At 44.4% G+C, this 112,376-nt stretch carries 133 protein-coding genes and 2 pseudogenes; 97 read left to right on the top strand and 38 right to left on the bottom strand.

Features of this window, described 5'->3' with window-relative positions; translation table 11 throughout:
* Positions 1–85 precede the first annotated feature (85 nt).
* From AM506_RS22835 to AM506_RS22830, 12 genes are all read left to right on the top strand, one after another.
* Positions 86–229, top strand: coding sequence for a hypothetical protein (locus AM506_RS22835; RefSeq protein WP_160316894.1), 144 nt, complete (start codon positions 86–88; stop codon positions 227–229).
* 37 nt (positions 230–266) lie between these two features.
* On the top strand, positions 267–791 hold the full coding sequence (locus tag AM506_RS16810) for a hypothetical protein (protein WP_060673629.1): 525 nt from the start codon (positions 267–269) through the stop codon (positions 789–791).
* Positions 792–866: 75 nt separating this feature from the next.
* A complete protein-coding gene (locus AM506_RS16805) occupies positions 867–1,952 on the top strand; it encodes a hypothetical protein (protein ID WP_060673628.1) in 1,086 nt (361 codons plus the stop codon).
* A gap of 96 nt (positions 1,953–2,048) precedes the next feature.
* Positions 2,049–2,492, top strand: coding sequence for a cell wall hydrolase (locus tag AM506_RS16800; RefSeq protein ID WP_060673627.1), 444 nt, complete (start codon positions 2,049–2,051; stop codon positions 2,490–2,492).
* A gap of 125 nt (positions 2,493–2,617) precedes the next feature.
* The gene (locus AM506_RS16795; RefSeq protein ID WP_060673626.1) at positions 2,618–3,580 is read left to right on the top strand and encodes a DUF2268 domain-containing protein; all 963 of its coding nucleotides are present in this window, start codon (positions 2,618–2,620) and stop codon (positions 3,578–3,580) included.
* Between the two features lie 78 nt (positions 3,581–3,658).
* Positions 3,659–5,431 carry a M3 family oligoendopeptidase gene (locus AM506_RS16790; RefSeq protein ID WP_060673625.1) on the top strand — a complete coding sequence of 591 codons (1,773 nt, stop codon included), beginning with the start codon at positions 3,659–3,661 and terminating at the stop codon, positions 5,429–5,431.
* 137 nt (positions 5,432–5,568) lie between these two features.
* Positions 5,569–6,126 carry a hypothetical protein gene (locus tag AM506_RS16785; protein WP_060673624.1) on the top strand — a complete coding sequence of 186 codons (558 nt, stop codon included), beginning with the start codon at positions 5,569–5,571 and terminating at the stop codon, positions 6,124–6,126.
* Positions 6,127–6,243: 117 nt separating this feature from the next.
* Positions 6,244–7,032, top strand: coding sequence for a class I SAM-dependent methyltransferase (locus tag AM506_RS16780; RefSeq protein WP_060673623.1), 789 nt, complete (start codon positions 6,244–6,246; stop codon positions 7,030–7,032).
* On the top strand, positions 7,032–7,751 hold the full coding sequence (locus AM506_RS16775; protein ID WP_235576136.1) for a dienelactone hydrolase family protein: 720 nt from the start codon (positions 7,032–7,034) through the stop codon (positions 7,749–7,751). Before AM506_RS16780 ends, AM506_RS16775 begins: the two co-directional genes overlap by 1 nt.
* 22 nt (positions 7,752–7,773) lie before the next feature.
* Positions 7,774–8,367, top strand: a complete 594-nt coding sequence (locus AM506_RS16770) for a GNAT family N-acetyltransferase (protein ID WP_060673670.1) — start codon at positions 7,774–7,776, stop codon at positions 8,365–8,367.
* Positions 8,364–8,981: an NUDIX hydrolase gene (locus tag AM506_RS16765; RefSeq protein WP_060673622.1), complete on the top strand. Its 618-nt coding sequence runs from the start codon at positions 8,364–8,366 to the stop codon at positions 8,979–8,981. The genes AM506_RS16770 and AM506_RS16765 overlap by 4 nt, the downstream gene beginning before the upstream one ends.
* 201 nt (positions 8,982–9,182) lie before the next feature.
* Positions 9,183–9,323 carry a hypothetical protein gene (locus AM506_RS22830; RefSeq protein ID WP_160316893.1) on the top strand — a complete coding sequence of 47 codons (141 nt, stop codon included), beginning with the start codon at positions 9,183–9,185 and terminating at the stop codon, positions 9,321–9,323.
* A gap of 48 nt (positions 9,324–9,371) precedes the next feature.
* Here the strand turns inward: AM506_RS22830 and AM506_RS16760 are convergent, their stop codons facing one another.
* Together AM506_RS16760 and AM506_RS16755 are read right to left on the bottom strand one after the other, a co-directional pair.
* On the bottom strand, positions 9,372–9,953 hold the full coding sequence (locus tag AM506_RS16760) for a GNAT family N-acetyltransferase (RefSeq protein ID WP_060673621.1): 582 nt from the start codon (positions 9,951–9,953) through the stop codon (positions 9,372–9,374).
* Between the two features lie 26 nt (positions 9,954–9,979).
* The gene (locus AM506_RS16755; RefSeq protein WP_060673620.1) at positions 9,980–10,405 is read right to left on the bottom strand and encodes a YybH family protein; all 426 of its coding nucleotides are present in this window, start codon (positions 10,403–10,405) and stop codon (positions 9,980–9,982) included.
* 154 nt (positions 10,406–10,559) lie between these two features.
* Here AM506_RS16755 and AM506_RS16750 point away from each other — a divergent pair, with 154 nt between their 5' ends.
* The 3 genes from AM506_RS16750 to AM506_RS16740 are packed head-to-tail and all read left to right on the top strand — an operon-like array spanning position 10,560 to position 12,775.
* Positions 10,560–11,483 (top strand): ABC transporter permease subunit, encoded by a 924-nt coding sequence (locus AM506_RS16750; RefSeq protein WP_060673619.1) that lies wholly within the window; start codon positions 10,560–10,562, stop codon positions 11,481–11,483.
* Positions 11,461–12,384 carry an ABC transporter permease subunit gene (locus AM506_RS16745; protein ID WP_060673618.1) on the top strand — a complete coding sequence of 308 codons (924 nt, stop codon included), beginning with the start codon at positions 11,461–11,463 and terminating at the stop codon, positions 12,382–12,384. The genes AM506_RS16750 and AM506_RS16745 overlap by 23 nt, the downstream gene beginning before the upstream one ends.
* A 16-nt stretch (positions 12,385–12,400) precedes the next feature.
* Positions 12,401–12,775 (top strand): VOC family protein, encoded by a 375-nt coding sequence (locus tag AM506_RS16740; RefSeq protein WP_060673617.1) that lies wholly within the window; start codon positions 12,401–12,403, stop codon positions 12,773–12,775.
* Positions 12,776–12,814: 39 nt separating this feature from the next.
* On the opposite strand, the gene AM506_RS16735 is transcribed toward AM506_RS16740, so the two are convergent.
* Positions 12,815–13,288, bottom strand: a complete 474-nt coding sequence (locus tag AM506_RS16735) for a GNAT family N-acetyltransferase (RefSeq protein ID WP_160316892.1) — start codon at positions 13,286–13,288, stop codon at positions 12,815–12,817.
* Positions 13,289–13,414: 126 nt separating this feature from the next.
* Here AM506_RS16735 and AM506_RS16730 point away from each other — a divergent pair, with 126 nt between their 5' ends.
* From AM506_RS16730 to AM506_RS16660, 16 genes are all read left to right on the top strand, one after another.
* The gene (locus tag AM506_RS16730; RefSeq protein ID WP_060673615.1) at positions 13,415–13,885 is read left to right on the top strand and encodes a DinB family protein; all 471 of its coding nucleotides are present in this window, start codon (positions 13,415–13,417) and stop codon (positions 13,883–13,885) included.
* 14 nt (positions 13,886–13,899) lie between these two features.
* Positions 13,900–15,660, top strand: coding sequence for a M3 family oligoendopeptidase (locus tag AM506_RS16725; RefSeq protein ID WP_060673614.1), 1,761 nt, complete (start codon positions 13,900–13,902; stop codon positions 15,658–15,660).
* A complete protein-coding gene (locus AM506_RS16720) occupies positions 15,657–15,875 on the top strand; it encodes a hypothetical protein (RefSeq protein ID WP_060673613.1) in 219 nt (72 codons plus the stop codon). Before AM506_RS16725 ends, AM506_RS16720 begins: the two co-directional genes overlap by 4 nt.
* 23 nt (positions 15,876–15,898) lie before the next feature.
* Positions 15,899–16,537, top strand: coding sequence for a uridine kinase family protein (locus AM506_RS16715; protein ID WP_060673612.1), 639 nt, complete (start codon positions 15,899–15,901; stop codon positions 16,535–16,537).
* A gap of 127 nt (positions 16,538–16,664) precedes the next feature.
* Positions 16,665–17,060: a hypothetical protein gene (locus AM506_RS16710; protein ID WP_060673611.1), complete on the top strand. Its 396-nt coding sequence runs from the start codon at positions 16,665–16,667 to the stop codon at positions 17,058–17,060.
* 71 nt (positions 17,061–17,131) lie between these two features.
* The gene (locus AM506_RS16705) at positions 17,132–17,554 is read left to right on the top strand and encodes an NUDIX hydrolase (RefSeq protein ID WP_060673610.1); all 423 of its coding nucleotides are present in this window, start codon (positions 17,132–17,134) and stop codon (positions 17,552–17,554) included.
* 68 nt (positions 17,555–17,622) lie between these two features.
* A complete protein-coding gene (locus AM506_RS16700) occupies positions 17,623–18,555 on the top strand; it encodes a phosphotransferase family protein (RefSeq protein ID WP_060673609.1) in 933 nt (310 codons plus the stop codon).
* An 89-nt stretch (positions 18,556–18,644) separates the two neighbouring features.
* Complete coding sequence (locus tag AM506_RS16695) at positions 18,645–18,959, top strand: hypothetical protein (protein ID WP_235576135.1); 315 nt, start codon at positions 18,645–18,647, stop codon at positions 18,957–18,959.
* A gap of 31 nt (positions 18,960–18,990) precedes the next feature.
* Positions 18,991–19,569 (top strand): GNAT family N-acetyltransferase, encoded by a 579-nt coding sequence (locus tag AM506_RS16690; RefSeq protein ID WP_060673607.1) that lies wholly within the window; start codon positions 18,991–18,993, stop codon positions 19,567–19,569.
* Positions 19,566–20,090, top strand: a complete 525-nt coding sequence (locus tag AM506_RS16685) for a 5' nucleotidase, NT5C type (RefSeq protein ID WP_060673606.1) — start codon at positions 19,566–19,568, stop codon at positions 20,088–20,090. The genes AM506_RS16690 and AM506_RS16685 overlap by 4 nt, the downstream gene beginning before the upstream one ends.
* Before the next feature lie 115 nt (positions 20,091–20,205).
* Positions 20,206–20,496, top strand: a complete 291-nt coding sequence (locus AM506_RS16680; RefSeq protein WP_060673605.1) for a hypothetical protein — start codon at positions 20,206–20,208, stop codon at positions 20,494–20,496.
* 22 nt (positions 20,497–20,518) lie between these two features.
* On the top strand, positions 20,519–21,109 hold the full coding sequence (locus AM506_RS16675; RefSeq protein ID WP_235576134.1) for a non-canonical purine NTP pyrophosphatase: 591 nt from the start codon (positions 20,519–20,521) through the stop codon (positions 21,107–21,109).
* Positions 21,110–21,123: 14 nt separating this feature from the next.
* A complete protein-coding gene (locus AM506_RS22825; protein WP_160316891.1) occupies positions 21,124–21,270 on the top strand; it encodes a hypothetical protein in 147 nt (48 codons plus the stop codon).
* A 390-nt stretch (positions 21,271–21,660) separates the two neighbouring features.
* Positions 21,661–23,004, top strand: a complete 1,344-nt coding sequence (locus tag AM506_RS16670; protein WP_060673604.1) for a hypothetical protein — start codon at positions 21,661–21,663, stop codon at positions 23,002–23,004.
* Between the two features lie 63 nt (positions 23,005–23,067).
* On the top strand, positions 23,068–23,940 hold the full coding sequence (locus AM506_RS16665; protein WP_060673603.1) for a class F sortase: 873 nt from the start codon (positions 23,068–23,070) through the stop codon (positions 23,938–23,940).
* A gap of 96 nt (positions 23,941–24,036) precedes the next feature.
* The gene (locus tag AM506_RS16660; protein WP_060673602.1) at positions 24,037–24,582 is read left to right on the top strand and encodes a hypothetical protein; all 546 of its coding nucleotides are present in this window, start codon (positions 24,037–24,039) and stop codon (positions 24,580–24,582) included.
* Positions 24,583–24,797: 215 nt separating this feature from the next.
* On the opposite strand, the gene AM506_RS16655 is transcribed toward AM506_RS16660, so the two are convergent.
* A complete protein-coding gene (locus tag AM506_RS16655) occupies positions 24,798–25,646 on the bottom strand; it encodes a hypothetical protein (protein WP_060673601.1) in 849 nt (282 codons plus the stop codon).
* Positions 25,633–26,541: a WD40/YVTN/BNR-like repeat-containing protein gene (locus tag AM506_RS16650; protein ID WP_060673600.1), complete on the bottom strand. Its 909-nt coding sequence runs from the start codon at positions 26,539–26,541 to the stop codon at positions 25,633–25,635. The genes AM506_RS16655 and AM506_RS16650 overlap by 14 nt, the downstream gene beginning before the upstream one ends.
* A gap of 178 nt (positions 26,542–26,719) precedes the next feature.
* Between AM506_RS16650 and AM506_RS16645 the strand changes: the two are divergent.
* The 4 genes and pseudogenes from AM506_RS16645 to AM506_RS16630 all read left to right on the top strand — a co-directional run.
* Positions 26,720–26,986, top strand: a pseudogene (locus AM506_RS16645) (RNA polymerase alpha subunit C-terminal domain-containing protein); the annotation flags it as partial.
* Positions 26,987–27,425: 439 nt separating this feature from the next.
* Positions 27,426–28,319, top strand: coding sequence for a cidABC operon transcriptional activator CidR (gene cidR / locus AM506_RS16640; RefSeq protein WP_060673667.1), 894 nt, complete (start codon positions 27,426–27,428; stop codon positions 28,317–28,319).
* Positions 28,320–28,508: 189 nt separating this feature from the next.
* Positions 28,509–29,045 carry an acyl-CoA thioesterase gene (locus AM506_RS16635; RefSeq protein WP_034761531.1) on the top strand — a complete coding sequence of 179 codons (537 nt, stop codon included), beginning with the start codon at positions 28,509–28,511 and terminating at the stop codon, positions 29,043–29,045.
* Positions 29,042–29,416, top strand: a complete 375-nt coding sequence (locus AM506_RS16630; protein ID WP_060673599.1) for a hypothetical protein — start codon at positions 29,042–29,044, stop codon at positions 29,414–29,416. Before AM506_RS16635 ends, AM506_RS16630 begins: the two co-directional genes overlap by 4 nt.
* A gap of 118 nt (positions 29,417–29,534) precedes the next feature.
* On the opposite strand, the gene AM506_RS16625 is transcribed toward AM506_RS16630, so the two are convergent.
* Positions 29,535–30,905, bottom strand: a complete 1,371-nt coding sequence (locus tag AM506_RS16625; protein ID WP_060673598.1) for an aminotransferase-like domain-containing protein — start codon at positions 30,903–30,905, stop codon at positions 29,535–29,537.
* Positions 30,906–31,050: 145 nt separating this feature from the next.
* Here AM506_RS16625 and blaOXA point away from each other — a divergent pair, with 145 nt between their 5' ends.
* The 7 genes from blaOXA (at position 31,051) to AM506_RS16590 (ending at position 34,097) form a co-directional block, all read left to right on the top strand.
* A complete protein-coding gene (gene blaOXA, locus AM506_RS16620) occupies positions 31,051–31,833 on the top strand; it encodes a class D beta-lactamase (RefSeq protein ID WP_060673597.1) in 783 nt (260 codons plus the stop codon).
* 230 nt (positions 31,834–32,063) lie between these two features.
* A complete protein-coding gene (locus AM506_RS16615; RefSeq protein WP_060673596.1) occupies positions 32,064–32,276 on the top strand; it encodes a hypothetical protein in 213 nt (70 codons plus the stop codon).
* A 12-nt stretch (positions 32,277–32,288) separates the two neighbouring features.
* The gene (locus AM506_RS16610; protein ID WP_060673595.1) at positions 32,289–32,729 is read left to right on the top strand and encodes a GNAT family N-acetyltransferase; all 441 of its coding nucleotides are present in this window, start codon (positions 32,289–32,291) and stop codon (positions 32,727–32,729) included.
* On the top strand, positions 32,726–32,977 hold the full coding sequence (locus AM506_RS16605; RefSeq protein ID WP_060673594.1) for a hypothetical protein: 252 nt from the start codon (positions 32,726–32,728) through the stop codon (positions 32,975–32,977). The genes AM506_RS16610 and AM506_RS16605 overlap by 4 nt, the downstream gene beginning before the upstream one ends.
* A gap of 143 nt (positions 32,978–33,120) precedes the next feature.
* Positions 33,121–33,309 (top strand): hypothetical protein, encoded by a 189-nt coding sequence (locus tag AM506_RS16600; protein WP_060673593.1) that lies wholly within the window; start codon positions 33,121–33,123, stop codon positions 33,307–33,309.
* 12 nt (positions 33,310–33,321) lie between these two features.
* On the top strand, positions 33,322–33,603 hold the full coding sequence (locus tag AM506_RS16595) for a hypothetical protein (protein ID WP_060673592.1): 282 nt from the start codon (positions 33,322–33,324) through the stop codon (positions 33,601–33,603).
* Positions 33,600–34,097, top strand: coding sequence for a hypothetical protein (locus AM506_RS16590; RefSeq protein ID WP_060673591.1), 498 nt, complete (start codon positions 33,600–33,602; stop codon positions 34,095–34,097). The genes AM506_RS16595 and AM506_RS16590 overlap by 4 nt, the downstream gene beginning before the upstream one ends.
* A 65-nt stretch (positions 34,098–34,162) precedes the next feature.
* On the opposite strand, the gene AM506_RS16585 is transcribed toward AM506_RS16590, so the two are convergent.
* Complete coding sequence (locus AM506_RS16585; protein WP_060673590.1) at positions 34,163–35,356, bottom strand: MFS transporter; 1,194 nt, start codon at positions 35,354–35,356, stop codon at positions 34,163–34,165.
* 211 nt (positions 35,357–35,567) lie between these two features.
* Between AM506_RS16585 and AM506_RS16580 the strand changes: the two are divergent.
* Positions 35,568–35,789: pseudogene (locus AM506_RS16580) on the top strand (KGG domain-containing protein); the annotation flags it as partial.
* A 129-nt stretch (positions 35,790–35,918) separates the two neighbouring features.
* The gene (locus AM506_RS16575; protein WP_082386413.1) at positions 35,919–36,233 is read left to right on the top strand and encodes a KGG domain-containing protein; all 315 of its coding nucleotides are present in this window, start codon (positions 35,919–35,921) and stop codon (positions 36,231–36,233) included.
* Positions 36,234–36,312: 79 nt separating this feature from the next.
* Here AM506_RS16575 and AM506_RS16570 read toward each other — a convergent pair whose 3' ends face one another.
* The 5 genes from AM506_RS16570 to coxB form a co-directional block, all read right to left on the bottom strand.
* Complete coding sequence (locus AM506_RS16570; RefSeq protein WP_060673588.1) at positions 36,313–36,549, bottom strand: hypothetical protein; 237 nt, start codon at positions 36,547–36,549, stop codon at positions 36,313–36,315.
* A gap of 176 nt (positions 36,550–36,725) precedes the next feature.
* A complete protein-coding gene (locus AM506_RS16565; RefSeq protein WP_060673587.1) occupies positions 36,726–36,992 on the bottom strand; it encodes a hypothetical protein in 267 nt (88 codons plus the stop codon).
* Between the two features lie 2 nt (positions 36,993–36,994).
* Positions 36,995–37,579 carry a cytochrome c oxidase subunit 3 gene (locus AM506_RS16560; protein WP_060673586.1) on the bottom strand — a complete coding sequence of 195 codons (585 nt, stop codon included), beginning with the start codon at positions 37,577–37,579 and terminating at the stop codon, positions 36,995–36,997.
* A complete protein-coding gene (locus AM506_RS16555) occupies positions 37,576–39,450 on the bottom strand; it encodes a cytochrome c oxidase subunit I (RefSeq protein ID WP_082386422.1) in 1,875 nt (624 codons plus the stop codon). Before AM506_RS16555 ends, AM506_RS16560 begins: the two co-directional genes overlap by 4 nt.
* Before the next feature lie 93 nt (positions 39,451–39,543).
* Positions 39,544–40,533, bottom strand: a complete 990-nt coding sequence (gene coxB, locus AM506_RS16550; protein ID WP_060673585.1) for a cytochrome c oxidase subunit II — start codon at positions 40,531–40,533, stop codon at positions 39,544–39,546.
* Between the two features lie 249 nt (positions 40,534–40,782).
* On the opposite strand from coxB, the gene AM506_RS16545 reads away from it, so the two are divergent.
* Complete coding sequence (locus AM506_RS16545) at positions 40,783–41,334, top strand: CBO0543 family protein (protein ID WP_060673584.1); 552 nt, start codon at positions 40,783–40,785, stop codon at positions 41,332–41,334.
* Between the two features lie 138 nt (positions 41,335–41,472).
* Positions 41,473–42,234 carry a PAS domain S-box protein gene (locus tag AM506_RS16540; RefSeq protein ID WP_060673583.1) on the top strand — a complete coding sequence of 254 codons (762 nt, stop codon included), beginning with the start codon at positions 41,473–41,475 and terminating at the stop codon, positions 42,232–42,234.
* Between the two features lie 59 nt (positions 42,235–42,293).
* On the opposite strand, the gene AM506_RS16535 is transcribed toward AM506_RS16540, so the two are convergent.
* The gene (locus tag AM506_RS16535) at positions 42,294–42,563 is read right to left on the bottom strand and encodes a DUF3243 domain-containing protein (RefSeq protein ID WP_060673582.1); all 270 of its coding nucleotides are present in this window, start codon (positions 42,561–42,563) and stop codon (positions 42,294–42,296) included.
* 300 nt (positions 42,564–42,863) lie between these two features.
* Here AM506_RS16535 and AM506_RS16530 point away from each other — a divergent pair, with 300 nt between their 5' ends.
* The 4 genes from AM506_RS16530 (at position 42,864) to AM506_RS16515 (ending at position 45,559) form a co-directional block, all read left to right on the top strand.
* Entirely contained in the window at positions 42,864–43,136 is a 273-nt protein-coding gene (locus AM506_RS16530) for a hypothetical protein (protein ID WP_060673581.1), read from the top strand.
* A 189-nt stretch (positions 43,137–43,325) separates the two neighbouring features.
* The gene (locus AM506_RS16525) at positions 43,326–43,721 is read left to right on the top strand and encodes a nuclear transport factor 2 family protein (RefSeq protein ID WP_060673580.1); all 396 of its coding nucleotides are present in this window, start codon (positions 43,326–43,328) and stop codon (positions 43,719–43,721) included.
* 197 nt (positions 43,722–43,918) lie between these two features.
* Positions 43,919–44,599: a diphthine--ammonia ligase gene (locus AM506_RS16520; protein WP_060673579.1), complete on the top strand. Its 681-nt coding sequence runs from the start codon at positions 43,919–43,921 to the stop codon at positions 44,597–44,599.
* Between the two features lie 102 nt (positions 44,600–44,701).
* Positions 44,702–45,559 carry a protein phosphatase 2C domain-containing protein gene (locus AM506_RS16515; RefSeq protein ID WP_060673578.1) on the top strand — a complete coding sequence of 286 codons (858 nt, stop codon included), beginning with the start codon at positions 44,702–44,704 and terminating at the stop codon, positions 45,557–45,559.
* A gap of 93 nt (positions 45,560–45,652) precedes the next feature.
* Here AM506_RS16515 and ahpF read toward each other — a convergent pair whose 3' ends face one another.
* From ahpF to AM506_RS16500, 3 genes are all read right to left on the bottom strand, one after another.
* The gene (gene ahpF, locus AM506_RS16510; RefSeq protein WP_060673577.1) at positions 45,653–47,179 is read right to left on the bottom strand and encodes an alkyl hydroperoxide reductase subunit F; all 1,527 of its coding nucleotides are present in this window, start codon (positions 47,177–47,179) and stop codon (positions 45,653–45,655) included.
* 13 nt (positions 47,180–47,192) lie between these two features.
* Positions 47,193–47,756: an alkyl hydroperoxide reductase subunit C gene (gene ahpC / locus AM506_RS16505; RefSeq protein WP_034761584.1), complete on the bottom strand. Its 564-nt coding sequence runs from the start codon at positions 47,754–47,756 to the stop codon at positions 47,193–47,195.
* A gap of 315 nt (positions 47,757–48,071) precedes the next feature.
* The gene (locus AM506_RS16500) at positions 48,072–48,536 is read right to left on the bottom strand and encodes a UPF0158 family protein (RefSeq protein WP_060673576.1); all 465 of its coding nucleotides are present in this window, start codon (positions 48,534–48,536) and stop codon (positions 48,072–48,074) included.
* A gap of 142 nt (positions 48,537–48,678) precedes the next feature.
* Between AM506_RS16500 and AM506_RS16495 the strand changes: the two genes are divergently transcribed.
* From AM506_RS16495 to AM506_RS16470, 6 genes are all read left to right on the top strand, one after another.
* On the top strand, positions 48,679–49,944 hold the full coding sequence (locus AM506_RS16495; protein ID WP_060673575.1) for an MFS transporter: 1,266 nt from the start codon (positions 48,679–48,681) through the stop codon (positions 49,942–49,944).
* The gene (locus AM506_RS16490) at positions 49,898–50,518 is read left to right on the top strand and encodes a TetR/AcrR family transcriptional regulator (RefSeq protein ID WP_060673574.1); all 621 of its coding nucleotides are present in this window, start codon (positions 49,898–49,900) and stop codon (positions 50,516–50,518) included. The genes AM506_RS16495 and AM506_RS16490 overlap by 47 nt, the downstream gene beginning before the upstream one ends.
* A gap of 198 nt (positions 50,519–50,716) precedes the next feature.
* On the top strand, positions 50,717–51,259 hold the full coding sequence (locus AM506_RS16485) for a DUF3231 family protein (RefSeq protein WP_060673573.1): 543 nt from the start codon (positions 50,717–50,719) through the stop codon (positions 51,257–51,259).
* 271 nt (positions 51,260–51,530) lie between these two features.
* Positions 51,531–51,959 (top strand): DMT family transporter, encoded by a 429-nt coding sequence (locus AM506_RS16480; protein WP_060673572.1) that lies wholly within the window; start codon positions 51,531–51,533, stop codon positions 51,957–51,959.
* A gap of 15 nt (positions 51,960–51,974) precedes the next feature.
* A complete protein-coding gene (locus AM506_RS16475; RefSeq protein ID WP_060673571.1) occupies positions 51,975–52,670 on the top strand; it encodes a Crp/Fnr family transcriptional regulator in 696 nt (231 codons plus the stop codon).
* Positions 52,671–52,682: 12 nt separating this feature from the next.
* Positions 52,683–53,159: a DMT family transporter gene (locus tag AM506_RS16470; protein WP_060673570.1), complete on the top strand. Its 477-nt coding sequence runs from the start codon at positions 52,683–52,685 to the stop codon at positions 53,157–53,159.
* 349 nt (positions 53,160–53,508) lie between these two features.
* Here the strand turns inward: AM506_RS16470 and AM506_RS16465 are convergent, their stop codons facing one another.
* From AM506_RS16465 to katG, 3 genes are all read right to left on the bottom strand, one after another.
* Positions 53,509–54,285: a phosphatidylserine decarboxylase gene (locus tag AM506_RS16465; protein ID WP_060673569.1), complete on the bottom strand. Its 777-nt coding sequence runs from the start codon at positions 54,283–54,285 to the stop codon at positions 53,509–53,511.
* Positions 54,282–54,824 carry a helix-turn-helix domain-containing protein gene (locus tag AM506_RS16460; protein ID WP_060673568.1) on the bottom strand — a complete coding sequence of 181 codons (543 nt, stop codon included), beginning with the start codon at positions 54,822–54,824 and terminating at the stop codon, positions 54,282–54,284. Before AM506_RS16460 ends, AM506_RS16465 begins: the two co-directional genes overlap by 4 nt.
* 135 nt (positions 54,825–54,959) lie before the next feature.
* Entirely contained in the window at positions 54,960–57,179 is a 2,220-nt protein-coding gene (gene katG / locus AM506_RS16455; RefSeq protein ID WP_060673567.1) for a catalase/peroxidase HPI, read from the bottom strand.
* A gap of 292 nt (positions 57,180–57,471) precedes the next feature.
* Here katG and AM506_RS16450 point away from each other — a divergent pair, with 292 nt between their 5' ends.
* Positions 57,472–57,915: a Gmad2 immunoglobulin-like domain-containing protein gene (locus AM506_RS16450; protein WP_060673566.1), complete on the top strand. Its 444-nt coding sequence runs from the start codon at positions 57,472–57,474 to the stop codon at positions 57,913–57,915.
* Positions 57,916–57,969: 54 nt separating this feature from the next.
* Here AM506_RS16450 and AM506_RS16445 read toward each other — a convergent pair whose 3' ends face one another.
* Positions 57,970–58,242 carry a hypothetical protein gene (locus tag AM506_RS16445; RefSeq protein WP_440480357.1) on the bottom strand — a complete coding sequence of 91 codons (273 nt, stop codon included), beginning with the start codon at positions 58,240–58,242 and terminating at the stop codon, positions 57,970–57,972.
* An 84-nt stretch (positions 58,243–58,326) separates the two neighbouring features.
* Here AM506_RS16445 and AM506_RS16440 point away from each other — a divergent pair, with 84 nt between their 5' ends.
* The 4 genes from AM506_RS16440 to AM506_RS16425 all read left to right on the top strand — a co-directional run bounded on the left by AM506_RS16440 (position 58,327) and on the right by AM506_RS16425 (position 63,076).
* Positions 58,327–59,949 carry a spore germination protein gene (locus tag AM506_RS16440; RefSeq protein ID WP_060673565.1) on the top strand — a complete coding sequence of 541 codons (1,623 nt, stop codon included), beginning with the start codon at positions 58,327–58,329 and terminating at the stop codon, positions 59,947–59,949.
* Entirely contained in the window at positions 59,939–61,162 is a 1,224-nt protein-coding gene (locus AM506_RS16435) for a Ger(x)C family spore germination protein (RefSeq protein ID WP_060673564.1), read from the top strand. Before AM506_RS16440 ends, AM506_RS16435 begins: the two co-directional genes overlap by 11 nt.
* Positions 61,163–61,183: 21 nt before the next feature.
* Positions 61,184–62,284: a GerAB/ArcD/ProY family transporter gene (locus AM506_RS16430; RefSeq protein ID WP_060673563.1), complete on the top strand. Its 1,101-nt coding sequence runs from the start codon at positions 61,184–61,186 to the stop codon at positions 62,282–62,284.
* 84 nt (positions 62,285–62,368) lie between these two features.
* Positions 62,369–63,076 (top strand): DNA alkylation repair protein, encoded by a 708-nt coding sequence (locus AM506_RS16425; RefSeq protein ID WP_060673562.1) that lies wholly within the window; start codon positions 62,369–62,371, stop codon positions 63,074–63,076.
* 36 nt (positions 63,077–63,112) lie between these two features.
* Here AM506_RS16425 and AM506_RS16420 read toward each other — a convergent pair whose 3' ends face one another.
* Genes AM506_RS16420 through AM506_RS22820 form a run of 3 tightly spaced genes read right to left on the bottom strand, consistent with a single transcriptional unit; the run spans position 63,113 to position 63,814 of the window.
* Positions 63,113–63,421 (bottom strand): PIN domain-containing protein, encoded by a 309-nt coding sequence (locus tag AM506_RS16420; RefSeq protein WP_060673561.1) that lies wholly within the window; start codon positions 63,419–63,421, stop codon positions 63,113–63,115.
* A complete protein-coding gene (locus AM506_RS22565; RefSeq protein ID WP_160316890.1) occupies positions 63,375–63,647 on the bottom strand; it encodes a hypothetical protein in 273 nt (90 codons plus the stop codon). The genes AM506_RS16420 and AM506_RS22565 overlap by 47 nt, the downstream gene beginning before the upstream one ends.
* Entirely contained in the window at positions 63,647–63,814 is a 168-nt protein-coding gene (locus AM506_RS22820) for a hypothetical protein (protein WP_160316889.1), read from the bottom strand. Before AM506_RS22820 ends, AM506_RS22565 begins: the two co-directional genes overlap by 1 nt.
* 637 nt (positions 63,815–64,451) lie before the next feature.
* Here AM506_RS22820 and AM506_RS16415 point away from each other — a divergent pair.
* Both AM506_RS16415 and AM506_RS16410 read left to right on the top strand, forming a co-directional pair.
* On the top strand, positions 64,452–64,859 hold the full coding sequence (locus AM506_RS16415; protein ID WP_060673560.1) for a RidA family protein: 408 nt from the start codon (positions 64,452–64,454) through the stop codon (positions 64,857–64,859).
* Positions 64,860–64,947: 88 nt separating this feature from the next.
* Entirely contained in the window at positions 64,948–65,976 is a 1,029-nt protein-coding gene (locus AM506_RS16410; protein ID WP_060673559.1) for a phosphotransferase, read from the top strand.
* 124 nt (positions 65,977–66,100) lie between these two features.
* Here AM506_RS16410 and AM506_RS16405 read toward each other — a convergent pair whose 3' ends face one another.
* Positions 66,101–66,934 (bottom strand): YitT family protein, encoded by an 834-nt coding sequence (locus AM506_RS16405; protein WP_060673558.1) that lies wholly within the window; start codon positions 66,932–66,934, stop codon positions 66,101–66,103.
* 275 nt (positions 66,935–67,209) lie between these two features.
* Between AM506_RS16405 and AM506_RS16400 the strand changes: the two genes are divergently transcribed.
* The 4 genes from AM506_RS16400 to AM506_RS16385 all read left to right on the top strand — a co-directional run bounded on the left by AM506_RS16400 (position 67,210) and on the right by AM506_RS16385 (position 69,935).
* Positions 67,210–67,662: a MarR family winged helix-turn-helix transcriptional regulator gene (locus tag AM506_RS16400; protein ID WP_060673557.1), complete on the top strand. Its 453-nt coding sequence runs from the start codon at positions 67,210–67,212 to the stop codon at positions 67,660–67,662.
* 14 nt (positions 67,663–67,676) lie between these two features.
* Positions 67,677–68,219, top strand: coding sequence for a GNAT family N-acetyltransferase (locus tag AM506_RS16395; RefSeq protein ID WP_060673664.1), 543 nt, complete (start codon positions 67,677–67,679; stop codon positions 68,217–68,219).
* Positions 68,197–68,805, top strand: a complete 609-nt coding sequence (locus AM506_RS16390; protein WP_060673556.1) for an FMN-binding negative transcriptional regulator — start codon at positions 68,197–68,199, stop codon at positions 68,803–68,805. Before AM506_RS16395 ends, AM506_RS16390 begins: the two co-directional genes overlap by 23 nt.
* 368 nt (positions 68,806–69,173) lie before the next feature.
* Positions 69,174–69,935, top strand: coding sequence for a hypothetical protein (locus AM506_RS16385; protein WP_060673555.1), 762 nt, complete (start codon positions 69,174–69,176; stop codon positions 69,933–69,935).
* 53 nt (positions 69,936–69,988) lie between these two features.
* On the opposite strand, the gene AM506_RS16380 is transcribed toward AM506_RS16385, so the two are convergent.
* Entirely contained in the window at positions 69,989–70,486 is a 498-nt protein-coding gene (locus tag AM506_RS16380) for a DinB family protein (protein ID WP_060673554.1), read from the bottom strand.
* 159 nt (positions 70,487–70,645) lie between these two features.
* A complete protein-coding gene (locus tag AM506_RS16375; protein WP_060673553.1) occupies positions 70,646–71,242 on the bottom strand; it encodes a hypothetical protein in 597 nt (198 codons plus the stop codon).
* Between the two features lie 212 nt (positions 71,243–71,454).
* Here AM506_RS16375 and AM506_RS16370 point away from each other — a divergent pair, with 212 nt between their 5' ends.
* Together AM506_RS16370 and AM506_RS16365 are read left to right on the top strand one after the other, a co-directional pair.
* Positions 71,455–72,297: a hypothetical protein gene (locus AM506_RS16370; RefSeq protein ID WP_060673552.1), complete on the top strand. Its 843-nt coding sequence runs from the start codon at positions 71,455–71,457 to the stop codon at positions 72,295–72,297.
* A gap of 18 nt (positions 72,298–72,315) precedes the next feature.
* Entirely contained in the window at positions 72,316–73,083 is a 768-nt protein-coding gene (locus tag AM506_RS16365) for a nucleotidyltransferase domain-containing protein (RefSeq protein ID WP_060673551.1), read from the top strand.
* A 72-nt stretch (positions 73,084–73,155) separates the two neighbouring features.
* Here the strand turns inward: AM506_RS16365 and AM506_RS16360 are convergent, their stop codons facing one another.
* Complete coding sequence (locus AM506_RS16360; RefSeq protein ID WP_060673550.1) at positions 73,156–73,569, bottom strand: MerR family transcriptional regulator; 414 nt, start codon at positions 73,567–73,569, stop codon at positions 73,156–73,158.
* Between the two features lie 198 nt (positions 73,570–73,767).
* Between AM506_RS16360 and AM506_RS16355 the strand changes: the two genes are divergently transcribed.
* Positions 73,768–74,808 (top strand): NAD(P)-dependent alcohol dehydrogenase, encoded by a 1,041-nt coding sequence (locus AM506_RS16355; protein ID WP_060673549.1) that lies wholly within the window; start codon positions 73,768–73,770, stop codon positions 74,806–74,808.
* A gap of 22 nt (positions 74,809–74,830) precedes the next feature.
* Positions 74,831–75,403 carry a sugar O-acetyltransferase gene (locus AM506_RS16350; protein ID WP_060673548.1) on the top strand — a complete coding sequence of 191 codons (573 nt, stop codon included), beginning with the start codon at positions 74,831–74,833 and terminating at the stop codon, positions 75,401–75,403.
* Between the two features lie 50 nt (positions 75,404–75,453).
* Here the strand turns inward: AM506_RS16350 and AM506_RS16345 are convergent, their stop codons facing one another.
* Both AM506_RS16345 and AM506_RS16340 read right to left on the bottom strand, forming a co-directional pair.
* Positions 75,454–75,957, bottom strand: a complete 504-nt coding sequence (locus tag AM506_RS16345) for a DinB family protein (RefSeq protein ID WP_060673663.1) — start codon at positions 75,955–75,957, stop codon at positions 75,454–75,456.
* A gap of 120 nt (positions 75,958–76,077) precedes the next feature.
* On the bottom strand, positions 76,078–76,452 hold the full coding sequence (locus AM506_RS16340) for a YciI family protein (RefSeq protein ID WP_060673547.1): 375 nt from the start codon (positions 76,450–76,452) through the stop codon (positions 76,078–76,080).
* Between the two features lie 188 nt (positions 76,453–76,640).
* Between AM506_RS16340 and dhaK the strand changes: the two genes are divergently transcribed.
* Entirely contained in the window at positions 76,641–78,398 is a 1,758-nt protein-coding gene (gene dhaK / locus AM506_RS22260) for a dihydroxyacetone kinase subunit DhaK (protein WP_082386409.1), read from the top strand.
* Positions 78,399–78,473: 75 nt separating this feature from the next.
* On the opposite strand, the gene AM506_RS16330 is transcribed toward dhaK, so the two are convergent.
* The gene (locus AM506_RS16330) at positions 78,474–78,974 is read right to left on the bottom strand and encodes a fasciclin domain-containing protein (protein ID WP_082386408.1); all 501 of its coding nucleotides are present in this window, start codon (positions 78,972–78,974) and stop codon (positions 78,474–78,476) included.
* A gap of 204 nt (positions 78,975–79,178) precedes the next feature.
* Here AM506_RS16330 and AM506_RS16325 point away from each other — a divergent pair, with 204 nt between their 5' ends.
* Positions 79,179–79,436: a DUF3949 domain-containing protein gene (locus AM506_RS16325; protein WP_060673546.1), complete on the top strand. Its 258-nt coding sequence runs from the start codon at positions 79,179–79,181 to the stop codon at positions 79,434–79,436.
* Positions 79,437–79,610: 174 nt separating this feature from the next.
* On the opposite strand, the gene AM506_RS16320 is transcribed toward AM506_RS16325, so the two are convergent.
* Positions 79,611–80,699, bottom strand: coding sequence for an FAD-dependent oxidoreductase (locus AM506_RS16320; RefSeq protein ID WP_060673545.1), 1,089 nt, complete (start codon positions 80,697–80,699; stop codon positions 79,611–79,613).
* A 114-nt stretch (positions 80,700–80,813) separates the two neighbouring features.
* On the opposite strand from AM506_RS16320, the gene AM506_RS23175 reads away from it, so the two are divergent.
* The 3 genes from AM506_RS23175 to AM506_RS16305 all read left to right on the top strand — a co-directional run bounded on the left by AM506_RS23175 (position 80,814) and on the right by AM506_RS16305 (position 83,017).
* Complete coding sequence (locus tag AM506_RS23175; RefSeq protein WP_060673544.1) at positions 80,814–81,122, top strand: hypothetical protein; 309 nt, start codon at positions 80,814–80,816, stop codon at positions 81,120–81,122.
* A 211-nt stretch (positions 81,123–81,333) separates the two neighbouring features.
* On the top strand, positions 81,334–82,401 hold the full coding sequence (locus tag AM506_RS16310; protein WP_060673543.1) for a thermonuclease family protein: 1,068 nt from the start codon (positions 81,334–81,336) through the stop codon (positions 82,399–82,401).
* A 124-nt stretch (positions 82,402–82,525) separates the two neighbouring features.
* Positions 82,526–83,017, top strand: coding sequence for an LURP-one-related/scramblase family protein (locus AM506_RS16305; RefSeq protein ID WP_060673542.1), 492 nt, complete (start codon positions 82,526–82,528; stop codon positions 83,015–83,017).
* 33 nt (positions 83,018–83,050) lie between these two features.
* Here the strand turns inward: AM506_RS16305 and AM506_RS16300 are convergent, their stop codons facing one another.
* Complete coding sequence (locus AM506_RS16300) at positions 83,051–83,569, bottom strand: hypothetical protein (protein WP_060673541.1); 519 nt, start codon at positions 83,567–83,569, stop codon at positions 83,051–83,053.
* Between the two features lie 475 nt (positions 83,570–84,044).
* Here AM506_RS16300 and AM506_RS16290 point away from each other — a divergent pair, with 475 nt between their 5' ends.
* The 17 genes from AM506_RS16290 (at position 84,045) to AM506_RS16210 (ending at position 102,087) form a co-directional block, all read left to right on the top strand.
* The gene (locus tag AM506_RS16290; protein ID WP_060673539.1) at positions 84,045–84,305 is read left to right on the top strand and encodes an alpha/beta fold hydrolase; all 261 of its coding nucleotides are present in this window, start codon (positions 84,045–84,047) and stop codon (positions 84,303–84,305) included.
* Positions 84,306–84,584: 279 nt separating this feature from the next.
* Positions 84,585–86,636 (top strand): sigma 54-interacting transcriptional regulator, encoded by a 2,052-nt coding sequence (locus AM506_RS16285; protein ID WP_200908462.1) that lies wholly within the window; start codon positions 84,585–84,587, stop codon positions 86,634–86,636.
* The gene (locus AM506_RS16280; protein WP_060673538.1) at positions 86,633–88,051 is read left to right on the top strand and encodes a CoA-binding protein; all 1,419 of its coding nucleotides are present in this window, start codon (positions 86,633–86,635) and stop codon (positions 88,049–88,051) included. The genes AM506_RS16285 and AM506_RS16280 overlap by 4 nt, the downstream gene beginning before the upstream one ends.
* Positions 88,026–88,712 carry a CoA transferase subunit A gene (locus tag AM506_RS16275; RefSeq protein WP_060673537.1) on the top strand — a complete coding sequence of 229 codons (687 nt, stop codon included), beginning with the start codon at positions 88,026–88,028 and terminating at the stop codon, positions 88,710–88,712. The genes AM506_RS16280 and AM506_RS16275 overlap by 26 nt, the downstream gene beginning before the upstream one ends.
* Positions 88,699–89,355 carry a 3-oxoacid CoA-transferase subunit B gene (locus AM506_RS16270; protein ID WP_060673536.1) on the top strand — a complete coding sequence of 219 codons (657 nt, stop codon included), beginning with the start codon at positions 88,699–88,701 and terminating at the stop codon, positions 89,353–89,355. Before AM506_RS16275 ends, AM506_RS16270 begins: the two co-directional genes overlap by 14 nt.
* A gap of 13 nt (positions 89,356–89,368) precedes the next feature.
* Complete coding sequence (locus AM506_RS16265; protein ID WP_060673535.1) at positions 89,369–90,355, top strand: TAXI family TRAP transporter solute-binding subunit; 987 nt, start codon at positions 89,369–89,371, stop codon at positions 90,353–90,355.
* 40 nt (positions 90,356–90,395) lie between these two features.
* Entirely contained in the window at positions 90,396–92,366 is a 1,971-nt protein-coding gene (locus AM506_RS16260) for a TRAP transporter permease (RefSeq protein ID WP_060673534.1), read from the top strand.
* A 12-nt stretch (positions 92,367–92,378) separates the two neighbouring features.
* Complete coding sequence (locus AM506_RS16255) at positions 92,379–93,224, top strand: 3-hydroxyacyl-CoA dehydrogenase (protein ID WP_060673533.1); 846 nt, start codon at positions 92,379–92,381, stop codon at positions 93,222–93,224.
* 13 nt (positions 93,225–93,237) lie between these two features.
* Positions 93,238–94,017, top strand: coding sequence for an enoyl-CoA hydratase/isomerase family protein (locus tag AM506_RS16250; RefSeq protein WP_082386407.1), 780 nt, complete (start codon positions 93,238–93,240; stop codon positions 94,015–94,017).
* A 13-nt stretch (positions 94,018–94,030) separates the two neighbouring features.
* Positions 94,031–95,191: an acyl-CoA dehydrogenase family protein gene (locus AM506_RS16245; protein ID WP_060673532.1), complete on the top strand. Its 1,161-nt coding sequence runs from the start codon at positions 94,031–94,033 to the stop codon at positions 95,189–95,191.
* A 3-nt stretch (positions 95,192–95,194) separates the two neighbouring features.
* Positions 95,195–96,385 (top strand): thiolase family protein, encoded by a 1,191-nt coding sequence (locus tag AM506_RS16240; RefSeq protein ID WP_060673531.1) that lies wholly within the window; start codon positions 95,195–95,197, stop codon positions 96,383–96,385.
* Positions 96,386–96,414: 29 nt separating this feature from the next.
* Positions 96,415–97,425 (top strand): NAD(P)-dependent oxidoreductase, encoded by a 1,011-nt coding sequence (locus AM506_RS16235; protein ID WP_060673530.1) that lies wholly within the window; start codon positions 96,415–96,417, stop codon positions 97,423–97,425.
* A complete protein-coding gene (locus AM506_RS16230) occupies positions 97,422–97,835 on the top strand; it encodes a PaaI family thioesterase (protein ID WP_060673529.1) in 414 nt (137 codons plus the stop codon). The genes AM506_RS16235 and AM506_RS16230 overlap by 4 nt, the downstream gene beginning before the upstream one ends.
* Positions 97,832–98,797 (top strand): NAD(P)H-dependent flavin oxidoreductase, encoded by a 966-nt coding sequence (locus AM506_RS16225; RefSeq protein ID WP_060673528.1) that lies wholly within the window; start codon positions 97,832–97,834, stop codon positions 98,795–98,797. The genes AM506_RS16230 and AM506_RS16225 overlap by 4 nt, the downstream gene beginning before the upstream one ends.
* Before the next feature lie 3 nt (positions 98,798–98,800).
* Entirely contained in the window at positions 98,801–99,562 is a 762-nt protein-coding gene (gene fabG / locus AM506_RS16220) for a 3-oxoacyl-ACP reductase FabG (RefSeq protein WP_060673527.1), read from the top strand.
* A gap of 13 nt (positions 99,563–99,575) precedes the next feature.
* Complete coding sequence (locus AM506_RS16215) at positions 99,576–100,673, top strand: tartrate dehydrogenase (RefSeq protein WP_060673659.1); 1,098 nt, start codon at positions 99,576–99,578, stop codon at positions 100,671–100,673.
* A 124-nt stretch (positions 100,674–100,797) separates the two neighbouring features.
* Positions 100,798–102,087 (top strand): hypothetical protein, encoded by a 1,290-nt coding sequence (locus tag AM506_RS16210; RefSeq protein ID WP_235576133.1) that lies wholly within the window; start codon positions 100,798–100,800, stop codon positions 102,085–102,087.
* 50 nt (positions 102,088–102,137) lie between these two features.
* Here AM506_RS16210 and AM506_RS16205 read toward each other — a convergent pair whose 3' ends face one another.
* Together AM506_RS16205 and AM506_RS16200 are read right to left on the bottom strand one after the other, a co-directional pair.
* A complete protein-coding gene (locus AM506_RS16205) occupies positions 102,138–102,965 on the bottom strand; it encodes a nuclease-related domain-containing protein (protein WP_060673525.1) in 828 nt (275 codons plus the stop codon).
* Between the two features lie 190 nt (positions 102,966–103,155).
* A complete protein-coding gene (locus tag AM506_RS16200; RefSeq protein WP_060673524.1) occupies positions 103,156–103,770 on the bottom strand; it encodes a hypothetical protein in 615 nt (204 codons plus the stop codon).
* A 121-nt stretch (positions 103,771–103,891) separates the two neighbouring features.
* Here AM506_RS16200 and AM506_RS22255 point away from each other — a divergent pair, with 121 nt between their 5' ends.
* Positions 103,892–104,830, top strand: coding sequence for an HNH endonuclease (locus AM506_RS22255; RefSeq protein WP_082386406.1), 939 nt, complete (start codon positions 103,892–103,894; stop codon positions 104,828–104,830).
* Between the two features lie 15 nt (positions 104,831–104,845).
* The gene (locus tag AM506_RS16190; protein WP_235576132.1) at positions 104,846–106,270 is read left to right on the top strand and encodes an HNH endonuclease; all 1,425 of its coding nucleotides are present in this window, start codon (positions 104,846–104,848) and stop codon (positions 106,268–106,270) included.
* Positions 106,271–106,284: 14 nt separating this feature from the next.
* On the opposite strand, the gene AM506_RS16185 is transcribed toward AM506_RS16190, so the two are convergent.
* Positions 106,285–106,482 carry a hypothetical protein gene (locus AM506_RS16185; RefSeq protein ID WP_060673523.1) on the bottom strand — a complete coding sequence of 66 codons (198 nt, stop codon included), beginning with the start codon at positions 106,480–106,482 and terminating at the stop codon, positions 106,285–106,287.
* Between the two features lies 1 nt (position 106,483).
* Positions 106,484–106,798, bottom strand: a complete 315-nt coding sequence (locus tag AM506_RS16180) for a helix-turn-helix domain-containing protein (RefSeq protein WP_060673522.1) — start codon at positions 106,796–106,798, stop codon at positions 106,484–106,486.
* Between the two features lie 216 nt (positions 106,799–107,014).
* Here AM506_RS16180 and AM506_RS16175 point away from each other — a divergent pair, with 216 nt between their 5' ends.
* Positions 107,015–108,955, top strand: a complete 1,941-nt coding sequence (locus AM506_RS16175; RefSeq protein WP_060673521.1) for a DUF2075 domain-containing protein — start codon at positions 107,015–107,017, stop codon at positions 108,953–108,955.
* Between the two features lie 36 nt (positions 108,956–108,991).
* On the top strand, positions 108,992–109,315 hold the full coding sequence (locus AM506_RS16170) for a nucleoside triphosphate pyrophosphohydrolase (RefSeq protein WP_060673520.1): 324 nt from the start codon (positions 108,992–108,994) through the stop codon (positions 109,313–109,315).
* 334 nt (positions 109,316–109,649) lie between these two features.
* Here AM506_RS16170 and AM506_RS16165 read toward each other — a convergent pair whose 3' ends face one another.
* Entirely contained in the window at positions 109,650–110,795 is a 1,146-nt protein-coding gene (locus AM506_RS16165) for a DGQHR domain-containing protein (protein WP_060673519.1), read from the bottom strand.
* Positions 110,785–112,376, bottom strand: a 1,592-nt coding sequence (locus AM506_RS16160) for a hypothetical protein (RefSeq protein ID WP_060673518.1), incomplete at its 5' end; no start/stop codon positions are given. The genes AM506_RS16160 and AM506_RS16165, both read right to left, overlap by 11 nt.

The following is a 112,376-nucleotide window of genomic DNA, read 5'->3' as shown; positions in this document are numbered from 1 at the left end:
ATTGACACATTGGTTGATGTGTATCGTAAGGTAGGGCATAGCATATAAATAGAGGAAGTACATGCTAACTAAGGAGGTGTTCTAAATGGGGCTATTCATAGGAATCATTATATTCCTCGGTCTTGCGGGTGCGCTTGGCAGAAGGACTTTGAGGGGAAGCAAGGAAGAACAGCTGCAGGAATTGGAGAGGGTGAAATCGAATAGTAACGGGTTTGGTGGAGGATTGTAGGCTAAACCTCCTGGTATAACGACAAAGGGGAAACCATTTGAAAAGGAGAATACTATTCTTTCTGACAGGACTCCTGTTACTCGGGGGACTGATGTTTTACCTTTTTGAGGATAAACAAGTTTACGGAAATGACAAAGATTCCATCGTCAAGGTCATCCATTCTGTGGAAGGGTATGAAAATCGATCTATTAAAATCCTGGAAATAAAAGATTTTGATGATTGGAGAGTGGCTTCTTTTTTGGCTGATAATAGTCCAGGATATATAGAGTTTGAAAAAGATAAGATAGGGAATTATCGATGGACTCTCTTGGAGGTTGCGGAAGATCAGACATTTGCATCCTTCAATCTTTTTGATCGAACCCTTTTATATGTGACAAATGATGGTAATGAAATAGCGCGGATGGAAGTAGAAATCAATGGTCAAAAAGTCCAGCGGGATTTTACACCGAATAAAGAGACTGTTACTTGGGCTGAACTTCCACTCACTGAGGAAAAAGAATATACCTTTCGGAACTATAAGTATTATGACAAAGAAGGAAAGATAATCAGCGAAATAGAGTAGTCTGGTGACAGTGGGGGAGAGGCCGTACTATTATCAGCACCAATAGAAAAGTAGACAAAAAGGAGACCATACAAAATGCATTTCCTCACAACCACAGCACTTACAGAACAGGAGCTCATCAATAAAGCTCTTAAAAACGAAGGACTAAAACAAATCTCAAGTGATTCCGAGATCACCAGATTAGGAGAAGGTGCCTGGCACTACGCCTACTTGATCGAGGCAGAACAGCTCGTCCTCCGCATCCCGAAGAGAATCGCATATGAAAAAGAGGTCGTCTTCAACAGAGATGAGCTCAAAGCGGATTATGCCGGGACCAAGGCCTTTTATGAGCATGCCAACAGGACGGGGAAAGGGATGTGTCCTGCACATTATGAATACTGCATCTCTGAGGAATTAACCTATACGATTGAAACGTATGTCGGAAAATCAGTCGGGCTTGCCGGACAGACGCCGGATCAATCGAAACGGTATGGAAGGGAACTAGGTGAGTTCTTCCTGGCCCTTGAAAAGCTGGATTCTCCCATTCCAGGCATCGGATACATAACAGTAGGGGAACAAGGAGAGATCAAAGGGCAATACGAGGGAGACCTAAGTGCGTTCATTTGGGAAGAGACGGGAGAATACCGAGAAGAATGGGAGTCCCTTCTTGAAAGCTCTTATTCTTTTGATAAGGAGAAAGTGAGAAGCATAGGGGATGAGCTGCTTGCAGCCCGGTCCGTCGAACGGGAAAAGCTCGTCCTGACGAATCAGGATACGTCGCCTGAGAATATGATTTTCACTAGTAGCGGCGTCAAAATGATCGACCCGTTCCCGATTATCTATACAGGAACTTCCCTCGCTGCCAATTACGTCTTCAACTACCGGACACTGTTTCATGCCCTGCACAATACAAAGCGGCATGGTAAGAACCAATACCATCTCTTGATCCCACAATTAAAGGCCAGTGCAGAAGGTTTCGTGGAGGGGTATGTGAACGGTTCGAAGCAGAAATGGAATGACCTGAATGTGGAAGTGTACTTGAAGCTCGTCACCATGACCCATGAACATGATCAGCTTCTGAAACAGGAGTCTTTGAGCCGTGAGCAAGTGATCCGGTACGGGACGAAGGCGCAGATTCAAGAGCGGATTGGGTTTCTTTTAAAGGAACTTGAACAATTTTAAAAAAGATGGCGTTGAAAGCTTATTCGACTGCACCTTCTCGAATAATTCCTGACATGAAACCCGGTATTCCTCATAAACTATTCTGAGGTGAGTAAAATGCCAAGAGTCAAATACACCGATGCCGATGTGGCCTTGATGGCGAGGATGATGAGAGCGGAAGCGGAAGGCGAAGGGAAACAGGGGATGCTTTACGTGGGCAATGTCATCGTGAACCGTGCGAAAGCGGATTGTTTGGACTTCAAGAAGGTGAGGAGCATCCGCCAGGTCATTTTCCAGGTGCAGGGCGGTAACTACTCCTTTGAAGCGGTTCAAAAGGGGAATCTCTTCTATAACAGGGCACGATCCGTTGAGAAACGATTAGCCAAAAAGAACCTGGATTATTGGGCGATGCATCCTGCAAAGTATTCCCTTTGGTATTTCAATCCTTATGCGCCTTGTCCCCCGACATGGTACGATCAGCCGTTTGCGGGACAATTCAAAAATCATTGTTACTATGAACCGGCAGCAGGGACGTGTGCAAGTGTATACACCGGCGGGTGAGGATTATGAGAACTTCCTGGTTAGAATCGGGTGGTTCTTTTTTTGTTCGTATCTATTTGAAACTATTTCCAAATGAGAAACGTATAGTTAGTAACAAATGGAAATGAATGGAGGGGATGGACAACATGAAGACGGTTGGGAAGGTGTTACTCATACCGGCATTATGGTTCATGTTTGTGGGATGCTCCAATAAAGAGCCAGTGGATAAGAAGGAACAGGAAACACCTATCACCTTCTCCCAAGAGGAACAGAATTTCGAAATCATTTATATGTATGATGAAGTGCAGGAGTACGTAGACACCGTACGGGAAAAGACGGGGGAAAGCAATGAGACCGTGTTCATTGAAAAGGTGTTTGAGCCATTTAAAAAGAAGTCCAATATGGAGGAAATCAGCTTTCGATATACTTTTGATCCGTCCTCAGAAGTGGACAAGCTTGCAGAATCCATAAAGGATTTGGAAAAGGAGAAGGATACGACCAGCGGGATTATGAAAGAAGCATTGATGAAATCAGCTAAAGAACTTCCGGGTAAGGATAAGAAATTAATTATTTTGCCAGCGAACCCAGAGGATACGTTTACAGTGGAGCAAATGGGGGGTGTATCGGGGTTTGCCTTGTCAGAGGATGTAATTGTGCTGCAACTTTCACCATCCATGAAAGAAGACATCTTGAAGTACACCGTCGCTCATGAATACCACCATCTCATGGCAGAAGAAAGTAATCGGGGAATGATCAGGACCATCCTCGGTGGGGTTGTGGTGGAAGGAAAGGCAGATGCCTTTGCCCATACCATCTATCCAAAGATTGATGCCCCTTGGCAAGAACCAATGACAACGGAGGAAAGGGAGAAGGTAGTGGCTGAGATTACTGAACTTAGATACTCCGATGACATGAAGTACTACGAGAAGCTAAGAGAAGGAAACTCTTCTAAAGGTATTCCCCAATGGGCAAACTACAAAATCGGGTATGAAATCGTTCAAAGCTACAGAAAGAATCATCCTGAAATCGCGATTGGAAGATGGACCAGCATGCATGAAGCCGAAATCATAGCAGGAAGCGACTTTGAGAAAATCACGGCCTATGAATGAGACAATCTCAGACTTCAGGATGATGTAAAATTTTCCATTTTCTATACCATCATAATAGAGTAATAGGAGGGGATTAACGTGAACCAAGTACGTGACAAACAATGGAATCTGGGAAGTGTACGACCGGGAAGCGGGCCGGTGAAAGATCAAATTCAGGAGATTCTTCTACATATCGAGGAAACGCAATCCATATTGAAGCATGGGATGAATCCCGATGAAGCGGTTGACGTCACGAAACGTGTGCAGGACCTTTATACGGAAGCGTTTCACATGGATGAATATATCATCTGCCTGCTATCGGTGGATGTCATGGATGGGGAAGCGCAGGATCTAAGCGCCAGGAGCACTCAGCTGCAGGCAAAAATGGACACCTTGCTCCTCGGGTATAGTCAGTGTCTTGCCCATATGGCAGACGAGGACTGGAAAGTCTTTATCGGACGGAGGGAAGTGGCAGGCAGTGAGCGGTTCCTAAAGCAACAGAGGAGAAAGGTGAAGGACCAGCTTGATCCCGAGATGGAGAAGCTGATTCATAGCCTTTCCGTTGACGGATTTGCCGGTTGGGAAGATCATTATGATCAGGAATACGCCCGATTGAAAGTGCCGGTAACGGATAATGGGAAGACGGAATACATTTCCTTCGATATGGCCTATATTCGCGGGATGCTCTCAAATGACCGGGAGACGAGGATGGAAATGGGTGAAGCCATCTCCAAGGTTTGCCGTGAGAACGAAGACCGGTTTGCCTCGATCTTCAACCATTTTGCCGGCTTCCGAAATGAACTGTACCGACTGAGAGGATGGACAAATCCCCTGAAGGAAATGTTTGAACAAAACCGGATCAGTGAAAGATCCGTGAACACCATGATGGATACGCTCCATCAACATAAATCCTTGCTTCACCGTTTTTTTGAACGAAAAGCCAAACTGATTCAAATGGAAAAACTGAGCTGGTACGATATCTACGCTCCGACCTTCACATCCAAGACGACCTTGACGTATGAGGAAGCGGCAGATATCGTGATCGGACAATTCCGTGGCTTCAGTGAGAAGCTCGGTCAATTTGCCCAAACGGCCTTTGAAGAAGGATGGATTGGCGCGGAGCCTGGAGATTCCAAACAGCACGGTGCCTTCTGTGCCTCATTCCCGAATGCGAAGGAAAGCAGAGTGATGCTTTCTTTTACGGGCAACTACAACGACGTCGTCACCATCGCTCATGAACTGGGGCATGCCTATCACAATTCTCTGCTTCATGAACAGCCTGGTTTCTCCCACAAGGTGGGTACGGGACTAGCCGAAACAGCGTCGACCTTCGCGGAAAATCTCGTCCTGGATGCGGCGATTGATATGGCGGAAACAGAAGAAGACCGGCTATCTCTATTAGAGATGAAAATCACCAACGGACTGAAATACACCACATTCATCCCGGCCAAGTTCGAGTTTGAAGCAGCCTTTTACAACAAACGATTGAACGGGAAGCTTTCAGCAGGAGACATTGTTCAACTGATGGAAGAAACAGAAAGGGACTGGTTCCATGACTCCGTGGATGAAGTGTTTGCCCATAACTGGATGACCATCCCCCACTTCTTCAGTACGGAGAAAGCCTTTTACAATCTGCCGTACACGATCGGCTATCTATTCAGCAACGGAGTCTATTCACTCTATCAGCAGGACAAAGAAGCATTCCCTGAACGGTACGACCAGCTCCTTACTCGATCCGGGAACCACTCCATGGACGAACTGAGCAACGAGTTCCTGCAGGAAGAATTAGGGACGGACTTCTGGGAGGCAGCTGTAAGCCCGTTGAAGGACGCGGTGGAGATGTATTTGGAAGAGACAGAAAAGTATATTTGAGTTTGAGGGCAATCTCTGTGATAGGAGGTTGCTTTTTGGACATATGTTTGTGAAAGATTTATTTTTCTTACAAGGTACCTGTCCACTCCAATTCTACTATTCATGCATATATATAATAGTAGAAGGGAGGGATAATGATGTTAAAAGACAATGTAATATATTATGATTCAGAAGGAAAAATGGTAGAAAAATTGGATATTGAGCAGGAGGAAAGCTGCATCCGTACCATAAGTTATTGTGCGACCGCGGTTGTACCGGATGGCTTCACGTTCCGGTTCACGACGTTCGACAGCTTCACAGCCTGCTCTGATTTGAGTGCATTGGTTTGTACTCTGGAAAAGCAGGAGGCAGAAGGGACCGTTGAGAATCCATGCGGCGGTACGTTGACCTGTCCTGTTGAAGTCGATGCCGTCCGTCTGATCGGAACCGCCAGATTTCATATCAATGTGGGAGACTTGAAGCCGATTGAAGGGGGACTTAAAATTGGCCATATTCCGTGTACACTTGCTAGCGATGTTTCCGTACCGGTCAATCAAGTGATCCAGACAATTTGCAAAACGGACATGTGCCAAGAGGATTGCTTTGATACAATCGGTGCATTTGCCTTTGCTCCTCAAGTGATCACCGATGCCTGCGGACGACAGATCGTGACGGTGCGTGGCGGATTGTTCATACGTTTTCTCGGCTGCAGATAATCTAGTGAAAAGAAACTTATTCGATAAAAGATAAGTTTCTTTTTTATGAAAAATGGTTGAGTTCATCCTTTTGGTTTGAAATAATTGGTAGAAAGCCTATGCGGGAGGTTTACAAGATTGAATACATACGGTACGGATTTATTCAAGGGGGCAGCACCCTATTATTCAAAATACAGACCCATTTATCCTTCTACTTTAATCAGATTCCTGGTAGAAGAGTTCTCATTAAACGGAGATCAGAACCTTCTTGATCTCGGCTGTGGAACGGGACAACTGACCATACGATTTTCAGACTGGTGCAAAAGAATCGTCGGAATCGATATGGAACCGGAAATGATTGAAGAAGCGGAACGTCTGCACTGGGAAATGAGGGTAGGAGACATTCAGTGGTTCAATGGGACGTTGGAAGAATACAACCATTCCCAACACTATCATCTCGTGACAATCGCCAAAGCCTTTCACTGGATGGACCGGGAAAAGGTGTTGGATGAATTATATGACATCGTGGCTCCGGGTGGCGGGGTAGCAATCATAGATAACTACGAGCCGGACAAGACATTACTACCCTGGCAAGTAAGATTTAATGAATTGATCCATAAATGGTATGGAAACGAGCGGAAAGCCGGGAACTCCACCTATAGCCATCCCGTCACTCCTCATCAAGACATCATTTCACAATCCAAGTTCAATCTTGAAGTGCACACCTTACCTACATACGAGATTACATGGACCATTGAGTCGCTCCTCGGGAACCTTTACTCCACGTCATATGGTTCGAAACGTTTCCTAGGATCGGGTGTACCGTTATTTGAACGTGAAGTGAGAGAGGCAATGCTTGAGATGAGTGAGTCGGGAGTGTTTAAAGAGGAGTCGAGATTGTCGGTGAAGATAGGGAGGAAAGAATAATGCTGATGGGGAAATACAGGATCAATCCATTTAAATATTACTCTATTGAACCAGATAAACAAAGCGAATCGAATAAGGTCATTATCATCTACCACGGCTGGGGAGGGAGTGCTCTCGGGTACAGAGACCTGGCGGAGGAACTTGCCGGAGAAGGATTTAACGTAGTAGTTCCAGAAATCATCTATCATGATACACGACAGCCGCTCGCCGACCATTTTGAGTCAAAAACCGTGCAGGCTTATTTCTGGGAGACGATCATCACAACGATTGATGAATACCATGATTTTATGAAAACGGTAGGAATAGATAAAGAGAATGTCATTCTTGTAGGCAGCTCCATGGGCGGCGGCATTGCCAATGGAATTTTCGCCCGTGAACCAATGATAGGTGGATTGGTTAATATAAACGGATCGGGCTCATTTGTTTTGACAGAAAAGCTATTTAGAGAAAGAGATGGTCGGGGTGACATACCTGATCAGTTGAAAAAACGTTTAATGGATTACGACCCTGTCGAAAGGAAACCAGGTCTTTCCCCGGTTCTTCTCATGCATGGGGACAGTGATGCCATTATGCCGATTGAGGGACAAATGGATTATGATCGTTATCTGAAAGAGAATAGAAGACATGTAGATTTCCGTGTGTATGAAGGGGTTAATCATCAGATTACATTAGAGATGATCGGGGATTTGATATGTTGGTTGAAAATATGGGTGAAATGAGAAGGGGAAAAGGATGAAGACGATGAAACATAACCCCTCAAAAAGACTATTTAAATTAGACTGTGGAGACATTTACCTCCAGGAATTTACACTGAACGATGCCAATCCTATACACAGAATTTCCAACCAACCCGGAATAGCCCACTACCTGCCTGACTGGAAATCAACAGTAGAACAGAGGGTCGAGTGGTTAACCCATTATGAAATTCCCGCAAATAAATCTTTTCTTGAAGCGGCTTTCCATACAAGGAACCCGGCAGATCATTATTTAAAATTGGGGGTATTTCGAAAGGATACAGAGGAGTTGATCGGGTGGTGCTGTACAGGGATAAAGGAAGAGTTACCCGCACCGAACCGGGAAATTATGTATGCCATTTCCAGTGAACATCAGGGGAATGGCTATGCAACCAAAGCCTCTATTGGATTGATTGAGTATTTGTTTACTCAGACCAACGTGGACCTCCTGAACGCCGTAGCTCTCCTAGACAATGATTCATCTATAAAAGTCATAGAGAAGTGTGGGTTTACTTTTCAAGCACAGGTAACGATTGATGAAGAACCGTATCTTCATTATCGACTGAACAAATCGGATTACGAAAGGAGTGCAAGGCGATGAGCGATAAATGGATGGAATGGGCGAAAAGGATACAGGCATTATCTCAATCGGGTCTGGCCTTTTCCAAGGACGTTTATGATAGGGAAAGGTATGAAGAATTAAGGGCGATCAGTACGGAAATCATCCAGGAACATACAGGTTTGGAGATGACGAAGATAAAGGATTTGTTCGCGAACGAATCAGGCTATCAGACACCGAAAGTCGACGTGAGGGGTGTCGTCTTCAAAGACGATAAAATACTGATGGTCAAAGAAAAAATCGATGATAAATGGTCGTTACCGGGCGGGTTCTGTGACATCGGCCTGTCTCCTAGTGAAAACGTTGTGAAGGAAATTAGGGAAGAATCAGGCTATGATGTTACCCCTTTAAAATTACTCGCACTGCTCGACTTGAATAAACATCCTCATCCCCCGCAGTCACATCATTACTACAAGATATTCATCCAATGCAGTATGACAGGTGGAGAAGCCAGAAGTGGCGTCGAGACGAAGGGGGTTGGATTTTTTGAAGAAGGCGATTTGCCGGAGCTGTCCGTTGGAAGAAATACAGAATCGCAGATTAAGATGATGTTTGAATTTTTGAGGGATGGTGGGAAGGAAGCGGTGTATGATTGAACCGGTTTATATCGTACAGAAAAATCTTTAGATTAACCATGAGGAGGAAAGACAGGTGGCTCACTGTATCCATTGTAAAGAAAACTTGTCTTGGTTTTTATTTTCAAGAGATTAATGATTATCAAAAGACCTGATATTGAATGCCCATCATGTCGTCATAAGTTATATTTCACCTCCCGTTTTAAGAGAATCCTGTGTGGCTTGACGATAATGATTCCGGTGTTATTTGTGCTTGCGTTCATGATCGGCCACGTGGCCTTGTTCTGTGTGTGGCTCATTGGGTATGTACTAGTGCTACCATGGATCGTGACTGTAACCGATAATGACGAGCCATTATTCTAAATGATGGAGGTTTGATAAAATTTGCTTTCCATGATCGAAGTCTTCCTGCTACCATTCATCCTCCTCCTTTTTCATGCTGGAGAGCTTTAGATCCATAGACCATATTAATTTCACTTCATTCTCTACTAAAGAATCACGGTATCCATGTTGATCAATCGTCTCTAAAGTAAATCCCTTGCCGGAGTAAAAAGTACAAGCCGGGACATTCACGTTTTGGGTTTCCACCATCAGTGTTTGGTAGTCTCGCTCTTTTGACCAAAGTATGACCGCTTCAAGCAATTTACCACCAATGCCTTTCCCCCTGGCATTGGGATGCACGCGCAAGTCCCATAAGATTGCGGTGCCTACCATTTCTGGAGCCACCGCAGCAGCCCCGATATACATGCCGTTTTCGATCGCTGCGAACAATCCCCATTCGTCTAAGTTAAACTGCTTTGTCCAACAACGTGGATGACAATCCGGTAAGAGATCATAGTCCTTTACATAGGGGGTGCATGGCTTTTCGACCAACCGAAGCCCTCCAAGTCCGTTGTGAACGGGACAAACGTGTAGCTCAGTCGTCACCTCGTATGCAATGGGAACAGTTCCGTATTGGGTAAGTTTTGAACGGTCAATTTGTTGAATGAGCATAGTATCCTCCAAATCTAATCGTATTCCTACCTCAGCCCAAACATCCCTTTCCCATCCTCCATACTGATCGGCAATGAAGAATGTTCGTGGGTGATCAGCCATGTATCCTTTACTTTCTCCAAGCAGAATGTAAAGCGGTTCGTCATCTGGCGAAGTTTCTCTCCGGATTCTTCTTTGTGGGCAGCGAATGTCACGGCACAGTGGGCAAAAGCGAGATGGGCATTTTCCTCCACCACCACATCTTGAAAGTCGACTTTTAGAATTTCTCCGTCATCCTTTAATCCGATGAACCATTCCGTCACATTCTCCTGCCATGAAGCAAGGCCGATACACTCCCATTGTCCCCAGCAGTCATAGATATGGACAGCGGGGTCATAGATGGATAGGAAGCTTTCGATATCTCTTTCGTGTATCGCATTCTTGTATTGTTCGAGCACGTCCTGGACGTTCATTGTCTCATCTCCTTTGATCTCATCTTAACTATTTCAAGACGCTGAGGTGAATTCCCTCCTTTGATTTTTTGGAAAGAGGTTGTCATCACTCTAACCTTTGTATTAACATGATAATAAATTGGATTTGTTTTCCATAAAGGGGAGGAGGGATTGAATGGGGAGGACATTCACTCGTTTTTTGATTGTTTTAGTAGCCATTACGTTAAGCGTCATCTGTATTTGCCATATTCCAGCGCTTATGTTTAAAGACATTCCGCCACCGGCTGATAAACCTTTTGCACAGGTAACAAAAGAATTAGGTTTTTTTCCTGGCAACTACTTCATTGAATTAAAGAAAACGTTTATTGAGCTGTTTCATTTTAAGGAGATCAGCTATGTAGCACAGGGTACCAACGTCGAGAGGACGATTTTCCCATACATACTGGAATCCTATACGTATTCACTTCTTCTCCTTTTTGTTTCACTCTTCATTGCGTTATTCGTCGCTGTTATTTTTACGACGGGAACGTTTTATTTGCCCCGAAAGATGCAGGAAGCAGTGAAAACCATCCTGACGGTTCTAGAGACGCTGCCCGATGTATTCGTGATTTTCTCTCTACAGCTGGGGGCCATTTGGGTATTTAAACATACGAATTTACTTGTGACAGAGCCCTATTCACTATCCGGACAAAAGATCTATTTTCTGCCGATACTCACGCTATCCCTGATTCCCATGATTTATCTCTATAAAACTACGATCTTGATGTATGAGAATGAACTCGGGAAACCCTATGTCGAGCTTGGGGTGGCAAAGGGGATGGGGAAGCTGTACATCTTGATCCGGCATGTCTTTCCAAACGTTCTATACTCCTTTTTTTATAACTTGAAATATATGTATCTACTGCTTCTATCCAACATGATCATCCTCGAATACATGTATAACATCTACGGCATTTTACAATTCATGACCAATCATCCGAGCTACGAAATCATATCGGCCGGCTTGATCTTACTCACACTCCCTTTGTCGATCGTCTTTTTCTTGATTCAATCATTTCTGCCAAAAGGAGTGATGTATGTTGATCAGAAGGCTATGTAAGCATGGAAGCCTTATAGCGGGTCTAATGTTGCTGGTCCTCCTGTTGGGGACAAGCTATGTGAATACTCATTTCTTTAAAGAAGACATAGGGAAGATTTCGCAAGAAGATTACTATAATAAAAAGCCGCTCCCTCCCTCATGGGAACATCCTTTTGGCACTTCGACCGGCGGGATGGATATGTTTGATGCGACATTGGGGCAAACCATGACGACTCTGAAGTTTGCCCTTGTTGTCACAGGTGGGAGAATGCTTATTTCCCTGGTATTGGGACTTCTTTACGGACTCCTTTATCGAAGGCTGAAATGGTTGGATGTTTTCATAGAAGGATTTCATTTTGTCCCGACCACACTTCTCGCCTTTTTACTACTCTATAATATGAGGTTAATGGATTTTAATCTTTTTATGGGAGATCCCGACTTCAGATGGACCATGACCACGTGGATCTTGATCGGAGTCGGCATTCCCTCTTTATCCCAGCTGGTCGGAAAAGAAACCTTCCTGGTCATGCAGCAGGAATTCATCCAGGGTGCCCGGGTGTTGGGAGGGAGACATCTTCACATTCATGTAAAGCACGTCCTACCGAGTGTGAGAGGGAAGTTCCTGCTGATGGCCAGCGGTCAAATGATTGCTGTACTGACCCTGATGATGCACGTGTCGATCCTTGGTTTTTATATTCCTGGATGGACGGCATTCATCGGAAGCAACTACTATGAGTTGATGCTGTCACCATGGATTGTTTTCTTTCCGGTCCTGTTATTAACCACAATGATCGTCTCACTAACCTTGATCACAAATGGCATTCGTTCCCTCTTGGATGGAGGGTATCTAAGGAGGAGGTCGTCCATTCTCTCAGGTGGGACTGGGATGCAAAGGCCTTCGTCTAAAGGTATTTCTTATTAAAAGGAGATGGAGTTCAATGAAAAGTCCGATTTTAAATCAAATCAATACGGTGTTTGTCCATGTCAGCAATCTGAAGGAATCCGTTCGATGGTACTCTGAGTTACTGGGTCAGGCGTATGATCTCGAGCAGGTGGAAGATCCCGTCTACAACCTGTCCATCAATCATTTCACTGGATTGACCCTGGACGCAGGGCCACAGGGTGTGACGAAAGAGGCTGATCAGAGTAAACATCCTCTCTTTAATTTTCACACTGAAAACATTGAAGAAGCACATTCTTATGTAGAACAGCTGAACTATGAAATCGTTTCGGAGATTACAAGATTCGATGATTTTGCTTTTTTCGTCATCCAGGATCCCGATGGCAATCGAGTGATGATCTGTACGGGATAATGAAAACAGGAATGCCCAGGCTAAAGGGCATTCCTGTTTTTATATTTTCAAATGAAGAACATTCTGAGGTCCTTTAGGCCCCACATATACTTCGTCTTCGTCGGTGAAGCCTGTCTTCAGGTAGAGGCTGATGGCAGCTTGATTCCGTTTGTTGACGCCGAGGACCACTTTGTCCGTTTCGGGAAGGTGTTCCCTGATGAAACCTGGTAGCTGGTTGAGCCCTTCCTTGGCAATGCCTTGCCCTTGGTATCTTACATGGATAGAAAAAGAGGTTAAGAGTCTTGCTTTCGGGTTAGACGAATATTTACGAAGCTTTTCCCCTTTCTCCAGCGCAAAATAACCGACAGGTGTGTCATCGAGTAGGATCACTATGTGACGGGTGTCTGGTGAGATGGCGGGATTATGGATTTTATCGAGGGGCAGGCTCGTGAATTGGAGCTGGTCTTCCGGGAGATGGAAGTCCTTAAGCTTATGTTCATAGGTTTCGTTGTACAAGGCTAAAGTGATTGGCACGATGATTCCTCCGTTTAGTAGTATAAGGGGATTATAATCTATTTAGAAAATTGGGACAAATAATCATTGGAAGGTAGGAGGAAATAAGGTAAAATTAGAACGTATGTTTGATTAGGGGGTTATTAAATGAATGCAATTCAATTAATCATACTCAATTTAGAGGAAGTGAGAAGGAGAAGTGTAAAGCTTTGGTCAGGCATTCCAAAGGACTTTTTTCATTGGAAACCAGATGGTGAGGCCATGTCTTGTATCGAGATGGTTCGTCATGTGTTAGAAAGTGAACATTATTATCACTTGGCATTAATCAATGGAGGGAGTTTAAGTGAATACGAATCACCCTTTGCAGGTAAGCCGTGCATTTCAGTGGAAAATGAGTTGGAGCTTGCCGAGCCGTTCAGAAAGAGTTTTCTGGAATATGTTTCGGATTTGAACGAAGAATCTTTATCTGCTGTTAAGATTGATCGTTCCGATGTAGGATATGTGAGGGAAATGGGCGATATGCTGATGAGAATCGCATACCACGAATCCGTTCACGCCGGTCAGTTATTGGATTACTTACGAACAGGCGGGATTACGAGGGCGAATCTCTGGGATTAGGGGGAGCATGGAATATGAATCATACGGAATATAAGACGGTTTGGAATCTCGACAGCATCTTCAACGGGGGAAGCGCATCTCCTGAATTAGAAGACCATATGAATCAGACGAAAGCAAGGGTTTCCGAGCTGGAAGAACTCATGCAGAAAGTGACGCCAAAGTCGGATCAATTGGATAATGTTCTTAAACGGATCACGGAAATAAAGGTTTCGATAGCACAGATGAGGTCATTTGCGATCTGTTTGCTTTCGGTGGATCCGGACGACCAGGGTGCCCAATATTATAGAGGGGAAGCAACGGCCCTTCAATCAAGATATGATTCTATCAGGAATGACTTGAAGAGAGTGTTAGCTTCTATAGAGGAAATGGAGTGGGGAAGTTTGCTTGCTTCAGAGAATCTCAAGGACTTTGACTTCATCCTGGGAGAGTGGCGTGAAGAAGCGGAAAGGGAGCCTTCACGGGAAGTGTCGAATCTCATGGTAGACGGATACCACGCATGGGGACAATTCTATCAGTCAATTATGAGTAGCATCAGGGTGCAGGTGAGGGGAGAGGAGCTTTCGGTTGGACAGGCCATTAATCTCAGAACCCATGCCGATGAGTCGGTCAGAAGGGAATCTCATGAAGCGCTGGTGGCAAAATGGACCGAACATGAGGGACAGTTTGCTCAAATCCTAAATCACCTGACAGGTTTCAGGTTAAATATGTATAAGAGTAGGGGCGTCGAGGATGTCCTTTGTATTCCTCTCGCTGAAAACCGTATGAAGCGGGAAACACTGGATGCGATGCTTTCTGTGATGGAGAAGTATAAGGAGCCGTTTGTCGAATATCTGAATGTGAAAGCAGGGATGAATGGCGAGGTCAAAATGAAGTCCTATCATTTCTGGTCCCCGATGAATCACGATCATCAAGGAATGGAGTACGGGGAAGCCTCAGCGTTGATCGCAGAACGGTTTCGTGCGTTCGGATCAGAAATGGGGAGGTTTGCAGAGACCGCATTCCGTGATGGATGGGTCGAAGCGGAAAACCGTCCCGGGAAGTCGGCGGTTCCCATTTGTGCAGGGTTTCCGTTGACGGGGGAATCGAGGGTGTTCATGACGTTTCCAGGTACATTTAAAGGCGTGCTGACCCTTGTACATGAACTGGGCCATGCCTTTCATAACCATGCGATGAAACAGGTGAACGGGATGAACAAATCGTATCCCATTAATTTGGCGGAAACGGCGTCGACCTTCGCAGAAATGATCATTCTTGAATCAGCCATGGAAAAGGCTGATACCGACGAAGAGAAGCTGTTCCTACTGGATGAGAAATTGAAGAGGAGCGTTATGAACTTCATGAACCTGCACGCGAGATTCATCTTTGAGAAGCAGGTTCACGAAGAACGGAGAAATGGCTTCATACCGGCAGCACGCCTGAACGAGATGATGGGGTCGGCCATGGAAGAAGGATATGCCGGAGCCCTTGATGAGGTCCCGGTTCATTCGTGGATATGGACGCCACATTTTTATAAAACGGAATCTCCATTCTATAACTTTCCGTACACCTTTGGGTATTTGCTGGCACTCCATCTTTTCGCCAGAGCAAAGGAAATAGGAAAAGGATTCGAGGACGATTATTTGGCTCTCCTGCGGGATTCAGGCAGCATGTCGGCAGAAGAACTCGTCATGAAGCATTTAGGGGAAGACATTACGGAGGAATCTTTTTGGGAAAAAGGGATGGAACTGTGCGTGAAAGACAGTGAGGAATTTGTGAGACTGGCAGAATCACAGTGAAGAAGCTTCAACTGCTCATAGCGCTTCCTTCGATTTTGTTATTAAGTGTGGCTTTGTTTTTTCACATTGATTTCCTCTTCTATCTTTCTTTGGTCGGGATCTTTCTGGCCATGATGATCAAACAATTCAGGATGCGTGGGCAGATGTATGAAATGAGGCATCCAGACGGTGTGGATGAAGACAGTACAGAAATCGATGTCAGCGGAGAAGATTAATAGTTGAGAGAAGGAGTAAATCCATGGATAAAATCTTACATACCATAGCCGATCGATTGACGAAGCAGGAAGGAAAAATGGTCATCGGCATTTCAGGTCACGGTGCTTCAGGTAAAACGACGTTTGCGAGGAAGTTGTTGGAGTTGCTTGGAAATAACGTCAATTATATCAACACCGATCCTTATATCGTAAGTTCGGCTGTCAGGAAGCACTCCTTTATAGAATATGAATACGGAAATGAAAAGCATCAGTCCAAAATGACCGCATGTCATCCGGACGCTCATCATTTATTCGCCCTTGACCGGGACATCAGGATGGTGAGGGAGGGAATGGATTTTTACACGTTGGACGTACCCTATGATCCAAGCCGGCTCATTTCTTCCCAAAACAACCTGACGATTGTAGAAGGAATGTCCGTCGCGTTCAGCAAAGCAGATTTATACGATCTGAAAATTTACTTCTACACAGATGGAGAGACAGAGCTCATGAGAAGGGGCATCCGCGACATAAACGAAAGAGGGATGGAAGTGGAGTATTTGCGGAAAACCCATGACGAGCGAAGGGTTCAATATGAAGTCTTTATGCATCCGAAGAGTGAGAATTTTGATGTCGTGGTGAGGAATTCTGATGAGGGGTATTGGGTGGAGAAAGGCATGGAGTGAATCTGAAAAGACACGAATTCCGGATGAATGAGCCTCATATGATGGAAATAACGATTGAGTGTTTTGGTTTATTTTGACATAATTAGTAATAGTGGAAGTACCTGAAACCGAGGAATGGAGGGAATGGATGAAAAGACCTTTAGGTGTATCGATCATAGGATATTTCTATATTTTTGGTGCGGTGGTTCTGTTATTCACCGCCATTTTTTATCAAGCTGACGCTGATGCCATCAGCATATCGGAACGTTTTGGTGTATCGATCCTGCCAGAACGGATGATGAGAATAGTATTGGCACTGTTTTCTCTATTGATGGTGTATGGGTACATGAGGTTGAAGAGATGGGGGTTTTGGTTGTTTGTCTCGTACTCAGTGCTGTTTGGTCTAGTCAGTTCGGTTATTGCAACGAACCATCCTCAGCAACCTTTCATAGGGAATGTTGTTTTTTCAGTGATTGTCTTGATCTATACGATTTATGTGAAAGGGGTATTTTTCACGACTGCTGAAAGAGGTCAGCCAATATAAAACAAAGGGTTTTAAGTATCGGGGGTTTATCGTGAAAGGTAAGCTCCTTTTAATATGGAGGAGGAAGTCTTATGACACAACAAACATATACACCGCCAAAACATATCGTTTCAGCGGCTACAATCGTTCTGAATGAAAGTCGGGAAATCCTATTAATAAAGGGACCAAGACGTGGTTGGGAAATGCCCGGCGGTCAGGTGGAAGAAGGAGAGTCGATAAAAGATGCCGCGATCAGGGAGACGAAAGAGGAGACAGGCATTGATATAGAGGTGATGGCATTTTGTGGAGTATTTCAGAATGTGAAACGGTCCATCTGCAATACACTATTTCTTGCAAAGCCCGTTGGAGGAGTGCCGACTACTTCTCCTGAGAGTCTAGAGGTAGCATTTTTTCCGATCGATGAGGCGCTCAAGATGGTGACGCATTCGAATTTTAGAGAGCGGATCGAGTGCTGTTTGGATGAGGGGCAGCATCCTTTTTTTGTGGAGTTTTAGAAATATGGTTGATTGGTATTTAAGTGATAAAAAGGATTTGAAATCGTTCAAGTAGAGAGGTGACAAATATGAATAAAGACAACATGAGATCCAACCTCCTGGACAGGTTCCGTATTTCTGATGCGGATTTTCTGGGTTCCGGTATGGAAGCAGAAGTATATGCTTTAGATGATCAGAGAGTGTTGAAAGTATATAATGATTTGTCTGACGCACGGAGACAAGAGAGATTAAGGAATTTCTATGCTGGACTAAAGGCGGATCACCTGAGCTATGAGCTCCCCTATATTCACGATATCTTAGTAGAGAATGGAACGTTAGTGACGATTGAAAAGAGGATGCAGGGAAGCGATTTGCAAAGCAAGCTTGCGGGGATGACCCATGACGAGCAGACAAACATGATGAAAACGTATCTTCAGGCAAATCTGGAACTGCAATCCCTTCAAGGAAGCTCAACGATGGAAGGATTCCAACTATTTCATGATCACCGTATGTCATCAGGCAGGATGGATAACTGGTATGATCTATTAAGTGAAACGATAAAGCTTAAACAGACTGAGTTGAAACCTTATTTTGAGGGGGATGTCCGGGATTACGGGGCAAAGTTAACTCTAATAATGGAAAGACTGGCAACTGGATATGAAGGGGACTATTCCATCATTCATGGAGACTTTTACCCTGGGAATATCTTAATCAATGAGAAACATGATGTTACAGGGCTGATTGATTTCGGGATGCTGACCATGTATGGGGATTATTTGTTTGATTTGGCGATCGGATGGGTGTGCCTGGATATGTATAATCAGCTGAATGCAAATCTTCGCGAAAGGTATTTGGAAATCATTGTTTTAACCTTAGGAGAAGGGGTACGGAAAGATTTATATTTCTATGTCTTACTCTACAGTTTGATGACGGCGAATCTTTATTCACCAACGTGTGAGGATGGTCATTATCGGTGGTGTGTGGAGAATTTGAATCGTGAAAAGTATTGGGAAGTTACATAATCCATTCGCCAGTGACCTCGTTTTGACTGGAATTTGAAACTTTTTACAATCCCCGAACGTAAGTATAAATAATACGAGGGGGAATCAAAATGAAAAAATTCTTCACACGAACATCTTTAGTGACGGCTGTGATCCTTGCCGTTGCGATTTGGATCGGGAGTCTTCTGTTCTCATTTTCTTTCGGGGAATGGAGCTTTTTCATCGGTCTTGGATTAACAGTGGGACTTTTCTTTTTCAACAGCAGTGGCGGTGCGTTATCCAAAGGGGCTACACTCGGAGCAAGTCAGGCAGGGTGGAAGATTCAGAAGGATAATGAGCTGAAATCCAATGTAGGTTCAGTGTTTTATGGTGTCCTTTTGTTTACGGTTATTAGTTTCGTTGTGATGATGGTGACTTATTTTTAATGAGAGTCTATATGGGATTAGGAGTGACGGCATGTTTCACTTTATCGGTACCCCCGCATTAGAAACTGATCGACTGAATCTTCGAAGGATGTGCATGGACGATACTCAGAGAGCCTTTGATCAATGGCTATCTGACGAACGGATTTCCGATCATCGTGTCAGTCCGGCGCACAAGACCATTGCTGAAACACATAAGCGGATGGAGAAGACTGTGGATGGGTACGTTTCAAAAGAGTTTTGTCACTGGGGAATCGAACTCAAGGATGGCAGCGGCCTGATCGGAGAGATTGATTTATATGATTTTGATTCATCTACAGGAAACTGTGAGGTCAGTTATTCCATTGCATTTGACTGGTGGAATAAGGGATACGGGACCGAGGCATTGAAAGCCGTTGTGGAATTTGCCTTTACCAACATGAACGTACACAAACTATCCGCTGCCCATAATACGGATAATCCTGCTTCAGGCAGGATCATGGAAAAAGCCGGGATGAAGCAGGAAGGCCTCATCCGGCATATGATCAGGAATGCTAAGGATCAGTACAAGGACTGTGCGGTTTATGGACTTCTCCGTGAAGAATATCTTCTCCGGAGGGAAGGGGACGTATGAAAAGGATAGCCATTGATATGGATGAAGTAATCGCTGACTTACATAAAAAGCACCTGAATATTTTTAATAAAAAATATAACGAAAGTTTGACTCCAGAGGACTTATTGGGGACAAGACTTTGGAAAATTCGACCCCATGTTGCCGATGACATCCTTTCGTATATAGATGACCCGACGTTCTTTAGGGATTTGGAAGTGATGGAAGGGAGTCAGGACGTAATTAAAGAGCTGAGTGAATCTTATGAAATTTACATCACTACTGCGGCAATGGAGCACCCTACTTCTTTTACGGCAAAGTATGAATGGCTAAAAGAACATTTCCCGTTTCTATCAGACTTACAATTTGTCTTCTGCGGTAACAAGAGCATTATTCATGCAGACTATTTAATAGACGACAGCCCAAAGCATTTTAAAGACTTTAAGGGAGAGGGGATATTATTTTCAGCTCCTCATAACCGGTATGAGATGGGATATGTACGCGTGGAGAATTGGGATGAAGTGAGAAAGTTCTTTTTATCATAAGTCGTGAATTTTATAAAAGGAGGAGTGAAGCGCATGTTCAAGAAATTAGCCATCCTACTTATCCTGCTCTTCTCCTTTGGAAAGACGGCTTATAGTTACGAAGGGGGAACCGCCCATGTCAAAGGATAACTTGACGCTTGTCATCATCCTGGGGATTTTGTCAACGATAGCGGGTTTTATCATGCTTTTCTTTAATGTTTATTTTGGGACGGCCAGTGCCGAAACATGGTTAATCAATAAAGGAAGCGGGGGTCAACATTATAACGTCATTGTAAAAGGATATATCAATACCTTTTTGGTTGGAGGGAGCATCTTATTTGTCATGGGAGTGTTAGCTATTGTCTTAGGGTATCATCAGCTTCAATTGAAAAAAGGCATTGAATCACAGTTAGATGAAAGTTCGTAGAAGAACACCAGGAGGAAGTAGATTGATAGAAACAAATGAGAAAACGATGAAAGAAATCATCTTCGTCACAACCAATAAGGGAAAAGTTGCTTCTGCAGAGAAGGAGTTAACAAATATAAAGGTCTTACCGATCGAGGCTGAGTTAAGTGAACCGAGAAGTGATGACATCAAGGAAATTGCGAAACAAAAGGTGTTGCAGGCATACTCCATTGTAAAAAAGCCATGTATCGCATTGGATTCAGGTTTTTTTATTTCGACATTGAATGGATTCCCGAGGGCTTATGTGAATCATATGTTGGACACGATCGGCATCGAGGGGGTTCTGAAGCTGATGCAGGGGGAGGAGAATAGAGCATGTGAATTCAGGTCCTGTCTTGCTTACTACGACGGGGAGGAAATGAGATTCTTTGAGAGTAAATCTCCCGGCGTCGTGGCAGAAAAAATACAAGGTTCCGAGAATGTGAATAGCTGGTCTGATCTTTGGTATATCTTTATCCCTAAGCATTTTCATAAAACGATGGCTGAGTTTGATGAAGGGGATTTTACCGAATATAACCGGGTGAAAGAGGATTCGGGGATGAAAAAGTTTGGGGAGTGGTATTCGGGATTGTGACAGGAGGATCAGGAATGATCAGTGTTTTGTTAATATTAGCTATTATTCTATTAATTATTGGGTTTTTGACACCCGTGGGATCAGTAATGACTTTATTCGTTTCTGCGATTCTTTTCTTAGTGGCATTGGTGCTTTCTCTTAAGAAAAAAGAGAGTCGGTGAAGAGGCTGAGAATCCGTGTTTAAATCTGAGAAGGTGAATAGATTGATGGTAATTGTTATGTAGGGGGAGGAGTGCTTCTCCAGACTATGTACACAACGAGTCTGATTAAAAATGTGAGGACTAGAAAAGAGAAGTCGTCGATTTATTAAATATTATTTGTTTCTATTGATCTCYCAATAAAGAAGAGGGGTGCCTAGCGTAAAGGCACCCCTCTTCTTTATTTCATATAATATACCACTTTGTGTGAACCGATTCACCACTATTCGAATAAAATCCACTCTTCATTTCAAAAGAAATAAAACTTTTTTTAAAAAATATGATCCATATCAAAATACGCTGCGTTATCTTACCAGAAAACAAAAAACCAAACGAAAAAGGAGAATTCATAAAATGGAAAAAACAAAATTACTTAAGAAAATCGCAGCACCAATGTTAGGATTATCTCTACTAGCTCCAACGGCAAGTTTTGCGGCAGAAACACCGACAGCGGTGACGCCGGCTTCCGATCTTCGTTCCACACTGGATCAATTACTCTCTGAACACTATGTATTAGTAGTCAACGCCATGGTAAAAGATTACAAGGATGCACCGGATGAGAAAGAGGCATATGAGGCACTTAATCAAAATGCACTGGATATGACGCCGGCCATCGAATCGATTTACGGGAAAGAAGGCGCTCAGAAATTCGAAGAAATCTTTGCCGGACATAATGAATACTCACCGGATTTCGTTGAAGCTGCCAAATCAGACGACGCGGAAATGAGAAAAGCGGCTGAAGCCGAAGTGAAAGATTTCGTCAATGAATTCTCGGCCTTCCTTTCGACAGCAACAGAAGGAAATCTTCCTGAAGCGGCAGCGAAAGAGGTATTAACAGCACATGAAATGGATGTCATCGAAGCGTTTGACAGCTATGTAGATGAAGATTACAAAGGCTATCAAACGAATTTCAAAGAAGGGTACGACAGAATGTTCGATATCTCGAAAGCCTTATCCGGAGCGATCGTGACTCAGATGCCGAATAAATTCAACAACACGAAAGTAGATGCACCGGCAGCGGAATTACGCTCTACACTCAATAATCTGGCTGCAGAGCACTTTGCGCGGGCAGCGATGAGCATGCAAAAGGGTGTCAACGAAGCGCCGGATTATGATACAGCGACTTGGGCAGAAGATATGAACACAGAAGCATGGACGAAAGCGATCGGATCCATCTATGGAGAAGAAGGTGCTGCACAATTCAAGAAATTATGGACAAGTGAGCACATCAATGCACAGGCAGATCTAGTGAGCGCAACATTAGCAGGTGATGATGAAGGCGTGAAGGCAGCGAAAGACAGCCTCGGTATGTTCACTGAAGAATTCGGTGCATTCCTGGCAACGGCAACAGAAGGAAATCTTCCGGAAGACGCGGCCATCGCTTCACTGAAAACACATGAAGATCAAGTAGTGAAAGCGTTCGACTCGTATGTAGCAGAAGACTACAAAGCAAGCACCGATACATTCCGTGAAGGATATGCGTTCATGTTCGGTGTAGGGAAAGCACTTGGTGATGCGATTGTGAAGCAGAATCCAGAGAAGTTCGCATCAAGTGACATGCCTGAGCAAATGCCAAACACCGGAATGGGTGGAGCGGCTGAAGAAGGAATGCCGATGGCTGCATGGATCACATTTGTAGCGGTAGCAATGATGGCTGGCGGAATCATCATCAAGAAGAAGTTTGCGGATCAACAATAATCTTAGAGCCAGGAGGAGAGCGGGATCACGCTCTTCTCTCTTCTCTTAAGTGGAGGGAACACGATGAAGAAACGAATGCTTATCATACTGATTGCAGTCTTGATGATAAGCGGGGTGGGTACCGCCCATAAGGAAGAAGAATTTGTTCTTCTTGACTCTTTAAAAAAGAAGAAAACAGAGCTTGAAGAGCAGGTAAAGGTTCAAGAAGAAGGAATTACGCCTTCCCGTGTCCAGATCCCGAGCATGGACATCGATACGAACGTCATACCAGTCGGACTGCTTGAGAACGGGGAAATGGAAGTGCCCGAAGAGACGGATGTCGTCGGCTGGTATGATCGTGGTGTAAAGGTAGGTGCCAAGGGAAATGCTGTTCTTGCTGGTCATGTTGACAGTAAAAAAGGACCGGCGATCTTCTTTTATCTGAAGAATATCGAGATAGGAGAAAAGGTCATTGTCACAGATGAACAAGGAATGAAGCGAACATTTGAGGTGAAATCGAAGGAAAGCTATCCGAGTGATGAAGCGCCGATTGAGAAAATCTTCGGACCGTCGGATAAACGGAACCTGAATGTCATTACATGTACAGGAACCTTCAATCATGACAAGCATCTCTACCCGGATCGGCTGGTCGTGTATACAGAACTCATCTCTGAAACGAACGTCAATGAAGTAAAAGTGCCGGAATCTCCAACGGCTGTTCAGGTAGACACAGGATCGGTTTCGTGGCATTCGGTGCAGAGTGATACCGTCATGGGATACAGAGTGTATAAAAAGACGGCGGACGGAAAAGAATTCAACCATATCGCTAGCATCTCTGCCCACGAAAGGAAGAGCTTCTTTGATGGGGAGGCTGAAGAAGGGGATTCTTATTACATCACAACTGTGAATATAGAGGATCGAGAATCTGCTCCTTCTGAAAAAGTAGAAGTGAAATAAGAATGAGGAAGAGACCCCCTTCTGTTGATGGAGGGTCTCTTCCTCCGAATGAATGGCTGAAACATGGAAATACTTCCTTTAAGGAGGTGTTTTTTTATGTTCGAAGAAATACAGCGGCTCAATCACTCAGCCAATAAACTGGAAACCAAATATTGGCTGAGTGAGGACCTGTTCAGTCTCCACTGGTGGGTCATTGTCATCCTGAACATTCTCTTTCTTATCCTATTGATTAAGCTGATAGATCGTAAGCGTCCTTTAGACATCATTGTAGCTTTCCTTATAAGCTTTATCCTCGTCGGATTCATCAATGAACTCGGCTATTACTATCATTGGTGGAGCTATCCTCACCAATTCATCACGGCGTTCAAGGTCATGAATGCAGTTGACTTCCTGACCATCCCGGTAATTCATACGCTCCTATACCAGAAATATAGTGGATGGAAACCTTATATGATTGCGAATGCTATCATTATGGCTATTATTTCCTTTGTAGGGGTGCCGATTTTTGTCCATTTTCATTACTATGTTCTATATGACTGGAACTACTTGAAATCCTTTCTGGCACTGCTGGTGGTGGGGATGCTTGTGAAGGTTCTTGTGGATTTCTTGATCGATTGGGCAGCGGTTGCGAGAAAGTCATGAGGCGGTCGCTATTTCTGTTTAAGAGGCTCCTTGATCATTGAGACGAGATGTGTTTTGGAATAAATACCCAAACGTGATCTTGGCTCCCGATTGATGAGCCAGATCCTGGAAAGTGATCTGAAATCAAACCATATAAACCAACATACATACGCGACGACTTCCAACAGTCCATTTATTAAAAAAATCCGGGATCAGCAATCAATCCCGGATTTTTGCTATTTCACGAATGTAAGTTTGACGGGCTCAACGCGATCCATACTAGCCCGATACAACGTAATTTCCCCTGAAGGAAGCTTAGGATCATTCGAGTGACTTTGAAAATTCTCATTCAATCCGATTGTCCATTCCGCCTCACCGTCCCTCATCAGGACGATGGCAATGGTGCCGAATTGGACGACGTTGTCCCAATCGTAGGTCTGTCCGGATTTTCCGTGGTAGTCAATGGAGATGCCCTTCGGTGTGCTGTCAATCCTGAGGTCGTTTCCTTTCCACTGGCCCTGAATCGTCGGGCCGACATAAGTATACGAAATACCTGAGTCCCTGGCGCCGTATGTTCCGATGTACTGGTGAATGCTGTTGTCAGAGGCTCGGTAGGTCAACGCCGCGATGTCATTTTCAAGCCATTTCAACTTGAATTTCCCTTGTGTTTCGTAGGGAAGGACTTCTTTCGGTCGTGCGAAGATCCGGTAATAGGTTCTGTAATAGACGGCTTCACCCGTTTTTCTGTCTTCTTTTAAGACGAACTGATTTTTCATATCGGGTGAAAAGCTTACAATCTGTTTGATCTGCTGACTATGGTTCACGATGAGGCCCCCTTGAAGGAGGATGAGAATACTCGCTGTCACGGATGAGACCATCTTCCACGTTTTCGGAATGGTAAAGAGAAGGAAGATAGAAGCAGCCATGCCAGCCACAATCACGATATTGATTATATAAAATAGACGATTATCGATATATTCCAAGTCATATGCGGCGTGCAGGAACAGGTATCCCATCTGGAAGATGAACAGGAGGATGGATAAGATGAATAGTAGACGCCCGATTCTTTTTTCAGTCTGTTTCATCTGACTGTACCTCCTTCTGGAATGACCAGGTCCGTCCCTGATCTTCTGAGATGAATTTCCCTTTTACTGTTCCGCCTTTATAATCACCGTTTGGACCTTGATTGACGTAGGCGGCCAGGTGATCACCTTCTTTGAAGGGGACTTCTGACATGACAAAGATCCTTTTATATTGATCCGGGATATCCATCGCTGCCCTGTTCCACGATTTTCCGCCGTCCTGTGTGACATGAAGATCCGGTTCTTCGGGGTTTAGGATGCCGAATGAGAGAAAGCCGGTGTCTTCATCCACAAATCCACCGTCATAAATGAGACGCGTGGTATCTGGGCGTGGCGTCTCCTTCCACGATTCCCCTCCGTCTTTCGTCAAATAAACAGTCGTCAATTCCTGTGACATCGTCCGGTCGGCAGAGAGGATCACGTAGCCGAAGGACTCATTGAGAAAGTCGACCTTCCTGAAACGGATAGGCGGAGAAGAAGCTGTGACCTGAGCGTCTTCCCATGTCTCCCCTCTGTCCTTTGAAAAAAGCAATCGGACGCTTTTATCGACGGAATAGTCACGGGCGTTTATGAACGCAGCGAGATCTTCTGTCAGAATATAACTATCCTCTATCAGCTCGTTCTCACTCCCGGAATACTCCCCTTGGAATATATTTTCTTTTTCCACAGGTACTTGAATCCACTTCTCACCATGGTTGTAGGTGATCTGCAGCTGATCCTGTTGAAGCGAGTATCCGACAGGGTCAGCTTCATTCACCGCTTGAAGCGGTGGCGGACCGGGATCACTTATTTCAGGCGTCTCCGGCTGAGTTACATGTGGCTCTTTCTCAAAAAAATACGTGCCTGCGATGATCCCAATGACCATCAGACAAGCCGTACCGATCATGATGTATTTCACATTACCAGACTCCTTTGGTTATATTTTCTATTTTAACATGAGGCAAGGATTGAATAGGTTAACATATTTTGGAATAATGAAAGTGAGGAGGGGATTATGTGAAAATAAATGCGTATCTCATACGCTTGTCGTTTTCCATCATGATCATCTTTGGTGGGACGCTTGCGATTGTTTATATAAAAACGGACATACCTATGTGAAAAAAAGCGATTGCCCGACCTGTCCCGTTTGTGAAAAAGAACGGAAACCCGACACTGGATTTCTATCGGTTCTCGCAAGCCCGGCAAGAAGAGCGTTGGAGAATAACGGGATCACGATGCTTGATGAGCTTGCTGAATTCAGTGAAAAGGAGATTCTTGCTTTTCACGGGATGGGCCCTTCGTCGATACCGAAGCTTCGGAAGGCGCTTGTGGAGAAGGGGTTGGGGTTTAAAGGGGAGAGGTGAAGGGAGATGGCGATTATACATAGGCGATGCGAAGGTGGGCAAGACTAAGACCGAATTTGAAGAGTACGTGAGATCTGGCAAGGCTGATAAATAGACGGAAATACTCCGTTTAATTAGTCATTACTAGATGAAAAAGGATGAAATAGACGGAAAGATTCCGGCTATTACTCTCAAAATACAAAAAATAGGTGATTTTTCTGTGGGTAAGCGGAAAAACTCCGCTTATTTACACCGAAAACAAGTTCCATTCTGAATGTAACCGGAAAATCTCCGCTTATTTTTGATGGTTTTATTTAATAGAATACGATGAACCGAACCATATCAATTGAATCCACGTTTGATGTTTTGGTTGGGTCGACATTCAATTCGCCATCCTTAACATTTATAATGAGTTTGTTATTATTATAAAGGGATGGATACTGGAAAAGAAGGTGCTCAAGTGGACATCAGACACTTAAAATATTTTATAGAAGTAACGAGATTCAAAAGTTTCACCCGTGCGGCGGATCATTTGTTTGTGACGCAGCCGACGATCAGTAAGATGATCCGGAACTTAGAGGACGAGCTCGGAGTGGAGCTATTCGACCGTTCCCGTAAGCAGCTTGTCCTGACGGATGCGGGGCGGGCGATTTTGACGCAGGCACAGACGATCGATAAGGCGTTTGAGAACGTCCAGCATGAGCTTGATGACCTGATCGGTCTGCAGCGGGGGCATATCCGCATCGGCCTTCCGCCGATCATGGATGCGGGTCAGTTCATCAAGGTTCTCGGGGAATTCCATGCGTTGTATCCAGGCATTACGTTCCAGCTGATCGAGAACGGGACGAAGCGGATTGAAGAGGATATTCTTGCCGATCAGTTGGATGTTGGTGTCGGAGTGCTGCCTGCCGCTGAGGAGGATTTTCACCAATTTTCATTTATGAGGGAAGAACTGCGAATTGTGGTTCCAAAGACTCACCGGTTAGCGGGCAGAAAGCAGGTAAAATTAATGGAGCTCGAGGATGAACAGCTGATCCTTTTTAACAAAGATTTTGCCCTGAATGACCGAATCCGTGAGGCGTGTAAAGAAGCCGGATTTCTTCCGAAAGTGGTGTCTGAAAGCTCACAATGGGACTTCATCGGGAAGATGATTGAGGCTAAACTGGGGATTTCGATCCTGCCTTACAGCGTCTATGAACAGTTGAAGGAAGATTTGGTTGCGATTCGTGTCGTAAAACCTGTCATCGAATGGGACCTCGCCATCATCTGGAGGAAAAATCAATATTTATCCTATGCCACGAAAGAGTGGCTCACCTTTACCCAGGAACGATTAATGGGGAGCATTTCCGACTGAGGAAGGCTCTTTTTTTTGCCCCGATTTAGGAAAAATGGGTATTGATGCCATTCAATTGTAAGCCGTTGCATAGACAGCATCTATGGTAATGATGAGGAACATTCATTTCACTTATCCTGATTCGGGGCGTACACTTTGGGTATCAAACGTTTGAAATACCATTACACAAACAGAAGGGACTTGTTCTTCATGCCAAACAAGAAGCATCCGAAAGAGAGTCTGGTCGTTAGTACGGATCAGGTTATGATTAATGATTTAAACAATTACAATACCCTGTTCGGTGGGGTTTTGATGAAGAAGCTTGATAATAATGCAACGCTATCTGCTAGACGTCATGCACGGGTGAAGGAATGTGTGACGGCATCAACCGATTCCATCGACTTCCTGTATCCGATCCATCAAAGTGATTCCGTTTGCGTCGAATCTTTCGTTTCTTACGTTGGGAATAAATCGATGGAAATCTTCTGCAAAGTGATCGCCGAAGACATGATTACAGGTGAAAGACGAATGGCAGCGACAGCTTTCCTAACCTTTGTCGCACTTGATGAAAATAAAAATCCCGTCAAAGTACCGGAAATCGTACCGGAAACAGAAGAAGAGAGATTTCTTTTTGAATCAGGAAAAGAACGTGCGGAAAGAAGAAGGGTCCGCCGCAAGCAGAGCAAAATCCTGAATGACATCATCGGACTCGAGAAACCTTGGAACATGGGAGGGGAGGCATCATGAGCATGATGGTAGCAGGAATGAACGAACTGCACGAAGCAAAAAAAGATGTAGAAGCACTGAAGCAGGATTACCCTGAACTGAATGAACAGCTTGTCCACGTCACGAGCTTGACGCGACAACTACAGCTGAAGTACGGCTACATGGGGTCCTTACTACGTGACAAAGAGCTGCCGGATTACGAACCGCAGTTTGTCCGGGATTCGATTCTCTCACTCTATCAGGATGAGGTCCGGAAGCTGAAAAATCATCCGAATATGGTTCAGCTGAAAGCCATCATGAAAAAGCACAGACAAATCAGTGACTCGAAGTTATTCTTATTGATCCTTGGCGCGAAGCCGGAACTGCTGCAGGGGTCGACGATTATAAAATAATGGAGAGTGAAGCCGGAAGAGGGGAGTCTTCCGGCTTTTCTTTATCGTAGATTGTAAGTGGCTCGTGTTCGAGGGAATGGGTACTACACCCCTCCGTTTAAGTCCCGCCGCAGACCGTTTATCTCCACATCACCCCTTTTTTGCGTTCAATTGCCATTTCCCTAATGGTTTCTGCCATAAGCGCAACTCCTACTCCAATCATGCGATCTTCCACGTGGGAAACACTTAGCCGGAGCTCGTCATGTCTCATGAAATCTTCCAGATACATGGATTCAGTGCTCTGTGCCAAGACGTTTCTCTCTTTTAACCGTAGAATCAATCCATCAGCTTTTAATGGAGAAGGGAGTCTGACCGTTGAGTAGAAGCCTGATGTGGGAGAAGAATATAGCGTTCCCTCCGGCATAAAAGCACGATACGCCCGGAGAAGCACCTCACCCTTTTTTCGGTACAGCGTTCGGATCTTTTCAATATGAGATGCAAACATTCCGTTTTTTAAATAAATCTCCAGGGCTCCCTGGGTGATGACCGGTGTATGGACGTCTGCGGCAAACTTGGCACGTGTAAATCCTTCGATCAACTCATGGGGAAGGACGGCAAGCCCGAGACGTAAGCCCGGCAAAAGCGTTTTAGAGAAACTCTTCGTATAAATGACCCTCCCATTCGGCTGATACGCAAACATGGGATCCTGCTTCGGGTCGGGGTCAAGATCTCCCATGTAGTCGTCTTCCACGATATACACATCATACCTTTCAGCAAGTTCGACGATTTTCCTTCTTCCTTCATTCGTGTAACTGTGCCCGGTGGGATTATGAAAACGGGAAACAACGTAGAAGAATTTAATGTCTTCTTGTTGAAAAATGAACTCAAGCTGCTCCAGGTTAGGTCCGTCCCTCCCGATGTCGATCCCGAGACAGGGCTGATCCTTCACTGATTCTATGAAACTGGGATGAGCCGGCTGCTCGGTCAGGATGGTGCGTTTGCCATTCGGAAACGGTTGCCGGATCAAGAGATGGAGGGCCTGCTGGGATCCGGTCGTGACGGCAATGCGAGAAGGATCTGCAAACACTTGGAGATCCCGCAAATGCCTGGCGAGTTCTTCACGCAGTGAGGGTAGTCCGAGAAGATCGGAATAGGTGAACATTTCTTCTTTATACCGGTCGATGGCAAGGTTCATGCAGTGCTTGTAGTCGAGGTAGGGCATGGCGTGTTTATCGGGGCCGGCGGATAAGAAGTCATAGACGGTTACTGCAGATCCTGCTTGTCTTTTATAAGGAAAATCTTCAACCAAATAATACCCGCTCTTACTCACCGCATAAATCTTATGACTGAATTCCAATTCCTTGTACGCTTTAATGACGGTGTTCAAGCTGCAGGAGAACTTTTTGGCAAGGGATCTGATCGATGGCAGGCGGCTTCCGGACTTAAGATCACCCGACTCGGCCAGTTCTTCAATGTAACGGATGATTTCTTCAAATTTGGCATAGGGCACTTCTTTTTCCTCCCATCTGTAGGGGTACAGTCTGTGAAAAACAGCATTGGGCAAACCCTTTTCTGTCAGTATACTAAAAATCAAGAAAGATAGGCATGGACCAATTGCCTGTCATTCTAGTAAATATACATGGGAGTTGAATGATGTGAAAAGAACGGCTGCGCTAGTATTGAGTATTGCCTTGGTCGTCATGGGAGGAACGTATGCAGACGCCAAAAACAGTATCAAGTCTGACATCACGGACATGCTGAACGGAAAGGATGCGACAGTTATCATCCGCAACGTGAAAACCGAGAAGGAATTCGTTTACAACAAGTATAGGAGTGAGCGGCGGTATACACCTGAATCGACGTACAAAGTCCCCCACGCCCTGATTGGATTATCGACGGGTGCAGTCAGGGATGAATATGAGGTGAAACGATGGGACGGAGTAATGAGGGAGTTTCCTGATTGGAACAGGGACCACACTCTTGCATCCGGCATGAGATACTCCGTCATCTGGTATTATCAGGCTATGGCACGTGATATCGGAGAAGAGAGGATGCAAGAGAATTTGGATCTGCTAGATTACGGGAATGCTGACATCTCAGGTGGCATCGACTCCTTCTGGCTCGACAGCAGCTTGGAAATATCGGCACGTGAACAGACGGATTTTTTCGAAGGACTTGTTGAAGAGAGCTTCCCCTTTGACAAACAGCAGATGAGAACGGTGAAACGGATCATGATCAATGACGAGCAGAATGACTATACCATTCACGGCAAAACCGGCACCCGGCTATCGGACTACGGCCTCGGCTGGTACACCGGTTATGTGGAGACAGAAAAGGGAGAATGGGTATTCGCCGTCAATCTGGATGGAAGCGGTACAGAAGCGAAGAATTTAACGTTGGAAGTATTGAAGAAACTGAATATCATCCCGAAAGAATAAAGGAGAGAGCTTACCCAAGGCGGGTAAGCTCTTTATTTACGTCTGAAAAAAAGATTGAGAAAGATTCCATTATTTGAAATAATTAGAAAAAAGGAGTGGGGGATTCGATTTACATGATCTATCTTGTAAGTGGCATCTACGACATCCTGAACGGGGTCGGGATTGTTTTTTTGGTCTTGATTTCGTTTTTAATTTTTACGATTTTAAAAGAGAAAAAATGAGGTGGCCAAATGGTGAAACGCTTTGTGGAAAGGCTCATTTACCTTGTCTTCACGCTGTTCATCTTCATCGTGTTATGGAAAGTGACGGCTTTGTTATGGGATGCATTCGTGCCGTGGAATTATAAGACCGATTTAGTAGGGTTGCTGATTGTAACACCGATACTCATCGCTTTGTCATTTATTTTATCAAGTCTTGCCTTTCAATACACGAAAGATTCTTGAGGAGGAACATGGATGAGAGCAGATATCATTCCCTTCGACCCGCGGCATGCCGAGGAAACGATGGCCATGTGGCGGGAAAGTAAGGAGCGGGCCATAGGGCAAAAGGAAAAACACAGTGTGGAAAGTCATCTCTATTTTTTAACCGATATCCTGCCTCGGGAGTTCCAAGTTGATTTGGCTCTCATAAATGGAAAAGTTGTCGGGATGGCGGCATATAATGATACGGAAATCAGTCAGCTATACATTCACGCCGAGTATCAAGGGCTGGGGATCGGTCAGATGTTACTGGATAAAGCAAAGGCGATGTCCAGCGGTCGCTTGACCCTTTATACATTTGAAGTGAATGAGAACGCGCAGAGGTTTTATGAAAAGAACGGGTTTGTGGTGATCGGAAGAGGGCATGAGAATGAGGAGAATCTGTCGGATATCCAGTATGAATGGAGGGTGACATGAGAAAATATTTTGGTCTTCTGTCGCTTGGCATTTTAGTGGTCACGTTCCTGGTACTACAGTCTCTTGTTGGGAAACAGATCGGACATCTATGGGTGTGGATTATCGCGATCGGATATGTGGGTGCTGTTATTTCCTCCTGGTACAGTGCGCCTGGATTTTGGCGGAAAGCATCGGCTGTGATTCTGCTGTTACTTCCGCTTGGGTTTATTCTGATGATTGGGTTGTTCATCATGGGTTCAGGGTTTTAAAAAAGAGCGGGAATGAGAAGTAGGTAAAAGGGAGAGTGACGATCCGGATGAGGGTCGTTTTTTTATTTTTATAATAAGAGGATTATGAAACTGTACCGGCGAATAGATATGGAAAGAAATGTATATAAGGGGAGGTGGATCCTTTGGCCGAACCCAAGAATAAAAACCAAAAACGAATTCAAGAAACCTACCGAAAGCAAATGAGAGAAAAATCTTCAAACAGTAACTGGGCATGGTTTCTTGTATTTTGTGTGATTCCGGTGCTCATCCTCCTTGTGACGAGCGCGTTATTCGACCTTGGGGTACAATTGCCGGAGTTCTTTGGAAGGTAGGGTGTGTTAGAGATGAAACGATTATGGATTGGGTTAACATGCTTGGTGGTCAGTGCGATTCTTTATGGGTCGACGCTTATAGCGGCAGCCGTTTATTCCGGTTTGCTGTTGGGAGATGGTGGACTCGGGTGGGACCCTCGATACGGTGTATGGGATACTGCATTGATTGAAATTGGGACCTTACCACTGGTGTTGGCGGTGTTAGCAGGAGGCACCGGCATTGTGTTGGTAGTGATGGAATTCCGAACGAATATGGCAGGAAACGAGGAGCAGCATAAGGAGATAGGCGGATGAAGAAGCGTTGGTGGGTGGCCGTTCTATTTTTAATGGTGGCAGTTGTAATTGGGGGGTGTTATGTCTGGCTTAGAATGCATCCTCCCATGGAGGTTGGTGTCGTTGCTAGTAATGAGTCAGGGACGTCCGTCCTCGTGGAAGTGACCAATCATGGATTCAGAGATGCGAAAGTGACAGGGGTTACAGTCAATAATGATGAAGCACCAGAGGAAGTGAAAATGCAGGTGAGCAACCTGCTGAGAGGGTATATGGTTACCGATGGACCCGGTGATCCGCTGCCGGAAGGAATCAGCTTCGAAAAAGTAGGGGATGTTAAGATTAAAGCCGGCCCCACTAATTCGGAGCAATTGGCTAGTCTGGATGATGGAACAGCTACAAAGGAAGACACGATCTATGCCGTTAACGTGTTTCATGATGAGAAGGTACATCGAGTGTTGATTGAGTATGAATATTTGGGCATGACGTATCGTGATTCGGTGCAGTCCGATTTTTGATCATCATGTGCCTTGTGAAAATCAGATACGACCAAAAAAAGAGGACTTCACTCAAAGTCCTCTTTTTATATGGCCCGAGCAGCGTCCCTTTTCCCCATCCACAATGATATCCCGATAGACACAACGGAAAGTACAACGATCATCCACACAACACCCTGCCAATCGAACTGATGATAAAAGCTTCCGCTGACGGTACCACCCACGCTTGATCCCGCGTAATAGGCAGAAAGGTAGAGGGCAGATGCCTGTGCTTTATCATGGAGTGCTAATCGTCCGACCCAGCTACTGGCGATGGAGTGGCCGGCGAAGAATCCGTATGTGAAGACGGCGATTCCGATGATTTTCACCCAAAGGTTCGGATGCAGAGTTGTCACGACGCCTGCTAGCATGATGATAAGCGACAAAGGCAGGATTTTCTTTTTTCCATATTGGTCGGCGAGCATTCCCATCCATGTCGAACTGAAGGTGCCGACGATGTAGACGATAAAGATGAAGCCGACGACGGTCTGGCTGAGGGAGTAGGGCGGTGCGATCAGCTCGAATCCGATGTAATTATAGAGGGAAACGAAACCTCCCATCAAGAGAAATCCGATCGTGAATAGGAGTGTGAGTCCCGGAACCTTGAACTGACTGAACAGGGATCCCGCCAGTGACGTGAGCTTAAAGTTCTGAGGTTCAAAATGGGCGGACCTTGGAAGCAGGACCATGAAGATAATGCTCGATAATAAACTGATGACGCCGATTCCCATCAGGGCAATATGCCAGCTGAAATAATCGGTGAGGACGCCGCTGATGATCCGCCCTGACATCCCCCCGATGGAGTTCCCGCTTATGTACAATCCCATTGCCATCCCAAGGCTCTTCGCTTCGATTTCTTCACCCAAATACGCCATGGCGACGGCGGGCAGTCCTGCAAGCGTAATTCCCTGCAGGATCCGGCCGGCCACGAGCATGTGAAAGCCCGATGCAAATCCCGTACAGATGGCGAGGATCGAAGAAGCAAGTAACGAGAAGGTCATGACGGATTTCCGGCCGTACACATCCGATAACGATCCTGCAATCAACAGACTGATCGCCAGGGCAATGGTGGTGGACGATTGGCTGAGACTCGATGTGGCCGGAGAGACATGAAACTCATGGGCGATTTCCGGAAGAAGGGGCTGCGTTCCCCAAAGGATCGCGAACGTGCTGAAGCCTCCCGCAAACAAAGCCAGGTTGGCATGTTTGAAAGCTGAAGTTCCCCGCTTGATGTATTCCATATTACAAGACTCCTTCGTACAATTCGTGTAACTTCATCATACACCTACGTGGGAAGCACTTCTATTAAAAGGCACTACCCTCCTAAAAGTATAAATTAAATTACAAAAATGTTAAAAACCCCCAAAATCGTTTATCTCTCCTATCACGAGGTATATAACCAATGTACAATCGTACAACACCATTTTACTAAACTTAAGGAGGATTTACTTTATGTCTAACAGTAACAATAACAACAACAACAGTAACAACAACGGGAACAAAATGAGTTACGAGGAAGCTGGTCGCAAAGGCGGCGAACAAACAGCGAAGAACCATGACAAGGAATTCTACCAAGAGATTGGTGAAAAAGGTGGAGAAGCCACTTCAGATAATCATGATAAGAAATTTTATCAGGAAATCGGAGCGAAAGGCGGAAGCCAGTCCAGCAACTCAAGCAATTCAAGCAACAATAACTCAAGTAACTCAAACAGCTCGAACTCAAACAGGAACAATAACTAAAATCAACGTCCTTGGTGATTTTGTTTAAAATTAATTTTACTAAACTTAAGGAGGATTTTATTTATGTCAAACTCAAACAACAACAATAACAATAATAACAATAGTGGTAACAATAACAGCAACAACAACAAAATGAGCTACGAAGAAGCCGGGCGTAAAGGCGGGGAACAAACAGCGAAGAATCATGACAAGGAATTCTACCAGGAGATCGGTGAAAAGGGTGGAGAAGCAACCTCTGATAATCATGATAAGAAGTTTTATCAGGAAATCGGAGCGAAGGGCGGAAGTCAGTCCAGTAACTCTAGCAACTCTAGTAATTCCAGCAATTCGAGCAACTCAAACAACTCCAGCCGCTCAAACAATTCAAACAACAACTAGAACCGGATGGTATCCGGGAACGAAAGAAGACCTGTCGATTACAGCGACGGGTCTTTTTTTGTATGAAATGATCGGATTTTTATCGAATGGAGCTCTTTAATTTGTCTAATAATGATTCTAACCTGGCTAAAGCGGACGATAGATCCTGATAGGTTTCCACTGTGTCATGTTGTGTGATGACGAATGCTTTTGATTCATGGGAATAAGAAACCTTCAAGAGGTCAGTATCTTGTTCAGAAAATGAATGGGTAATGTCACATTGGGAATAGGTTTCAAGTGTTTTTAAAATGGTGTGCAGCTCATTATCTTCTGACATTATCTGCATCTCCTTTCAAAAAAGGGAAGAATATTTGTCTGATTTTGGCTTATTTTAACATAAATTTGAGAGAGGGATAAGGGAGAAAAGTCGTGTTTTATATACATGTTTAGAGAGGAAGGTAATGAAATAGTACGGTTGAAATGGAAAAGGGAGCATGTCAGCTCCCTTTTTAACTATTTTAGAAGAAACAAATAAAGAAAAGTCAGACCACCGATAAGGAGACCGCTCGATAAAGAGAGCCATTTCCATTTTCTCAGGGGTGCTTTCGTTTTCATCAATACCGTCAGCTGCAGGCTGATTGATAAAAAGGCAAGGGTTAAGAGCAGGAGGATAAGCGTTGAACGGTCAAGTTGTTCCTTGCTGTATTCAACGAGCACGTATCCCCCGATGGCTGAACCGATCACAATGATATAAAGGAAGATGAACGCAGCTTTTTTCACTCTTATCCCACCTTTCCAAACAGATAGACGAGTGTGAAGATCAAGACCCATACGAGGTCGACGAAGTGCCAGTAAAGGGAGAATACCGAAAGTCTCGATGAGGTTTCCCGGCAAACCCCTTTCACCCCAAAGTGTATGAGCAGGATCCCCATCCAGATGACCCCTGCCAGCACATGCAGTCCATGGGTCCCGACCAATAGATAAAAGGAGGACAGGAATGGACTTGTGTCCAGTTCAAATCCTTTTTCATAATAGTGGATAAACTCCCTTGATTCCATTACTAAAAAGATGCCGCCAAGTAAAAGAGTCAAGAGTAATAGAAGGAAAGTCTTCCTGGTTTCTCCCCTTTCACTCCACCTGACACAGGCAAAAATCGTGAAGCTGCTTGAGAGGAGAAGGACCGTCGAGATCATGACACTTTTCAACTCAAGCATCTGTTCGCTGGAAGGACCATCGGATACATGGGATTTAAGCGTGAGAAATACCCCGAAAAGGGACGCGAAGATGACAACCTCCGCGGCGATAAAGAACCACATGGCGAGCTTCTTGTCCTGCTCTTGTTCGAATTCGAAAGTGTGTTGATTCATTGAGACCCTTTCCTCCTTTCTTCCCGCAGTTCATCTGGTGTATAAGGCGTCCATGTGCGTCCTGAAGTGAAGGAGCGCAGCGTCAGCATTCCGATTACACTGGCAAAACCGAACCATTGCAGGAGAGGGAAGCCAAAGATGAAGCCAAAGGAAGAGACGAAAAGGGCTCCTGCGAGCATCATAGGCTGAGCCGTAGGGTTCGATACGTAAATGACGTCTTCTTCTTCTGCCGTTCGAATGGTTCCATCCCCTTCCTGCTTCTCATACCACAGCTGATCGACCGTGGTGACAAGGGGACGATTGATGAAATTGCCCAGAGGAGGCGGCGACGGAATCGACCATTCAAGGGTCCGACCCTCCCACGGGTCACCGGTGAGGTCCCGCTTTTCATTCCGGTAACTCCAGAAAATGTTCCAAAGAAAGATCATCACGGCAAGTGCCATGAGGAAGGCACCGATTGTACTGATCAGATTCAATGTTCCTAGTCCGTCGCTTTTTAAATAGGTGAACACGCGGCGGGGCATCCCGTTCAATCCCATGAGATGCATCGGGAAGAAGGTTACATGAAAACCGATGGTGAACAGCCAGAAATGCCATTTTCCCAAGACTTCATTGAGCAGGAAGCCGAACATTTTCGGCCACCAATAATAGACTCCTGCAAAGATTCCGAGAACAGTCCCTCCGACGATTACATAGTGAAAGTGACCGACGACAAAGTAACTGTCGTGGTACTGATAATCGGCAGGTGCCGCTGAAAGCATGACACCGGTGGCTCCACCGATGAGGAAGGTAGGGATGAACGCCAGTGAAAACAACATGGCGGTCTTAAACCGGATGACCCCTCCCCGGAGTGTGAAGAGCCAGTTGAAAATCTTAATGCCCGTCGGAACCGCAATGGACATGGTGGAAAGGGCGAATATGGCGTTTGATATCGGCCCGAGCCCCACCGTGAACATGTGATGGATCCATACCATGAACCCTAGAAACCCAATCAGAACGAGGGCAAAGACCATGGCTGGATAGGCAAACAGATTACGTCTTGAAAAGGTGGTGATCACATCGGAAAAAATCCCGAACGCCGGCAAAATCAAAATGTATACTTCCGGGTGACCGAAGATCCAAAATAAATGCTGCCATATGATCGGGTTTCCCTCTGTCCCCGTCAGAAATGCCGTCCCATACACCCGGTCCATCGTCATGAGTAACAGGGCGACGGTCAGGGCGGGAAAAGCGAATAATATTAGGATCGATGTAACAAAGGCAGACCACGTGAATAATGGCATTCTCATAAAAGTGAGCCCTGGAGCCCGTTTCCGTATGATCGTCACCAGGAAGTTAATGGCGGACATGATCGTCCCGGCACCGGCGATCTGGATTCCGATGGCATAATAGTCGAGACCGGGTCCGGGGGTATACACATCAAGGCTTAAGGGGGCATAGCCCGTCCAGCCTGCGGAAGGGGATCCACCGAGCACGAAGCTGATATTCACCAATGCCCCTCCGACGAGAAACAGCCAAAAGCTCAGCAAGTTGAGGTGGGGGAAAGCCAAGTCCCTTGCCCCGATTTGAAGGGGGACGGCGACATTCATCAGGCCGATCAATAATGGCATGGCGACAAAGAATATCATGGTCGTCCCGTGTGTGGTCATCATCTGGTTATATTTTTCACCTTGAAAGACCCAAAACTGATTCTCCGGAAGTGCGAGCTGAATCCTAATGATTAGGGCATCAAGACCACCGCGAAGAAAGAAGGCCCCTCCTGCCGCAAGATATAAAATCCCTACTTTATGATGGTGAGTGGAAGTTGCCCAGTCCCAGGCCCACTTCCACTTTTTATAACGTGTTAATAAAAACAGGGCAGTCAATGCCATCAGGATGATCGAGATGTCTGCCGCGATGATATCAGAGGGGAATACGAATTCCCGTCCGAAAAGGGTATACTTGATATCCATATTCTCCACCTCCTATTCTAATTGTGAAAGATACGTACTTAATGCTTCCAGGTCTTCTTCTGTCAGGTCAGGAAACGGAGGCATATTGATATCCGGTTTGAAAGAAGACGAATCCTTGATCCATTTCTCCACATTTTCGTCCGTGTTCGTGAGGACATTGCCTATCCGCTCATTATCTGCAAATCCGGCAAGATTCGGACCCTTGCTTCTTTCAGTAGGCGAAACGGCATGACAGGTCAAACACTTGGAGATAAATAGTTTCTTTCCTTTTTCAGCTGTGGGATCGAGATTTTCAGGTGCCTTTACCTGAGACTGTTGATCGACCCACTGACTGAACTCCTGTTTCCCAACTGCGTGAACCTGGAATCTCATATAGGAATGGGAAGCCCCGCAGAGCTCTGCACATTGTCCTTTGTAGACGCCTTCCTCTGAGGCATTCAGCGTCAGAGTATTCGTCTTTCCTGGTATGAGATCTTTTTTTCCACCAAGCCTCGGCATCCAGAAGGAATGGATGACATCGGCGGATTTTAATTGGAATACGACAGGACGATCTACTGGTATGTATGCTTCATTCGTCAGGGTAATGCCCTGATCCGGATAGTGGACCTCCCACCAGTATTGGTGTCCCGTCACCTCGATCGTCAGTGGGTTTTCACTGGTTTCATCCGATTCGGCGAGGGAAAAGGTTCCCTTTACGGTAGGGACGGCGAGGATCACCAATAAGAGAATCGGAATGACGGTCCACGTGAATTCAAGCTTCCTATTTCCTTTCACATATGAAGGATTGACGTGGCGGCGATCCGGTGTTTCCCTGTACTTCCATGTGAAGTACACGAACATGGAAAACACGACAAAAAAGACGAACAACATGATTGCAATGGAAATTTGGAATAAGTTCAATTGAAGTTCGGCCACCGTTCCTTTCGGGTCGAGAACCTTTAAGGAACTGCAGCCGGAGAGGAACAATACGGTGAGCAAGATACCGCAACAAAGACGCTTCATGGAAATCCCCCTTTCATCATTTCGCAAGGTCCGTCCCTGAAAAAAAGGACGTAAGCCTTCCCATACATACCCTACCTCTAATTTCCGCAGATTAAACGAAAGATTTAGAAAATAGTTGAGATTAGGGAATTTGTATCATGACGGAGAATAAATACTCTTCATTGGCACACACTATAATCGAAGGAAATATCCTGCATTCAGAGCCCTCTTAGATCATCTATGAGGGCTTTTTAAAAAAGGGGATAGTGTATGCAAGAACGATATGATCAAATAAGAGAAAAGTCTCTGGAAGTGACCCGGGAGAATATCGACTATTGGCTGGAGTATTGTTTTCTTTCTCCACGCTGGTGGTTTATTCTCGTTCTTTTCATTCTGACCTGGGTGGTGTTTGTCCGTTTAACGAGAAACGATACGAACAAGCCCAAGCTTCTATTCCTTGGCCTTGTATGGATCATCGTCGCGGCAAACTTGGACGGATTTGGGTTTGACCTCGGGATGTGGGGATACCCAGGACAACTGATTCCGATTCTTCCGAAAGCATACTTATTTGACTATGCCTTGATACCGGTCACCTTCATGCTTCTATATAGATATTTTCCTAAAGGGAAGGGGTTCTTTTTTTCCACCTTTGTTCTTTCGGGAGGAGCTTCGTTTATTGGGGAAATGCTGTTTCAATGGCTGCATATTTACAAGACCTATCATTGGAAAATGTGGTGGTCATTCGTGATCTATTTTGTTCTTTCTTATTTGATCAGGGGAATGGTGGAGTATATTTTCAGGAGAAAAGATCCAATCGGATGATTGAGTCTTGAACATTATGGGTGAAAGACTAACGTGCAGCGTTGGCTTTTTTGAGTTCTCATGAAATTGGCAAGTGCTGTCAACATTCTTGCTATCTAGTAAAACAACCTGTATCGTAGAAGGAAAAGGAGTGATAATGTGAATGTTTCAGTTGCAGAAATAGATTATAAAGAAGTGATGGAATATTCACGGGATCCACTCATTATTCACACGGACTATAAGGTCCTGTATATAAATCATGCAGCTGAAGAGTTCTTCAGAAGCAACAAAGAAAGCATGATCGGTGCGAGTCCCCTCGATATTTTCCAGGAAAGCTCAAAGGCAGCCATCAGTCGGAGAATTCAATCTGCGTATGGAAAGCCTGCAGATATCATTGAAGAAACGGTGTATCGGATGGATGGGACGAGAGTGGAAGTCGAATTGTATTGTCATCCTGTGAAAATCAGGGATACGATGGCGATTCAGACATATGTCTGGGATATCTCCAAACGGAGGGAAACGGAAAAGAATCAGCATGACATGAATGAGGAAATCAATGAATTATCAGCGACCCTTGTCCCATTATTGGATGATGTGGCCGTGCTTCCTCTAAGGGGCAAAATCGATCAAGACAAAGCGATGATGCTCCTGGATTTGATCCCTCTCAAAGTGAAAAATCAAGACGTCAATCGCTTAATCATTGATTTCTCCGGTGTGTATACCCTTGATCGCATGGTGATCGAATATCTTTTCAAGATTACCAACGTCTTATCCCTGCTCGGTGTTCATTCCATCATATCGGGAGTAAGACCGGAATTAGCCGTTGAAGCGATCGAGGTTGGGATCGATTTATCCACGATTCCAACAGTGGCTAACGTGAAAGAGGCCCTGTCGCAAATCGGCATGATCTTACAAGAATAGGATTAATCATAGGAAAAGCCCCCAACGATTACTCTATTGGGGGCTCGGAACTGTGTTCTTTAATTGGTTGTATCCGCAAGTTTGACTAACACATGAGCCATATGCTCACGCTCTTCCTTATTGGCCACATGCCACATTTCATTCAGTACCTTCTGCTCGCGGTTACGCGGTTCCTCATGCTCTGCTAAATAATCTGCCACGCGCTTAGCCCCTTTTGAAAGAGCTTCTTCACTCAGTCCGAGTTTTTCTCCTTTATGAACCTGATCTCCCAAATAATCCTTGAAAGAATCAAAATGCTGCAGAATCTCTTCCTTTTTGTCTTCATTCATTTTTGCCGCTGCTTGTTTAGGATCGTGTGCGATAATGAATTCCTCCTTTTGTTGGTTGTAGTAGTGTGTTTCCCTATTAGAAGTGGATTAAACAGGGGAGAGCATATTGAAGCCTTATTTAAAGAAAATATTGGAATAATTCTTCTTTTGGTGTAAAATTACACTATATAAATAGTGTGAAGTAGGTGAGTCGAATTGAAGAAGGTTCTTTATTCTTTGGTGGGTGCACTGCTTATGTGCATTTGTATATTCAATTTTACTAACATCCTGAGTAATACAATTTTGTGGGAAACCTTCCTAATGGCCGGTTTCTTATCCTTAATTGTAAACGGTCTTTTCATCAGGGTCTGGCAACATAAAGGGGGTTTTTTAAAAAGCGGACTGTATCCCAGTGCCCTCTATCAGGTATTCTTTATGGTCGTGGTTGGCTTCGAAATCATCTCTGTCTCTGACAAACCGTATATTATGGGTGCCTGGGATGGAATGTCTCCCTACGTGACGCTTGTACTGGTTTCAATCGTGCATGGATGCGTACTGTTGTTGATGGTGAAGGGTAATAAAAGACTTGTGTAATAGGTGTTTTAGAAGAATTTTATTAAATAGAGAAGAACGATACTAAAGCCCAGGGCAGGGGAATCGGAAAATACTACGAAGAGCAGGGAAAGCTTGACTGAATGAGTCGGGCTTCTTTTTTTATGGGGGGATTGAGTTTGCCTTGAGTATTTGAAATAATTGGTAGAGATGGAGTTTAGGAGGTTTACTATGGACAATCAACCATTTAGATCAGCTCTTGAAGCATTTTTACTAGCATGGGAGAATTCATCACTTAGAGAATTGGAGACATTCATTTCCACTGACTATCAAGCGAGAGAGGTTAGGGCTGGAGATATAGATGCATTCGGATATGAGGAGTCGGTAGAAGGCTGGAAGCAGGGATTCACCTTCGTGAAAGAGCAACAGGCAGAATGGGAAATCCGCAAACTGTCAGTCATTCCACTGAAAGAGGATGAAACGATGGCCATTCTCTACGCCACCATTGTCTTGGACGGAAAGCCAATGGAGACAGGAAACATGTTCTTCAATACCTTTAAGAAAAGAGAAGAAGGTTGGAAATTAGTGAGGAGTTATATTGAGACTGGGGTTGCGGGAGGTTCTTGAGGGACGGACCTCAAAATTGGTCTCTGAAAGTTGGGGGATGCGGAGATTTGAGGTCCGTCCCTCAATGGTTGAACGGTTGCTCACGAACTGAAAGGGGCTTCATAGCCTCTTTTTTTCATCCCAAGAAGTTTGAGTTCCCCGTCCAGGTTTGGAATAATGAATAGTGAGAAAACTCATTGGAAAACAGGGGGGCCAACATGAAAACAGTCATAGCATTCAGCGGTGGAAAGGATTCCACTCTGGCATTATATAACATACAGCAGAATCCTGAATACGAGGTGGATTCGCTCCTCGTGACGCTGACGGAAGGATTTGATCGGGTATCGATCCACGGTGTTCGGTATGAGATGTTGAAGCGGCAGTCGAAGTCTCTTGGAATTCCGCTGCGTGAGGTTTGGATTCCACAGGACTGCCCGAATGAAGTGTATCAGGATCGGATGGGGAAAGCCGTTTCCGGGATGCTGGACGACGGGGTCACGCAGATGGTCTTCGGGGATATCCATCTTGCGGATGTGCGGGCATATCGGGAGAAGATGCTTGAAGGGACAGGCATTTCGCCGATTTTTCCATTATGGGGTCGGGACGTAGGAGAACTGGGCCGTGAATTTATCGAGCGTGGATTCAAAACGGTGCTCACCTGTATCGACATGGAACAGCTGGATCGGTCATTTGCAGGGAGAGTATACGACGCGGATTTTCTAAGAGACTATCCTGAAAACTGTGATATATGTGGAGAGAACGGAGAGTTTCATACATTTGTGTTTGACGGTCCGAACTTTGAGTTTCCGATCCGGTATGAGCTCGGAGAGGAGAGAGTGACGCCGGACGTGGTGACGGGTCAGGACCGCTTTTTGTTTCGGGATTTGGTCCCGAAGTGAGTCGGACCTGGGAATCACTGATATATTGAAAATTTCGCTGATAAGTGACTCCTGAGAGCCCCTTTTCACAAAAAAGTATATTTCTAGTAAGGAAGTGTTCACATGAAACTGCACCACATCACCATCAAGGGGGACGGACCTCTAAACGAAGATGCGTTGATCTTCAATGAGGGACAGTCCCTATTCGGTGTCGCGGACGGGGTATCGTCCCTGGTCCCTTTCACCTCAAAAGAATATCTGACGGGAGGCTACATCGCTTCCCAGACAGTGAAGGATGCGTTGGAATCCATGAAATCAGGGGATCCATCACTGTATGAGGCATTGACCAGGATCAATGAACGTTTACATATGAAAATGACAGAATATCAAATCGACGGTAATCAGAAGGAACAACTATGGGGGACGGCCCTTGCAGCTGTCCGCGTGCAGGATAACGGGCTCGAATTCATCCAGACCGGGGATTGTATGATCCTTGCCGTCTATGAAAGCGGGGATGTCCGTCCCTTGACGAGGCTGCAGGTAGAACATCTGGAAGAGACGGCGACTGAAATGTGGAGGGAGTGCATCCGGAGAGGTTTCAGGACGAAGGATGAAATCATGCCCCATGTAAAGGAACAGCTGATTGCGAACAGGCAGCTGAGCAATGCGGAAGGGGGATATGGTGTGCTGAACGGGGAGAAGGAAGCGGTCAACTATTTTGAATACGGGAAAATCAACAAGGTCGGGCTCTCCCATCTGATTCTGCTCTCCGATGGCCTATTCCTCCCGGCGGAATCGATTCCAGAGGGGGAGTCGTATTGGGAATACACAGCGTGCAGCATCCTGGAAAAAGGAATCAAGAAATATGCAGCCGACCTGATCGATCTCGAAGAATCCGATCCCGAATGCATTACCTACCCAAGATTCAAAAAAAGCGACGACAAAGCCGGCATCGTCATGGACTTTGGGGGAGAGACTTAAGGGAGGGACGGACCTCCAAACCTGTCCAAAAGAATCTCCCCTCAAGACAAAAAGAGGTCCGTCCCTCAAAAAGGGACGAACCTCTTAAACTCTTTAGTTACGAATCAGGTAGTCAAACGCGCCGAGTGAGGCGGTGGCTCCTGATCCCATGGAGATGATGATTTGGTTGTAGGCGTTGTCTGTGCAGTCTCCTGCGGCGAATACGCCAGGGACGTTGGTGGCACCGTGTTTGTCCACGATGATTTCACCGAATTTCGTACGTTCTACAAGGTCGCCGAGCCAGTCTGTGTTTGGAACGAGACCGATTTGGACGAATACGCCTTGCAGCTTGACGTGTTTCTCTTCAAGAGTTTCACGGTCCTTATAAGTGATTCCATTCACCTTATCAGTACCCGTGATTTCTTGCGTTTGAGCGTTCGTGATCACTGTCACGTTCGGCAGGCTGAAAAGACGTTTCTGCAGTACGTCGTCGGCTTTCAGTTCAGAATTGAACTCAAGGACCGTGACATGCTTGACGATTCCAGCAAGGTCTATGGCTGCTTCGATTCCGGAGTTTCCTCCGCCGATGACAGCGACATCTTTCCCTTCGAACAGTGGTCCGTCACAGTGAGGGCAGTACGCCACTCCTTTATTCTTGAACTTCTCTTCACCAGGAACGTTGATGTTGCGCCAGCGTGCACCAGTCGAGATGATCAGACTCTTACTCTTCAGTACCGCACCGTTTTCAAGCTCAAGTTCGACAAGGTCTTTTTTCTCGAGACGGCTTGCGCGCTGAAGATTCATGACATCAATGCCATAGTCCTTCACATGCTCTTCAAGACTCGCCACAAGTTTCGGACCTTCCGTCTGCTTCACACTGATGAAGTTCTCGATGCTCATGGTATCAAGAACCTGACCGCCGAAGCGTTCAGCGACGATTCCTGTGCGGATCCCTTTACGTGCAGCGTAAATCGCGGCACTTGCTCCCGCTGGTCCGCCACCGACAACAAGGACGTCATACGGATCTTTATCCGATAGCTCATCCGCACCGGGACCTTCGACGATTTTTGAAAGAATTTCTTCCAGAGTCGTACGGCCGCCGTTGAAGAATTCAGCATTCAGGTAGACAGCAGGAACGGCCATGACGTTCTTGCGTTCCACTTCTTCCTTGAAGGCAGCTCCGTCGATCATCGTATGGGTGATGTTAGGGTTCAGGACACTCATGATGTTCAGTGCCTGTACCACGTCAGGACAGTTATGACAGCTTAGGCTGACATACGTTTCGAAGTGGTGTTCGCCTTTGACACTCTTAATCTGATCGATGACGCTTTGATCCACTTTCGGCGCTCTGCCGCTTACTTGCAGGAGGGCAAGGACCAGGGAAGTGAATTCATGTCCAAGAGGAATCCCGGCAAAAGTGATGCCGGTCTCCTCACCAGGACGATTCACGCTGAAGCTTGGTGTTCTTGTCAGTTCTGCTTTTTCCACTGAGATGCGGGATGACATGGAAGAGAGCTCCTCTACAAGAGCGAGCATCTCCTTCGACGTGTCATCGTCGCCTGCACTGACTTTCAGGACGATGTCGCCTTCCATCATCTGCAGGTATTGTTCTAATTGTGCTTTAATATCTGCTTCGAGCATGTTTTAGCACTCCTTATAATTTACCAACTAAATCAAGGCTTGGCTTAAGTGTTTCAGAACCTTCCTGCCATTTAGCCGGGCAAACTTCGCCTGGGTTGTTGCGCACATATTGTGCCGCCTTGATTTTGCTTACTAGAATATCTGCATCACGGCCGATACCGCCAGCGTTGATTTCAACTGCTTGGATGACGCCATCCGGATCGATGATGAATGTTCCGCGGTCAGCAAGACCATCTTCTTCATTTAATACGTCAAAACCGCGAGTGATGCGTTGTGACGGATCACCGATCATTGCGTATTTGATTTTACCGATTTTTTCAGAGCTGTCGTGCCAGCCTTTATGTGTAAAGTGAGTGTCCGTAGAAACTGAGTACACTTCTACGCCAAGCTCTTTAAGAGTTTCATAGTTATTCTGAAGGTCTTCTAGCTCTGTCGGGCATACAAATGTGAAGTCCGCAGGGTAGAAGCAGAAAATGCTCCATTGACCTTTCAGGCTTTCGTCTGTAACAGTGATGAACTCACCGTCTTTGAATGCTTCTGCTTTAAATGGTACGACTTGTGAACCGATTAATGACATAGTGTAAATTCCTCCTAGTAGTGGTTGTGATTGAGAATCATTAACAGATTGTAATAATTCTAATTCGATATTCATTATTATATAAATGCGTATTTTTGTCAAGGGATAAGATCGGGGTTTAGGAGGGGGAGGATTGTATGTTGAAAAAACGAGTGTCATTGATTTCACTTCTTGTTCGTGCAGCGTTGTTTTACCTAAAAGGGGAAGCGGGTGGGTATCAGCTCAACATTCACTACAAAATATTAAAAAGGTCCGTCCCTCAGTATGTTTTAGTAACCGAGGGACGGACCTTTCAGCTAACATGGACTATCACTATTACTCATACTCCAACCCATGTAACTCACACCAATCCAAAGCTTCCTCCCTGTAACAGTTCTTCCTGAACGCAAACCATTCTTTTCTCAAACCTAACTGATCCACCTGGTCTTTGAATCTTCTAAACGCTCTCCGTCCTTGAATGGCTGAGATCAGCCGTTCTTTGGTAGGGCCGTCATTTAGGGAATAGCAGAAGTTTTCCATCATACGGTATTCATTGATTTCCTCTTTGTCTGGGAGTTCAAGGTAGTGGGAGGGATGCTCCAGAATATCCGTGGCCTGGGCATATTCGATCTGTTCCCAGTCTTCAAGCCCGTCGATGGGATCTTCATCTTCCGCTTTGGTGAAGATCTCCTCGCCAACCATGACGATTTCTCCCGTATCCCGATTTGAATAATAGAAATACCCCTCAAATTGTGATTCCATTTCATCGATCAATACTTCAAGTTTTACTGGTTTAGACATAAGCAGCCCTCCCTTTCTTATAAGATAAGTATACCTAATTTTAAAAAAATTTAAAAAGTCGGTTGCAAAATGACACTCGTGTCGATATACTGAAAGTAAGAAAACGACACTAATGTCATTTTTATAAAAGGGGCGATGGGAAATGGGATCTTCTTTACGGAAAAACAAACCGTTCATCACGTTGATGACGGCGCAGGCGATTTCGGGGCTTGGGGATTGGTTGAGTATTGTGGCGATCATTACGCTGGTTGGGTTAAAATGGGAAGCAACACCGATGCAGATGTCGTTGATCATCTTGAGTCTCGCTCTGCCGATGGCTTTATTCGGACCGATTACGGGAACGATTGCCGACCGGATGGAACGGAAGACGCTGATGGTGTTTTCCGATGTGGTGAGGGGTGTGCTGATTCTACTTTTGACCCTGGCGACGAATGTGTGGATGGTGTACGGCTGTTTGTTCCTGACGGGGATTTTCTCCTCAGTGTTCATTCCGGCGAAGAATGGAAAGTTGAAAGAACTTGTGGCAGATGAGAACATCAAGGGAGCCATGTCCTTTTCATCCACCATCGATTCAGGCACGAAGGTCATCGGGCCCCTCGTGAGCGGGATCCTCGTTTCACTGATCGGAACGTACAACGTCTTCTATCTGGACTCCGCCACCTTCTTCCTGTCGGCGATCTTCATCTTCCTTTTGCCAAAAGCCGTGAAAGAAGTGAAAGTCGAAGTCGAGAAGAGGGACGGACCTTCCTTTAAAGAGGAGATCAAAGTCGGATTCTCATTCATTAAGAAAAGCCGTTTCTTATTATACGGTTTGTTTTTACTGGGGGTCAGCTTACTGATTCTCCAACTATCGGATTCTCAATTCATCATCCTGCTTCGTCAGTTGACGGATGTGTCGCCGAACCTCCTGGGTTATTTGGTGGCAAGTGCGGGTGTCGGCATGCTGATCACAGGCATTTATCTTTCGAAAAAGACCGATTATAACGCATTCGTCTATATGTGTATGGGAGTACTCGGCATCGGGATGGGATTTGGGTTGATGGGGGTCCTGACACACTATGATCTGAGTCTGTCCATGTTATGGGTTCCCGTTCTAGGCTTGATCGCAGGCGCCTCTGCCGGCTTCGTCTTCATCCCGTTCCAGGCAGCGACCCAGGAAAAGACGCCGGTTCATATGACGGGAAGGGTATTCGGCGTCGTCAACAGCACCACCACAACGGCCACGATCATCGGACCGCTCGCAGGTGGCGCCCTTGCAACCGTGATCGGGATCATCCCGTCCTTCATCATCACCGGTTCATTATTGATCCTATTATTCATCGTATCCATTGCAGTAAGAAATAAAGTAGAGGAGGAGCCAGATGTCACCGAAAGTCAGTCAGGAGCACAAGGAGCAACGCCGCTCTAACTTATTGAAAGCCGCCCGGGACGTATTTATCGAGCACGGCTATGAAAACACGACCATGAAGCACGTTATGGAAAGGGCCGGTGTGAGCCGGGGCGGATTGTATCAGTATTTTGAAAATAAAGAGGATCTCTTTGAAGCGTTGATTGAATCGGAACAGGTTGAAGTCATTGAAGGAAGCATCCAGGCGATGCTGAACCAGCAGGGTAGCTATTGGGATGTCCTACTTATGAGTTTTTTAGGGGAAAGCAAGGAGGCGACCAATAATATGGATGCTTTGGCACCTTCCAAGTTAGAATACTTCATCACAGGACGCCACGATGAAACCAAGCAGGAGCATGCAAGAAAACGCTTCTCCCAGGCCTATCAAATGACCGTAAACATCATCGAAGAAGGAATCAAGGCAGGGGAGTTCTCCCCCCGGTTTGAACCCGAAGTCATTGCCAAGGGGATCATCTCCCATATCGACGGGATGGCGATGGATCACGCGATTCTGGACTCTGAGACGATTCAGTTGAAGGAGCAGACGGAGTGGTTGATGGGATATGTGAAGTGGGGATTGGGTGTGGATGAGTAGATGCTATATGCGTGTGAAGATCGCTGATAAGCGCTTCTTTTTCCGTTGAGAAGGCACACCTAAACCCCTTAGTAAGCGAAATTCGCCCCATCCTTCAAGCAGGCCGGTCTTCGGTCTGTTTTTTTTTGCCAATTAAACATGTATCCAATCCGAATGTATAGCAAATAATAATGGCAACAAGCATCAGGAGGTTACATGATGACCAATGCATTCGAAGCGATTTCCGCTATCATAAAGAATTTTGTAGATGAAGCGCCGAAACCGCCTCTCCATGTCGGGGAAGTGATGGATCTTTGGACGGCATTCACGGCATTTCACGAAGCCCACGCTCTTTATCAAGTAGGACTGAACACCACGACGGACAAGGATTTGAAACATGTGCTTGAGAACGCATTGCAAGGAAGCATGCATGATACGAAGAATATAGAGAAGTTCCTTTTAAGGGAAGGGGTGCCTCTGCCCTTGGTCAATCCTAAAAAACCCCTGTCCGAGCAAAGCGCCGTTCCTGAAGGGGTTAAGCTGACGGATGACGAGATTGCCAACCTCATCTCAGCCAAAGTGGCAATGTCCATCACCTTTTGCGCTCAGGCGATGTCAAAGACCGTCCGGACCGATGTGGGACTGATGTTCTTTTCCATTCAGATCAACCTGATGAAATTCGCTGCACCGTTAAAGAACTTGATGATATCGAGGGGCTGGCTCCGGATTCCGCCTTTGTATAATCCTCCGGGTTCACCGTGAAGCTTCTTTTTGTGTATGACAAACGATTCTACATTCCGCCCGAAAAAGAGAAGAGAAACAGGTCTGGATTCTGTTTCTCTTCTTTTTTCTTTTTCAGAATAGATTCTCCGATAAAATGGTTTCGTTGATAAAATCCTGATAAATGATCCCAACGCCAGGAATGACACATGAAAACGCATACCCAAGCCCCATCAGCACAACCTTAGGACATATGTCCTTTCATAAAATCACAACCTCCTATTTAATAGAACGAAGAATAGGAGGATGAACGATGAAAGGTGCTATTTTTGCCCTCTTCGGGGGTCTTTGCATTACGATGCAGGGGATCTTCAATGCACGGATGAGTGACGCGATCGGCGGGTGGCATACAACGTCGATGGTCCACCTGGTGGCGTTTGCGATTTCGATGACCATCTATATGAAAACGAGGGATGGAAAAGGGAAAACCTTCAGGGGGGTCCCGTTTCTGTACCTGATCGGAGGCACGTTCGGGGTGATCGTCGTGTTCTCGGAATTGACGGCGATCCACAGCATCGGACCGGCAGCGGCAATTGCGATTCTGCTCGTGGCACAGATCGGGACAGCCTTCCTCATAGAATCGAAAGGATGGTTCGGGGAAAAGAAAATCCCGGTCACAACGCGGCAGGTGGTCGGACTACTAACGATGATGCTTGCAGGAGTCATTCTGTTTCAACTGTAGAAAAGGAGTGGGATGATGAAAGAAATAAAAGGTGCAAAGCCAGACCGTTATATCAATAGATTCGAGCTGGATGATTTATTTCCGGCCGATTTCAGAAAACATATCAAAACCTACTTCTTTGAAAAAGGGGATGTCCTTTTTTCAACGGGGGAAGAGCTGGGCGAACTATATTTCCTAATGGAAGGGAAAATCAAGATCTTCACCCATACGCCGGAAGGGAAGCTCCTGATCAACCGGTTCAAGCGGCCCCTGGCCTTGATCGGGGATGTGGAATATTCGAAGGGCACAGCAGTGCTCAATTCGGTGGAAGCCGTCACGGACGGGGTGTTCTTGTCGGTCTGTTTCGAGGATCTCTCAAGGCTCGAGAAGGAGAATCCGGCAATCATGCGCTTCCTGTTTGATACCGTGGCTCACAAGTTCTACACCGAATCCCATATCACGAGCATGCACATGCTGTACCCTGTTGAAGTGCGCCTGGCGAGCTATTTGCTGTCCATTTCGGAAGCGGGGGAAGGGACCATGTTCCATCAGGAAATGCATACGTCGAACCTCATGGAACTCGCCGAATGGATCGGCACGAGCTACCGCCATCTGAACCGTGTACTGAAGAAGATGGCGACGGATGACCTCATTGACCGGGTCAACGGATCCATCACCATCAAGGATCTGGAAAAACTCAGCATCCTTGCGAAAGGAAACATTTATGAATAAGGAGGATCTCACATGTTCGGAATCGGATTAGCCATCGTGGCTGGAATCCTGATCAGTTTGCAAAATGTATTCAACGCCCGGGTCAGTGAAAAAACCGGTCCATGGGCCACGACGAGCCTTGTTCTCGGCCTCGGTCTCGTCTGTTCACTGCCGGTCTTTTATACAATGGAAGATAAGAGCCTTTTTGACTTCAGCGGCGTCAATCCCGTGTTTCTTTTTAGCGGAGTGTTCGGCGTCGGCATCGTGTTCTTCCTGATGAGGGGAGTCACGCTGATCGGTCCGGCGTATGCAATCTCCATCGCGCTTATTTCGCAGATCACAATCGCGTTCATCGTCAACACAGGAGGCTGGTTCGGATTTGAACCGTCTTCATTGTCCTGGGAGAAGCTGCTTGGGATTGGGTTGTTGATCGGTGGAGTGCTTGTTTATAAGTTGGAGAAGCGGTCGGGAGTAGAAGAGGAAGAAGTACGGGAGAGTATCGGGGCGTGATGCCCGGTCACATAGGAAAAGCGCCTGTTCCCCACAAGGGACAGGCGTTTTTTAATGACGGTTGTAGAAGAGCCAGTCAAAGTAAATAAGCGGAGAATTTCCGCTTACATTTAGGATGGAAGCTGTATTGGGGGTGAATAAGCGGAGAATTTCCGCTTACCACTTGAAAAAAACCTTATATTTGTATTTTTTAACTAAATAGGTGGAATTTTTTCTCCTATTTCAGCCCTTTTAATTTCACAGAATTAATTAAGCGGAATATCTCCGTTTATTGATCACCTCTGATGCTTAACCTGATCTCCCCACATAAAAGTGCTCCCCACCTTATGGGGAGCAGGCGACTTTTCCATTATGAATGCCACTTCCCGATTTCTTCACCCATCTTCACCGGTCCTTTTTCCCTCGTGAAGCTGAACTTGCCTTTCGGAACACAAACCACCACCGTCGATCCAAATGAGAAGTACCCATAAGGATCTCCACGGTGAACGACGTCATTCATATTCGTCCTCACAATCGAATTCACATTCAGTGCACCGACCATGACGTGGGCTAGAGGGGAACCTGCCACATCGAAACGTGAGACGAGTCGGTAATTTCGCGTGAGGGGACGGAGACCGTGCGTGAGTCCGAGTTCGTTGACGGGATCTGCGTGCCTACCGAGTGTGTAGACATCCTCGACCGTCGCATCGATCGGGACGTGGACCCGGTGATAATCGGTCGGGCTTAAGTAGAAGATGAGAACCTTACCGCCTGAGTAGGGTGCTGCTTTCTCTCTCGATCCTAGCAGTTCTTCCACCGTATAGTCCTGTCCTTTGACCATGAACGTACTCTCCGGGGTCAAGTCGTCGACGACGGATAAATATGCGTCGCACGGGCTGACGAAGGCATCGGGAGAATCTGAGACAGGTCGCGCATCGGCTTTTAGTTCCCGTGTGAAAATGTCATGAAGGGTGCCGTAGTCACGGAGTCCGCGGGTGGCTTCCTCCATGTTCAGTTTATAGAGTTTGGCAAATGAGCCGATGAACGGTTTGCTCACTTTTGATTGGGCGAATGATCGTAATCCTTTTGCGATGATGGGATGGCCGTTCAGTTCGAACACTTTTCGGTAAAATTTCGTTCTGATCATGTGTTGTCACGTCCTTTATTGTCTGGTATGAGCATTTGGATGAGGGAAATCTTTTCGTTTTCATCCGTCGGTCTGTTGGGTTGGAATTTACTCAGGAGCTCGTTCATACCTTGAGTTAACTCCTTTATTTCATCGGGTGTCAGGTAAAGGTCCAGCTGGTTATATCCAAATGAATCCCGGGCAAAATCCGGGTCGTTCAGAAGATAGGTCCTGGCTTGTCCCGTCACGGAAGAAAGGAAGGTCATGAACAGTTTAAGATGTTCTTCGCCTGACAGCTGCTCCAATTCTTCAACGGTCATATAGGGACTGTCTTCCTGCATGGCATACGTTTTCTCGACGGCACCGCGGATTTTCCGTTCATCGACGATATGAATGATTTGGTTTTTCGTCAAACGATTTAAGTGACGGTAAAGGGTGGCCTGCGGGACATCTGCCATCCATTCTTTCAGCTCATGTACCGTCGCTGTTCCCTTTGAAAGGTGTTGTATGATCCGCATCCGGACCGGATGGAGAAATAGGTCGGTATCTATTTGGGTCATTCGATTACATCCTTTTGTGATTGTTATCGATATTGATAATAATGGAGAGGTGGGGATTTGTCAATGAAATTGTGGGAGAGATGAAGGGGGTCTGTGCAAAAAAAGCCCCTTCCAAACAAGGAAGAGGCCCACTACTCATGATCTCAAATCAAACCGGTCTGCATCCATCACCTTCGCCCACGCGCCAACAAAGTCAAGGACGAATTTCTCCTTATTATCATCCTGCGCATAGACTTCAGCCAGTGCACGCAGAACAGAATTCGAACCGAACACAAGGTCAAAGCGCGTAGCGGTTCTCACGACTTCACCGGTCTTCCGGTCGCGGCCTTCATACTGATTGAAGCCGGCCGGTTTCCATTCGATGCCCATATCCAACAGGTTGACGAAGAAGGCGGTGTTCAGGGTACCGACGCGGTCGGTGAATACGCCATGATCCGTTCCTTCGTGGTTGGCACCTAGAGAACGCATGCCGCCGATCAGGACGGTCATTTCAGGAGCGGTCAGTCCGAGCAGCTGTGATTTGTCCACGAGCATTTCTTCCGGGCTGACGGCGTATTCCTGCTTCTGATAGTTGCGGAATCCGTCTGATACAGGCTCCAATACGCCAAAGTTCTCGGCATCGGTCTGGTCAGCCGTGGCATCGCCGCGTCCAGGTGAGAATGGTACGGTCACATCGAAGCCTGCTTCACGTGCTGCTTTTTCGACCCCCGCGTTCCCGCCAAGAACAATCAAATCGGCAAGGCTGACTTTTTTATCAAGCTTGCTTTGAAGATCCTCGTAGACACCAAGGACTTTCTCAAGCTGAGCCGGTTCGTTTACTTCCCAGTCTTTCTGAGGAGCCAGACGGATGCGGGCACCGTTCGCGCCTCCGCGCATGTCGGAACCGCGGTAGGTGCTGGCGGATGCCCATGCGGTTTTCACGAGCTCGCTCACCGTTAAGCCTGTATCCAGGATTTTTTCTTTCAACGAAGCCACTTCACTGTCGGAAAGATCGTAGTCCACTGCCGGAACCGGATCCTGCCAGATCAATTCTTCGTCCGGAACCTCTGGACCCCAGTAGCGTGCTTTCGGCCCCATGTCACGGTGAAGAAGCTTGAACCAGGCACGGGAGAAGGCGTCGGCGAATTCTTCGGGATTTTCATGAAAATGACGGGAAATCTTTTCGTAATCAGGATCCATGCGGAGCGCCATATCCGCCGTCGTCATCATGGTCTTCACTTTGATGGATGGATCTTCGGCATCAGGTGCCATATGTTCTTCGGTCATGCCGACAGGCGTCCATTGGGAAGCGCCGGCTGCACTCTTCGTTTTCTCCCACTCGTAGCCGAATAGAAGGTCGAAGTAGCCGTTGTCCCATTTTGTCGGGTTCGTCGTCCAGGCACCATCGACACCACTTGAAATCGTGTCACGGCCTTTTCCGCTTCCGTATGAGCTGATCCAGCCGAGTCCTTGGTTTTCAATGTCGGCCGCTTCCGGGTCGTCACCGACAAGCTCGGCGTCACCGGCTCCATGGGCCTTCCCGAATGTGTGACCGCCTGCGATCAGGGCGACGGTTTCATAATCGTTCATTCCCATGCGTCCGAATGTGTCGCGGATGTCACGGGCGCTCCCCAGTGGATCCGGTTCTCCGTTCGGTCCTTCCGGGTTCACATAGATGAGGCCCATCTGGACGGCAGCGAGTGGATTCTCAAGCTCACGGTCACCGGAGTAACGGTTGTCGGCCAGCCATTCTTTCTCATTTCCCCAATACACGTCTTCTTCAGGATGCCAGATGTCTTCGCGACCGGCACCGAATCCGAAGGTCTTCAAGCCCATGGATTCAAGGGCGACGTTCCCTGTCAGGACGAGAAGGTCTGCCCAGGAAATTTTGTTGCCGTATTTTTGCTTGATCGGCCATAACAGGCGTCGGGCTTTATCGAGGTTGACGTTATCCGGCCAGCTGTTGAGTGGAGCAAAGCGCTGAGAACCTGATGAACCGCCTCCGCGACCGTCCGTTTCGCGGTATGTACCTGCTGCGTGCCAAGACATACGGATGAAGAAGGGACCGTAGTGACCGTAGTCGGCGGGCCACCAATCCTGGCTGTCTGTCATGAGATTGTGGAGATCCTGCTTCAGGGCATCATAGTCAAGCTTTGCGAATTCTTCTTTATAATTGAAGTCTTCCCCCATAGGATTGGACTTCCGGTCATGCTGGCGAAGGATACTGAGGTTCAGCATGTTCGGCCACCATTCTTTGTTCGTCGTTCCTCCAGGAGCTGTCGTCGTCGTGATGGCACTATCCTTGTGATGGGGGACAGGGCACTGGCCTGAAGCTGCTGAGTGATCCTTTTGGTCAGGGCGATTTTGGTTTTCCATTATGATTCACCTTCCTGTTCTAAAAGATTGATAAAGCAACTACCACATAAATAGTGTGATAATTATAATAATTCTTAATTATCATTATAAAAGATTAGAATGGGTATTGAAAGCGTGAAGCGTCTACGAATGGTGAATTTTAACAGAGTGTGAACAAAACATGTTTTTTTTAGAGGATTAAAGAGATAGGAGGAGCGAAGAGTAGGAAGGAGGGAGCTTTAAAGGAAGAGAATATTGTATGCCAGAACGGAATAGTAGTGAATAGACATTCCATAAAAAAGGGGATGAGATGATGAAGAAACGGGTCTTTCGTTTAACGGTTTTCACAGCTGTGGGCCTGGCTGCTTGTACTCCACAACAGGAAGGAAAAGAGAAACCACCAGTGACAGAACAAAGGGAGGATAGTGATTCAAACAAAGAAGACAAAAATACACCAACCGTGTATCAAAATGAATCCTTTAAAGAGGTGGTAGTGACTCAATCTGAAGGGGAGGTCATGGTAACGGGGAAGGCACAAGTGTTTGAAGGGGTCTTTCAATACGTTCTCTATGATGGGGGAAAAGTGTTGGAAGAAAACAACTACCAAACAGCGGGGGCACCTGCCTGGGGGGAATTTACCCTATCCTTTAAAAAAGAAATCGTGACGACAAATGACATCAAACTGGAATTATTTTTTTACTCAGCGAAAGATGGCTCCAAGACGAATGTGCTGGAAATTCCTATTTCAAAACCGTAGGGAAGGGGAAACCGGTTATGAAGACGGGATGAGTGGGTAGAAGCTCATCTTTTTTTATTTGTTTGCTTTTCTCTTCTTGATCACATAGTAGGCAGATTCACCTAAAAAGAGGAAGAGAAGAAAAAAGAGAACAAATAATTCGGCAACTTCCATCACGCGAAAGGGACTGACGGCATTATGCCAGGCGTCTGAAATACCGAAGCCCTGGAGAATATCGAGACCTAAAGAAAAAGCCATTAAACATCCCATCATTAAAAAGGTAATACCGATGATTTTCATGAGGATCACGCTCCTCCTACTAGGGTTTTCCTTTCGTTGTTGCTTCATGCAATACTCCTCTTTGTTAAAAATTACATAAATCCCCCTCATTTGGTTAAAGTAATAAAAAATAAGAGAAAGGTGCCTGAATCTATGCCTTCGTTCTTTAAAGGTCGAAAACCAAAAAAGAACCAACAACCGGATCCTGAAAATCAAGCTTCTGATACCTCTGAAGAACAACTACAAGATTCTTTATCAGACAACCTGGCTACCATTAAACAGAAAACAGGGAACAGTTCAGACGTCGTCGTCCGTCAATTGAAAATGGGAAAGGATTCCGAGCTGAAAACGGCGATTGTCTATGTGGAAGGAATAGTAGACAATCAATCGATTCAAGAGTTCCTCCTGCAATCCATGATGAAGGATGATCATAAAGAGAAATTGAATCAGAACGATGCGTTGGAACTGATTTCTGAAGACATGATGACGGTCGGGAACGTGTCCTCCATCACTACCTGGGATAAACTGTTTTCATCCCTCATGTCAGGAGATACCCTTGTCATGGTGGATGGCATTGCTAAAGCATTGAGTGCCTGCACGAAAGGGGGAGAAACACGCTCCATATCAGAATCAACTACGCAAATGGTAGTGCGTGGTCCGAAAGGGGCATTTACAGAGTCGATTGGGACCAATACGTCTATGATCAGACGCATTATCAAGACTCCTGATTTATGGATGGAGAGTTTGAAGGTAGGCCGCGTGACCAAGACAGATGTGACGCTTATGTACATACATGGTATTGCCAATGATTCAGTGGTGGAAGAAATTCGTCAGCGAGTAAACAAGATTGACATTGATAGCATTTTGGAATCAGGGTATATTGAACAGCTGATTGAAGATCAGACCATGACGCCATTTCCAACCATATTCAACACGGAACGACCTGATGTAGTGGCAGGGAATCTGTTTGAGGGACGGATCGCCATTTTTGTCGATGGGACTCCTTTTGTCCTGATTGCACCTGCAGTGTTTATCCAATTTTTCCAGTCGGCTGAAGATTATTACGCTCGTTTCGATATTGCGACATCGATTCGCCTGTTGCGCATTTTGATGTTTACGATTTCGCTGATTGCCCCCGCGACGTTTGTGGCGGTCACGACCTTCCATCAGGAAATGGTACCGACGACGCTCATTGTGGCGATTGCCGCTCAGAGGGAATCCGTTCCCTTTCCTGCATTCGTGGAAGCCCTGCTGATGGAAATCACGTTTGAAATTTTACGGGAAGCAGGGATTCGACTGCCGAAAGCAATTGGTTCAGCTGTATCGATTGTCGGTGCCCTTGTCATTGGACAGGCGGCCGTTCAAGCGAGCATTGTATCTCCGGCGATGGTCATTATCGTGTCGATTACGGCGATCGCAAGCTTTGCGACCCCTTCGTTTGATATGGCCATTTCCGCCCGTCTCATCCGTTTTTTGTTTATGATCGGGGCCGCAACATTCGGTTTCTACGGCATTATTTTGATCTTCCTGATGATGGTCGTTCATTTATGCGGCTTACGTTCCTTTGGTGTGCCTTATATGGCGCCGTTTGCTCCCTTTATACCCGTCAATAATAAAGATACGTTTATCCGATTACCGTGGTGGACCCTAAGACAAAGACCACGCTTAATTAGCGCCAATACGATGCGGGAAGGGCCGAAACAAGGGCCAAAGCCTCCTGCATCACGCACGATGGTCAATAGGGATGGGAAAGAGGGTGACAACCGTGAATCGTAAAGTGGCTTTTCTCTTCATCACAGTGTCTATAACCGTCTTGCTTTCCGGTTGTTGGAGCAAGAAAGAGTTAACCGATCTTGCCATCGTGGCAGCCATAGGGATCGATAAAACGGAAGAGGGAAAGTATGCCCTGACCCTTCAAATCATCAATCCCGGAAACGTGGCTGGCGGAATGCGCGGGGGTGGCGGGGGTACTCAGAGCCCTCCGGTTACGATTTATTCTGCTACCGGTAATAATTTAGTAGAAGCAAGCAGGCGTGCTTCAAGCAAGATTTCCAGACGATTGTATTATGCTCATGCCAATCTGGTGGTCGTCGGGGAAAGTCTGGCAAGGGAAGAAGGGGTCGCGATATTGATCGATGCCATTGACAGGGATCCTGAATTCCGGATCACGACCACCATGGTGATTGCGAATCAGTCAACGGCAGAAGCTCTGATCAAAACGTTAACCCCGGTTGATAAGATTCCAGCGAATAAAGTGTTGAAAACATTGGAATTCTCACAAAAGAAATGGGGGCAGAGCCTGAAGACGTCAATCCAGGATGTGATGAGGGGGCTGCAATCATCTGATGGAGCAACCGTGGTATCGGGATTTCGTCTTGTCGGAAATTCCAAACATGCCAGCCAGCTGGAGAATATCCAGGAAAGTGAGCCTGTATCCACCCTTGAAGCCAGTGGAATTGCCATCTTAAGAGGAGGCAAACTGGTGGATTGGGCGTATGGCAAGGAGGCCAGGGGAACCGTATGGATCAGGGATGAAATCCAAGGTACAGACATCAACATTGATTGGAAAGGGAAGAAAGAAGCCATCGCCTATCAAACGACCCGTCAGAAAACAAGCGTGTCCGGGCAAGTGAAGAACGGGCAACCCCATGTGTCCATTCATACAAAGGTGGAGGGGAGCATAGGGGAAATGGAGGTACCTGTCGATATCACAGAGGTTAAGGTGATTGCACAGATGGAAAAAAAGGTGGAGAAAGAGATCAAGAAGGAAATCAAAAAAGCGATTGAACAGGCTCAAACGAATAAAGCCGATATCTTTGGTTTTGACGAAGCCGTCCGGCGTTCAAGACCAGAGGATTGGACGAAACTGAAATCGATGTGGAACGAAGTGTATTTTCCGGAATTGAAGGTGGATATTACGGTGGAAGCGTACATCCGTCGTGCCGGCCTGCGAAATAAATCGTTTCTTTCAAGTTTAGAAGAAGAGTGAGGAAAAGGAGGGACCCGTAAAGTGGAGAAGGCCAAAATAAGTGCCATTCAGCTCTTTGTCTTAATGGTTCTGTTTGAACTCGGGAGTGCATTACTAGTCCCTCTTGCAATAGATGCGAAACAAGACGCCTGGATCGCCATTCTTATTGGAATGGTGTTCAGCTTCGTTCTGTTACTCGTATATCATAAACTTTATTGGTATTATCCTGATCTTCTGCCGACCGAGTACATGCAGAAGATTGTGGGGAAAGTAGCTGGAAACGTTCTTGCTTTCCTTTATCTTTTTTACTTTATGTATGATGCTTCAAGGGTTCTGCGTGATTTTGGTGAGATGCTGTTAACCTTCGCCTACCCGGAAACGCCCTTATTCATCGCCAATGCCCTGTTAATGCTCATCATCATTTATTCCGTGCGAAAAGGAATCGAGGTCATCGCCCGATCAGGTGAACTGCTCTTCATGCTCATGTTTCTCCTTTCGGTCGTTGGATTTATCTTGATTGTCGTCTCCGGTCTCATCGATTTTACGAACCTGCAGCCGGTCCTGGAAGAAGGAATCGTACCCGTCCTGAAAGTGGTGGTGACTCAAACCCTATATTTTCCGTTTGCAGAAGCGATTGTCATCACGATGATTTTGCCGTATTTGAATAACCCGAAGAAAGCAAAGCTGACCATGTTTTGTGCCGCTGGGTTAAGTGGAATCAATTTGATCCTTACGATGGTCATTAATATCAGTGTGCTTGGTGTGGGGCTGACGGCACGTTCGCAATTCCCCCTTCTTAGTACGGTTCAGACCATCCAAGTAGCCAATTTTTTGGAGCGTCTGGATGTATTTTTTATGCTTGCTTTAGTGATCGGTATCTTTGTGAAGATCAGCGTGTTATTTTATGCTGCTGTTATCGGATCGGCCAGCTTATTCAAGGTTCAATCGCCTTCACGCCTGACCTATCCCCTGGGCCTGATCGTACTATTTATGTCGATCTCGATTGCGAGCAACTTCCAGGAACATATCCATGAAGGACTGAAGGTGGCCATGTATGTCTTACATATCCCTCTCCTTGTGGTCATCCCGATTTTCCTCCTTCTGGTTGCCTTTTTGAAAAATAGGAAAAAGACAAGGGGATAGGGGTTCTTTTATGTGAAAATAAGAGGGACAGCAGGATTTAAAGAGAAAACATAACAGATGGATAAAATAAAGGAAGTGGATAGAATGGATCTGGAAACTGTCATGAAGGAACTTGAAGCACTCGGTAAAGAACGAATGAAGAAAATGTACGTATCGAATGGTGCCCGTGAGCCGGTATTTGGCGTCGCGACGGGTGCCATGAAGCCGATGGCGAAGGAAATCAAGAAAGATCAGGCCCTGGCGGAGGAGTTATACGCTACCGGAAATTATGATGCCATGTACTTTGCCGGCGTCATCGCAGACCCGAAAGCGATGACCGAAGCGGACTTTGACCGCTGGATCGAAGGGGCGTATTTCTACATGCTGTCCGATAACGTGGTGTCGGTCACCTTGGCAGAAGCCGATATCGCGCAAGATGTCGCCGATAAGTGGATCGAGAGCGGGGAAGAATTGAAAATGTCAGCGGGCTGGAGCTGCTATTGCTGGCTCCTCGGGAACCGTAAGGACGAAGAGTTTTCCGAAGAGAAGCTTAGGGGAATGCTCCGGAAAGTGAAAGATACGATCCACGATGCACCTGAACGGACGAAATCGGCGATGAGTAATTTCGTCACGACAGTCGGCGTTTCCTATGTTCCCCTTCATGAAACCGCTCTACAGACGGCAAAGGAAATCGGGCCGGTCGAGATGGTGCGGGAAGGGAAGAAGAACAGTGTCCTGAAGTCTGCCGATGATATTCTTAAGCAGGTGGAGAAGGGACGGATCGGGTTTAAGCGGAAGTATGTGAGGTGTTAGGATATTAATGAAAAGGGAAGTGGTTCACTTCCTTTTTTAATCATTACTGATACCAAACTTTTCTTCAAATTGCCCAGGCCCGCCAACAACTTTCTCGATGATGTGTTTTAGGCTGCCATCAAGGTGTTCTATCAGTTTTTGAGACTCCGATCCAAATAAATCGTTATTTTTCATTTTCACTGAGTAGACGTTTAATACGGGTCCCTGAATAGAGTCGATGATTGTTGTTTTCATAAAATCTTTATCAAAGGTTAGTAGACTTGCAGATTGGTTTGACGCAGACGCAGCGATGAACGCGTCATTTGATTGGAGAGGAATGGATTTCTTGATATTTATCTTCTGCATAAAAACCTCTTGCTAAAACATCAATTGCTTCAGATAGTACAGTTTCATTAATATAAAGTCGCGCCTTCTGTTGGATTAAAAACATGGTATGTATAACGGTGGAGTGATGGTGGGGGTGGGAAGAGTTAATAAAGGCGATGAGATAGTTGGTATCCAAGAAAAAAGCATCCTCAGAATAATCTTTTCCAGGGATGCAATAGTTCTCAAGGTATTGAATAGTTATCATCATTCTTTTCCTCTGACTTCCCGGCAGATTTGATCTGAATTTTCACCAATATCGATGGTTCCGATGGACTTTGATAAGAGTTTTAATTGTTCTTCGAATGGAAGTTCCTTTTCTGAATCAAGCACTGGAGCTTGCGGTGCCATAATCTGATCATCCTCCTTATTCATCGTTACACCCCCTTATCACAAGGATTACCCAAAACCACTTATAATAAAAGGTATGTACGTAATATAAGTCTATTCTATTAAAAACTTGTTTTATTTACAACTATTTCCTATTGTGTAGACTTTTATTGTTGTGGGGTTATTTTTAAGTGTTTATAGAAGAAAATCCATCACTTTCTACATGAGAGAGGGTATAAATGGTAAGGATTGATACAACGAAAAGCCAAAGGGAAAGTCACCCGGGCTCTAATTGAACCAAGGGACCAGTCCCTCTGGTATAAAAGGGAGCACGAGAACAGTCCCCATGCTTATTGACGCCTTGGACATGGATCACTGACACAGTGGTTCATGTCTTTTTTTTCGTCATATTTGATCTCTAGCTCACTTTTTTTCTGTCTTCAGGACTACTGCAGGCGAGAGGCCCCAATACACATTTCATTCAGATTCTGACTGAGATAGGGGCGGTGTGAGGAGGGGATGCTTCAAGAGCTGCCCCATGCTGACTTAAGTACAAAACAAGGAATTCATCCTCCCATGTAGAACTCTACTAGTAAGAAACCAATGGGATTTTCCCCTTTCCACATGGAACTGCGGAGAAGGGAAAGGTGGAACAGGTCCGACATGAATGGGAGGAACCAACATGACCAATAAAATATCTTTTATCCGATCAACGCACTTAGCCCATGTTGATTATGCCTACGCATCACTAGTACCTTCAGACATGGACCTCCTTTTTTTAGCCGGAGCCTGTCCTCTGAATGAAGAAGGGGAAGTACCTCATCCACAGGATTACGAACTCCAAGCCAAGCTGTGTGTGGAGAATATGAAGGAAGTTCTGAAAGAGAGCGGTGCCTCCTTGAAGGACGTCGTCTACACCCGTGTCCTTGTAGCGTCTCATGATCAGTCCGATTTAGTGACGGCTTGGGAGGCGATAAGAAAAGAGTTTGGGGATCACGACGTTCCCAGTACATTATCTGGAGTGACGGTGCTCGGATACACACATCAATTGGTGGAAATCGAGGCGGTTGCTGCAATAAGGACCGTATAAAACCAGAGGGACAGGTCCCGCGGCTCATTTTGAGACTCCGTGCCACGGTACCTGTCCCTCTGTTGCATTTGAAAGGGGAAACGGATGTATGTTAACACGACCTGAGTTCAACCAGGAAAAAATCATCGGTGCATTAAAAGAATATTTTAATATAGATGCGAAAGAAGTAACGTTTCTGCCCATCGGACATGATCCGAAAGCGGCAGTCTATCGTGTAGCAGGATGGAGTGGAGAAGTCTATTTTCTGAAAATGGTCCACGGTTCCTTTGATGACACGGGAATCAGAATCATTCATTTCCTCTCCACTCAAGGGATCGACGCGGTCATACCGCCGATCCAGACATCTAGTCATGAGCTGGCGGTGCATCATGAAGGATACCACTGTATACTCTCGCCATTCGTAGACGGACGAACGGGTTTCGAATCGCCGTTAAGCGAGCAACAGTCGATTCGTTTTGGGCAGATCCTGAAATCCATTCATTCTGCAGGGATACCTCGTGAACTTCAACACCAGTTGAGTCAAGAAGATTTCTCCGGTCCTTGGTGTGGGAAAGTCAGGGAACTCGACCGGGAGATGGATTCAGACCTGTCCCGTGACGGAGTGGCACAGAAGCTCATCGATTTTTGGAAAAGAAAGCGTAGGGACATCCTGACACTGGTGGAGCGGACCGAGGAGCTTGGACAAGGGCTGCAGGATCGTGATAAAAGTGGGTTTGTACTGTGCCACGGGGATATCCATCCCGGGAATGTGATGATCGATGAGGATTCAAAACTTTTCATCGTCGATTGGGACGATCCAGTTATGGCCCCTGTTGAAAGGGATTTGATGTTCCCGGGTGTGGGCTTGGGATTGTGCTTCAAGGATGAACTTCCAGAGCATATTGATCTTTTCTACAAGGGTTATGGAGAAGTGGAAGTGGATCCGGTCCTTCTCGCTTATTACCGGAATGAGCGGGTTGTGGCGGATATCGCTTCATATGGCATGCAGTTATTGGATGAAGAAGGGAATGTTGAAGACCGGGAGAATGGTTTGCGGTTGCTGAAGGGGCAGTTTGAAGTGGGGTATGAGGTGGAGGTTGCGGGGAGGACGTATGAGGAGATGGATGGGAGAAGGTAAGGTGGCGGGTATCATCTAAACGAATGTTTGCAGAGATTAAAAGAGAGACAGGTCTCCCGGCTCTAAATGAGCCAAGAAACCTGTCCCTTTGGTAAAAAAGGAAGCACGAGAACCGTCCCCATGCTTACGTCTTCGGAAACGTAAATCCTTCCCCGAATACATCCCGCACATCATGAACGACCACAAATGCTTTCTCGTCGATCTGCTGGATCATTTTCTTGAGGAGGAAGAGCTCCTGCTTGTTGATGACGACGTATAAGATATCTTTCGACGCTTTGGAATAGTGACCTCTTGCGTTGATGAGGGTGACGCCGCGATCCATTTTGGCGCTGACTTTCTCGGCGATGGCATCGGTATCCTGGGAGATGATCGTGACCGCCTTCCGTGTATCGAATCCATCGATCAGGTAATCGAGGATCTTCGTGCTGATATAGATGGAAATTCCGGTGTACATCGTGTTTTCAATTCCGATGACGAACATGGAACTGAGGACGACAATGATGTCGAACACGAACATACTCGTACTGACGCCCCATCCGAATCGCTGGTTCAGCATGCGGGCCACAATCGTGGATCCACCCGTCGTCCCGCCTGAACGCAGGACAAGGCCGAGTCCGATCCCGATGAACACCCCGGCAAATACGGTACCGAGCATGATGTCGACCGAGTCCCCCATTCCTTCCGTCAATTGAATGAAGAGGGAGGTAAAGAAGATGGCAAGCATGGTGTACCATGTTACCCGTTTATTTAAAACCTTATATCCGATGGCGAGCAGAACCCCGTTCATGGCGAAGTTCGTGATACCCGGCGACCAATCGAATACATAGTAAAGGATCATCGAAATCCCCGTCACGCCGCCTTCCCCAAGCTCATTCGGAATCGCGAACAAATTGACCCCAAGGGCGAAGAATAAGGAGCCGATAATAATCAGTGTGATTTCTTTCGTTGTTGAATTCATATGCTCACTCCGTTCTTGATTGATACTAGGATACTATAGCATATGGGGGACCGGGGGGACAGGTCCGTTGGGTGGTTTTTGATAGGTGGATTATGGATGGTTGGAAATGCTTCTGAAGAAACAGACAGTCAGTGTTTCTTCAGAAGAACAAGCCGTCTCCATGCTGCGCTTTATGTAAGAGGGTATTATGTTGTAAATACAACAAAAACCTAGTATATTGAAACTATACTTAGATGACTGCATTTACATTAAAGGACGTGCTGAGGAGGTTATGTATGACAGGGATTCTTCGTGAAATCGGCATGATTGCAAGGGCACTGGATTCAATTAGTAATATTGAATTCAAGGAATATGACCTGACAAAGGGGCAGTATTTGTACCTTGTGCGCATATGTGAAAACCCGGGCATCATTCAGGAAAAGGTAGCCGAGATGATCAAGGTGGACCGGACGACTGCAGCTCGAGCGATTAAGAAACTCGAGATCAATGGTTTTATTGAAAAGAAAGAAGACAAAGAGAATAAGAAAATTAAAAAGCTGTTCCCAACCGAGAAAGGGAAGACGGTCTATCCTTTTATCAAAAGGGAAAATGATCATTCAAATTCTGTGGCACTGGAGGGATTTTCCGAAAGCGAAGCCGAAATTCTGGTCGATCTCCTTGAAAGGGCCAGAAAAAATATTGAAAAAGACTGGGAATATGTGAAAAAGGGAAACAAGAGGCAGTATTGATGAGGGAGACGCTTATGACGATCAGATTGAAAAAATGTACTCTTGAAGATGCACACACACTTCAAGAAATCAGTTATGATACATTCAATGAGACCTTTAAGAATCAAAATTCACCGGAAAATATGAAAGCTTATTTAGAAAAGGCGTTTACCGTGGAACAAGTAGAAACCGAATTATCCCATCGTTCTTCACAATTCTATTTGGTTTACGTTCACGACGACGTCGCCGGATATTTAAAGATCAATACCGGTGATGCCCAGTCGGAAGAGATGGGGGATGAATCACTGGAAATCGAGAGGATCTATATTAAGAGCACTTTCCAGAAACATGGTCTCGGCAAATATCTGCTGAATAAAGCAGAGGAAATGGTCAGGGAACAACACCTGAAAACCATCTGGCTTGGGGTATGGGAAAAGAATGAAAACGCCATTGCCTTTTATAAGAAAATGGGGTTTGTCGAGACGGGAGCCCATTCTTTTTATATGGGGGATGAGGAACAGACGGATTTGATTTTGACCAAAGAGGTGATTCATTATGTATACACCAAAGGACTTTAAGATCACGGATGAATCGGTGGCGCTTAGGGTCATCGAAGAGCACAGCTTTGCGACCCTTTTCTCCCAACACGACGGGAAACCGGTTGCCACGCACTTACCGCTGTTGTTAAACAAAGAAAATACGTATTTATACGGACACTTTGCACGTCCCAATCCTCAGTGGAAAGAGATCGAACAGCAAACCGTCCTGGTCGTTTTCCACGGTCCTCATTGTTATATCTCCCCATCATGGTACGAGTCGGATCAAACGGTTCCGACCTGGAACTATGTGTCGGTCCATGTGTACGGGGAAGTCGAGCTGATAAAGGACGAAAATGAGCTCGTTGATTCTCTGGACGAATTGGTATCAACCTTCGAAGCCCCCGGCAGTTCCTACAGCCTGGGGGATTTGGACCCTGCATTGCTCACCGGCATGAGCAGGGGCGTTCAAGGGTTCAAAATCAAGATCAACCAGATTGAAGGCAAAGCGAAACTAAGTCAAAATCATTCCACTGAAAGGCAAGAGCGGGTCATTCATCAACTTGAGCAGAAACCAACCACCGATGAGCAGCAGATCGCTTCTTGGATGAAGGGGAATTTGAAGTAGGGGAGGTTAGCTTATAGACGTAGCTGGCACCCTCTATTAAGACCCCGTTCAGTCTGAATTTGACTGTTTCATAGATTTATCATCCATATTTAATAGAAAAAGAGGATATATCCTAACCAAAGCCAGGTGAACCGGCTATGCTGTCCACCTGGCTTTGGTACGTTTATAACAAGCCACGTCCTCACCTTCAAAAAACTCCTCCCCAGTCAACCGTGATTTCCATTTATTAACCATTCCGTCACAATCCCTTGTCTATTAAGAAAAAACGGTAAATAACCCTATACATCCTACAAAGGATACCTTACATTTAAGATGATAATTCCATAAAAGGGTATATATGGATTTTGGTTGGATAAAGGAGGAAGACCATGGACACTCAACTGATCATCTCACTCGTTATCCTGATTGTACTGGCGGACATCGGTGCCATTATTCTTTTTATAAAATATAGAAGAGGCCACATGGAGGAAAATCCCTTGGTCACGATTTTAAAGAAAGAAGCGATCGTCTTCTACTATGCCCTGTTCAGATGGAAGGTGAAGCCGAGTGAAGGAACGTATGCTTATCATAAAGGCTCCAACTATTTCTGGCTGTTCATCGCGCTTCTTCATGAACAGGTGATCGAAGCGTTCGCGTTTCATTACTATTTAAAAGACGTGGATCCACTCCGGGCGGATATCCTTGTCGTACTGCATGTCTACAGCATTCTTTATATGCTCGGGGACTATAATCTTGTCCGGAACTCTCCGATTGCGTTCAAGGAAAACCAGGTAGAGATGAAAATCGGAGTGCGGAGGTCTCTTTGTTTTAACATAGAGGATGTTTCGGCCATACAGCCGGCCAGAACCCAATATGCAAAAAGCGGGGGCATCATCCACGAGAAAAATGTGTTTCATGTCGCCATGCTGCCTAGGGTGTTCACCCGCGTCTTCGGGATGATCGATGAGTTGAGGTATGAAATCATCTTCAAGGAACCGATAGAGGCGAGAGGGTGTTTCGGGCAGAGGAAATTGGTGAAGAAGGCGTTGATTTATATGGAGGATGCGGAGCCATTTATTCAGGATCTCCGTGCAAAAGTGCAGAACAGAGCTGCAGTCGACGAGGATTTTCAGGGAGTAATCATAAAATAGACTTGTCTCTACATATTAAAAACAACCGGCTCCCGCCGGTTGTCCCTCACTCATTAACTCTTCTGCGCATTCATTGCTTCCATTTCTTCCTTACTCGGACCATACACACCAGGCACTTTCAAACCAGCCTGACGCATGAGAACCGTTAACTGTCCACGGTGATGAGCCTGATGTTGAATCAATAAGCGGAATACGGCTTGGACCGGCATTTCCATTCCAAAGAGATTCACCATTTCGTTCATCTTCTCATCAGATACCTGCTCAGAAACGGCTTCTACCAGACGGTCGCTGACGAGCTTATACGTTTCGCTGATTTCTGCAGCGGATGTCGGTGCTTCTTTGCGAAGATCCGGTACTTCGAATGTGATGCCAACCTGAGCCGGGAAGTAGTATGTAGCTCCCGTGATGTGCCAGGCGACGCTTCCGATGCTGTACAGGTCAGGTGCCACCTCTTGTTTCAGTGACTCGTCTGTCAGTGCGTCCATTACCTTTTGGGTGACTGCGGCTTCTTGTTTCCATTCTTGTAGGAAATCATTTTTGGATGTGAACATGGTATTCCCTCCTGAATTTTAAATGATACTTTCCTTTTCATTGTATCATGGGAAGATGAAATGAGGCTTCTTTGAAGCGCTGGCTTTGAAGCGAGGGGAAGGTTTTCGTGCTTCTTTTTTATGCTTAGGGGAAGCATCAGAACCGTCCCCCTGCACACTCTACTTCAATGGTAACTCAACCTCATACTCCTTCATCTCACTCTCAAAGTCATCTTCGGCTCCCTGATGCCCGTTGAATTCCATCTTGATCCACTCGATGTCTTCGGCGTGGCCACGTTCAAGGTACCAGATGATATTGCCTTCCTTGATGACGCCTTTGTCGATCTCACCGCCGATGCTGTCTGAGACCCACATGTCCGGCATGTCAATTTGTTCACCGGTGCTGGTGACGAGGACGGCCTGATCCGGGTAGAAGGTGAACTTGCCTTCCGTTGTATTCTCCATTTTGAACTTCACACCGACGGCCGACGATTTAGCGTTCTCGTCTTCCATGGTAGGGGCTTTATCGCTCACGACAACCTTCTGGATTTCCATCTTCAAGCCGTTGTAATCATCGGACCATGTGGCGTCATTGTAATACGTCCAAATATCTTTTTCCTGGGCTTTTTTCTCTGCTTTTTCTTCGGACGCACCCGTCGTCTTGGCCTCGGCTTTTTGCGTATCATTCTTGTCAAGTTCCTCGACAGCCGCATCCCCACCACAACCTGCAAGCATCATGACTAGGGCACCAGCCATTAGAAAACTCATCTTTTTCATAAAAATATTCCTCCTTATAAGATTTAAATGTAAAACACTTCCTTGTAATTTATTGTAAATGGTTACCTTTATGAATTTTTGGTAAGGGGAAGGTTCTATTTTAAATTCCCGTTTGAATATATGTTTCATATGAAAAAATTGGTATAATGGCGTAATCGACATTTTTAACCAGCCAGGGTGTCCGTCCCTCTGGTTCAAAAAGGAGTGATACATTGACTAAAATAAAGGAAATTGGACGTTTTTGTCCCATGGATGCGAATGGTTATCTCATCAATGATTCAAGAGTAGAGAAGATCGGACCTGTTTTTCTAAAGGTGGTGGAAGAGGTAATCGTATGGTATCAAACTCATTTGAAAGAGGACTTGCACAGCATCTACATTAGAGGGTCCGTCCCTCGTGGATTGGAGATTGAGGGGGTGTCCGATTTGGATACGATCGCCATTACAAATAGGAGGATCAAGGATTTAGACCTGAATTGGGTAGAGAAGGCGGAGCAAGAGGTGAACAAAAGGTTTCCGTGTATAAATGGAGTGGAATTCAGTTTTTACGAAAAGGAAGATATTTTAAACACCGAAGCCTTTTCCATCATGCCTTTCATGATTAAAACGCACAGTGTCTGTGTGTATGGGGAAGATGTGAAGGCGCATCTACCTGATTATAAAGCAGATACAAGTCTTGGGAACGAACACCTTGTGAATGTAGCGAAACAGATCGAACTGGCAAAAGAAGATCTTAATGGAAATGACGACCGGGAGGATATAGCGGACTGCTGCGTGTGGATCATGAAAATCATCGTCCGGGCTGGGTTAGCGCTGGTCATAAATGAAGAAAAAACGTATACCAGAGATTTATATCCGGCCTATAAGCTATTTTCCAAGCACTACCCCGAAAAAGAATCCGAAATGAAGCAAGCAGTGGAATATGCGATTAACCCGGTTGACGATCCAATTGAAATCTTGGATTTCTTAGGTCGGATGGGTGAGTGGATGATTCAGGAATCTGAGAGGTGGCTGGAGGTCCATAACCCCAGGAAGGCAAGGAATTTAAAGTGTTAAAAGAGAGGGGACGTACATATGCGTCAAGAAGCAGCGGTGAGAAAAGTACTTGAAAGCCTAAAAAAAGACCCAAGCGTCCGGAGCGTATTCCTCAAGGGATCCATGGGACGGAAAGAACACGATGAACATTCCGATATCGACCTGTACTGTTTAGTGGAGGAAGGGGAAGAAAAGGAATTCCTGACCCGCCGTCTCGATCATTTGAAAGCGTACAAGGACCTCATCTTTCACGATGACATCTTCATCATCGCGCCGCAGATCATCGCCATCTATGAAGATTGGCTGCACATCGATCTGTTCACGGTGACGGAGAAGACTATACAGGAGAAGGATTTCTTTACGGTGTTATACGATCCTGACAATCTGATGGGGAAATATGAATCTAGCCAAAACCTCACCGTTACAAAAGAGCAGTTCACCGATAACGTCCTCGACTCCGCCTGGTTTCTGTTTCAGTATCAGAAAGCAGCAGCGAGAGGGAATGATACGTGGGCAGTGGAAATGCTGCGGCACTCGATGAGATGCGTGACGATCATTCTGCTTTCGCGGTACGCGAAGGAGCGGGCTGTGCTTGGATTGAAGACGATTCACAGGGATTTGCCACAAGAACGACAAGATCGTGTGGTGGAGATTTATGAGGCGATGACACCGTCACATCATGGGGAAGCGGTACGGAAGATTGCGAGTCTGTTAGAAAGTGAGTTTGAATGGATTAGGGAAGAGCTTGGTGAAGGAGAAGTCGTTTCATTTATGAGGTTGATGGTTGGGAAAGTGTTGGAGGGGTAAAGAAGCGCGGGGACGGTTCTCGTGCTTCTTTTTTACGTCGAGGGGAAGCAGCAGAACCGTCCCCTTGCTTCCTCATGGATTAACAATCTCAATCTTTTTCCCCTTATGAATATCTTCAGTACCAGCTTCCAAAGCGGTCTTATAATAGCTGCATTTATGGTCGATGACTTCCATGGTTTGCTGGAGTTCTTTGATCTTTGCTTCTACGGAGGCTTTTCTTTCGAGGAACATGTCATAACGGTGTTGCAGGGTGGCGTCTCCTTCAGCACACCAGTCGATGAAGTGCTTGATCTCCTTGATAGGCATGCCGGTGGATTTCAGGCACTCGATGATGTGTAATGCGGAGATATCCGATTCTTTAAATCGTCGGGTGCCGTTTTCTGTTCGCTCGACAAAAGGCATGAGGCCTTCCTTGTCGTAGTATCGCAGGGTATAGATGGAGAGATTCAGTTCTTTCGCCACTTCTCCAATGGAATAAGTCTTCATATTTGTGCTCCTTTTTCCGTCATCTAGACGTCGAGATAACTCTATGGTTGTGGAAAAATCGTAGCACGGTTATCACTAGCTGTCAAAACAGATTCAGGGAGGGTTATCTCTTGACCTAGAGTTAACTATAGGGTTTACCATTGGTTTAACAAGAGTTCATTCTCTCTTGAAAGCTACTATTACAGGAGGTTTTTATTCATGGTAATTGCTAAAGCACGAGCTGTAGACGGTCCTGATAAATCGTTCAGAAAGGCTGAAATCGAGCGGCGCGATCTGGATGTGCATGATGTTCTGATTGAAATCAAGTATGCGGGTATCTGTCACTCTGATATCCATACGGCACACGGTGAATGGGGAGAAGTGAAGTATCCACTCGTTCCCGGTCACGAGATTGCGGGAATCGTTACGGAAGTCGGTTCCGAGGTTACGAAATACAAAGCCGGCGACCGGGTCGGGGTAGGATGCATGGTTGATTCATGCGGCGAATGCAAGAACTGCCGTGAAGGGGAAGAGCAGTACTGCCTGAAAGGAAATGTACCTACATATGCAGGTGTGGATAAGTATGGTGAGCCGACTCAAGGCGGATATTCCACTCACATCGTCGTAACGGAAGATTTCGTCCTTCGCATTCCTGATAATATCGAGCTTGACGCTGCGGCACCTTTGTTGTGTGCAGGGATTACGACGTTTTCTCCATTGAACCATTGGAATGCTGGCCCAGGGAAAAAGGTAGCTGTTGTCGGCATGGGTGGACTCGGTCATATGGCGGTCAAGATCGCTCACGCCATGGGAGCTGAAGTATCGGTTCTTTCACGTACGTTAAATAAAAAAGAAGATGGATTAGAATTCGGTGCGGAAGGCTATTATGCTACTACCGAGCCGGAGACGTTCGAGAAGCTTGCTGGTACATTCGATCTGATCATTAACACGGTAAGTGCCAAGATTGATATCAGTGCGTACTTATCCCTGTTGACGCTTGATGGCGCGATGGTGAATGTAGGAGCACCTGCTGAGCCACTCGAAGTCAATGTATTCTCATTGATCGGCCACCGCCGCTCATTTGCCGGCTCCATGATCGGAGGCATCCGCGAGACCCAGGAAATGCTTGATTTCTGCGGGGAACATGGAATCGTGCCTTCGATCGAAGTGATTTCCGCCGATTACATCGATGAAGCGTACGAACGGGTATTGGGTTCTGATGTGAAGTATCGATTTGTGATTGATACGAGCACGATATAAAATTTAGGCAGGTGTCTGGAACATGAATATGGACGAATTCCTGGCGTTTTGTAGAGAAGGCAACCCCATTTCGGGTGAAGATAAAGAATTGCATGGCCTTCTGACTCAATGCAGTTACGAAGCTCAAAGGATCACGATGGAGTTGAATAACTCCTATCACTCCAAGGAAGAAATCGTTGAGATCTTCAGCGAATTGACCTGCACCCATGTGGATCCGTCGTTCATGTGCTTCCCGCCATTTTATACGGACTTTGGAAAGAACATCAACATTGGGAAGAACGTGTTCTTCAACACAGGGTGTTCCTTTCAGGACAGAGGCGGAATCCACATCGGAGACGGTTCACTGATCGGCATGAATGTCACGATTGCCACACTGAATCATGGATTGCCACTGGAGACGCGAAACACCACATTCGCGTCACCGGTGACATTAGGGAAGAACGTTTGGCTCGGATCAAATGCCACCATCCTGCCCGGCGTCACCATCGGGGACAATTCCATCATCGCGGCAGGAGCGGTCGTCACGAAGGACATTCCTGAAAATGTGGTAGTTGCAGGAGTGCCTGCGAAAATCGTGAAAGGGATTGATGAGTGAAGAAGCAAGGGGACGGTTCCCTTGCTTCTTTTTTTTATTTTGAAGAAGCATCAGAACCGTCCCCATGCTTCATCTAATTCATACTTCTGACGAAGGTGATGACGGAAGTGCATTCCAACGAGTTCAAACCACTCCTGGGCATTCAGCCATCCAAAGCCTCCATGTTCCTGTTTGTAGTTCGGGTTGATTTCATCCACTTTCTTTTTCAATTCTGTCATTCGTTCCATTAGTTGATCAAGCTCTTGCATCATATCCTCTTTCGTTTTTGTGTTATCCGGGGGAGCATTGAGTTCGGGCGGTAAGTGGATTTTAATTGGCGGGAATCCACCAATGTTAAATAAATATTCACCAAACTCTGTTTTTCCCTGCGTTTGCTCTCCATCAGCTATCGCACAAGCTTCGACACTGTCCAGATACTCATGAGCCACGACAATTAGATGGTCATACATTTGACCGATCGACCAGACCCCATGCTCAGGTATATACCTTAGTTGCTCCGGAGAATATGATTGTAAAAAGCTTTTGTATGTTTCAATCAATTTAAGGTCATTCACGTTCCTTTCTCCTTCCTGAAGAAATGCACCGAATTGTAATAAGGGTATTATTTTTCCTCTTCCCACTCTTGGTGTCAATCATCCACTCCTTAAAATAGTGTGAAAAGGATTACGGATAACTCACTTATCATTCTTAAAATAATGCACAGGACGAATCTCTATCCGCCATCCGAACTCTTCTCCTATATTCAATTGCGTGGTCGGATGAATAGAGGCAAGCTCGATCGCTTCATCCATGTTCTCTGCTTCAAAAATGAATATGCTGCCTATCATCTCTTTTGTTTCTGTAAACGGGCCGTCTGTTACCATGACCTTCCCGTCCACACGGCGCAGGTTTTTGATTTCTGACTCGAGACCTGCATCAAGAAGCACTTTCCCACTTTCATAAAATTTCTCCGTGTGGGGCTGGCATTCCTCCATCACAGCCTCAATCTCAGCACTTGGACGTGCATCCATTTTTTCAGAGTTGAAATAGCCCATACATAAAAAGATCATCTTTATCTCTCCTAGGTCATTCGATTTTTTTGCGCATAAATATTTTGTAAAATTCTAATAATTTAATCTTACCATAATTGATCTTCATCAAGAGGAAGCAGCAGAACCGTCCCCATGCTTCTTACTTTCGTTTTCCTGTGGTGAGTGAGATAATTTGGTCAATGACAAAACTGAAGGAGGAGTTATGAATGAAGAAAGTCATGAATGAACCGGAAGATTTGGTCGTGGAGATGTGCAATGGGATGGCCATGGCTCATCCGGAGCTTGAGTTTATGAAAAAGTATAAGGTGATGAAGAAAAAGGATTTGAATGAGAATAAGGTAACGTTGATCAGCGGCGGTGGAAGTGGACATGAGCCTGCACATGCGGGACTCGTTGGGAAAGGGATGTTAGATGCTGCCGTGTGCGGTGACGTGTTTGCATCGCCTTCACAGATCCAGGTTTATCAGGCAATCAAAGCGACGGCCGGTAAAAAGGGAGCCCTGCTCGTCATAAAGAATTACAGCGGAGATATCATGAACTTTAAAAATGCCGCACACATGGCGTCAGAAGATGGCATCCCGGTTGAGTATGTCAAAGTGGATGATGATATTGCCGTGGAAGACAGCCTTTATACAGTGGGACGCCGCGGTGTCGCGGGGACGGTGTTGGTACATAAAATTGCGGGAGCGGCTGCTGAAGAAGGCAGAAGCTTGCTGGAAGTGAAAGCCGTGGCAGAGAAAGCCGCCGAGAATGTCCGCAGCATCGGCTTCGCTCTGACATCCTGTACGGTGCCAGCCAGTGGATCTCCGACGTTCAAATTGGATGACGACGAAATCGAATATGGCGTCGGGATTCACGGTGAGCCGGGGACAAGACGGGAAAAAATGGCGTCTGCAGACGAACTGGCTGAGCGGATGGTAAACGACCTGCTGAAGGATCTGAAAATTGAGGATGGTAATTCTTCAGAGCTTGCGATTCTAGTCAACGGCTTTGGTGGTACTCCGCTACAGGAACTATACCTGTTCAACAATTCCATCACCAGGATCTTGGCGGATAAAAAAATCCAGATTAACCGTGCTTTTGTCGGCAATTACATGACAAGCATCGATATGGCAGGCGTTTCCCTGACCGTGATGAAGCTTGATGAAGAGCTGAAAACATTGCTATCCAGTGAGAGCACTGCGCCTGCATTCAGAGTGGACGGACCGGTACCGGGTGTGGAGTACATCGATCTCGAGGAAGATGAGGAAGAGAAACCAGTATCATTCGAAGTGGAGACACCTGTAGAACACGCTGTGATTAAAAACGATAAAGCAACACTCGGAAACATGATTTATCTCGTGGATAAAATGAGCGACACGATCATCAAGAATGAAGTGCCATTCTGCGAATTGGATTCCCATGCCGGAGACGGTGATTTCGGGATGAGCGTATCGAAAGGCTTCAAGCAATTGAAGCGGGAGTGGAAAGACATCCTAGGCCAGGAAAACCTGACAATCGGCAGCTTCCTGGATGCAAGCTCCATGGTCATCATGGAATACTGCGGAGGTGCTTCCGGTCCGATCTGGGGATCCGCATTCCGGGCTGCTGGAAAAGCAGCGCAGGATCGAACGGAATTGACCGTGAAAGAATTCGCGGATATGCTGCAGGCGGCTGTGAAAGGAATCCAGGATACAGGCGAGAGATCCTTCGGCAGAGGAGCAGAGGTCGGGGACAAAACCCTCGTAGATGCACTCGTTCCATGTGCAGACTCCTGGTCACAAAGTGCCGCAGACGGAGACGACTTCAAGACCGCATTCCAAAAAGGAGCGGATGCCGCAGTAGAAGGTGCCGAGAAAACGAAAGATATCGTTGCTCGGATGGGACGTGCCGGTACTGTTGGGGAACGAAGCCTTGGACATCCGGATGCGGGTGCCTATGCGCTTGGGGTAATATTTACAGAGTTATCGGAGAGCTTAAGGTAAAGAAAGAAGCAAGGGGGCTCCCCTTGCTTCTTTTCTTCTAGATGTGGGAAGCAGCAGAACCGTCCCCCTGCTTCCTTACTCCGGAAGTAACACTTCATCAATCACATGAATGACACCATTGGAAGCCTGGATATCAGCTTTCACTACGTTGGCGTTGTTGACACGAACAGGGTTCAGCTTGATATCAACTGTCTTGTTGGCCAGTGTCTCTGCCTTTTGACCGTCTTTCAGATCTGTAGACATAACTTTACCTGAAAGGACATGATAGAGAAGGATCTGCTTTAGATCTTCTCTAGCGAGTAGTTCTTCAGCTGTGATACCTAATTTCTTTAGAAGTTTTTCAAATGCAGCATCCGTCGGCGCGAATACCGTGTACGGCCCCTCACCTTTCAGTGTCTCCACAAGTCCTGCCTTTTCTAGAGCAGCTGCAAGGGTTTTGAACTGACCGGCTTCCACAGCCGTATCAACGATATCCTTCGTGGCCGGTGTTCCGCCTTCATTGGCCGATACTCCGTTCGAAAGAGTCAGGAACGCCATAAATACAACCATCATCAAAGCAAATGTTTTGTTTTTCATGATTCTACCTCCTTTTTTATGTAAACATCTGTTTACTCAGAAAGTAGTATGTGCTGGTTTAGCAGGATTATCCATTCCTTTTTTTCGGAAGCAGGGGAACCGTTTCTAAGACAAAAGAGTTCCATTAACGAAACTTTCCATATCAGTAAAACGTATACATATTAATAAAATGGAAAAAACGTTGGACTTACGGAGGGATTTGAAATGGAATTCACTATATTTCTAGCTGTTATCGGTTTGTACGTATTGATCTCCCTATTGATCGTACCTATGCAATATCGCTTCTTGATCGCTTTAAAGGCTGAAGAGGAAAAGAACCGGCTGATAGGAAAGAAACAGGGAGAGATGTATGATGCCATGAATGCGGGAGAGTTGAGCCTGCATGGGAATATGCAGGGGAACCCGTTATTCTTTTTGGCCAATGTCCTTGCATCTGTTTTATACCGTTTGAAGCATAGATAAGAAGCACGGGAGGGTTTCCTGTGCTTCCTTTTTTAGTGAGTTGGAAGCGGGAGAACCGTCCCCATGCTTCCAATAGCAACAAACTATAGGAAAAGAGCCTTTATGATAAATCCAGAAACATAAACCTTTAGCGTAATACAATGATAAAGGTTTGAGGGGATCAGGCAATGATTGTTATGACTTACGAAAGTATGGATGAATAATGTTGCTCAATATTTTCATAGCACTGAATTTTTTACTTGTGACAAAGCTTTCAATTAATTCATTCCTCATTGATTTTGTTAATAGATCAAGCTTCTTATTATCGAACTTTTCTATAGTTCTTCGCAGGGTAAGAGAATCATGGTAGCCCTTGGATAATGGTTGAATCAGCTTTTCATAATCGCCCATTCCGACAATATCATAGGCGGCATAAATTCCGGTCATCATCGATTCAAATTGCCCAAATCCAAACAAAGGTGTAATAGCCCCCCAGCAGTTGCCAACAAAGAAGGTATTCCCTATTCTCGGGGTTTGAATTTTTCCGATTCGATAATCTTTAATTGAAAATTCGCTAATCACTTTGAAGTCTTGATCCAGTCTCCTGTGGCATTCTGTCAAACACTTTTCCCAAAGCTCCTCTTTAACCAGCATCTCATTTTCGGGATATTGGGGATAGACTAATACAAGAGAGGCTTCCGAATCAGAATATGGCAGTACATAAGCCATGCCTTTCGGTGCAAAATGGTTATTATAGAACGTGTAGGCCTCGGTTTGATTAAAATTACCTTCAATTGCTGCCCCTTTAAAAGTAGCTTTGAAAGCCACATTATAGGGTTGAATTTTTTTAGTATCTAATGCGTCACCTGTCGCAAGAACCACATGCGTGTACTCTTTGGAGATATCTTTATAGGATACATTTTTATTGAATTGAATTTCTCCTTTTAACTGGTTAGCAAGTTGCTTCTCATATGATTCTTGATGCTTCCCCCGCATATTTGTAAATCCCAGGTGCCCGTCTAAAAAAGAGTGCTCGTTCTCAGAATAAATGTGTAGTTTTTGAATATTGGTCGTAGGTTTAAGGTGAATATCATGGGATTCAGATAAATATTTTACTACATCCGGAAAAGGAGAGTGAAAGATAGAAAACATGGCTTCTGCAATAACAAAACGATCCCCCACCATCGCTCTTCTTTCAAAGATATCCGCTTGATACCCATATTTCTCCAAGGTCAAAGCACAGGAAAGACCGGCCAACCCAGCACCGATAATCGCGATTTTCATAAGCTCACTCCTCTTGGTTTCATTCTCCTAGTACTAGTATAGGAAAAACCAATTCATTCTACTCGTTCTTAAAAATTTTAAAGCTGAAAATTCAACTGGGGAGTACCTAAAACGATGACGAGACGTGAAATTGTCATGTTGGAGCACTGTTTTAAAGAAGTGCCCCGTTTGTTTAGGGATTCCACCACATATCGCCGCTCTATTTCAACGCGGCAGCTTATTACTCCTGAAGCACGGGGACGGTTCTCGTGCTTCTTTTTTTATGAATTGGAAGCAGGAGAACCGTCCCTCTGCTTCTACGTATTGATCTCCCTATTGACCGTACCTATGCAATATCGCTTCTTGATCGCTTTAAAAGCTGAAGAGGAAAAGAACCGGCTGAATATTTTTCTTGGCCAATTTCTTTGCTTCGATTCTGTTTAGGGTGAAGCATGGTGGGGAGCGGAACTGTCCCTCATTGAAATAGAGCAGAAGCAGCTACGTGGCTCTTCTGCTCTTTTTTTTATTCGTGCAGTACTAAATTGCGATATTATCTGATAAATAAGCAATTTTATAATACAATTAATATTCAAATCTGTTAAAAATTTTGCGGTCAGCCAAAGGGAATCAAGATAACGAAAAAAGGAGTGCTGAAATGAAAGGGTCATGTATGATCTTGGCTGCCTGTATCATCATTTTCACCTTGCTTCTGGCTATAATAGCACCTGCAGCATGGATTGGATTATTGATCGTGGGGGTTAGCTTATACCAAACTTCTCAAAGGAGAAAAGGCAGAAGGATGTTCTTAAGGAAACCAGGCTGGTTGATTACGGTCGGGGTTGTGGTCGCCATCACCGGGGGGTGTGCAGCGCCATCAGATCAAGTGGATAAAGCAGCCACCACTGAGAAGGCTGATAAAGAAGCTGATCAACCGGCAAAGGCAGAGGAAGAAAAGAAGACGGCAGAAGAGAAGAAGGCCAAGGAAGAAGAGAGACTGGCGGAAGAACAGGCGGCAAAGGAAAAAGCGGAAGCTGAGAAAGTGAAAGAGCAGCAAGAGCTTGCCGACACTTTCGGAATGGAAGAAGTACTGGTTTCCCGGGTGGTTGACGGTGATACAGTCGAATTGAAGGATGGAAGAAAAGTACGGTTCATTGGTGTCAACACTCCTGAGTCCACAACGAGAACAGAAGAGTATGGAAAAGAAGCAAGTAACTATACGACCGAGAAGTTAGAAGGCAAAACGGTCTGGCTCCAAAAAGATGTGTCCGAAACGGATCGGTACAATCGTTCCCTTCGCTTGATCTGGCTTGAAATCCCTAAGGATGACATGGATGAAGAAGAAATACGGACCAAGATGTTCAATGCCGACCTGGTATTAAACGGATATGCCGAGCCGTCCACCTACAACCCGGATGTGAAATACAGCGAGTACTTCGTGAAATTTGCCCGGGAAGCAAGGGAGAAAGGAACGGGGCTCTGGGCTTACGGTGAAAATGGCACGACTAAAGGGGATTTGGATCCAAAGGAAGAAAAGAAAACAACGACAACATCTAATTCCAGCCCCAGTGCAACAACGGAAGAACCGGCAGCTACTCAACAGCAGGAGTACTATCAAAACTGTACCGAATTGAGAAAAGTCTATCCGGATGGAGTCCCTTCCGATCATCCTGCTTATGCACCGAAGCATGACCGGGATAAAGATGACTGGGCGTGTGAGAGATAAAGAGAGAGTATGAGCTATTCCTTTCTCGAGGGGATGGCTTTTTTTCTGGTGAAAGGTAAAATATTGGAACTTAACCCCAACTCAATCGTAAATAATGTAAGGACTAATATGGGGGAGGAAAATCATGAAACAGCTATACATCAAACAAAAGGTATTCAGTTTCAGCGAGAAATTCACCGTAAAGGACCAGGATGAGAAGGACGTTTATTATGTCGAAGGGAGCTTTATGAAGGTCCCGAAGACTTTCTCCATTATGAATACAGATCGAAATGAAGTAGCCCTGATCACGAAGAAGGTGTTGAGCTTTTTGCCGACATTCTTTGTTGAGGTGAATGGTCAGGATTTGGTGACGATCAAGAAAGAATTCTCCTTTCTAAAGGCCAGGTATTCTATTGATGCGGCAGGAATTGAAGTGAATGGAAACTGGATGGATATGGACTTTCAGGTGTTACATCAGGGAAGAGTCGTAGGAGAAGTTGGGAAAGAGTGGTTCAGTTGGGGCGACAGTTACAGGGTGCAGATATTAGAGGAAGAGATGGAAACGATGATCCTGGCCCTTGTGATTGCGATTGATTGTGTGAAGGCGGATCAGGCGAATAATACGGCGACCTTTTAAAAAAGAAGCACGGGAACCGTCCCCGTGCTTCCTTCAAAGGTTAAACATCTTTCTAAATGTCTCCAACGTTTCTTCCTGTTCTTTTCTCGAACTTCTTGGAGCTGTATCTTTGAGGAATTTATCCATTAGGGCATTGTAACGGTTAAGCATCGTTATTTGCTGCAGGGCCATGTGAATATGAATATTGCGTACATTTTCAGCTTTCATTCTTAGCCCGGAGTTGAAGTTTTTGTTTGCCATGGACTCGGCAGTAGTGGCGAGTTCTTTTAGGATATTCTCCTGGCTCATGCTTGTATATTTTTGTTGACAGTTAAATTGAACAGGGTCCCATTTATGGAGGTCTTCGATACTTATCGTTTCATTTTGAACGGGATCCATAAGGGCAATCATTACTTTCACATGGTTTTGCATGATCATGTACTGTTCTGTGGCTGCTTGCTTGATCTCTGAGTCTTGAATGGTACATATATATGAAGCTAACTTATCCAATTCAGCTTTATGAACAGGCAGGTGTTCAGCCATTAAACTTAAATCAATCATCTTAAGAATCATACTGGTCATTCCTCCTCCCCTTCATATGTATTCATATGGGGTAGGATAGTGACCTAAGGAAAGGTGTAACTGTAAAAGAAGCACGGGGTTCATTCTCGTGCTTCTTTTAACTTTCAACCTTCTTCTTCGATAATACATATCTAGCATTAATGAAGAATAAAGTGCCGAAGAAAAATAAGGCGATAAGCAACCAGCTTGCGATAGCCCAGTAGTCTCCTTTTAGAAGATACCCACTTATCAAATTCACACATACCATTATAGCCATCACAACATACATGCCAACTATGTATTTCATTTTACCTCCACCTTTCTAGATCGTAGCACCAAGCTGAAAGCATGATGCTTGCTGCATCCCATACGGTCGTTCCCACTAGCTATAGACACAACTGGTTCCTCGTTTCATTCAATACTAGCAAAATACTCTTTTATGTTACCATAATATTACATAATAGACATGATAAAAAGGAGGACTAACATGTACGAATTCGATCATGAATATCTAAAAGTAGGGGAAGGAAAACAGGTCCTCGTCTTTGAAACGAGGATCGGGAATTCCTTCTATAGCTGGCTGCCATTCATTGACACCATCAAGAAAGAGTATACGATCATCCTGTACCATCGGGCTGGGTACGGGAAAAGTACAATATCCCCGCATCCCAGGACCACCGCCAATAGAACCGTCCCCATGCTTCCCCTAACCGAGAAAATAAAAACCGTTGCTTATCCACACTTCTAATCTTCTAACTAATAAAATTAGTAAAACGTTGCTTAAACGCAACGTTTTTTTTTAATGAATAAAAGACATATGGGTCTTTTTTCTATTTTTCGACCTTATTCTCAGTTGGATAATGGCACTCACGCAACACTTGTTGCGATATTGCAACATTTTATGATATGTTTTATAGTTTAAATATTGTAAAACATTAGAATAGTCAGTATTTTGTGACCTTTTTAATGTTGGCACACTTCTTGCAATAAGAATATATGAGTGGATCACTCAGAGGGAGCGAGCACATTGTTGGTGAAAGATGCGATGACTAGTACTTCTATAAAGTTTTTTGAAAACGATTACATTGAAGTTGTTGCAAATCGTTTACTTGAATCTCGGGTGAAGGGCGGGTTGGTTTATAACATTAAGGATGAGCTGGTGGGATGTTTTACAGAGAATGATCTATTAAGTGGGATGCTAAAAAAGAAAAGAGCATTATCTGACGTTCATAAAACAAAATTTCAATATCTTCATGAAATGGATGAATTAAAACATATAGCAGAAATTGATTACGATATTTGGCCGGTACTCAATAAGAACGAACATATTTCCGGATTCTTGACGAAAGATCAGTATTTGGCTTCCTTCGCCAAATTTTCTCAACTAGAAGTCAGTCGTTGGGACGCAATTTTCAAATCTGCACATAATGGCATTCTCTCGATTGATCTTGAGGGGAAAATCACATCGATTAACCCTCCTGCAGAAAAAATGGCCATGACGTCAAAAGAGAAAGCGATCGGCCAATTTTTGACGGATGTCGTTACACCAAGTGGCTTATTGAATGTAATTCGGACTGGCAAGGGGCACACAGAAAAATATCGTGTGGGACGCAGGATGTATTTAACACACAGAACACCACTTTATGATGGTGAAAACCTTACAGGGGCAGTAGGCGTCTTTCAGGATATTTCAGAGATTGAATTCGTTTCGAATGAACTTGAATCAGTCAAACAGCTCTTAAAGGAGCAGGAAACCGTACTAGAAAACTCAACCGACGGAATTTGTATAACAGATGGGGAAGGAACCATTATTAAAAGTAATCAAAGCTTTTGTTCTCTATTTAATCTTGATTCCGACACCTCCGAAACCCCTGCCTTTATTAAAAAAATTGTCCGTGAAGTGGTAGCCAAGGGCAAGCAGCACAATGTCATGGAAACAAGTATTGGCAACGATAATTCGTTAATCATTTCCGCGAATCCTATTAAAAATAGCAGCAATAAAATGATTGAGAGAATTGTCATATACGTGAAAGATATGACTGAGTTTGATGCATTGAGGACTGAGCTTGAGAAAGCAAAGTCACTGTTGGAGACCTTACACTTATCTGAGAAAACTGGTTCCTTCATAGCAGAATCTTCAGTAATGAAGAGGTTGATCGAAACCGTGGAACAGGTGGCTAAAGTTGATGTTACGGTTCTACTGACAGGAGAATCGGGAGTAGGGAAAGAAGAAATAGCCAAATTAATTCAACAGGCAAGTCCAAGGATGGAACAACCATTCATTAAAGTGAACTGCGGAGCGATACCAGAAACGCTTATGGAATCAGAGTTGTTTGGTTATGAGGGAGGAGCATTTACGGGTGCTTTAAAGAAGGGAAAAGCCGGATTGTTTGAACAAGCGAACAATGGAACGATTTTTCTCGATGAGATTGGAGAGATCCCCACCCATCTTCAAGTAAAACTATTACGGGTCCTTCAGGAAATGGAGATAACTCGGGTAGGTTCAGCAGCTCCCAAGAAGATAGATGTCCGTGTCATTGCTGCTACCAATAAAGACCTTCAGGAACTGGTTCAAGAAGGGAACTTCCGTGAAGACTTATTCTATCGGTTGAATGTCATACCGATTTCCATTCCGCCTTTGAGAAAGAGAATGGAGGATATACCACTCCTGGTCGATACGTATTCAAGAATGTTTGCTTCTAAATATGATAAGCATCTAAGGTTTTCAACGAAAGCCATACAAGTTTTAAGCAGTTACAGATGGCCGGGCAATGTAAGGGAGCTTGTCAATATACTTGAAAGATTATATGTAACAGCTACAAACTATGAAGTTAGTGAAAACGATATACTTTCGCTGTTCAATAAAGCGGATGAACAAAAAACAGCTTCTGATAAGGCTATTGTGGTGAATGAAATTTTGCCACTGAAGGAAGCGATAGAAGAGCTGGAAAGAGAGCTTATTTATAAGGTGTCTCTTACAGAAAAGTCTTACCGTGGCATAGCCCGCGTTCTTAAGGTGAATCCTTCCACAATTGTAAGGAAGGTCAAAAAATTAGAAGGGGGATCATTAAAATCATGAGAACACTACAACCTATCGTTTCCCCTGAAAGTATTGCAATTATAGGCGCATCTGAGAGGTTTCATCAGAATGCCGGACGTGTGATGGTTAATCTTCAAAAGTCAAAATTCGCTGGGGATATTTATCTTGTTAATCCCAACTATGATTCGATTTCAGGAATGACTTGTTATCCAAGTGTACTGGAGATTAAAGAAGAAATCGACTTGGCATGTATAATCGTTCCTTTTATACATACCCCAAAAATATTAAAAGAATGCGTAGAAAAACAAGTTAAAAATGTAATCATTCTAAGCTCAGGATTTTCTGAAAGCGGTACGGATGGAATCACTAGGGAAGAGGAGCTTAAAGCTATCGTAAAAGGTACAGATACAATGGTTTATGGACCGAATTCACCTGGTTTCTATCATTTTATTGGGAATTGGGGAATCTCCTTTTCACCTCGATTTGAACCTAAAAATTTTCATAAAGGGTCTGTTGGTTTGATCAGTCATGGAGGAAGCATCGGAAGGGCAGTATTGGATGCAAATGAGAAGGGTCTTGGTTTTTCCTACTGGCTTTCTCCTGGTAATGAGATGGATATAAACATGAATGACTGCTTTGAGTTTTTGATCAATGACCCTGATACAGAAACGATTCTATTAATCATTGAATCGATTTCAGAAGAGGAACGATTTTTTCGTCTCCTTCATCAAGCCTATCTTCACAGGAAGCCTGTTATCTTACTTCCTATTGGTCACTCGAAGATATCCAGGATTGCCGTTAAGCATCATCTTGGCAGAAATAATGATTATGCCATTCCATGGGAAATGGTCAATCATCCAGGGTTAATCAAGGCGGAGAGTATTGACGAAGTGGTAGCGATTTCCTGGCTTTTCGATTCATATAAGAAAGCGAAGGGTGTGCGAACCGTCATTTTCTCATGGGCGGGTGCTACTTCGATTTATTTAGCGGACTTATGCGATAAATATGATATTGAACTTACTCCTCTATCTGATGATCTACAGCAACAAATGATTCGCATTACCGGAATTCAGAAATCCTTTATGAATCCTTTAGATGTAACCACCATTGTTTATGACGATCTATCCAAGTTGACTTCCTGTTTGGAAGTACTTCATGAATCAGGAGATTATGACAATATCATCGTGCCGTTTCCGTTCCAAGTAGACTATCAAAATGAAATTTTATCAGGACAAATCCGAACGTTGATGAGAGAGAGTAATTGCATTTTTCTACCTATATTTATGTCTCAGGGATACAACGATGAGTTGGCCATAGACACTCTGAAAGAGACCAAGAAGCCATATTTCTTCCATGAAAGCACAGCCATTAAATCTTTTGCTGCTTATGTGAACTATTCGGAATCTCAAAAACAAGGGGAGGAACAAAATGAAGAAACGATTAAGTCTGGATGATGCGCTGCTTCACATTCAAAGTGGGGACACATTGTTGGTCGGAGGTTTTGGCCTTTCAGGGACACCGCTGACACTTATAGATGAACTGGTGAATTCAAATAAAGACAATTTAACCATCATCAGTAATAACCTGGGGGAGGAAGGGCGTGGCCTCGGGAAACTTTTGATTGCCGGAAAGCTCAAAAAGGCAAAAGGATCCTACTTTACTACCAACCGGGATGCAGTCAAAGCCTGGTCAAAGGGTGAATTGGAAATTGAGCTCATTCCTCAGGGGACGTTAGCGGAAGCGATTCGCTGCGGCGGAGCCGGAATCGGTGGTTTCTATACAAAAACAGGTGTAGGGACGAAACTGGCTGAAGGAAAAGAAGAAAAAGTGATTGATGGTGAGCCCTACATTTTTGAAAAAGCAATCAAAGGAGATGTAGCGATTATCAAGGCACTGAAGGCTGATACGCTTGGGAATTTAGTTTATGACAAGACAGCAAGAAATTTTAATCCAGTGATGGCAACTGCTGCTAAGGTTGTGATTGCTGAGGTGGACGAGATTGTGGAAGCTGGGTCATTTGCTCCCGAAGAGGTCGTTACACCACATTTATACGTCGACTACATCGTTCAAAACCGATACGTGAAGGAAGGGGGAAGATACGTTGAGTCAGTATGAAAGAATCACTATTGCTAAGAGGGTAGCTCAAGAATTAAACGAAGATGAAATCGTTAATTTAGGAGTCGGCATACCCACTCTCATTCCGGATTATCTAGGAGAGAAAAAAGTATACCTCCAATCAGAAAATGGATTACTTGGTATGGGACCTACTCCAACTGGTGAGGACGTGGATATGGATTTGATCAGCGCCAGTAAAAAACCCGTTTCCATGGATATCGGTTCTTCCTTATTTGACAGCTCTGATTCCTTCTTGATGATACGGGGAGGGCATATTGATACAGCAGTCCTTGGTGCTTTACAGGTTGATCAAACCGGAGAGGTTGCCAATTGGGCCGTACCAGGTGAAACCATCCTTGGAGTCGGGGGAGCAATGGATTTAGTTGCAGGTGCTAAGCGTATGATCATTGCTTCTATGCATTTGTCCAAAAATGGTAGTCCTAAACTTGTGAAAAAGCTTTCTTATCCAAGTAGCGGGGTGAGAAAAGCGGACATGGTCGTAACGGAGCATGCGGTATTCAAGTTCTTGGAAGAAAAGATGTACTTGGTTGAAATCCTCTCGGACATTTCTGTTGAAGGGCTGCGAGAAATAACAGACGCACCATTCTATTTAGTAGAAAAAACAAAAATAAAATCAAATTAAGGGGGACGTAATGATGAAAAAATATTTAATCGTATTGGTAGCCTTTTTATTAATGACATTAGCGGCATGTTCTTCAGATGAAGCTGGAAGCACTAAAAAAGAGAGTGCTGATGGGCCACCTAAAGACATGGCGTTCGGCTCAGCAACAGTGGGCGGTTTCTGGTACACATTATCCGGTTCAATGGGAGAAAAAATGAGTGAAGTATTCCCTGATTCATCTGTAACAGTGGTCGAGGGCGGATCTGTTTCCAACCTATTGGGGCTAAGTCAAGGTACGTTTGCTCTTGGATTCAGTAATGGTCAGACGGTTCCAGAAGCTTTAAAAGGAGAAAATGCTTTTAAAGAAAAAGTGGATAATGTCAGCACGGTGGCGACTCTCTATCCGAATGTGTTCCATATCGTGGTTCGCGCTGATTCAGATATCAAATCAGTAAAGGATTTAAAAGGAAAGAAAGTAAGCCCGGGGATTAAGGGATATAGTGGAGAACTTGCGTTTCAGGATATTTTAAAGCTTAATGATATGTCTTACGATGACCTTGGCGGAATTGAGTATATTGGTACGGCTGACGGAGCAGACCTTCTTCGTGACGGTCATATTGATGCAATCGTAGGAATGGTAGCAGCACCGGTCTCCACTTTCCAAGAGCTTGATACGACACTTGGAATTCGTTTAATTCCTTTGGATGATGAAACGATTAAAGGATTGCATGATAAGAATGAAGGTTATTTGGAATATACCGTTGAAGGCGGAACGTATTCCAATGTGAAGGAAGATGTTAATACGGTTGCAGGTTATACGGTTCTATTAGTGAACGATGACCTAATGGATGAAGATACAGTTTATAAGCTTACGAAAATGATGGTAGAAGAGAAAGATACGTGGACAACATTGTCACCGATTATGAAAGACTTTGATGCAGAGTATTCAGTTAAGAACAATGTAGGCAAGCTGCATCCTGGAGCGGAGAAATATTATAAGGAAGTTGGCGCTCTTGAGTAAGCAGTAATCACATTATATCCATGAAAAAGAAGGTGAAAGTATGACTAAAAAGGATTCGTCAACAGAAATAGAAGCATCGGAAATTGTAACCCAATATGATGAAGATGGAAACCTTAACAGTAAGCTGCGCTCTTTAAAGGGTGCAGCTGCAAGAATCATTTCGATTGTTGCTGTCCTTATGTCTTTGTTCCATTTATACACGGCATTCTTTGGTGTTTTTGAGTCGATACTCCAGCGGTCTGCCCATCTGGCATTTGCTCTGATTCTTACATTTGCGATTTATAAGCCATCCAAAAAAGCAGTGAAAAATGAGAGCATTCCCTGGTACGACTGGCTGTTTATGATTTTGTCGATTGCCTGTTATTCCTATTATGTGATGAACGCACAGGTGATCTCATCACGGATGAGTTATATTGAACCGCTCAGCATGCTTGAAATCACGATTGGGATCGTATCAGGGTTATTGCTAATCGAAGCGACCCGCCGTGTGATAGGTAATACGCTGGTACTGATTATTTTCATTTGTTTGGTATACGGGATATTTGGACATCTCATCACCGGTGAACTCTCCCACCGTGAATTTACCGCCATGTGGATCGTGGATCACCTATTCTATACAGTGACTGGCATTTTTAGTGTCCCTCTTGGAGTATCAGCCACTTTTATCTTCCTTTTTATTCTTTTTGGGAAGTTTCTGGAGGTTTCCGGAGCAGGACAATTCTTCATTGATTTATCAGTTGCAGGTATGGGGAAGTATCGAGGTGGCCCTGCTAAAACGGCCATTGTGGCTAGTTCCATCTTAGGAACCATTTCAGGAAGTGCTGTAGCCAACACGGTGACAACGGGTGCCTTCACGATTCCATTAATGAAGAAAACGGGATATAAAAGTCATTTTGCAGCTGCTGTGGAAGCGGTTTCTTCTACAGGAGGACAGATCATGCCTCCGATCATGGGAGCTTCCGCTTTCATCATTGCTTCATATTTAGGGGTTCCTTATATGGATATAGCAGTGGCTGCCATTATACCAGCAGTTCTTTATTACTGCTGCTTATACTTTCAAGTTGATTTACGAGCGAAGCGACTGGGACTGAATGGCTTAAAGAAGGAAGATCTGCCAAAGGTTTCAACCGTATTAAAGACGGGATTTATGTTCTTTGTACCGTTAGTCGTGATCGTCGTGATGTTGGCATCAGGTACTTCTCCTATGCGAGCCGGATTATTTTCAATCGGCGTGACGATCGTCGTGGCAGCTTTTAAAAAGTCTACAAGACTATCATTCTCAAAAATGTATAAAGCTCTCGATTTAGGGGCAAGGGCTGCCGTTGAAACCGCCGTTGCATGTGCTGCGTCAGGTTTTATTATCGGGATTATCGGCTTGACTGGAATTGGGCTGAAATTCAGTGGGATGATCATTGATATCTCAGGTGGGATTTTAATTGTGACTCTTATTTTCACTATGATTACGAGCATTATCCTGGGGATGGGACTTCCGACGGTTGCAGCTTACATCGTTCAAGTACCTCTTACCATTCCAGCGTTGATTGCACTGGGTGTATCACCGCTTGCTGCCCATATGTTCGTGTTTTACTTTGCTGCTCTTTCAGCAATCACACCACCAGTGGCGCTGGCTGCGTTTGCTGCAGCTGGCCTTTCGGGTTCGGATCCGATGAAAACAGGAATGACAGCTGTAAGACTGGGGCTTGCCGCCTTCATCGTTCCGTATATGTTTGTTTATGGAGAGACATTGCTCCTTGTAGGGGATGCTCCTCATATTATTCTATCAGTGATTACATCCATTATTGGCATCATAGGGGTTGCTTGTGCGGCAGAAGGATGGCTTTTGAGGAATGCGCTTTGGTATGAGAGGATCATCCTATTTATTGGCGCAATCCTAATGATCAATCCGGGGATTGTAACGGACCTCATTGGGTTCGCCATTCTGGCACTAGTATTCTTCTATCAAAAATTCAATCCTAAAAGCACGTCTGTTGAACATACAATATCCAGCTAAGGAGGCTTTCATGTGCAAAATATTACAGTGGTAGGATCGGGTGTAATGGGCAAGGGAATTGCGTATACCTGTGCGGTTTCAGGTTTTAATGTTTACTTGAATGATATTAACGAAGAAATCCTCGAAAAAGCAAAGAAAGATATCTATAGCCTATTGGAAGGCAGCTTCCAAAAAGGATTTATTTCTGAAGACCAATATGGGAAGGCGAAGGACCGTCTTCTTTTTGAAACGGATTTAGAAACTGCTGCAACTAACGCAGACCTCGTCATAGAGGCAGTGCTTGAAAAAATGGAATTAAAGATTGACATTTTTAAAAGGTTAGATCGCATCTCCTCCGAAGAAACCATTCTAGCAACTAATACATCAACCATGAGTCCGACAGAAATTGGGGCACAGACGTCACGTCCCGATAAAGTGGTGGCTATGCACTTCTTTAACCCGGTTCATAAAATGAAGCTGATTGAAGTGATCCGTGGCTTGGAAACGTCAGATGAAACAGTAAGGCTTGTGAAAGAAGTCGGTGAGAGACTGAAGAAAGAAACGGTCGAAGTAAATGAATTGCCCGGGTTTGTCACTTCCAGAATGAATTGCCTAATTGGAAATGAGGCTATGAATATGCTGATGGAGGGAGTGGCATCGGCTGAAGATATTGATAAAGCATTGAAGCTGGGACTCAATCATCCGATGGGGCCACTTGAGTTGGCAGACTTAGTAGGTTTGGATACCCGGCTAAGGAATATGGAGTACTTGCATCAGACACTTGGAGAAAAATACAGACCTAGTCCTCTCTTACTTAAATACGTAAAGGCGGGGCGATTTGGGAAGAAGAGTGGAAGTGGCTTTTATCAATATACTTAAGGGAGATGAGAGCGTGCATCAATATGAAAATCTGCTTGTTCAAATCGAGCAGGGTGCGATGTGGCTGACGATTAACCGCCCGGAATTCCGAAATGCCCTAAACCTCGAAACCCTTCAAGAGATGGAGGATGCTTTCGGATGGGCAGAGGCAAGCGATGAAATAAAGGTCATCGTGGTGAAAGGGGCAGGGAAAAAATCATTTGCTGCAGGAGCAGATATTAAGCAACTTCAACAAAAAAAAATGCTGGATGCCCTGATACCGGGAATGCAGGGACTATATAAAAAAATACAACAAAGCAGCAAAGTGACGATCGCGGCCATTGAGGGCTATGCGTTGGGCGGAGGTTGTGAGCTTGCTTTAGCCTGTGATATACGGGTTGCAACGAACAACGCTAAATTCGGGTTGCCAGAACTAAACCTTGGCATTATTCCAGGAGCAGGCGGAACACAGAACCTATCCAGGATCATTGGCAAGGGCAGGGCGCTTGATATGATTCTCACCGGAAAAATCATTAATGGGGAAGAAGCAGAAAGAATTGGACTGGCAACCTATCTCGCTCCTGAGAATGAATTGGATGAGAAAGTGGAAGAGGTGGCATCTCAGATTTATAAAAAAGGTCCGGTTGCTATCAAATTGGCAAAGCTAGTCGTTCATAAAGGCTTTGATATCGACCTCGAAACAGCGATGCTGATGGAGAAGCTTTCACAAGCGGTAGCATTTGGTACAGAGGATAAACATGAGGGCACATCAGCATTCTTGGAAAAGCGAGCAGCGGAATTTACTAATCAATAAGGGAGAGGTATAAATGGACTTTAATTTTTCAGAAGATATAAAATTTTTAAGAGATAATGTACGGAAGTTTGTGAAAGAAGTGGCAGAACCTTTGGCGATGGAAATTGAAGAGAAGGATATGATACCGGAAAAACTGGTTGAAATGTCGAAGGAAATGGGACTCTTCGGTTTGAGTATCCCTGAAGAATACGGTGGACTGGGACTCGATATGGTGGGGAAATGCGCCATATATGAGGAACTTGGTAAAACACATAATGGCTATACAACCCTGATCGGGGCTCATACGGGGATTGGATCTGTAGGAATCGTCGAGTTAGGGACAGAAGCACAAAAGCAGAAATACTTGCCTAAAATGGCCACTGGAGAATGGATTGGCGCATTTGCTTTAACCGAACCAAGTGCGGGCTCCAATGCAGCAGCGTTGAAAACGACTGCGGTCAGAAAAGGAGATAAGTACATTCTGAACGGTTCCAAGCATTATATTACCAACGCAGTTGATGGACATGTATTTACCGTAATGGCCGTTACAGATCGTGCCAAAGGAGCGAAGGGGATTACTTCCTTTATCGTAGAAAAGGATTTCCCAGGCTTCGTTTTAGGAAAGGTTGAACAGAAAATGGGGTTGAAGGGATCTCATTCAGCTGAGCTTTTCTTTGAAAATATGGAGGTTCCTGCAGAAAATGTCCTTGGGGCAGAAGGACAGGGCTATATCAATGCTTTGAAAATCCTGGCGAATGGTCGCGCCGGACTTGCGGCAAGAAATCTTGGTTCTTGTGTCAAGCTTCTTGAACATTGCCTGCACTATACACAGGAACGGGAACAGTTCGGCAAACCGATCATCGAGGTACAAGCCGTTCAGCATATGCTTGCAGAAATAAGTATGCAGATCGAGGTTCTTAGATCGATGACATATCGTGTTGCCTGGATGACCGATCAAAAGATGAGGGTAGTGAAAGAAGCGGCCATAGCGAAACTATTCGCTTCGGAAGTATATAACAAGGTGGCGGATTTAGCGGTACAAATCCATGGCGGAATCGGATATATGAGCGATTACCCAATTGAGCGTTACTATCGTGATGCGAGAATTACAAAAATTTATGAAGGAACGTCTGAAATTCAGCGCAATATCATCGCGAATGAGCTGAAACGCGAATCCTCATACGTGGGGGTGTAAGGAATGAATCAGCCATATATTATTGAATCAGTACGGACGGCGATTGGAAGAATGGGAGGAACGATTAAAGGTGTTCCCGTAGACCATCTTGCCGAGAAAGTCATTAGGGAAGTATTGAATAGAAGCCAAGCGGAAGTGGGAGTAGATGAAGTCATTCTAGGTCAGGCCAAGCAAAGCGCAGATACCTCAAATCTTGCCCGTCTCGCTGCATTACGGGCGGAGCTCCCGATTGAGGTAACCGGCTATACCGTTCATAGACAGTGCGGGTCGGGACTTCAAGCCATTAATAATGCGGATATGCAAATCAGGCTTGGTTATTCGGATGTAGTGATAGCCGGGGGAGCCGAAAGCATGAGTACAGCCCCATACTATATTCGAAATGCACGTTATGGATTCCAAGTCGGTAATTCGCAGGTACTGGATCCGAATACGGAAAGTCAACCGTGCTCCCAGCCAATCGAAAAGTATGGCAACCTGACGATGGGTCTGACAGCAGAAAACCTTGCTGACAAATATAGCATCAGCAGGTCCGAACAAGATGAGTTTTCCCTTAGAAGCCAGGAACTTGCTCAGTCTGCCATCGAATCCGGACGATTTGAAAAGGAAATTGTTCCTGTTGAATATAAGGAAAAAAGAAACACTCTTCAATTTAGTACAGACGAACATCCCCGGAGCACGACCATAGAAAAACTCTCAAAGCTGAAGGCGGTCTTTAAGGAAAACGGCACCGTGACTGCCGGTAATGCGAGTGGAAGGAATGATGGTGCGTCAGCGGTTCTAATGATGAATGAAGAGAAAGTGAATGAATATGGGATAAAGCCGAAAGCCAAAATCATCGCCCAGGCGGTGAGCGGAGTATCTCCAGAGATTATGGGAATCGGACCAGTGACGTCTACATTTAAGGCTTTAAAGCAATGCGGACTATCCGTCAATGATATGGGTCTCATTGAGCTGAATGAAGCGTTTGCCGCCCAGGCGCTGTCAGTGATCCGTGAATCGGGGATGGATATCAACAAAGTGAATGTCAATGGAGGGGCCATTGCGTTGGGTCATCCAATTGGAGCGACTGGAGCGATCTTGATGACGAAGCTTCTTCACGAAATGGAACGCAGGGGTGAAAAATACGGTTTAGTCACGCTTTGTATTGGTGGTGGTCAGGGAATCTCGACTATTATTGAGAATCTTCAAGTCTAAGAGATGACGTGGCAAAAGGGAGTGTTGTAATGAATAAGCCTCATATTGTTCAGATTCTGCCCATGTATCATCGGGATGGGGAGGAGCGATTGAACAAATACGCGCTAGTAAAGAAGTTCACTGAGTTTAACGAAGCAGAAATATGCGATTACCTCCAACACCATCATGTGGATGGAATCATCCTCCGGGCTCCGGCGAGGATCACACCTTCGATTCTGGACAGTTGCCAGCAAGTAAAGGCCATTTCCGGGGCGGGTGTGGGACTTGATAACATCGATGTACGATATGCAACAAACAAGAGGATTCCCGTTTTACATGCACCAAAGCTGAATAGTACGGCAACCGCAGAACATGCGGTGAGCCTGCTATTGGCGGTCATGAAAAAAACAGCTTTCTTTGACAGGGAAACGAGAGCAGGAAACTTTCAGTCAAGGAATGGGGAATATACCTATGAACTGGAAGGGAAGCAACTGGGCATTGTTGGATTCGGAAGCATAGCTCAAAAAGTTGCAAAGATTTTAGTACATGGTTTCGGGATGAAAGCGATGGCATATGTAAGGAAAATAGACGAAGTGAAAGAGCAGGCTGCTGATCAAATTGGGGTGGAATTAACCACATCCCTGGAGAAAATATTCTCCGAAAGCGATGCAGTGAGTTTACATATCCCTCTAACGAAAGAAACAGATAAACTTGTTGACCATCGATTGCTTTCGCTAATGAAGGAAACTGCGGTCCTCATCAACACAGCCCGTGGCGGTGTGGTGAATGAGGCGGATTTAGTAGATGTTCTGAAGCAGAATCGGATTCTTGGAGCAGGAATCGATGTGTTTTCAAAGGAACCGCCGCCTGAGGATCATCCGTTCTTTCAGTTGAAACAAGTGACGATGAGTCCGCATATCGGGGGTATTAGTCTTGAGGCAGCCCGTGAGACCTCGATCCTGATTGCAGAGAATCTGATCCGTGTGATCAATGGGGAAAAGCTTTCAGTCATTGCCAATCAAGCTGAACTTTCAGAAACCGGAAAGGGGGCATTTTCATGACAAGAGATCATTTGCAGAAAGTGAAAGCAGATTTTGAAAATAGCCCGTTCTGGAATTTTATCGGATTGGAGCTAAAAGAATTGGAAGAAGGTCATGTTCTGCTGGCCCTTCCCATCCAGAAAGAGTTTATTAATGTGAGGAATTCAGTTCATGGAGGCATCTATGCGTCGGTACTTGATACAGCCATGGGGATGACTGGCAGGTCACTGGGTTTTGATGAAGTAGCAACACTCCATTTAGATATTCAATATCTAAAGTCAGTTATGGACGGGACGGTTTATTCAGAAGCATCGATTATTCATCAAAACCGGAATACGGTCTTCATTGAAGGAAGGCTGAAAAATGAAGACGGTGAACTGCTTGGCCACTGCACTGGAACATTTAAGCTCTCAAAGGGTGAACGAATATGATGAATACAGCGATAACAAAATTGTTTAATATTCGCTATCCCATCATCCAAGGCGGTCTCCAGGGACTTGGAACATCTCCCCTCGTTTCCGCAGTATCAGAAGCAGGGGGGCTCGGGCTCATCACAGCAGGGAGCTATTCGTCCAAGGAAGAGATGCTGGAAGATATCGTAGTTGCAAGAAGACTCACCTCTAAGCCATTTGGAGTCAATATTGCCATCGGGATTCGTAAGCCGATGGATGAATTTATTGAGGGTGCCATAGAAGCCCGTGTACCGGTTGTCTTTACTTCAGGGAACAACCCTGAGAAATATATGGACAGTCTGAAAGGGAACGGAATAAAAGTGGTCCATGTCGTCCCATCCGTCAGGTTTGCCAAAAAGGCGGAAGCGATCGGCTGTGATGCAGTGGTGGTGGTTGGCTATGAGTGTGGAGGCCATCCGGGAAGAGAAGACGTCACCAGTCTGACATTGATACAGAAGGCTGTCGAGGAACTTTCCATACCAGTCATTGCAGCAGGAGGGTTCTCAACAGGGAAATCCGCTCTTGCTGCTTTTGCTTTAGGGGCAGAAGGCGTGCAGATGGGTACAAGGTTTCTAGCTTCAAAGGAAGTGGTCCTACATGAATCGATAAAAAGGAGATTAATAGATTCTCAGGAAACCGATACCATCCTTGTGAAGAAATCGATTGGAAAAGCCATGAGAGTGATGAAAACGGAACGGGCGGTGGAGCTTGTCGAAAAGGAAAGAGGAGGAGCCACCCTTGAAGAGATCTTTCCTTATATCAGCGGTGAATCTTATCAGGAATTACTCACTACGGGAAATGATCACTCAGGTGTGATTTCATTGGGCCAGACAATCGGATTAATCAACGAAATTGGAAGTGCAAAAGAAATCATCCAGAACATCGTGGCAGAATACGAGCAACAGATTGAGCGATTATATCAGAATCATAGAGGGGAGTGAGTCATGGTGCAATTAGAAAATCAGATAGCCATCGTGACCGGTGCAAGCAGGGGCATCGGCAGGGAGATTTCCAAAAAGCTTGCCTTGGATGGGGCCACTGTTTATTTAGTAGACATTCAGGAACAGGCTTTATTGGAGACCTATCATCAGTTCATGGAAGAGAATCTTTCGGTTAAGGCCATAAGGGCAGATGTCACCAACGAAGCGGAAGTGGAAAAGCTATTCGCCGAGGTGGAAGGGGAACATGGAAAGGTAGATATCCTCATTAATAATGCCGGAATCATACGTGACAATCTATTGTACAAGATGAGCTCAACCGACTGGGATGATGTCATGAATGTTCATTTGAAAGGCACATTCCTTTGCAGTAAATATGCCCAGAAATCAATGGTGAAAAATCAGTATGGACGAATCATTAATCTTTCCTCCGTTTCAGCACTTGGAAGCAGAGGACAGGCGAATTACGCTGCAGCGAAGGCTGGGATACAGGGTTTTACCAAGACGTTAGCCATGGAGCTTGGGAAATATCATATCACGGTGAACGCGATTGCTCCCGGCTTTATCATGACAGACATGACGAAAGCAGTGGCAGAACGGCTGGGAATCCCTTTTGAAGAACTGATAGAAGCCAAGGTCAAACAAATCCCGGTCAACAGGGCTGGTACGCCGGAAGACATCGCACAGGCAGCAAGCTTTTTTGCGAGCCCGGATTCTTCCTTTATAAGCGGTCAGGTGTTATATGTGGCCGGGGGACCAAAAGCATAGGAGGTTGAGGATGATGAATCAGAAGAAAATTGCCCTTATCCCAGGGGATGGGATAGGACCTGAAGTCGTAGCAGAAGGTGTAAAGGTCCTGAAAATGATTGAGGAAGTCGATCCACAGCTTTCTTTCAGCTTTACAGAGTTCCCTTGGGGATGTGAGTATTATGTGGATACAGGAAAGATGATGGCTGAAGACGGGATCGATCAATTGAAGGAATTCGATGCCATCTACTTGGGAGCGGTAGGATATCCCGGGGTTCCCGATCACATCTCCCTTTGGGAATTACTATTGGAAATACGCGAGAAGTTTGATCAGTATGTAAACCTCAGGCCGATTAAACTCTTGCACCCTAATTTAACTCCTCTAAAAAATAAAAGTGAAAAAGAAATAGACTTACTGGTGATCCGTGAGAACAGCGAAGGGGAATATGCCGGAGCGGGTGACTGGCTCTTTAAAGGAAAGCCTGAGGAAGTGGTATTGCAGACAGGCGTCTTTTCCCGAAAAGGGACCGAGCGAATCATCCGCTATGCTTATGAAGAAGCCCGTAAACAGAAGAAGACCCTGACGAGCATCAGCAAAGCAAATGCCCTTAATTATTCCATGGTCTTCTGGGATGAGGTGTTTACCGAAGTAGGGAAGGACTACCCTGATGTCCAAACGTATTCTTACCTAGTGGACGCGGCTAGCCTCTATTTCGTCCTTCAGCCGGAAAGATTCGAAATTGTCGTGACATCCAATTTATTCGGGGATATCCTGACGGACTTGGGAGCTGCCATTACAGGTGGCCTTGGCTTGGCAGCAGGGGCCAATATCAACCCTGAACGAACGTATCCTTCTATGTTCGAACCCATCCACGGCTCCGCTCCTGATATTGCGGGAAAAGGTTTAGCTAATCCCCTTGCTGCCATTTGGTCTGTCAGTCAGATGATGGATCACTTTGGTGAAGAAGAATGGGGGAGTGCAATTTTGTCGACCATTCAGGAGATTCTTTCCAAGAAGAATGCTCTCACCCCTGATCTCGGCGGAGGGGCAACAACAGAACAACTGGGGAATGAATTCAGGGATCTATTAAGGCATCATGCCCCTCTTCATGACAAAGTACAAAGGGGATAAGTAACGATTTTCTAACTACGTATTTTGATTAGTAGATTGTTAGAGACTTAAAGAGAGAAGGGACAACATGTTACGTTTTTCTCTCATCATGAGTATGTGTTTTCTTTATATTGTTGAGGCTTTTATGCCAAACGTTTATATTGGTTTGGTTTTTAACATTGTGGCTACTGCCATATTTTTGCTATTCCTTCCTTTATTAGAATGTAAAGGTCGGATATTTACATTGGGTCTGTTTACTGCAGGGGGAATCATTCACTATACGGTTGGAGATACAGGCTTTGATCTAGTCCAGGGAATCACTCAGAATATGCCCCTGTTATCGATTCTCATTTTAGCTCCACTTCTATCCGTGCCACTGAGAAGAGAAGGGATCATTGATTCTGTTATCCTTTATTTGAATGAGTTGAAGCACAACCCACGAAAAACATTTTATGGCATTAGCTCGTTTATGATGACCCTGGCACCTATCTTGAATATGGGTGCCTTAAGGATTGTTCATGGGTTTGTGGAAAGTATTCATCTACCATCCAAGCTGCTATCAAGATCCTATTATGTAGGATTTACCCCGGCGGTCATATGGTCACCCTTTTTTGCTTCGGTGGGGATTGTCCTATTCTATTTAGATATCACCTATCTCTCATATGTCGCTGTAGGAGTGATGTTTGCCGTTATTCAAATGACGGTAGGGCTCGTTCTTTTCCGACCTAAGATCGCAGAAGAGACTGCTGCTGCCGCCGAGGAAAGAAACGAAATGATTTCACATGATAAAGGGCCAAAGAAGGATATGTATCTCCTCTTTGGCTTTGTCCTTGGACTGGTTGTGCTGTTGATTGTCATGGAGCAGGTTTTCCAGAAGTCCATGCTGCTCCTGGTCAGCATCATTTGTTTCCTGGTTCCTGTAGCCTGGGTGATCTTCCGGAAAAGGAAATCAATCGTTAAAGAAGAAATCATTCTCTATAAGAACAAGCTCCACTCTCAGAAAATGGAGATCTGCCTCTTCTTAAGTGCAGGGCTATTCGGTAATGCTGTATCCCATACACCCGTCAAGGAACTATTGGAGAAGTCTATACAGTGGTCGGCCACGCAATCCATTGGTGTTTTGTTTCTATTTATCATCCTATTGGTTACCATTATGGCGTTTCTCGGTGTGCATCAGATTATCGTAACACCGCTAATATTGACTTCCCTTGACTTTGCAACCATGCCTAATGTAGCGGTTGCCAGTGTTGCGTTTATGTGCATTTTTACGTGGATGCTGTCGTCCGCGATTTCACCGTTGAATGCTATGAATATTATCATCAGCCAGTGTGTTCAGAGGAATGGGATAACCGTGGCTTTTAAATGGAATGGGATATATTTTCTTTCTATTACGAGTTTGGCGTTTGTGTACGTTTATATTCTGAATTGGATATGAGGGAGGTCCGTTCCTGAGATTTAGGAACGGACCTTTACTTCATGTTCAATTTATTGTCTTAAAGTTTTCTGATGCTCATAACAATAAACCTTCCCTTTAAAAGCATGATTCGCTATACAATAAGCCCTAACCTTATCTGAAACAGGCTTATGGCAAACGGCACAAACAGAACGTGAACTGTTCTTTTGTTCAGGTGCATTCAATATCCGCTTATGTTCATCTCTAGTATTTAAGTCACTTATATTTGCCTCTTTGAAAGTTTGATAAATGGATAAAATATCACTCTCACTTAAAAGGGGTTCTTTATGCTGGATCTTCAACACCGATTCTTTCCGATGAATAAACTCCGACAACTCGATGTCATACATAATCAATTCGTTAGAAGCAATCTTCCGGTAATTCGAATCCACTTTAAATGTAGAGCGCTTAGTGAATGAAACCATGGAAACAAACCAATCATGGTACTTCTCATCAATTAGTGAAGAGAGTGCTTTCATGTGCCCATAGTTTTGCACAAAAGGATTCATCATTTTGAACTTACCATTAACCAGCCATGTGTTCCGATCTTTCCCACCATATATGGTACCCTGGTAGTTTTTTGTCTCAATGACAAAGATAGCGTAAGGAGTGATCACCACATGGTCAATTTGTGAATAGCCGGACTTCGCTTTTGAATTGGGTATAAGGAGATCGCTTAGATGGCGGTAAGTCTTGGGTAGTTGATCTAGTTGGATATCGATTTTGTATTCTCCCAGTTCTCCTTTTCTTGTAGCGATTTGTTCATTGGTTCTTTTGGGTTTTATTGGTGCGGTACTAGTAGCTTTTTTTGGTTTTGGTTCACTTTTTTTCTTTTTTAGGAAGTTTAGGAATAATAGCATGAATTTCTCCTTGGTGGTTTGATACTGTTATTATCGTATATATTTACGAAGATGTGAGTGCCAGGGGTCAGGACGAGACAGATCATTCTTTTCAGAACGGCCATAGCTTTGCATAGGAATTCTTAATATTGACGAAGGTCCGCCCCTTAGCATGCTCATTTGCTAAAAGACGGACCTTTAACAGATGTTCCTACTCCAATCTCCCCCCATAATGATCCTTCACCCAATACGTCAACGTCCCATCCTGCTCAATACGATAACGCAGGTCGGCTTTCTGCAATCCTTCAATCATCAATGGACGTAAGTCACTCATCATTTGATTACTTTCTTCTATATAAGTAGAGAGTATTTCAGAATGATAGGTGTTGGCATTTGCTGAGGACATCAGATAGTCGACGGCAGCCTGTTTGATGACGTACAGTTCGACGGTTTTGTTATGTAGCTCCTTAAATTCCCGCGGAGGATTGAGGTCAATCAGTTTCTGATAATTTTGAGTGAGCATCATATTGGTTTCGTTAATGTCGAGTGCCAGGGGTGAAAGGTTTCCATTGGCAGCATTGATCTTAGTCATCAGCTGTTTGAAGCTTTGATCGCTGGAACTGAAGTATTGCTCGCGCTCCTGCAGATAGCTTCGTATTTTTTGTTCCTGCTGGATTGTGATTTCGTTGTAAATCTTCATTGGTAATCCGCTGGCGAACAACGCCAGGAGGATGAATCCGATGACTCCCCATGACCATTTGGGGGCTTTATTGCTTTTAGGTCTATATCGATCATCATTCCAGTAGTCTCTTTCTGCTATAGGCATTAATGGTTCCTCGTTTCATTCGATACTAGTAAAATACTCCTTTTATGTTACCATAATATTACATGTTGTAATTGCAAATTTTGATAATATTAGACAAATTAATAGATAGGGAGCTTAGCCTATGTCATCATTTTTCAAAATGCCTGTTCCAGTAAAAATCAACGGGAGATCTTCCAGCATAACCAATTCATTTATCAATGGAATTATTCCTTGTATACAACCAACTGACCAAGAAATTAATGAAGTGTTAACTTTATTAGGTATGAATGATGCAATCATGTGTGCTTACTGCGGGGATCGTCACACAGAATGGGATCATTTCCGTCCATTGGTGCAAAATAAGCGGCCGACAGGATATATTTCTGAAATACAGAACTTGGTTCCAGCTTGTGGGAAATGCAATCAATCCAAGGGTAACTCAAGTTGGAGGGAATGGATCCTGATTGGTGCAAAACTTTCTCCGTATACACGGGGTATTAAGAACATCACTGAAATCATTAGCAGACTGGATTCCTTTGAAAAATGGAGTAAACCTACGAAAGTGGAGTTTGATGAAATCGTTGATCCTGAAACATGGGAAGAGCACTGGAGAAATTGTGATCGAATCCATCAGTTGATGAGAGAGAGTCAGATTCTATCGGACAAGATTAAACTGGAAGTTCAAAGACAAGTTTTGAAGAATCCATCAAACGAACATGTAAGCCAGTCTGAGGAGGTAATAAATGCAGGGGAACCTTTTGAAAAGAAGGTGGGTGTTTTGGCGAAAACCACTTTAAGAGAAATACTGGAATCGAATAGTGTCCCAGAAAAAGAGATTGCACGATTAACAACTGCTTCATATTCAAAGAAAGCATTCAATCTAAGTTTCCCATTACTGAAGCCACTGGATTATTCGTACGATGTTAAACAACAAATTAAAGATGAAAAGGGTCGTAATCGATATTATTCTTCTCCGATTAGAATAATGGAGAGAGAATACTATTTATGTTCTCAATGGTACGAACCCAGTAAAAAACATCTAATCAAGTGGATTGAGTTGAATAAAGCAGAATTAGTATAAGAGGAGGTAGTGATGGTGGAATTTGATTGGGATTGCAGAGATTTTCATCTGTTTTCTACAAGTAATATTGAAAATAGAGTAAACGGAGATAAGTTATTTGTAAGCTTCTTGATGGAAGTTGAAAATCAACAGAAAGATATGATGGGCAGTTTTAGAATAAAGGAGATAGCTGATCTTATACCCAAAGGGACGGCAGGCATCCATAATCATTCAACATATGGATACTCCTTTATGAGCATGCTCAGCACTCAGAAATACAGAGATTATTTTGTTTTTGAAAATAAGAACATTCAGGATGAGCTTACAACTATCTGTAATAATAATTCCAGTAGAGATAATTATTATTGGAGAAAACATTATACTAATGAGAAAGTTAAGGTGAATCCGAAGTATATAAGGAGACAACCAATGCCCACTCCCATCACCATTAGCAAAAATAATCAACTATTAAATGAAGCTACTAATATTCAAGAAGCTGCAGGCTACCTTGCTGATCATCTCAATATAAAGAAGTCAAAATGCTATGATCCCGTCGAGAGGGGATATGTTTATAATATTCCCTACCATTTCGAAGGGGACGAGTATCGTTTTATAGCGCCACCAGAGATAGCTACAGATCGTCGCCAGGAGTTAGAGGACGGGGACCATAAGAATGCCCGCCGTATCTGGTTGGTGCCGGCGAATCCAAACGAATATGACTTGGAAAGGGCATTCGTCCAATTTGAATACCTTGACTGGAAACGTTCCTTCAACTATGAAAATGGTGATATCTTATTTTTGTATGTTTCAGGTAGTGTCAAAAAGGTCAGATATAAGGTGGAAGTAATAGAGGGATTGGTTCAAACGGATGATACGATCTATGATAAGTCGTTTTGGGTAGATCCAGAGAAGTATGATCAATCCATTGGTGGAGACAAGACGCGTATCCGCTTGGTTGATGTGGTTGATACTGACGGTTTGTCACTTTATCAATTAAGAGAGCATGGGTTGAAAGGAAATATCCAGGGATCCATGAAACTTACTGGTGAGCTTCGTGACTACATTATGTCGTTCTTTCAAAAGGATTTATCAGCTGAGGTTTACCCTGATGTAGTGCCGGAAATGTGGGAAGGAGAGCAAAGAAGGATTACTGTTAATTCATATGAACGCAATCCACTTGCCCGTAAGCAATGTATCGATCATTATAGTGCCAAGTGCCAGGTATGTATGATGAACTTCGAAGATACATATGGGGAAGTGGGGAGAGAGTTCATTCATGTCCATCACCTTACACCCCTTAATGAAATTCAGAAGGGTTGCCAGGTGAAGCCGATAGAAGATTTGATTCCTGTGTGTCCGAATTGTCATGCGATGCTTCATAGGAAAGAGGATGGAGCGTATTTAACGGTAGAGGAATTGAGAGAGCGTATTAGAAAGAAAGAATCTATTATTAAAATATAAAAGAAAGCAGTGGCTTACCCTCCCCATAAGCCACTGCTTTCCTTCTTCACCAACCTAATAACTTCCCTCACATCCGAACCCCTAAATATAGAGGTAGATCTATCATTCTCCGTAAAATAAATCTCCCCATAAGCATTCTTATCATCAAAACCAACAATTTTAAAGCTATAAACCTGCTTATCCTTCATTAAAACAAATTCCTGCTTCTTCATCTCAATCACCTCTATAGAATAAATCGGAGTATTGGTGTTTTAATGCAGAAGACTTATTGTCTTTATGCTTTTTTACGTTCTCCCACACTTCTTCATTTAAGCGGTCCAGGCTGATTCCTAATGCTATTGCAATTTTCGAAAGGGTATAAGACTCAGGGGTTCGTTTACCCCGTTCAATATTGCTTATGGTGGTTCTAGCCAGGCCTGCTTTTTCTTCTAGTTCTGCCTGAGTATAACCCATATCGTTCCGTCTTAATCGTAATAAAATGGATATGTACTTCCCGTATAATTCCCGTTCTGTTAATGGTTTCTCCAATACTTTGACCCCTTTTACCACCATTATCAAATGGTGAAAAATGGCTTGGAACGGACAGGTCGTCAACTTATTGAAATAAATGGTATTTTAAATGTAATTTTTCTATATACAGCATTAGGCAAGGTGGAATTATATACATAAACTAGCACTACTCTTGCTAAATCCCATATTTAACTAAATAATAGGAATATACTGTTAGACGAAAGGCTGACGAATATGATCGTATATGAAGCTACTAAACAAGAGTTTCTGGAAGATGTTTTTCATGATGAACTCGTCAATAATATATGCAGCAATTACACGTCGAAGATTGGAAAGATCAATGAGCGGGAGGTTCGCTCGTGGGACAATTCGATGCAGTACATGTATCGTGTCCTTAGTGATCAAGAGATTCCTAGTGACGCCGGGGTGGCGATTGAGTTTAAGATTCCGCATACGTCACGCCGGGTGGATTTTCTAATCTCTGGGAAGGATGGGGAGAAGAATTCTATCGTGATTGTAGAGCTGAAACAGTGGGAGTCTGTTGAAGTGATCAGGGGGAAGGAAGCGATTGTAAAGACTGCGATGAATCGAGGGCTGGTGGAGACGACTCATCCTTCCTATCAGGCTTGGTCGTATGCTTCTCTTATCAAGGACTATAATGAGAATGCTCAAAGCGCAGAGATGGAGCTATATCCTTGTGCATACTTACATAATTACTTGAATCAGGGGGAAGAGGATCCCCTGACAGATCCGGTTTATGAGTATTATATCGAGCAGGCTCCCGTCTTTGTGAAGGGACAGGCGAAGAAGCTCCGGGACTTCATTAAGCGCTATATTCAGGTTGGGGATAACAAGGAGAACCTTTATAAAATAGAGAATGGTCTTATCCGGCCATCAAAGTCACTTCAGGATTCGTTGAATCAAATGCTCAAGGGGAACGACGAGTTTGTGATGATTGATGATCAGAAAGTGGTGTATGAGGAAGCCATTCACTTGGCAAAAGAAGCTCTTCGGACAAATACAAAGCAGGTCCTGGTCGTTCAAGGTGGTCCGGGTACTGGGAAATCGGTTCTCGCTATCAATCTATTGGTCCACCTTACCAATCTCAGCATGGTTTGTCAGTATGTTACGAAGAACGCGGCACCTCGAAACATTTACTCTACTAAGCTGAAGAAAGATTTCAAGAAGGGACATATTGATAATTTGTTTAAAGGATCCGGAAGCTACTTCGATGCTCCTAGGGATGAGTTTGATGCGCTAATCGTGGATGAAGCCCACCGACTGAATCTTAAATCTGGGATGTTCCAGCACCTCGGTGAAAATCAAACAAAGGAAATCATCGAAGCATCAAAGCTTTCCATCTTCTTCATTGATGAAAGACAGCAGGTCACGTTAAAGGATCATGGGAGTCTTAAAGAAATTGAACGATTTGCGAAAGAAAACAATGCACCGCTCACAATCATGAACCTCGAATCTCAATTTCGCTGCAGTGGCTCCGATGGTTACTTAGCATGGCTAGATGACGTTCTTCAGATTAGAACAACAGCAAACGCTCATTATATCGGCAGCCAATATGATTTCCGGGTTTTCAACGATCCGAATGAACTGAGAAACGAAATTGAGAGAAAAAATGCCAACAACAAATCCCGCATGGTTGCAGGCTACTGCTGGAACTGGGACAAAGAGGGAAAGAGCAATACGGATTATCACGACATTGTTCTAGATGAATACGATTTCAAGATGAGCTGGAACCTCGATAATTCAGCCACCTGGGCAATTGATGTCAATTCTGTCAAAGAAGCCGGCTGCATCCATACATGTCAAGGTCTGGAGTTTGAATACGTAGGGGTGATCATAGGTGATGACATGAGATATGAAGCCGGCCAGGTGATTACAGATCACACCGAAAGAGCTAAGACTGATTCTTCATTGAAGGGTATAAAGAAAATGCTGAAGGAAGATCCAGAGAGAGCTGAGAAGGTAGCAGATGAGATTATTCGGAACACGTATCGAACGTTGATGACTCGTGGGCAGAAGGGCTGCTATGTGTATTGTACGGATCCTAAGCTTGGAGAGTATTTTAGAGAGCGGTTTGAAGAGAGTAGTCGGGATTATGGTGGGAATGAGTTTTTTAGAGGTGGAGGTATGGTTGCTGAGGGGAAAGCTGATTATTAATTAGGTTGGAAAACTACATCTATTGGAGGAATGTTAATGCCTACTTATAATAAACTTGTTCGGGATAAAATACCAGAGATCATTGAAGCAACTGGAAAGACTTTTACAACAAGAATTCTTTCCGAACAGGAGTATCTAATTGAATTGAAGAACAAGAGCTTTGAAGAATTAGAGGAATACCACGATGCAGAAAATAGGGAAGAGGCAATAGAAGAATTGGCTGATCTGATGGAGGTTGTTCATGCGTTTGCCAAGTCTCATGATACGAGTCTAGTGGAGATTGAAGACATTCGACTTAAAAAATGTATTAAAAAGGGTTCATTTGATAAAAAAGTATTATTGATTGGTGTAGAGGATTAATAATCTAGAACTAGGAAAGTTTCACTTTTGAGTTTTTTTAAAATTAAAACATAGAAAAAACTATAATTTTGATATCTGCTCACCTGAGGGTAGGTCCTATTTTGAGCTAAATTCTTTATTGGAGGGGAATATAAAACTATTTGCTAATTAGCTGAGAAAGTATGAGCTTACAGAGTACTCACAAAGGCAATTGAGGGTGGGGTATATGTTAGGCACTATAAAAAAGGGGACGTTTCTTCTATATAAGACAAAGAAACGTCCCTAACATTAAATACTAATTGTATGAAGCCATTGAATGTTTTTTAAGTTCAAAGAGAGGATTCAGGCAATTTACTTAGCTAGGAAATTTACCATTCAAAATATAATATTTCACCCTTTTAAATCCAGAAGCTGAATTATACCCACTAAATCGGCCACCGGTGTACCAATCTTTTTCAGTAACTTTGCTATCATCTATTACTTCTTTAAAACAGTTAATTGATTGTGATAATAACTCATTTAAATTTGAAACATTATTATCTTTACTAATTAATTTATTAATGTTTGTAGAGATGCAATCAGTTAATATTAGGTGTAGTGCATGTACACCAATGCCTTTTTGAATATTATAATCTTTATTACATCTTTTGTTTGAAAAGCAGCCTGGCCATACTATAGAAACTATATTCCAAATCTCATTTATGAATAACTGTAAATGCTTAATCAAATCATTAACTTCTTTATCATTATTAATTTCATAAACTTCTATTAATTGTTTAATAATTGGAAACAGGGACTTGTTATATAAGTTTAAACTAATGACTCTTCCCTTATCTGTTGGAACTAATTTTATTGCATTGGTCCAGATGGAATCATTCATATTAGTTAAATGTTTCGTTGTTTCTGTTGCTATTTTTTCTTGCATCTTATTTTCATCTAACAGGTATTCGTCATTTAGTTTATATATTTCGTTTCTCAAATTAATTGCAAGGTCAGTACTCACCTTTTTTCCTTTACTATTTATATTAATAAATGAGCTCACTTCGTTTATTTTCTCACTTGGATTCTCTAAGTCGATTACCATGATTATTAAGGGTAATTGGAAATCTTCTAAACGTTGGCTCAGTTTATTGTTTATATTACTGCCTAATTTATTTTCTTTCTCAATAGCATATTCAAAGCCTTTTATTCTGTGCTGTCCATCAACTATTCTAATTTTTCCTTGAATCTCTAAAGTATTATGAGATTCTTTGATTATTTGTCTTTTATCTATCGCAGCTAAAAGTGCAGTAGGAAGAAAAATAGTATTACTATTATCCAAAAGGTATTTGCCTATATCACGATAATGTGTAGGGATAGGTGGTCTTTGATATCCTTGAGGATTCTTTTCTTGTTCATGTATATCCACTTCGTAATTATTAATAATTTCTTTAACTTTAAGAGATGTCATAAACATGTCTATATTACTTTGTGCTAATCTAACCAATTCATTAATAATCAATATCTTCACCCTCCTCATAATATAAGTTATCAAATAAATCATTTAAGTTTTTAATCTCTAATTTTCCTTCTGATAATTGTTCTAATTTTTGAGTTTCTAACCTCGGAGTCCAAATGATATCATCTATGGCACTATCCTTGGTCAGTGACGCTAAACATTCACTATCAAATTTACCTTTAAGATGAAATTCAATTTGCAACTTTAAAGTATTTGAAATTAACCTTACTAATATCTCTTTTTGATCATTGTTTAAGTCCTCTGAAAGGTTGATATCTAAGTTTTTCAATGATCTTTCATGAACTGTATAGAATTTTTTAATTACTTCCTTTATCTTAAGCAGGTGTACGGACTCTAAGAAAAAATCTAATTTCTTATACTCGGAAAAATGTTTAATAAGGACATCAATAACTACGTTATTTAGAAAAGATACGTTTTCTGAAAAATCAAATTCATCAATTGCTTCTTCAGTAATAAAATCTATATAACTTTGAATAAAGTTGTATGTAATATTCAAAATTGCTTTTTGATAATTTTCTTCAATCAATTTATCTTCCTTTTCTGAATCAAAAGTATTGTCTTTATTCTCCTGACTTAGTAATTGGTTATAAATTGAAATGAGACAACCCCAAAAAATATCATTTCCTTTAGTAAGCTCCTGAATTTTTTTAGCTAATTCATTAAGTAGTACTGCAGTCTCATTGTTAAACATATTATCATCTTGTTCAGAGAKAATTTGTTGGAATTCCCCCTCTAAGTCAAGGGTACTATATGAATCTAACTTAAAGTATTCACTATCTATTTCTAATTCTGAAATACTTCTAAAAAAGGAAGCAGAGAACTTTAAGGCATCTTTATAATTGTCATATGGGTAAAAATACAATTGTGAAATTAGTGAATATATTTCCCTTAAATCCAAATCAATGTCGTGGATTTCTTTTATTTCATCATGAACAGAGTTATACAATAGTTTTGTTGCCATATTCTGAAGATCTTTAATCTTATCGTTTTGGGTGAGATGTAGCTGTAAATCCTTCAACTGAGAATCGAGTGTTGTAAGTATTTTGTTAATTGATAACATAGTCTTGGAATGAATTTCGTGGTCTAGATTATATCTATAGTTTTTATAGAATAACATGTGCTCTAATTCACCCCAAACCATATGCGTTAATGATTTGACTTGAAGTTCGATATTTATAAATTTATCTTCATCATAAAAATATTTGAGTTTTAGCTTATAAATACCTTCTCCATTCTTTTGAGGAACTGGTTGAGTTTCATTGAAATATCCAAGATAGGGATAAGTGGTATCATCCTTATCACCTATTAGATATTTGGTACCATTATATTCTACTGTATTCCTCAAAAAATGTTCTTTCAGTGTTGCATAAATTTTAGCCTCCTCATCGTTTAATAAGCATAGAATTCTTACGCCTATAATATCATCAAGAATTTTATCTATAAAAACTTTCGGATCTGATTCAGAATCTTCATAAAGTTTTACTTTTCTTACGATTTTTTCTTTTAAGCTTTCAGGTTTTTTAATTCTAGTATTTACCATAAAGCTTTTAATATCTTTATTAG

This window comes from Rossellomorea vietnamensis, from assembly GCF_001305855.1.
GTDB classification, from domain to species: Bacteria; Bacillota; Bacilli; order Bacillales; family Bacillaceae_B; genus Rossellomorea; species Rossellomorea vietnamensis_A.
Note: the sequence above shows the minus strand (reverse complement) of the source record. Positions and strands in the feature narration are given on the sequence as shown.

What these genes read in the sequence shown, in the direction of transcription:
- AM506_RS22835 (WP_160316894.1), top strand. Translation starts at nt 86, where the DNA reads ATGGGGCTATTCATAGGAATCATTATATTCCTCGGTCTTGCGGGTGCG.
- AM506_RS16805 (WP_060673628.1), top strand. Translation starts at nt 867, where the DNA reads ATGCATTTCCTCACAACCACAGCACTTACAGAACAGGAGCTCATCAAT.
- AM506_RS16800 (WP_060673627.1), top strand. Translation starts at nt 2,049, where the DNA reads ATGCCAAGAGTCAAATACACCGATGCCGATGTGGCCTTGATGGCGAGG.
- AM506_RS16795 (WP_060673626.1), top strand. Translation starts at nt 2,618, where the DNA reads ATGAAGACGGTTGGGAAGGTGTTACTCATACCGGCATTATGGTTCATG.
- AM506_RS16785 (WP_060673624.1), top strand. Translation starts at nt 5,569, where the DNA reads ATGTTAAAAGACAATGTAATATATTATGATTCAGAAGGAAAAATGGTA.
- AM506_RS16775 (WP_235576136.1), top strand. Translation starts at nt 7,032, where the DNA reads ATGCTGATGGGGAAATACAGGATCAATCCATTTAAATATTACTCTATT.
- AM506_RS16770 (WP_060673670.1), top strand. Translation starts at nt 7,774, where the DNA reads ATGAAACATAACCCCTCAAAAAGACTATTTAAATTAGACTGTGGAGAC.
- AM506_RS16765 (WP_060673622.1), top strand. Translation starts at nt 8,364, where the DNA reads ATGAGCGATAAATGGATGGAATGGGCGAAAAGGATACAGGCATTATCT.
- AM506_RS16760 (WP_060673621.1), bottom strand. Translation starts at nt 9,953, where the DNA reads ATGCTCATTCAACAAATTGACCGTTCAAAACTTACCCAATACGGAACT.
- AM506_RS16755 (WP_060673620.1), bottom strand. Translation starts at nt 10,405, where the DNA reads ATGAACGTCCAGGACGTGCTCGAACAATACAAGAATGCGATACACGAA.
- AM506_RS16750 (WP_060673619.1), top strand. Translation starts at nt 10,560, where the DNA reads ATGGGGAGGACATTCACTCGTTTTTTGATTGTTTTAGTAGCCATTACG.
- AM506_RS16745 (WP_060673618.1), top strand. Translation starts at nt 11,461, where the DNA reads ATGTTGATCAGAAGGCTATGTAAGCATGGAAGCCTTATAGCGGGTCTA.
- AM506_RS16740 (WP_060673617.1), top strand. Translation starts at nt 12,401, where the DNA reads ATGAAAAGTCCGATTTTAAATCAAATCAATACGGTGTTTGTCCATGTC.
- AM506_RS16730 (WP_060673615.1), top strand. Translation starts at nt 13,415, where the DNA reads ATGAATGCAATTCAATTAATCATACTCAATTTAGAGGAAGTGAGAAGG.
- AM506_RS16725 (WP_060673614.1), top strand. Translation starts at nt 13,900, where the DNA reads ATGAATCATACGGAATATAAGACGGTTTGGAATCTCGACAGCATCTTC.
- AM506_RS16715 (WP_060673612.1), top strand. Translation starts at nt 15,899, where the DNA reads ATGGATAAAATCTTACATACCATAGCCGATCGATTGACGAAGCAGGAA.
- AM506_RS16710 (WP_060673611.1), top strand. Translation starts at nt 16,665, where the DNA reads ATGAAAAGACCTTTAGGTGTATCGATCATAGGATATTTCTATATTTTT.
- AM506_RS16705 (WP_060673610.1), top strand. Translation starts at nt 17,132, where the DNA reads ATGACACAACAAACATATACACCGCCAAAACATATCGTTTCAGCGGCT.
- AM506_RS16700 (WP_060673609.1), top strand. Translation starts at nt 17,623, where the DNA reads ATGAATAAAGACAACATGAGATCCAACCTCCTGGACAGGTTCCGTATT.
- AM506_RS16695 (WP_235576135.1), top strand. Translation starts at nt 18,645, where the DNA reads ATGAAAAAATTCTTCACACGAACATCTTTAGTGACGGCTGTGATCCTT.
- AM506_RS16690 (WP_060673607.1), top strand. Translation starts at nt 18,991, where the DNA reads ATGTTTCACTTTATCGGTACCCCCGCATTAGAAACTGATCGACTGAAT.
- AM506_RS16685 (WP_060673606.1), top strand. Translation starts at nt 19,566, where the DNA reads ATGAAAAGGATAGCCATTGATATGGATGAAGTAATCGCTGACTTACAT.
- AM506_RS16680 (WP_060673605.1), top strand. Translation starts at nt 20,206, where the DNA reads ATGTCAAAGGATAACTTGACGCTTGTCATCATCCTGGGGATTTTGTCA.
- AM506_RS22825 (WP_160316891.1), top strand. Translation starts at nt 21,124, where the DNA reads ATGATCAGTGTTTTGTTAATATTAGCTATTATTCTATTAATTATTGGG.
- AM506_RS16670 (WP_060673604.1), top strand. Translation starts at nt 21,661, where the DNA reads ATGGAAAAAACAAAATTACTTAAGAAAATCGCAGCACCAATGTTAGGA.
- AM506_RS16665 (WP_060673603.1), top strand. Translation starts at nt 23,068, where the DNA reads ATGAAGAAACGAATGCTTATCATACTGATTGCAGTCTTGATGATAAGC.
- AM506_RS16660 (WP_060673602.1), top strand. Translation starts at nt 24,037, where the DNA reads ATGTTCGAAGAAATACAGCGGCTCAATCACTCAGCCAATAAACTGGAA.
- AM506_RS16655 (WP_060673601.1), bottom strand. Translation starts at nt 25,646, where the DNA reads ATGAAACAGACTGAAAAAAGAATCGGGCGTCTACTATTCATCTTATCC.
- AM506_RS16635 (WP_034761531.1), top strand. Translation starts at nt 28,509, where the DNA reads ATGCCAAACAAGAAGCATCCGAAAGAGAGTCTGGTCGTTAGTACGGAT.
- AM506_RS16630 (WP_060673599.1), top strand. Translation starts at nt 29,042, where the DNA reads ATGAGCATGATGGTAGCAGGAATGAACGAACTGCACGAAGCAAAAAAA.
- AM506_RS16615 (WP_060673596.1), top strand. Translation starts at nt 32,064, where the DNA reads ATGGTGAAACGCTTTGTGGAAAGGCTCATTTACCTTGTCTTCACGCTG.
- AM506_RS16610 (WP_060673595.1), top strand. Translation starts at nt 32,289, where the DNA reads ATGAGAGCAGATATCATTCCCTTCGACCCGCGGCATGCCGAGGAAACG.
- AM506_RS16605 (WP_060673594.1), top strand. Translation starts at nt 32,726, where the DNA reads ATGAGAAAATATTTTGGTCTTCTGTCGCTTGGCATTTTAGTGGTCACG.
- AM506_RS16595 (WP_060673592.1), top strand. Translation starts at nt 33,322, where the DNA reads ATGAAACGATTATGGATTGGGTTAACATGCTTGGTGGTCAGTGCGATT.
- AM506_RS16590 (WP_060673591.1), top strand. Translation starts at nt 33,600, where the DNA reads ATGAAGAAGCGTTGGTGGGTGGCCGTTCTATTTTTAATGGTGGCAGTT.
- AM506_RS16585 (WP_060673590.1), bottom strand. Translation starts at nt 35,356, where the DNA reads ATGGAATACATCAAGCGGGGAACTTCAGCTTTCAAACATGCCAACCTG.
- AM506_RS16575 (WP_082386413.1), top strand. Translation starts at nt 35,919, where the DNA reads ATGTCAAACTCAAACAACAACAATAACAATAATAACAATAGTGGTAAC.
- AM506_RS16570 (WP_060673588.1), bottom strand. Translation starts at nt 36,549, where the DNA reads ATGTCAGAAGATAATGAGCTGCACACCATTTTAAAAACACTTGAAACC.
- AM506_RS16560 (WP_060673586.1), bottom strand. Translation starts at nt 37,579, where the DNA reads ATGAATCAACACACTTTCGAATTCGAACAAGAGCAGGACAAGAAGCTC.
- AM506_RS16555 (WP_082386422.1), bottom strand. Translation starts at nt 39,450, where the DNA reads ATGGCATTGACTGCCCTGTTTTTATTAACACGTTATAAAAAGTGGAAG.
- coxB (WP_060673585.1), bottom strand. Translation starts at nt 40,533, where the DNA reads ATGAAGCGTCTTTGTTGCGGTATCTTGCTCACCGTATTGTTCCTCTCC.
- AM506_RS16545 (WP_060673584.1), top strand. Translation starts at nt 40,783, where the DNA reads ATGCAAGAACGATATGATCAAATAAGAGAAAAGTCTCTGGAAGTGACC.
- AM506_RS16535 (WP_060673582.1), bottom strand. Translation starts at nt 42,563, where the DNA reads ATGAATGAAGACAAAAAGGAAGAGATTCTGCAGCATTTTGATTCTTTC.
- AM506_RS16530 (WP_060673581.1), top strand. Translation starts at nt 42,864, where the DNA reads ATGGCCGGTTTCTTATCCTTAATTGTAAACGGTCTTTTCATCAGGGTC.
- AM506_RS16525 (WP_060673580.1), top strand. Translation starts at nt 43,326, where the DNA reads ATGGACAATCAACCATTTAGATCAGCTCTTGAAGCATTTTTACTAGCA.
- AM506_RS16520 (WP_060673579.1), top strand. Translation starts at nt 43,919, where the DNA reads ATGAAAACAGTCATAGCATTCAGCGGTGGAAAGGATTCCACTCTGGCA.
- AM506_RS16515 (WP_060673578.1), top strand. Translation starts at nt 44,702, where the DNA reads ATGAAACTGCACCACATCACCATCAAGGGGGACGGACCTCTAAACGAA.
- ahpF (WP_060673577.1), bottom strand. Translation starts at nt 47,179, where the DNA reads ATGCTCGAAGCAGATATTAAAGCACAATTAGAACAATACCTGCAGATG.
- ahpC (WP_034761584.1), bottom strand. Translation starts at nt 47,756, where the DNA reads ATGTCATTAATCGGTTCACAAGTCGTACCATTTAAAGCAGAAGCATTC.
- AM506_RS16500 (WP_060673576.1), bottom strand. Translation starts at nt 48,536, where the DNA reads ATGTCTAAACCAGTAAAACTTGAAGTATTGATCGATGAAATGGAATCA.
- AM506_RS16495 (WP_060673575.1), top strand. Translation starts at nt 48,679, where the DNA reads ATGGGATCTTCTTTACGGAAAAACAAACCGTTCATCACGTTGATGACG.
- AM506_RS16490 (WP_060673574.1), top strand. Translation starts at nt 49,898, where the DNA reads ATGTCACCGAAAGTCAGTCAGGAGCACAAGGAGCAACGCCGCTCTAAC.
- AM506_RS16485 (WP_060673573.1), top strand. Translation starts at nt 50,717, where the DNA reads ATGACCAATGCATTCGAAGCGATTTCCGCTATCATAAAGAATTTTGTA.
- AM506_RS16480 (WP_060673572.1), top strand. Translation starts at nt 51,531, where the DNA reads ATGAAAGGTGCTATTTTTGCCCTCTTCGGGGGTCTTTGCATTACGATG.
- AM506_RS16475 (WP_060673571.1), top strand. Translation starts at nt 51,975, where the DNA reads ATGAAAGAAATAAAAGGTGCAAAGCCAGACCGTTATATCAATAGATTC.
- AM506_RS16470 (WP_060673570.1), top strand. Translation starts at nt 52,683, where the DNA reads ATGTTCGGAATCGGATTAGCCATCGTGGCTGGAATCCTGATCAGTTTG.
- AM506_RS16465 (WP_060673569.1), bottom strand. Translation starts at nt 54,285, where the DNA reads ATGATCAGAACGAAATTTTACCGAAAAGTGTTCGAACTGAACGGCCAT.
- AM506_RS16460 (WP_060673568.1), bottom strand. Translation starts at nt 54,824, where the DNA reads ATGACCCAAATAGATACCGACCTATTTCTCCATCCGGTCCGGATGCGG.
- katG (WP_060673567.1), bottom strand. Translation starts at nt 57,179, where the DNA reads ATGGAAAACCAAAATCGCCCTGACCAAAAGGATCACTCAGCAGCTTCA.
- AM506_RS16450 (WP_060673566.1), top strand. Translation starts at nt 57,472, where the DNA reads ATGAAGAAACGGGTCTTTCGTTTAACGGTTTTCACAGCTGTGGGCCTG.
- AM506_RS16445 (WP_440480357.1), bottom strand. Translation starts at nt 58,242, where the DNA reads ATGAAGCAACAACGAAAGGAAAACCCTAGTAGGAGGAGCGTGATCCTC.
- AM506_RS16440 (WP_060673565.1), top strand. Translation starts at nt 58,327, where the DNA reads ATGCCTTCGTTCTTTAAAGGTCGAAAACCAAAAAAGAACCAACAACCG.
- AM506_RS16425 (WP_060673562.1), top strand. Translation starts at nt 62,369, where the DNA reads ATGGATCTGGAAACTGTCATGAAGGAACTTGAAGCACTCGGTAAAGAA.
- AM506_RS16420 (WP_060673561.1), bottom strand. Translation starts at nt 63,421, where the DNA reads ATGCAGAAGATAAATATCAAGAAATCCATTCCTCTCCAATCAAATGAC.
- AM506_RS22565 (WP_160316890.1), bottom strand. Translation starts at nt 63,647, where the DNA reads ATGATAACTATTCAATACCTTGAGAACTATTGCATCCCTGGAAAAGAT.
- AM506_RS22820 (WP_160316889.1), bottom strand. Translation starts at nt 63,814, where the DNA reads ATGAATAAGGAGGATGATCAGATTATGGCACCGCAAGCTCCAGTGCTT.
- AM506_RS16415 (WP_060673560.1), top strand. Translation starts at nt 64,452, where the DNA reads ATGACCAATAAAATATCTTTTATCCGATCAACGCACTTAGCCCATGTT.
- AM506_RS16410 (WP_060673559.1), top strand. Translation starts at nt 64,948, where the DNA reads ATGTTAACACGACCTGAGTTCAACCAGGAAAAAATCATCGGTGCATTA.
- AM506_RS16405 (WP_060673558.1), bottom strand. Translation starts at nt 66,934, where the DNA reads ATGAATTCAACAACGAAAGAAATCACACTGATTATTATCGGCTCCTTA.
- AM506_RS16400 (WP_060673557.1), top strand. Translation starts at nt 67,210, where the DNA reads ATGACAGGGATTCTTCGTGAAATCGGCATGATTGCAAGGGCACTGGAT.
- AM506_RS16395 (WP_060673664.1), top strand. Translation starts at nt 67,677, where the DNA reads ATGACGATCAGATTGAAAAAATGTACTCTTGAAGATGCACACACACTT.
- AM506_RS16390 (WP_060673556.1), top strand. Translation starts at nt 68,197, where the DNA reads ATGTATACACCAAAGGACTTTAAGATCACGGATGAATCGGTGGCGCTT.
- AM506_RS16385 (WP_060673555.1), top strand. Translation starts at nt 69,174, where the DNA reads ATGGACACTCAACTGATCATCTCACTCGTTATCCTGATTGTACTGGCG.
- AM506_RS16380 (WP_060673554.1), bottom strand. Translation starts at nt 70,486, where the DNA reads ATGTTCACATCCAAAAATGATTTCCTACAAGAATGGAAACAAGAAGCC.
- AM506_RS16375 (WP_060673553.1), bottom strand. Translation starts at nt 71,242, where the DNA reads ATGAAAAAGATGAGTTTTCTAATGGCTGGTGCCCTAGTCATGATGCTT.
- AM506_RS16365 (WP_060673551.1), top strand. Translation starts at nt 72,316, where the DNA reads ATGCGTCAAGAAGCAGCGGTGAGAAAAGTACTTGAAAGCCTAAAAAAA.
- AM506_RS16360 (WP_060673550.1), bottom strand. Translation starts at nt 73,569, where the DNA reads ATGAAGACTTATTCCATTGGAGAAGTGGCGAAAGAACTGAATCTCTCC.
- AM506_RS16355 (WP_060673549.1), top strand. Translation starts at nt 73,768, where the DNA reads ATGGTAATTGCTAAAGCACGAGCTGTAGACGGTCCTGATAAATCGTTC.
- AM506_RS16350 (WP_060673548.1), top strand. Translation starts at nt 74,831, where the DNA reads ATGAATATGGACGAATTCCTGGCGTTTTGTAGAGAAGGCAACCCCATT.
- AM506_RS16340 (WP_060673547.1), bottom strand. Translation starts at nt 76,452, where the DNA reads ATGATCTTTTTATGTATGGGCTATTTCAACTCTGAAAAAATGGATGCA.
- dhaK (WP_082386409.1), top strand. Translation starts at nt 76,641, where the DNA reads ATGAAGAAAGTCATGAATGAACCGGAAGATTTGGTCGTGGAGATGTGC.
- AM506_RS16330 (WP_082386408.1), bottom strand. Translation starts at nt 78,974, where the DNA reads ATGAAAAACAAAACATTTGCTTTGATGATGGTTGTATTTATGGCGTTC.
- AM506_RS16325 (WP_060673546.1), top strand. Translation starts at nt 79,179, where the DNA reads ATGGAATTCACTATATTTCTAGCTGTTATCGGTTTGTACGTATTGATC.
- AM506_RS16320 (WP_060673545.1), bottom strand. Translation starts at nt 80,699, where the DNA reads ATGAAAATCGCGATTATCGGTGCTGGGTTGGCCGGTCTTTCCTGTGCT.
- AM506_RS23175 (WP_060673544.1), top strand. Translation starts at nt 80,814, where the DNA reads ATGACGAGACGTGAAATTGTCATGTTGGAGCACTGTTTTAAAGAAGTG.
- AM506_RS16310 (WP_060673543.1), top strand. Translation starts at nt 81,334, where the DNA reads ATGAAAGGGTCATGTATGATCTTGGCTGCCTGTATCATCATTTTCACC.
- AM506_RS16305 (WP_060673542.1), top strand. Translation starts at nt 82,526, where the DNA reads ATGAAACAGCTATACATCAAACAAAAGGTATTCAGTTTCAGCGAGAAA.
- AM506_RS16300 (WP_060673541.1), bottom strand. Translation starts at nt 83,569, where the DNA reads ATGATTCTTAAGATGATTGATTTAAGTTTAATGGCTGAACACCTGCCT.
- AM506_RS16290 (WP_060673539.1), top strand. Translation starts at nt 84,045, where the DNA reads ATGTACGAATTCGATCATGAATATCTAAAAGTAGGGGAAGGAAAACAG.
- AM506_RS16280 (WP_060673538.1), top strand. Translation starts at nt 86,633, where the DNA reads ATGAGAACACTACAACCTATCGTTTCCCCTGAAAGTATTGCAATTATA.
- AM506_RS16275 (WP_060673537.1), top strand. Translation starts at nt 88,026, where the DNA reads ATGAAGAAACGATTAAGTCTGGATGATGCGCTGCTTCACATTCAAAGT.
- AM506_RS16265 (WP_060673535.1), top strand. Translation starts at nt 89,369, where the DNA reads ATGAAAAAATATTTAATCGTATTGGTAGCCTTTTTATTAATGACATTA.
- AM506_RS16260 (WP_060673534.1), top strand. Translation starts at nt 90,396, where the DNA reads ATGACTAAAAAGGATTCGTCAACAGAAATAGAAGCATCGGAAATTGTA.
- AM506_RS16245 (WP_060673532.1), top strand. Translation starts at nt 94,031, where the DNA reads ATGGACTTTAATTTTTCAGAAGATATAAAATTTTTAAGAGATAATGTA.
- AM506_RS16240 (WP_060673531.1), top strand. Translation starts at nt 95,195, where the DNA reads ATGAATCAGCCATATATTATTGAATCAGTACGGACGGCGATTGGAAGA.
- AM506_RS16235 (WP_060673530.1), top strand. Translation starts at nt 96,415, where the DNA reads ATGAATAAGCCTCATATTGTTCAGATTCTGCCCATGTATCATCGGGAT.
- AM506_RS16230 (WP_060673529.1), top strand. Translation starts at nt 97,422, where the DNA reads ATGACAAGAGATCATTTGCAGAAAGTGAAAGCAGATTTTGAAAATAGC.
- AM506_RS16225 (WP_060673528.1), top strand. Translation starts at nt 97,832, where the DNA reads ATGATGAATACAGCGATAACAAAATTGTTTAATATTCGCTATCCCATC.
- fabG (WP_060673527.1), top strand. Translation starts at nt 98,801, where the DNA reads ATGGTGCAATTAGAAAATCAGATAGCCATCGTGACCGGTGCAAGCAGG.
- AM506_RS16215 (WP_060673659.1), top strand. Translation starts at nt 99,576, where the DNA reads ATGAATCAGAAGAAAATTGCCCTTATCCCAGGGGATGGGATAGGACCT.
- AM506_RS16210 (WP_235576133.1), top strand. Translation starts at nt 100,798, where the DNA reads ATGCCAAACGTTTATATTGGTTTGGTTTTTAACATTGTGGCTACTGCC.
- AM506_RS16205 (WP_060673525.1), bottom strand. Translation starts at nt 102,965, where the DNA reads ATGCTATTATTCCTAAACTTCCTAAAAAAGAAAAAAAGTGAACCAAAA.
- AM506_RS16200 (WP_060673524.1), bottom strand. Translation starts at nt 103,770, where the DNA reads ATGCCTATAGCAGAAAGAGACTACTGGAATGATGATCGATATAGACCT.
- AM506_RS22255 (WP_082386406.1), top strand. Translation starts at nt 103,892, where the DNA reads ATGTCATCATTTTTCAAAATGCCTGTTCCAGTAAAAATCAACGGGAGA.
- AM506_RS16185 (WP_060673523.1), bottom strand. Translation starts at nt 106,482, where the DNA reads ATGAAGAAGCAGGAATTTGTTTTAATGAAGGATAAGCAGGTTTATAGC.
- AM506_RS16175 (WP_060673521.1), top strand. Translation starts at nt 107,015, where the DNA reads ATGATCGTATATGAAGCTACTAAACAAGAGTTTCTGGAAGATGTTTTT.
- AM506_RS16170 (WP_060673520.1), top strand. Translation starts at nt 108,992, where the DNA reads ATGCCTACTTATAATAAACTTGTTCGGGATAAAATACCAGAGATCATT.